Origin of the sequence: Streptomyces sp. CA-251387, assembly GCF_050936625.1 — a bacterium.
Classification (GTDB): domain Bacteria; phylum Actinomycetota; class Actinomycetes; order Streptomycetales; family Streptomycetaceae; genus Streptomyces.
In genome coordinates this window covers 4,326,771-4,436,478 of sequence record NZ_JBNJMJ010000001.1, presented here as the reverse complement: position 1 = coordinate 4,436,478, position 109,708 = coordinate 4,326,771, and the positions used below count along the sequence as shown (strand labels likewise).

Annotated in this window: 114 protein-coding genes, 1 tRNA gene and 1 pseudogene (1 of these 116 running past the window's edge); 71 read left to right on the top strand and 45 right to left on the bottom strand. The window is 70.4% G+C overall.

Annotation, left to right across the window (positions count from 1 at the left end; translation table 11 throughout):
• Positions 1-616 carry the 3' portion of an ABC transporter ATP-binding protein gene (locus ACQEV2_RS19770; RefSeq protein ID WP_433042948.1) on the top strand. The gene continues 113 nt to the left of window position 1, outside the view, so only the last 616 of its 729 coding nucleotides appear in the window; its start codon lies off the left edge, out of view; it ends in the stop codon at positions 614-616.
• Positions 617-689: 73 nt separating this feature from the next.
• Positions 690-1,736 carry an ABC transporter permease gene (locus tag ACQEV2_RS19765; protein ID WP_433042945.1) on the top strand — a complete coding sequence of 349 codons (1,047 nt, stop codon included), beginning with the start codon at positions 690-692 and terminating at the stop codon, positions 1,734-1,736.
• Positions 1,737-1,758: 22 nt separating this feature from the next.
• Here ACQEV2_RS19765 and ACQEV2_RS19760 read toward each other — a convergent pair whose 3' ends face one another.
• From ACQEV2_RS19760 to ACQEV2_RS19735, 6 genes are all read right to left on the bottom strand, one after another.
• Positions 1,759-3,234, bottom strand: coding sequence for a sensor histidine kinase (locus ACQEV2_RS19760; RefSeq protein ID WP_433042942.1), 1,476 nt, complete (start codon positions 3,232-3,234; stop codon positions 1,759-1,761).
• The gene (locus ACQEV2_RS19755; RefSeq protein ID WP_433042939.1) at positions 3,231-3,968 is read right to left on the bottom strand and encodes a response regulator transcription factor; all 738 of its coding nucleotides are present in this window, start codon (positions 3,966-3,968) and stop codon (positions 3,231-3,233) included. The genes ACQEV2_RS19760 and ACQEV2_RS19755 overlap by 4 nt, the downstream gene beginning before the upstream one ends.
• A gap of 97 nt (positions 3,969-4,065) precedes the next feature.
• Entirely contained in the window at positions 4,066-4,257 is a 192-nt protein-coding gene (locus ACQEV2_RS19750; RefSeq protein WP_433042936.1) for a hypothetical protein, read from the bottom strand.
• 32 nt (positions 4,258-4,289) lie between these two features.
• Positions 4,290-5,321 carry a S1C family serine protease gene (locus tag ACQEV2_RS19745; RefSeq protein WP_433042933.1) on the bottom strand — a complete coding sequence of 344 codons (1,032 nt, stop codon included), beginning with the start codon at positions 5,319-5,321 and terminating at the stop codon, positions 4,290-4,292.
• 262 nt (positions 5,322-5,583) lie between these two features.
• The gene (locus tag ACQEV2_RS19740) at positions 5,584-6,606 is read right to left on the bottom strand and encodes a LacI family DNA-binding transcriptional regulator (RefSeq protein WP_433042930.1); all 1,023 of its coding nucleotides are present in this window, start codon (positions 6,604-6,606) and stop codon (positions 5,584-5,586) included.
• A gap of 127 nt (positions 6,607-6,733) precedes the next feature.
• The gene (locus ACQEV2_RS19735; protein ID WP_433042927.1) at positions 6,734-7,513 is read right to left on the bottom strand and encodes a winged helix-turn-helix transcriptional regulator; all 780 of its coding nucleotides are present in this window, start codon (positions 7,511-7,513) and stop codon (positions 6,734-6,736) included.
• Between the two features lie 170 nt (positions 7,514-7,683).
• Here ACQEV2_RS19735 and ACQEV2_RS19730 point away from each other — a divergent pair, with 170 nt between their 5' ends.
• The 8 genes from ACQEV2_RS19730 (at position 7,684) to ACQEV2_RS19695 (ending at position 13,241) form a co-directional block, all read left to right on the top strand.
• Positions 7,684-8,607: an alpha/beta hydrolase gene (locus ACQEV2_RS19730; protein WP_433042924.1), complete on the top strand. Its 924-nt coding sequence runs from the start codon at positions 7,684-7,686 to the stop codon at positions 8,605-8,607.
• A gap of 32 nt (positions 8,608-8,639) precedes the next feature.
• Positions 8,640-8,894, top strand: a complete 255-nt coding sequence (locus tag ACQEV2_RS19725) for a MoaD/ThiS family protein (protein ID WP_232033391.1) — start codon at positions 8,640-8,642, stop codon at positions 8,892-8,894.
• Entirely contained in the window at positions 8,891-10,273 is a 1,383-nt protein-coding gene (locus tag ACQEV2_RS19720; RefSeq protein ID WP_433042920.1) for a hypothetical protein, read from the top strand. Before ACQEV2_RS19725 ends, ACQEV2_RS19720 begins: the two co-directional genes overlap by 4 nt.
• Positions 10,274-10,509: 236 nt before the next feature.
• Positions 10,510-11,247, top strand: coding sequence for an LmeA family phospholipid-binding protein (locus ACQEV2_RS19715; RefSeq protein ID WP_433042917.1), 738 nt, complete (start codon positions 10,510-10,512; stop codon positions 11,245-11,247).
• 219 nt (positions 11,248-11,466) lie between these two features.
• Positions 11,467-11,547 carry an Ms5788A family Cys-rich leader peptide gene (locus tag ACQEV2_RS19710; protein ID WP_350751515.1) on the top strand — a complete coding sequence of 27 codons (81 nt, stop codon included), beginning with the start codon at positions 11,467-11,469 and terminating at the stop codon, positions 11,545-11,547.
• Positions 11,548-11,676: 129 nt separating this feature from the next.
• Positions 11,677-12,516, top strand: coding sequence for a sulfurtransferase (locus tag ACQEV2_RS19705; RefSeq protein WP_433042914.1), 840 nt, complete (start codon positions 11,677-11,679; stop codon positions 12,514-12,516).
• Positions 12,517-12,585: 69 nt separating this feature from the next.
• Positions 12,586-12,876 carry a DUF1416 domain-containing protein gene (locus tag ACQEV2_RS19700; RefSeq protein WP_004000115.1) on the top strand — a complete coding sequence of 97 codons (291 nt, stop codon included), beginning with the start codon at positions 12,586-12,588 and terminating at the stop codon, positions 12,874-12,876.
• 104 nt (positions 12,877-12,980) lie between these two features.
• Positions 12,981-13,241, top strand: a complete 261-nt coding sequence (locus ACQEV2_RS19695; protein ID WP_433042910.1) for a DUF3099 domain-containing protein — start codon at positions 12,981-12,983, stop codon at positions 13,239-13,241.
• Positions 13,242-13,297: 56 nt separating this feature from the next.
• Here ACQEV2_RS19695 and ACQEV2_RS19690 read toward each other — a convergent pair whose 3' ends face one another.
• Positions 13,298-13,660 (bottom strand): DsrE family protein, encoded by a 363-nt coding sequence (locus ACQEV2_RS19690; protein WP_004000117.1) that lies wholly within the window; start codon positions 13,658-13,660, stop codon positions 13,298-13,300.
• A gap of 284 nt (positions 13,661-13,944) precedes the next feature.
• Between ACQEV2_RS19690 and ACQEV2_RS19685 the strand changes: the two genes are divergently transcribed.
• The 6 genes from ACQEV2_RS19685 to ACQEV2_RS19660 all read left to right on the top strand — a co-directional run bounded on the left by ACQEV2_RS19685 (position 13,945) and on the right by ACQEV2_RS19660 (position 18,635).
• Complete coding sequence (locus tag ACQEV2_RS19685; protein ID WP_433042906.1) at positions 13,945-14,598, top strand: hypothetical protein; 654 nt, start codon at positions 13,945-13,947, stop codon at positions 14,596-14,598.
• A complete protein-coding gene (locus ACQEV2_RS19680) occupies positions 14,595-15,425 on the top strand; it encodes a hypothetical protein (RefSeq protein ID WP_433042903.1) in 831 nt (276 codons plus the stop codon). The genes ACQEV2_RS19685 and ACQEV2_RS19680 overlap by 4 nt, the downstream gene beginning before the upstream one ends.
• Positions 15,422-16,360 carry a hypothetical protein gene (locus tag ACQEV2_RS19675; protein WP_433042900.1) on the top strand — a complete coding sequence of 313 codons (939 nt, stop codon included), beginning with the start codon at positions 15,422-15,424 and terminating at the stop codon, positions 16,358-16,360. Before ACQEV2_RS19680 ends, ACQEV2_RS19675 begins: the two co-directional genes overlap by 4 nt.
• 238 nt (positions 16,361-16,598) lie before the next feature.
• Positions 16,599-17,174: an FABP family protein gene (locus ACQEV2_RS19670; RefSeq protein WP_433042897.1), complete on the top strand. Its 576-nt coding sequence runs from the start codon at positions 16,599-16,601 to the stop codon at positions 17,172-17,174.
• Between the two features lie 48 nt (positions 17,175-17,222).
• Positions 17,223-17,660 carry a Fur family transcriptional regulator gene (locus ACQEV2_RS19665; RefSeq protein ID WP_433042894.1) on the top strand — a complete coding sequence of 146 codons (438 nt, stop codon included), beginning with the start codon at positions 17,223-17,225 and terminating at the stop codon, positions 17,658-17,660.
• A 9-nt stretch (positions 17,661-17,669) separates the two neighbouring features.
• The gene (locus ACQEV2_RS19660; protein ID WP_433042891.1) at positions 17,670-18,635 is read left to right on the top strand and encodes a YgfZ/GcvT domain-containing protein; all 966 of its coding nucleotides are present in this window, start codon (positions 17,670-17,672) and stop codon (positions 18,633-18,635) included.
• Here the strand turns inward: ACQEV2_RS19660 and dtd are convergent.
• Positions 18,632-19,057 (bottom strand): D-aminoacyl-tRNA deacylase, encoded by a 426-nt coding sequence (gene dtd / locus ACQEV2_RS19655; protein WP_433042888.1) that lies wholly within the window; start codon positions 19,055-19,057, stop codon positions 18,632-18,634. The two genes, ACQEV2_RS19660 and dtd, sit on opposite strands and share 4 nt — an antisense overlap.
• A gap of 180 nt (positions 19,058-19,237) precedes the next feature.
• Here dtd and ACQEV2_RS19650 point away from each other — a divergent pair, with 180 nt between their 5' ends.
• Together ACQEV2_RS19650 and ACQEV2_RS19645 are read left to right on the top strand one after the other, a co-directional pair.
• Complete coding sequence (locus ACQEV2_RS19650) at positions 19,238-19,861, top strand: RsiG family protein (RefSeq protein WP_433042885.1); 624 nt, start codon at positions 19,238-19,240, stop codon at positions 19,859-19,861.
• Between the two features lie 222 nt (positions 19,862-20,083).
• The gene (locus ACQEV2_RS19645) at positions 20,084-21,343 is read left to right on the top strand and encodes a GNAT family N-acetyltransferase (protein WP_433042882.1); all 1,260 of its coding nucleotides are present in this window, start codon (positions 20,084-20,086) and stop codon (positions 21,341-21,343) included.
• Between the two features lie 220 nt (positions 21,344-21,563).
• Here ACQEV2_RS19645 and ACQEV2_RS19640 read toward each other — a convergent pair whose 3' ends face one another.
• Positions 21,564-21,743: a hypothetical protein gene (locus ACQEV2_RS19640; RefSeq protein WP_433042879.1), complete on the bottom strand. Its 180-nt coding sequence runs from the start codon at positions 21,741-21,743 to the stop codon at positions 21,564-21,566.
• A 172-nt stretch (positions 21,744-21,915) separates the two neighbouring features.
• On the opposite strand from ACQEV2_RS19640, the gene ACQEV2_RS19635 reads away from it, so the two are divergent.
• On the top strand, positions 21,916-22,833 hold the full coding sequence (locus ACQEV2_RS19635; protein WP_433042876.1) for a winged helix-turn-helix domain-containing protein: 918 nt from the start codon (positions 21,916-21,918) through the stop codon (positions 22,831-22,833).
• 75 nt (positions 22,834-22,908) lie between these two features.
• On the opposite strand, the gene ACQEV2_RS19630 is transcribed toward ACQEV2_RS19635, so the two are convergent.
• The gene (locus tag ACQEV2_RS19630; RefSeq protein ID WP_148000078.1) at positions 22,909-23,097 is read right to left on the bottom strand and encodes a hypothetical protein; all 189 of its coding nucleotides are present in this window, start codon (positions 23,095-23,097) and stop codon (positions 22,909-22,911) included.
• A gap of 153 nt (positions 23,098-23,250) precedes the next feature.
• On the opposite strand from ACQEV2_RS19630, the gene ACQEV2_RS19625 reads away from it, so the two are divergent.
• The gene (locus tag ACQEV2_RS19625; RefSeq protein ID WP_433042871.1) at positions 23,251-24,126 is read left to right on the top strand and encodes a GntR family transcriptional regulator; all 876 of its coding nucleotides are present in this window, start codon (positions 23,251-23,253) and stop codon (positions 24,124-24,126) included.
• A gap of 32 nt (positions 24,127-24,158) precedes the next feature.
• Positions 24,159-24,878: an HAD family hydrolase gene (locus ACQEV2_RS19620; RefSeq protein WP_433042868.1), complete on the top strand. Its 720-nt coding sequence runs from the start codon at positions 24,159-24,161 to the stop codon at positions 24,876-24,878.
• Here the strand turns inward: ACQEV2_RS19620 and ACQEV2_RS19615 are convergent.
• The gene (locus ACQEV2_RS19615) at positions 24,869-25,051 is read right to left on the bottom strand and encodes a hypothetical protein (protein ID WP_433042866.1); all 183 of its coding nucleotides are present in this window, start codon (positions 25,049-25,051) and stop codon (positions 24,869-24,871) included. The genes ACQEV2_RS19620 and ACQEV2_RS19615 overlap by 10 nt on opposite strands.
• Positions 25,052-25,224: 173 nt before the next feature.
• On the opposite strand from ACQEV2_RS19615, the gene ACQEV2_RS19610 reads away from it, so the two are divergent.
• The 5 genes from ACQEV2_RS19610 (at position 25,225) to ACQEV2_RS19590 (ending at position 32,170) form a co-directional block, all read left to right on the top strand.
• Positions 25,225-26,097 (top strand): GntR family transcriptional regulator, encoded by an 873-nt coding sequence (locus tag ACQEV2_RS19610; protein ID WP_433042863.1) that lies wholly within the window; start codon positions 25,225-25,227, stop codon positions 26,095-26,097.
• 235 nt (positions 26,098-26,332) lie between these two features.
• Positions 26,333-28,516 (top strand): phosphotransferase, encoded by a 2,184-nt coding sequence (locus ACQEV2_RS19605; RefSeq protein ID WP_433042860.1) that lies wholly within the window; start codon positions 26,333-26,335, stop codon positions 28,514-28,516.
• A gap of 84 nt (positions 28,517-28,600) precedes the next feature.
• On the top strand, positions 28,601-29,380 hold the full coding sequence (locus ACQEV2_RS19600) for a hypothetical protein (RefSeq protein ID WP_433042857.1): 780 nt from the start codon (positions 28,601-28,603) through the stop codon (positions 29,378-29,380).
• 40 nt (positions 29,381-29,420) lie between these two features.
• Positions 29,421-30,035 (top strand): TetR/AcrR family transcriptional regulator, encoded by a 615-nt coding sequence (locus tag ACQEV2_RS19595; RefSeq protein ID WP_433042854.1) that lies wholly within the window; start codon positions 29,421-29,423, stop codon positions 30,033-30,035.
• A 98-nt stretch (positions 30,036-30,133) separates the two neighbouring features.
• A complete protein-coding gene (locus ACQEV2_RS19590; RefSeq protein ID WP_433042850.1) occupies positions 30,134-32,170 on the top strand; it encodes a HelD family protein in 2,037 nt (678 codons plus the stop codon).
• A 200-nt stretch (positions 32,171-32,370) separates the two neighbouring features.
• On the opposite strand, the gene ACQEV2_RS19585 is transcribed toward ACQEV2_RS19590, so the two are convergent.
• Positions 32,371-33,213, bottom strand: a complete 843-nt coding sequence (locus ACQEV2_RS19585) for a nitroreductase/quinone reductase family protein (protein WP_433042847.1) — start codon at positions 33,211-33,213, stop codon at positions 32,371-32,373.
• Between the two features lie 183 nt (positions 33,214-33,396).
• Between ACQEV2_RS19585 and ACQEV2_RS19580 the strand changes: the two genes are divergently transcribed.
• The gene (locus tag ACQEV2_RS19580; protein ID WP_433042844.1) at positions 33,397-34,050 is read left to right on the top strand and encodes an RraA family protein; all 654 of its coding nucleotides are present in this window, start codon (positions 33,397-33,399) and stop codon (positions 34,048-34,050) included.
• 113 nt (positions 34,051-34,163) lie between these two features.
• Complete coding sequence (locus ACQEV2_RS19575) at positions 34,164-34,682, top strand: HAD domain-containing protein (protein ID WP_433054592.1); 519 nt, start codon at positions 34,164-34,166, stop codon at positions 34,680-34,682.
• Here the strand turns inward: ACQEV2_RS19575 and ACQEV2_RS19570 are convergent.
• Positions 34,651-35,550, bottom strand: a complete 900-nt coding sequence (locus ACQEV2_RS19570) for an NAD(P)-dependent oxidoreductase (RefSeq protein ID WP_433042841.1) — start codon at positions 35,548-35,550, stop codon at positions 34,651-34,653. The genes ACQEV2_RS19575 and ACQEV2_RS19570 overlap by 32 nt on opposite strands.
• A gap of 58 nt (positions 35,551-35,608) precedes the next feature.
• Here ACQEV2_RS19570 and ACQEV2_RS19565 point away from each other — a divergent pair, with 58 nt between their 5' ends.
• Complete coding sequence (locus ACQEV2_RS19565) at positions 35,609-35,959, top strand: winged helix-turn-helix transcriptional regulator (protein ID WP_433042838.1); 351 nt, start codon at positions 35,609-35,611, stop codon at positions 35,957-35,959.
• Between the two features lie 138 nt (positions 35,960-36,097).
• Here ACQEV2_RS19565 and ACQEV2_RS19560 read toward each other — a convergent pair whose 3' ends face one another.
• Both ACQEV2_RS19560 and ACQEV2_RS19555 read right to left on the bottom strand, forming a co-directional pair.
• Positions 36,098-37,021, bottom strand: coding sequence for an RNA polymerase sigma-70 factor (locus ACQEV2_RS19560; protein WP_433054589.1), 924 nt, complete (start codon positions 37,019-37,021; stop codon positions 36,098-36,100).
• A 38-nt stretch (positions 37,022-37,059) separates the two neighbouring features.
• The gene (locus tag ACQEV2_RS19555; protein ID WP_433042835.1) at positions 37,060-37,974 is read right to left on the bottom strand and encodes an NAD-dependent epimerase/dehydratase family protein; all 915 of its coding nucleotides are present in this window, start codon (positions 37,972-37,974) and stop codon (positions 37,060-37,062) included.
• A gap of 174 nt (positions 37,975-38,148) precedes the next feature.
• Here ACQEV2_RS19555 and ACQEV2_RS19550 point away from each other — a divergent pair, with 174 nt between their 5' ends.
• The 3 genes from ACQEV2_RS19550 (at position 38,149) to ACQEV2_RS19540 (ending at position 40,061) form a co-directional block, all read left to right on the top strand.
• Positions 38,149-38,793, top strand: a complete 645-nt coding sequence (locus tag ACQEV2_RS19550) for a helix-turn-helix domain-containing protein (protein ID WP_433042832.1) — start codon at positions 38,149-38,151, stop codon at positions 38,791-38,793.
• Between the two features lie 122 nt (positions 38,794-38,915).
• Complete coding sequence (locus tag ACQEV2_RS19545; protein WP_433042829.1) at positions 38,916-39,587, top strand: hypothetical protein; 672 nt, start codon at positions 38,916-38,918, stop codon at positions 39,585-39,587.
• A gap of 141 nt (positions 39,588-39,728) precedes the next feature.
• Positions 39,729-40,061 carry a DUF2516 family protein gene (locus ACQEV2_RS19540; RefSeq protein ID WP_398819620.1) on the top strand — a complete coding sequence of 111 codons (333 nt, stop codon included), beginning with the start codon at positions 39,729-39,731 and terminating at the stop codon, positions 40,059-40,061.
• Between the two features lie 70 nt (positions 40,062-40,131).
• Here ACQEV2_RS19540 and ACQEV2_RS19535 read toward each other — a convergent pair whose 3' ends face one another.
• The 3 genes from ACQEV2_RS19535 to ACQEV2_RS19525 all read right to left on the bottom strand — a co-directional run bounded on the left by ACQEV2_RS19535 (position 40,132) and on the right by ACQEV2_RS19525 (position 43,853).
• On the bottom strand, positions 40,132-41,433 hold the full coding sequence (locus ACQEV2_RS19535) for a PP2C family protein-serine/threonine phosphatase (RefSeq protein WP_433042826.1): 1,302 nt from the start codon (positions 41,431-41,433) through the stop codon (positions 40,132-40,134).
• A 328-nt stretch (positions 41,434-41,761) separates the two neighbouring features.
• On the bottom strand, positions 41,762-42,853 hold the full coding sequence (locus ACQEV2_RS19530) for a C40 family peptidase (protein ID WP_433042823.1): 1,092 nt from the start codon (positions 42,851-42,853) through the stop codon (positions 41,762-41,764).
• Positions 42,854-43,034: 181 nt separating this feature from the next.
• A complete protein-coding gene (locus tag ACQEV2_RS19525) occupies positions 43,035-43,853 on the bottom strand; it encodes a class I SAM-dependent methyltransferase (RefSeq protein WP_433042820.1) in 819 nt (272 codons plus the stop codon).
• 309 nt (positions 43,854-44,162) lie between these two features.
• Between ACQEV2_RS19525 and mshA the strand changes: the two genes are divergently transcribed.
• From mshA to ACQEV2_RS19510, 3 genes are all read left to right on the top strand, one after another.
• Positions 44,163-45,500, top strand: a complete 1,338-nt coding sequence (gene mshA / locus ACQEV2_RS19520; protein WP_433054586.1) for a D-inositol-3-phosphate glycosyltransferase — start codon at positions 44,163-44,165, stop codon at positions 45,498-45,500.
• Entirely contained in the window at positions 45,493-45,993 is a 501-nt protein-coding gene (locus ACQEV2_RS19515; RefSeq protein WP_433042817.1) for a YbjN domain-containing protein, read from the top strand. Before mshA ends, ACQEV2_RS19515 begins: the two co-directional genes overlap by 8 nt.
• Before the next feature lie 129 nt (positions 45,994-46,122).
• Positions 46,123-47,793, top strand: coding sequence for a glycosyl hydrolase family 28-related protein (locus ACQEV2_RS19510; protein WP_433042814.1), 1,671 nt, complete (start codon positions 46,123-46,125; stop codon positions 47,791-47,793).
• On the opposite strand, the gene ACQEV2_RS19505 is transcribed toward ACQEV2_RS19510, so the two are convergent.
• On the bottom strand, positions 47,772-48,578 hold the full coding sequence (locus ACQEV2_RS19505; protein WP_433042810.1) for an AraC family transcriptional regulator: 807 nt from the start codon (positions 48,576-48,578) through the stop codon (positions 47,772-47,774). The genes ACQEV2_RS19510 and ACQEV2_RS19505 overlap by 22 nt on opposite strands.
• A gap of 49 nt (positions 48,579-48,627) precedes the next feature.
• Between ACQEV2_RS19505 and ACQEV2_RS19500 the strand changes: the two genes are divergently transcribed.
• Positions 48,628-49,074, top strand: coding sequence for a DUF2000 family protein (locus ACQEV2_RS19500; protein WP_433042807.1), 447 nt, complete (start codon positions 48,628-48,630; stop codon positions 49,072-49,074).
• 58 nt (positions 49,075-49,132) lie between these two features.
• Here the strand turns inward: ACQEV2_RS19500 and ACQEV2_RS19495 are convergent, their stop codons facing one another.
• Positions 49,133-50,389, bottom strand: coding sequence for an MDR family MFS transporter (locus ACQEV2_RS19495; protein ID WP_433042804.1), 1,257 nt, complete (start codon positions 50,387-50,389; stop codon positions 49,133-49,135).
• A 178-nt stretch (positions 50,390-50,567) separates the two neighbouring features.
• Between ACQEV2_RS19495 and ACQEV2_RS19490 the strand changes: the two genes are divergently transcribed.
• The 4 genes from ACQEV2_RS19490 to ACQEV2_RS19475 all read left to right on the top strand — a co-directional run bounded on the left by ACQEV2_RS19490 (position 50,568) and on the right by ACQEV2_RS19475 (position 53,724).
• Positions 50,568-51,329 carry a phosphoglyceromutase gene (locus ACQEV2_RS19490; RefSeq protein WP_433042801.1) on the top strand — a complete coding sequence of 254 codons (762 nt, stop codon included), beginning with the start codon at positions 50,568-50,570 and terminating at the stop codon, positions 51,327-51,329.
• A gap of 239 nt (positions 51,330-51,568) precedes the next feature.
• Complete coding sequence (locus ACQEV2_RS19485; protein ID WP_433042798.1) at positions 51,569-52,360, top strand: calcium-binding protein; 792 nt, start codon at positions 51,569-51,571, stop codon at positions 52,358-52,360.
• Between the two features lie 359 nt (positions 52,361-52,719).
• Positions 52,720-53,112, top strand: a complete 393-nt coding sequence (locus ACQEV2_RS19480; protein WP_433042796.1) for a hypothetical protein — start codon at positions 52,720-52,722, stop codon at positions 53,110-53,112.
• A 297-nt stretch (positions 53,113-53,409) separates the two neighbouring features.
• Positions 53,410-53,724 (top strand): hypothetical protein, encoded by a 315-nt coding sequence (locus ACQEV2_RS19475; protein WP_433042793.1) that lies wholly within the window; start codon positions 53,410-53,412, stop codon positions 53,722-53,724.
• 73 nt (positions 53,725-53,797) lie between these two features.
• Here the strand turns inward: ACQEV2_RS19475 and ACQEV2_RS19470 are convergent, their stop codons facing one another.
• The 3 genes from ACQEV2_RS19470 to phoU form a co-directional block, all read right to left on the bottom strand.
• Entirely contained in the window at positions 53,798-54,049 is a 252-nt protein-coding gene (locus tag ACQEV2_RS19470) for an SCO4226 family nickel-binding protein (protein ID WP_433042790.1), read from the bottom strand.
• 108 nt (positions 54,050-54,157) lie between these two features.
• Positions 54,158-54,406 (bottom strand): SCO4226 family nickel-binding protein, encoded by a 249-nt coding sequence (locus ACQEV2_RS19465; RefSeq protein WP_433042787.1) that lies wholly within the window; start codon positions 54,404-54,406, stop codon positions 54,158-54,160.
• A 454-nt stretch (positions 54,407-54,860) separates the two neighbouring features.
• Positions 54,861-55,562 carry a phosphate signaling complex protein PhoU gene (gene phoU / locus ACQEV2_RS19460; RefSeq protein WP_433042784.1) on the bottom strand — a complete coding sequence of 234 codons (702 nt, stop codon included), beginning with the start codon at positions 55,560-55,562 and terminating at the stop codon, positions 54,861-54,863.
• 455 nt (positions 55,563-56,017) lie between these two features.
• On the opposite strand from phoU, the gene ACQEV2_RS19455 reads away from it, so the two are divergent.
• Together ACQEV2_RS19455 and ACQEV2_RS19450 are read left to right on the top strand one after the other, a co-directional pair.
• Positions 56,018-57,292, top strand: a complete 1,275-nt coding sequence (locus ACQEV2_RS19455; RefSeq protein ID WP_433042781.1) for a sensor histidine kinase — start codon at positions 56,018-56,020, stop codon at positions 57,290-57,292.
• The gene (locus ACQEV2_RS19450) at positions 57,289-57,969 is read left to right on the top strand and encodes a response regulator transcription factor (protein ID WP_015659563.1); all 681 of its coding nucleotides are present in this window, start codon (positions 57,289-57,291) and stop codon (positions 57,967-57,969) included. Before ACQEV2_RS19455 ends, ACQEV2_RS19450 begins: the two co-directional genes overlap by 4 nt.
• Positions 57,970-58,055: 86 nt before the next feature.
• Here the strand turns inward: ACQEV2_RS19450 and ACQEV2_RS19445 are convergent, their stop codons facing one another.
• Entirely contained in the window at positions 58,056-58,745 is a 690-nt protein-coding gene (locus ACQEV2_RS19445) for a DUF461 domain-containing protein (protein ID WP_433042778.1), read from the bottom strand.
• Between the two features lie 626 nt (positions 58,746-59,371).
• On the opposite strand from ACQEV2_RS19445, the gene ACQEV2_RS19440 reads away from it, so the two are divergent.
• The 6 genes from ACQEV2_RS19440 (at position 59,372) to ACQEV2_RS19415 (ending at position 65,747) form a co-directional block, all read left to right on the top strand.
• Entirely contained in the window at positions 59,372-59,854 is a 483-nt protein-coding gene (locus ACQEV2_RS19440) for a CarD family transcriptional regulator (protein WP_003953493.1), read from the top strand.
• Between the two features lie 285 nt (positions 59,855-60,139).
• A complete protein-coding gene (gene ispD, locus ACQEV2_RS19435) occupies positions 60,140-60,916 on the top strand; it encodes a 2-C-methyl-D-erythritol 4-phosphate cytidylyltransferase (protein ID WP_433042775.1) in 777 nt (258 codons plus the stop codon).
• Positions 60,906-61,403: a 2-C-methyl-D-erythritol 2,4-cyclodiphosphate synthase gene (gene ispF / locus ACQEV2_RS19430; protein ID WP_433042772.1), complete on the top strand. Its 498-nt coding sequence runs from the start codon at positions 60,906-60,908 to the stop codon at positions 61,401-61,403. The genes ispD and ispF overlap by 11 nt, the downstream gene beginning before the upstream one ends.
• An 86-nt stretch (positions 61,404-61,489) precedes the next feature.
• Entirely contained in the window at positions 61,490-62,887 is a 1,398-nt protein-coding gene (gene cysS, locus ACQEV2_RS19425; protein ID WP_433042769.1) for a cysteine--tRNA ligase, read from the top strand.
• 125 nt (positions 62,888-63,012) lie between these two features.
• Entirely contained in the window at positions 63,013-63,954 is a 942-nt protein-coding gene (rlmB, locus tag ACQEV2_RS19420; protein WP_433042766.1) for a 23S rRNA (guanosine(2251)-2'-O)-methyltransferase RlmB, read from the top strand.
• A 134-nt stretch (positions 63,955-64,088) separates the two neighbouring features.
• Complete coding sequence (locus tag ACQEV2_RS19415) at positions 64,089-65,747, top strand: DoxX family protein (RefSeq protein ID WP_433054583.1); 1,659 nt, start codon at positions 64,089-64,091, stop codon at positions 65,745-65,747.
• A gap of 467 nt (positions 65,748-66,214) precedes the next feature.
• On the opposite strand, the gene ACQEV2_RS19410 is transcribed toward ACQEV2_RS19415, so the two are convergent.
• The 3 genes from ACQEV2_RS19410 to ACQEV2_RS19400 all read right to left on the bottom strand — a co-directional run bounded on the left by ACQEV2_RS19410 (position 66,215) and on the right by ACQEV2_RS19400 (position 68,796).
• Positions 66,215-66,946, bottom strand: coding sequence for a nucleotidyltransferase family protein (locus ACQEV2_RS19410; RefSeq protein WP_433042763.1), 732 nt, complete (start codon positions 66,944-66,946; stop codon positions 66,215-66,217).
• Positions 66,947-67,030: 84 nt separating this feature from the next.
• Positions 67,031-67,486, bottom strand: coding sequence for a hypothetical protein (locus ACQEV2_RS19405; protein WP_433042760.1), 456 nt, complete (start codon positions 67,484-67,486; stop codon positions 67,031-67,033).
• A 221-nt stretch (positions 67,487-67,707) separates the two neighbouring features.
• Entirely contained in the window at positions 67,708-68,796 is a 1,089-nt protein-coding gene (locus ACQEV2_RS19400) for an ABC transporter ATP-binding protein (RefSeq protein ID WP_433042757.1), read from the bottom strand.
• A 217-nt stretch (positions 68,797-69,013) separates the two neighbouring features.
• Here ACQEV2_RS19400 and ACQEV2_RS19395 point away from each other — a divergent pair.
• The 5 genes from ACQEV2_RS19395 to ACQEV2_RS19375 all read left to right on the top strand — a co-directional run bounded on the left by ACQEV2_RS19395 (position 69,014) and on the right by ACQEV2_RS19375 (position 71,597).
• Positions 69,014-69,088 (top strand) — tRNA-Thr (locus ACQEV2_RS19395).
• 221 nt (positions 69,089-69,309) lie between these two features.
• A complete protein-coding gene (locus tag ACQEV2_RS19390; RefSeq protein ID WP_398818620.1) occupies positions 69,310-69,546 on the top strand; it encodes a hypothetical protein in 237 nt (78 codons plus the stop codon).
• A gap of 291 nt (positions 69,547-69,837) precedes the next feature.
• The gene (locus ACQEV2_RS19385) at positions 69,838-70,230 is read left to right on the top strand and encodes a hypothetical protein (protein ID WP_433042753.1); all 393 of its coding nucleotides are present in this window, start codon (positions 69,838-69,840) and stop codon (positions 70,228-70,230) included.
• A 359-nt stretch (positions 70,231-70,589) separates the two neighbouring features.
• A complete protein-coding gene (locus ACQEV2_RS19380; RefSeq protein ID WP_433042750.1) occupies positions 70,590-70,910 on the top strand; it encodes a hypothetical protein in 321 nt (106 codons plus the stop codon).
• A 333-nt stretch (positions 70,911-71,243) separates the two neighbouring features.
• On the top strand, positions 71,244-71,597 hold the full coding sequence (locus ACQEV2_RS19375) for a hypothetical protein (protein WP_433042747.1): 354 nt from the start codon (positions 71,244-71,246) through the stop codon (positions 71,595-71,597).
• A 130-nt stretch (positions 71,598-71,727) separates the two neighbouring features.
• On the opposite strand, the gene ACQEV2_RS19370 is transcribed toward ACQEV2_RS19375, so the two are convergent.
• From ACQEV2_RS19370 to ACQEV2_RS19360, 3 genes are all read right to left on the bottom strand, one after another.
• Positions 71,728-72,036: a hypothetical protein gene (locus ACQEV2_RS19370; RefSeq protein ID WP_433042744.1), complete on the bottom strand. Its 309-nt coding sequence runs from the start codon at positions 72,034-72,036 to the stop codon at positions 71,728-71,730.
• A gap of 255 nt (positions 72,037-72,291) precedes the next feature.
• On the bottom strand, positions 72,292-72,582 hold the full coding sequence (locus ACQEV2_RS19365) for a hypothetical protein (protein ID WP_433042741.1): 291 nt from the start codon (positions 72,580-72,582) through the stop codon (positions 72,292-72,294).
• Positions 72,583-72,812: 230 nt separating this feature from the next.
• A complete protein-coding gene (locus ACQEV2_RS19360; RefSeq protein WP_433042738.1) occupies positions 72,813-73,295 on the bottom strand; it encodes a hypothetical protein in 483 nt (160 codons plus the stop codon).
• 470 nt (positions 73,296-73,765) lie between these two features.
• Here ACQEV2_RS19360 and ACQEV2_RS19355 point away from each other — a divergent pair, with 470 nt between their 5' ends.
• From ACQEV2_RS19355 to ACQEV2_RS19330, 6 genes are all read left to right on the top strand, one after another.
• Entirely contained in the window at positions 73,766-74,569 is an 804-nt protein-coding gene (locus tag ACQEV2_RS19355) for a hypothetical protein (RefSeq protein WP_433042735.1), read from the top strand.
• A 71-nt stretch (positions 74,570-74,640) separates the two neighbouring features.
• Positions 74,641-74,922 (top strand): hypothetical protein, encoded by a 282-nt coding sequence (locus tag ACQEV2_RS19350; RefSeq protein ID WP_433042732.1) that lies wholly within the window; start codon positions 74,641-74,643, stop codon positions 74,920-74,922.
• Positions 74,923-75,065: 143 nt separating this feature from the next.
• Complete coding sequence (locus tag ACQEV2_RS19345; RefSeq protein WP_433042729.1) at positions 75,066-76,343, top strand: WS/DGAT domain-containing protein; 1,278 nt, start codon at positions 75,066-75,068, stop codon at positions 76,341-76,343.
• Between the two features lie 36 nt (positions 76,344-76,379).
• Positions 76,380-76,655: a phosphopantetheine-binding protein gene (locus tag ACQEV2_RS19340; RefSeq protein ID WP_433042726.1), complete on the top strand. Its 276-nt coding sequence runs from the start codon at positions 76,380-76,382 to the stop codon at positions 76,653-76,655.
• Entirely contained in the window at positions 76,652-77,860 is a 1,209-nt protein-coding gene (locus tag ACQEV2_RS19335; RefSeq protein WP_433042723.1) for a beta-ketoacyl-[acyl-carrier-protein] synthase family protein, read from the top strand. The genes ACQEV2_RS19340 and ACQEV2_RS19335 overlap by 4 nt, the downstream gene beginning before the upstream one ends.
• A 22-nt stretch (positions 77,861-77,882) precedes the next feature.
• A complete protein-coding gene (locus tag ACQEV2_RS19330; RefSeq protein WP_433042720.1) occupies positions 77,883-79,157 on the top strand; it encodes a wax ester/triacylglycerol synthase domain-containing protein in 1,275 nt (424 codons plus the stop codon).
• Here the strand turns inward: ACQEV2_RS19330 and ACQEV2_RS19325 are convergent, their stop codons facing one another.
• Together ACQEV2_RS19325 and ACQEV2_RS19320 are read right to left on the bottom strand one after the other, a co-directional pair.
• Positions 79,158-79,643, bottom strand: coding sequence for an N-acetyltransferase family protein (locus ACQEV2_RS19325; protein ID WP_433042717.1), 486 nt, complete (start codon positions 79,641-79,643; stop codon positions 79,158-79,160).
• Between the two features lie 9 nt (positions 79,644-79,652).
• Positions 79,653-80,576, bottom strand: a complete 924-nt coding sequence (locus ACQEV2_RS19320) for an aminoglycoside phosphotransferase family protein (RefSeq protein WP_433042714.1) — start codon at positions 80,574-80,576, stop codon at positions 79,653-79,655.
• Between the two features lie 18 nt (positions 80,577-80,594).
• On the opposite strand from ACQEV2_RS19320, the gene ACQEV2_RS19315 reads away from it, so the two are divergent.
• Together ACQEV2_RS19315 and ACQEV2_RS19310 are read left to right on the top strand one after the other, a co-directional pair.
• The gene (locus ACQEV2_RS19315) at positions 80,595-82,001 is read left to right on the top strand and encodes an NAD(P)/FAD-dependent oxidoreductase (RefSeq protein ID WP_433042711.1); all 1,407 of its coding nucleotides are present in this window, start codon (positions 80,595-80,597) and stop codon (positions 81,999-82,001) included.
• An 89-nt stretch (positions 82,002-82,090) separates the two neighbouring features.
• A complete protein-coding gene (locus tag ACQEV2_RS19310; RefSeq protein ID WP_433042708.1) occupies positions 82,091-85,342 on the top strand; it encodes an IPT/TIG domain-containing protein in 3,252 nt (1,083 codons plus the stop codon).
• 71 nt (positions 85,343-85,413) lie between these two features.
• On the opposite strand, the gene ACQEV2_RS19305 is transcribed toward ACQEV2_RS19310, so the two are convergent.
• Positions 85,414-86,394: a zinc-binding dehydrogenase gene (locus ACQEV2_RS19305; protein WP_433042705.1), complete on the bottom strand. Its 981-nt coding sequence runs from the start codon at positions 86,392-86,394 to the stop codon at positions 85,414-85,416.
• 97 nt (positions 86,395-86,491) lie between these two features.
• Positions 86,492-87,661: an FAD-dependent oxidoreductase gene (locus ACQEV2_RS19300; RefSeq protein ID WP_433042702.1), complete on the bottom strand. Its 1,170-nt coding sequence runs from the start codon at positions 87,659-87,661 to the stop codon at positions 86,492-86,494.
• A 144-nt stretch (positions 87,662-87,805) separates the two neighbouring features.
• On the opposite strand from ACQEV2_RS19300, the gene ACQEV2_RS19295 reads away from it, so the two are divergent.
• Positions 87,806-88,540 carry a pentapeptide repeat-containing protein gene (locus tag ACQEV2_RS19295; protein ID WP_433042699.1) on the top strand — a complete coding sequence of 245 codons (735 nt, stop codon included), beginning with the start codon at positions 87,806-87,808 and terminating at the stop codon, positions 88,538-88,540.
• Between the two features lie 240 nt (positions 88,541-88,780).
• Here the strand turns inward: ACQEV2_RS19295 and ACQEV2_RS19290 are convergent, their stop codons facing one another.
• Positions 88,781-89,281, bottom strand: coding sequence for a hypothetical protein (locus ACQEV2_RS19290; protein WP_433042696.1), 501 nt, complete (start codon positions 89,279-89,281; stop codon positions 88,781-88,783).
• A gap of 70 nt (positions 89,282-89,351) precedes the next feature.
• On the opposite strand from ACQEV2_RS19290, the gene ACQEV2_RS19285 reads away from it, so the two are divergent.
• Positions 89,352-90,755 carry a M1 family metallopeptidase gene (locus ACQEV2_RS19285; protein WP_433042693.1) on the top strand — a complete coding sequence of 468 codons (1,404 nt, stop codon included), beginning with the start codon at positions 89,352-89,354 and terminating at the stop codon, positions 90,753-90,755.
• A gap of 33 nt (positions 90,756-90,788) precedes the next feature.
• Here the strand turns inward: ACQEV2_RS19285 and ACQEV2_RS19280 are convergent, their stop codons facing one another.
• The 4 genes from ACQEV2_RS19280 to ACQEV2_RS19265 form a co-directional block, all read right to left on the bottom strand.
• Positions 90,789-92,339: a M4 family metallopeptidase gene (locus ACQEV2_RS19280; protein ID WP_433054580.1), complete on the bottom strand. Its 1,551-nt coding sequence runs from the start codon at positions 92,337-92,339 to the stop codon at positions 90,789-90,791.
• Positions 92,340-92,654: 315 nt separating this feature from the next.
• Positions 92,655-93,128, bottom strand: a complete 474-nt coding sequence (locus ACQEV2_RS19275; protein WP_433042690.1) for a hypothetical protein — start codon at positions 93,126-93,128, stop codon at positions 92,655-92,657.
• A gap of 6 nt (positions 93,129-93,134) precedes the next feature.
• The gene (locus tag ACQEV2_RS19270) at positions 93,135-93,656 is read right to left on the bottom strand and encodes an N-acetyltransferase family protein (protein ID WP_433042687.1); all 522 of its coding nucleotides are present in this window, start codon (positions 93,654-93,656) and stop codon (positions 93,135-93,137) included.
• Between the two features lie 88 nt (positions 93,657-93,744).
• Positions 93,745-94,320: a TerD family protein gene (locus ACQEV2_RS19265; RefSeq protein ID WP_360334138.1), complete on the bottom strand. Its 576-nt coding sequence runs from the start codon at positions 94,318-94,320 to the stop codon at positions 93,745-93,747.
• A 182-nt stretch (positions 94,321-94,502) separates the two neighbouring features.
• Between ACQEV2_RS19265 and arfB the strand changes: the two genes are divergently transcribed.
• From arfB to ACQEV2_RS19250, 3 genes are all read left to right on the top strand, one after another.
• On the top strand, positions 94,503-94,940 hold the full coding sequence (gene arfB, locus ACQEV2_RS19260; RefSeq protein WP_433042683.1) for an alternative ribosome rescue aminoacyl-tRNA hydrolase ArfB: 438 nt from the start codon (positions 94,503-94,505) through the stop codon (positions 94,938-94,940).
• Between the two features lie 135 nt (positions 94,941-95,075).
• Positions 95,076-95,963 carry a sigma-70 family RNA polymerase sigma factor gene (locus tag ACQEV2_RS19255; protein WP_433042680.1) on the top strand — a complete coding sequence of 296 codons (888 nt, stop codon included), beginning with the start codon at positions 95,076-95,078 and terminating at the stop codon, positions 95,961-95,963.
• Positions 95,964-96,151: 188 nt separating this feature from the next.
• Positions 96,152-97,780 (top strand): IS200/IS605 family accessory protein TnpB-related protein, encoded by a 1,629-nt coding sequence (locus ACQEV2_RS19250; RefSeq protein WP_433054577.1) that lies wholly within the window; start codon positions 96,152-96,154, stop codon positions 97,778-97,780.
• Positions 97,781-97,785: 5 nt separating this feature from the next.
• Here the strand turns inward: ACQEV2_RS19250 and ACQEV2_RS19245 are convergent.
• Together ACQEV2_RS19245 and ACQEV2_RS19240 are read right to left on the bottom strand one after the other, a co-directional pair.
• A pseudogene (locus ACQEV2_RS19245) lies at positions 97,786-98,169 on the bottom strand (GNAT family N-acetyltransferase); the annotation flags it as partial.
• Positions 98,170-98,296: 127 nt separating this feature from the next.
• Positions 98,297-98,899: a flavin reductase family protein gene (locus ACQEV2_RS19240; protein ID WP_433042677.1), complete on the bottom strand. Its 603-nt coding sequence runs from the start codon at positions 98,897-98,899 to the stop codon at positions 98,297-98,299.
• A 315-nt stretch (positions 98,900-99,214) separates the two neighbouring features.
• On the opposite strand from ACQEV2_RS19240, the gene cdgB reads away from it, so the two are divergent.
• A complete protein-coding gene (gene cdgB, locus ACQEV2_RS19235; RefSeq protein ID WP_433042674.1) occupies positions 99,215-100,873 on the top strand; it encodes a diguanylate cyclase CdgB in 1,659 nt (552 codons plus the stop codon).
• Between the two features lie 119 nt (positions 100,874-100,992).
• Positions 100,993-101,961, top strand: a complete 969-nt coding sequence (locus ACQEV2_RS19230; RefSeq protein ID WP_433042671.1) for a carbohydrate-binding protein — start codon at positions 100,993-100,995, stop codon at positions 101,959-101,961.
• 3 nt (positions 101,962-101,964) lie between these two features.
• Here ACQEV2_RS19230 and ACQEV2_RS19225 read toward each other — a convergent pair whose 3' ends face one another.
• The 3 genes from ACQEV2_RS19225 to ACQEV2_RS19215 form a co-directional block, all read right to left on the bottom strand.
• Positions 101,965-102,894, bottom strand: coding sequence for a 1-phosphofructokinase family hexose kinase (locus ACQEV2_RS19225; protein ID WP_433042668.1), 930 nt, complete (start codon positions 102,892-102,894; stop codon positions 101,965-101,967).
• A gap of 165 nt (positions 102,895-103,059) precedes the next feature.
• A complete protein-coding gene (gene nagA / locus ACQEV2_RS19220) occupies positions 103,060-104,298 on the bottom strand; it encodes an N-acetylglucosamine-6-phosphate deacetylase (RefSeq protein ID WP_433042665.1) in 1,239 nt (412 codons plus the stop codon).
• The gene (locus tag ACQEV2_RS19215; RefSeq protein ID WP_433042662.1) at positions 104,298-105,275 is read right to left on the bottom strand and encodes an ROK family protein; all 978 of its coding nucleotides are present in this window, start codon (positions 105,273-105,275) and stop codon (positions 104,298-104,300) included. The genes nagA and ACQEV2_RS19215 overlap by 1 nt, the downstream gene beginning before the upstream one ends.
• Before the next feature lie 169 nt (positions 105,276-105,444).
• Between ACQEV2_RS19215 and ACQEV2_RS19210 the strand changes: the two genes are divergently transcribed.
• From ACQEV2_RS19210 to otsB, 3 genes are all read left to right on the top strand, one after another.
• The gene (locus ACQEV2_RS19210) at positions 105,445-106,692 is read left to right on the top strand and encodes an ABC transporter substrate-binding protein (RefSeq protein ID WP_433042659.1); all 1,248 of its coding nucleotides are present in this window, start codon (positions 105,445-105,447) and stop codon (positions 106,690-106,692) included.
• A 67-nt stretch (positions 106,693-106,759) separates the two neighbouring features.
• Positions 106,760-107,005: a DUF3263 domain-containing protein gene (locus tag ACQEV2_RS19205; protein WP_433042656.1), complete on the top strand. Its 246-nt coding sequence runs from the start codon at positions 106,760-106,762 to the stop codon at positions 107,003-107,005.
• A 273-nt stretch (positions 107,006-107,278) separates the two neighbouring features.
• Complete coding sequence (gene otsB, locus ACQEV2_RS19200) at positions 107,279-108,154, top strand: trehalose-phosphatase (RefSeq protein ID WP_433042653.1); 876 nt, start codon at positions 107,279-107,281, stop codon at positions 108,152-108,154.
• 33 nt (positions 108,155-108,187) lie between these two features.
• Here the strand turns inward: otsB and ACQEV2_RS19195 are convergent, their stop codons facing one another.
• The gene (locus tag ACQEV2_RS19195; RefSeq protein ID WP_433042650.1) at positions 108,188-109,603 is read right to left on the bottom strand and encodes an alpha,alpha-trehalose-phosphate synthase (UDP-forming); all 1,416 of its coding nucleotides are present in this window, start codon (positions 109,601-109,603) and stop codon (positions 108,188-108,190) included.
• Positions 109,604-109,708 lie beyond the last annotated feature (105 nt).

Here is a 109,708-nt window from a genome sequence, read left to right as displayed (position 1 = left end):
ACCGAACGGCGCGGGCAAGACCACCACCCTGGAGATCGTCGAGGGACTGCGCGAGCCCGACGAGGGCACCGTCACCGTGCTCGGCGAGGCGTCCTGGCCGCGCAACAAGGCGCTGTTGCCCCGGATCGGCGTCCAACTCCAGTCCTCCGCCTTCTTCGAGAAGCTCACCGCCCGTGAGCAGATCCACACCTTCGCCTCGCTCTACGGCGTCCCCGGGGAAAATGCCGACGCGATGCTGGAGAAGGTCGGCCTGACCGAGAAGGCCGGCGTCCGCGCCGAAAGGCTCTCCGGCGGCCAGATGCAACGGCTGTCCATCGCCTGCGCGCTCGTCCACGACCCGGAGCTGGTCTTCCTCGACGAGCCGACCACGGGCCTGGACCCGCAGGCCCGCCGGAACCTGTGGGATCTGCTGCGCGACATCAACGCCGAGGGCCGCACCGTCGTCCTGACCACCCACTACATGGATGAGGCCGAGACGCTGTGCGACCGGGTGGCGGTGATGGACCACGGCAGAGTCCTGCGAGTCGGCCCGCCCAGCGACCTGATAGGCGAGCTGGGGGTGGACTCCCTCGAGGACGTCTTCCTCCAGCTGACCGGACGGGAGTACCGCGAGTGAGGACGAGGAAGGGGAAGGGGAGGGGGAGGGGACCGGGGCGGGGGTCCAGTCCTTCCGCAGTCTCAGCAGGGCCATGACGCTGGGCCTGCTGCGCGACCGGACAGCGGTCTTCTTCATGCTGGTCTTCCCCTTGATGTTCCTGGTGCTGCTCGGCACCGTCCTCAAGGACGCCGGTGTCTCCGAGTCGAAGGTGATCCAGGTCGGCGATGTCGCCGTCCTGGACGAGATGCCCGACAAGGAACGCGAACAGCTCCGTGGAGTGCTGCGGATCGAGAAGACGGACGGCTCGGCGGCCGCCCGCGCAGACGCCCTGGAGAAGGTCCGCAAGGGTGACGCCGACGCCGCGGTCACCGAGACCGGGGGAGAGATCGAGCTGCGCTTCTCGGCGGCCGACCTGGTACGGGCGGGGAACGTGCAGGGCATCCTGCAGGCGATCGTCGAGCGGGCCAACCAGGCCGCGACCGGTCAGCCGCCCGCCTACACACTGACGTCCGGGCAGGTCGAGGACGAGTCGACCAAGCCGATCCAGTTCCTCACGCCCGGCCTGCTCGGCTGGGCGGTGGCCATGGGTGCGGTGTTCGGCACCGCGCTCAACTTGGTCGGCTGGCGCAAGAAACGCATCCTGCGCCGACTGTGGCTGGCGCCGGTCAACGCCGGCTCGGTGATCGGCGCCCGTATCGGCGTGAATCTGGCGCTGGCCCTCGCCCAGACCGTGATCTTCCTCGGAGTGGCCACCCTGCCCTACTTCGGTCTGCGACTGACCGGCCACTGGTGGCTGTCCTTCCCGCTGATCCTGAGCGGCACGCTGGCCTTCATGTCCATCGGGCTGGTCGTCGGCGCCTGGGCCAAGTCCGAGGAGGCCGCCAACGGGATGGCCCAGATCGTCGTCCTCCCGATGGCCTTCCTCTCCGGCTCCTTCTTCCCGCTCGACGCCGCGCCGCAGTGGCTTCGCACGGTGTCGGAGTTCTTGCCGCTCAAGCATCTCGGCGAAGCGCTGCAGGGCGTACTGTCCCGAGGCGAAGGCTGGTCCATGGCCCTGCCCGTCATAGCGGGTCTGCTCGCCTTCGCCGCCGTCCTGACCCTGATCGCCACCCGCCTGTTCCGCTGGGACGAGGCGTGACCCGGCGTGCTGCCGGTGCCTCTTACGGAACCTCCGGCGGAGCCGTGGGTGCCCCCGGCAGCCGTACGGTCGCCACGGTCCCGCCGCCCTCCGCGCGGGCCAGGGTCACCTGGCCGCCCGCCTGCTGAACCGTCCGCGCCACGATCGACAAACCCAGCCCCGAGCCGGGCAGGGCCCGTGCGCTCGGGGAGCGCCAGAAGCGGTCGAAGACGTGGGGGAGTTCGTCGGCGGGGATGCCGGGGCCGTGGTCGCGGACCGTGAGGACGCCGTCGGCGAGCTGCACCTCGATCGTGCCGCCCTCGGGGCTGAACTTCACCGCGTTGTCGAGGACGTTGACCACCGCGCGCTCCAGGGCCGCCGGTTCCGCGCGGACGTACCACGGCTGGAGGTCGACGGTGATCGTCAGCTCCGGGCCGCGCAGGCGGGCGCGGCGCAGGGCCGCCTCGACCGTGTCCTCCAGCGAGATCACCTGGACGCGTTCACCGCGCTGACCCTCCGAACGGGACAGCTCCTGCAAGTCGCCGATCAGAGCCGCCAGTTCGGTCATCTGGGCCTTCACCGAGGCGAGGAGGGCCTTGCGGTCCGCCTCGGGGATCGGGCGGCCCGTCTCCTCGCTGCGGGTGAGCAGTTCGATGTTGGTGCGGAGGGAGGTGAGGGGGGTGCGGAGTTCGTGGCCGGCGTCCGCGATCAGCTGCTGCTGGAGTTCGCGGGAGCTGGCCAGGGCCGACGTCATGGAGTTGAAGGAGCGGGAGAGGCGGGCCACCTCGTCCTCGGAGTCGTCCTCCACCGGGATACGGATGTTCAAGTCCTCGGTGCGGGCGACGTGTTCCACGGCCTCGGTGAGCTTGTCGACGGGGCGGAGGCCGGCGCGGGCCACCGCGAGGCCGGCGGCTCCGGCACCGATCACTCCTACGCCGGAGACGAAAAGGAGGATCAGGGCGAGGTCGTTGAGGGTGGACTCGGTGTTCTTGAGAGGGACGGCCACGAGGAGTGCGGTGTCGGGGTACAGCTGAGGCGGGCTCAAAGGGCTCTGACTGATGAGCAGAGGAACGGTGAACACGCGAACGGCATTGCCGTCCGTGTCGGTGCCGTTGCGGACGACCCCGTCCAGGACCTTCCCAGTGCCGCTGTTCGCATCCTTGATCACATTCGTGTCGGCGCTGGTGACTTTGACGGTGCCCGCCGATGTGGAGGAGACACAGGGCGTCCCGTCCGCCTTGACCAACTGGATGTAGGCGCTCTGCGGCAGCCCGTTGCCGGTCTGGTCGGTCGGCACAGTCTGCGGGCAGGCATTGAGGAGGCCGACGACCTGACTGTACTTCTGCGGCTGCGAGATCTTCTCGAGGTCGGCTTTGACCTGCTCGTACAGCTTCCCCTGCACAATGAACCAACACGTCACCGAAACCGCAGCCACCGCGAACGCCACCGCCGCCGCCACCAGCAGCGCCAGCCGCGACCGGATCGGCAGCGACCGGAACCGGCGCAGAACCTTGCTCACTCCGCCCCGCCCTGCCGCAGCACATACCCCACACCCCGGACCGTGTGCACGAGCCGCGGCTCGCCGCCCGCCTCGGTCTTGCGGCGCAGGTACATGACGTACACATCAAGGGAGTTGGACGAGGGCTCGAAGTCGAAGCCCCACACCGCCTTGAGGATCTGCTCCCGGGTCAGCACCTGGCGCGGATGCGCCATGAACATCTCCAGCAGCGTGAACTCCGTACGGGTCAGCTCCACCGGCCGCCCACCCCGCGTGACCTCCCGCGTCGCGAGGTCCATGCGCAGGTCCGCGAAGGTCAGCGCCTCGTCGTCCTCCGCCGGGCCCGCACCGGCCGCCGCCGCGTACGAGCTGCGCCGCAGCAGGGCCCGGACCCGGGCGAACAGTTCGTCCAGTTCGAAGGGCTTCACGAGGTAGTCGTCGGCGCCCGCGTCCAGCCCCGTCACACGGTCGCCGACCGTGTCGCGGGCGGTGAGCATGAGGATCGGTGTCGTGTCGCCGGCGCCACGGATGCGGCGGGCCGCGGTCAGGCCGTCCATGCGGGGCATCTGGATGTCGAGGACCACCAGGTCGGGCCGGTAGGCCGTCGCCTTCTCCAGGGCGTCGGCGCCGTCGACCGCGACCTCGGTGTCGTACCCCTCGAAGGCGAGGCTGCGCTGAAGTGCTTCGCGCACCGCCGGCTCGTCGTCGACGATCAGGATGCGCTGGGGGTCACGGTCGCCATCGGCGGGGCTCATGGGCTCGGGATCCTCGGGTGTGGTGGGGCTGGGGGCTGGGCGGCTCAACGCCTTCAGCCTCGCATGTTTCTCGACTTTCTCGGCTTTGCCGGCTTCCTCAGCCTCGTACGGTACGGCGGCGGCCGCGGCCCGCGGTGGCCCTGCGGCCGGTGCCGACACCGGCGGTGGTCGCCAGCTCCGGCGCCCGGGACGGGGCCGTCGGCGCGTGCAGGGCGCCGGCGATCTCCAACGCGAGGGCGAGGTCGGCCGGACCGACGCCGGTCGCGGTGTGCTCAACCTGCTGGATCATGACGTACTCCTTCGGCTCGGGCTTCAGTGAAGTCAGTTCTGCGACCCCGACCGCAGCTTCGCCAGGTCGGCCTTGACGGTGTTGATCGGGATGGCGAAGCCGAGGCCCACGCTGCCCGCGTCGGACGAACTCGAGCCGGAGGCCGAGTACATGGCGGAGTTGATGCCGATGATGTTGCCGTTCATGTCGATCAGCGCGCCGCCGGAGTTGCCGGGGTTCAGGGAGGCGTCCGTCTGGATCGCCTTGTACGTCGTCGTCGACGACCCGGTGTCGCCGTTGAACTGCTGACCGCCGAACTCGAACGGCCATCCGCCGTCCGGCTGCTGTTGCTGCTGCCCCTCGCCCGTCGAGACGGTCACGTCCCGGTCGAGCGCGGACACGATGCCGCTGGTGACCGTGCCGGTCAGGCCCTCGGGCGAGCCGATCGCCACGACCTCGTCGCCGACCTGGACGCCGTCGGAGTTGCCGAGCGTGGCCGGGGTCAGCCCGGAGGCGTTCCGCAGCTTGATCAGGGCGAGGTCCTTGCTGCTGTCGGTGCCGACGACCTCGGCGGTGTACGACTTGCCGTCGCTGGTCGTCACCTTCACCGACGAGGCGCCGGAGACGACATGGTTGTTCGTGATGATCTCGCCGTCACTGGTGATGATCACGCCGGAACCGGTGGAAGAGCCCGCGTTCGAGGTCGCGTTGATCTCGACGATGCTCGGGCTGACCGCCTTGGCGACCCCGGAGACCGTGCCTTTCTGGCTGGAGGGGACGACGTTGGTGCTGGTGGAGTCGGCGGCGGCGACGGTGTCGTGGCCGGTCAGCTCCTGGATGCCGTACGCCGTCCCGCCCCCGATCGCCGCGGCGACGATCGCCACGGCGGCGAGCAGAGCGACGGGACCGCCCTTGCGGCGCCGCGCCTTCGGCGGCTGGGCGACGGGCTCGGCGAGGAGAGTGGTGGGAGCCGACGGCTGGTACGCCGGCGGAGGCGGCCACTCCGGGTTCACGGAGGAGGCGTCCTGCTGGTCAGCCTGGTACGGGTTCTCGTACTCGCCGTCGCGGCGGAAGCTCTCGGTCATGCCAATGAGCTTGTCGCCCGACCATGAGAGCTCCCTGAGTGCTCCCTGAGAAGCCCGGCAGAACCTCGTATGCCCGATATAAAGCCCCCACTGGCCGGGGGCGGGGGCTTCTCAGAGATCTCTCAGGAAAGGAGACCCGCCAGGAAAGCCAACTGGGACTGCAACGCCCTCAGGGGCGCGGGGAACTGCGCGATCAACCACACACGACGGAGAGCCGCACGACGCCAGAACCACCCGAGCTCTCAGGCGCACCCGCACGCCCTCAGGCGCACCCACACGACTTCCGTGTGACCAGCCGCGACGGAAACACCTTCAACCGCTCCCGCCGCGACCCGGCGACCCGCAGCCCGTCATCAAGCACCAGATCCACAGCGGCCCGCGCCATGGCCGACCGGTCGGACGCGATAGTAGTGAGCGGAGGATCCGCCAGCGCCGCTTCCTTGATGTCGTCGAACCCGGCGACAGCCAACTGCCCCGGCACATCCAGGCGGAGCTCCCGCGCCGCCCGCAGCACACCGATGGCCTGGTCGTCGGTGGAGCAGAAGATCGCCGGCGGCCGGTCGGGGCCGGCGAGAATGTCGAGCGCTACGTGATACGCGTCGTAGCGGTTGTACGGCGCCTCGAACAGCCGCCCCTCCGTGGAGACCCCGGCCTCGGCCATCGCCCGCCGCCAGCCCTCGACGTGGTCGGAGACAGGGTCGCCGACCGCCGGCGTCTCCGCGGTGCCGCCCATACAGGCGACGTACTCGTAGCCGTGCTCCAGCAGGTGGCGTACGGCGAGCTGGGCGCCGCCCAGGTCGTCGGTGACGACGGCGACGTCGTCTATGGCCTCGGGCCGCTCGTGGAGGAGGACGACCCGGGCGTCCCAAGCCTCGATCTCGGCGGCGGCCAGGTCGTTCAGGGCGTGCGAGACGAGGATGAGCCCCGAGACCCGCATCCCGAGGAACGCCCGCAGATAGTGGACCTCGCGCTCGCCGACGTAGTCGGAGTTGCCGACGAGAACCATCTTCCCGCGCTCGGCCGCGGCCCACTCGACCGCGTGCGCCATCTCCCCGAAGAAGGGCTGGCGCGCGTCCGGCACGATCAGGCCTATGAGATCCGTGCGCCGCGATGCCATCGCCTGGGCCACCCGGTCGGGCCGGTACCCCAGTTCCTTGATCGCGGCGAGGACACGCTCGCGCGTGGCCGGGGCGACCGGCCGGGGTCCGTTGTTGATGACATAGCTGACGACGGCAGTCGAGGTTCCTGCCAGCCGCGCCACGTCATCCCGAGTCACCTTGGCCACGCGCGGAGTCTACGCGGATGGACCCGCTCTGGGCAGGGCGTGAAGGAGCTTCCCTGTCGCCCGGCTGTCACTTCGCTGTGCGAATGCGACGCCGGTGCGCCCTGTCCGAGCGGCCGCGTGTGCCTTTCTATGCCTCGGCCCGGATCTCGACGCCGTCGAGGGCGGCCGTCTCGTCCGGATCTTCCGTTTTCGGCCGGTCGGCCTTGGCCTTGGCCTCCTCGGCGGCCCGGTCGATCTTCTCCGGGGTAACGAATCGATAACCGACGTTCCGGACGGTCCCGATGAGCGACTCGTGCTCGGGCCCGAGCTTGGCGCGCAGCCGTCGTACGTGGACGTCGACGGTGCGGGTGCCGCCGAAGTAGTCGTAGCCCCAGACCTCCTGGAGGAGCTGCGCGCGCGTGAAGACGCGGCCCGGGTGCTGGGCGAGGTACTTCAGGAGCTCGAACTCCTTGAAGGTCAGGTCGAGGACCCGGCCCTTGAGCTTGGCGCTGTACGTCGCCTCGTCGACCGACAGGTCGCCGTTGCGGATCTCCATGGGGGAGTCGTCGTTGACGATCTGCTGGCGGCCCATGGCGAGCCGCAGCCGCGCCTCGACCTCCGCGGGACCGGCCGTGTCGAGGAGTACGTCGTCGATGCCCCAGTCGGCGGTGACGGCGGCGAGGCCGCCCTCGGTGACGACGAGGACGAGCGGACAGCCGGGGCCGGTGGAGCGCAGCAGCTGGCAGAGGCTGCGGACCTGTGGAAGGTCACGCCGGCCGTCGATGAGGATGACGTCGGCGCCGGGGGTGTCGACGAGGGCGGGCCCCTCCGCCGGTGCCACCCGCACGTTGTGCAGCAGCAGGCCGAGAGCCGGGAGCACCTCCGTCGACGGCTGGAGGGCATTGGTCAGGAGCAGCAGAGAACTCATACGTCTGGTTCCTCCTCGGTCCCTGCGAGGACATGTGCGGTACGGAACTGCTCTGCGATCCCGAAGGCCCGTACACCTGCGGTTTCCCGCGTCGTATACAACGCTTCCGAAAGCACAAAAGGACCCGGGGGCTACGCTGCCCGAGTCCTCTGCCCAGCAGAATAGCCCACATGAGCAACGGTCCGGCAGGTCATGTGGCACGATCGACGGTTCGTCCGAACTCTGAGACATCCAGACGTACACCTTTGCGGACGTTTCTGCACACGGACGACGGCGTGACGATCGATTCCGTATACGACCCGGGTGCGGTCGTATACGACTCCTGCCGTCCATCTGCCGGTGACCTGGTGTTCGTCGTCGCCCACGGCTTCACGGGGGACGTGGACCGGCCACATGTGCGACGGGTGGCGCAGGCCTTCACGTGGCACGGCGCCGTCGTCACCTTCTCCTTCCGGGGGCACGGCGCGTCCGGCGGGCGGTCGACCGTCGGGGACCGCGAGGTGCTCGACCTGGCGGCCGCGGTGCGGTGGGCCCGCGAACTCGGGCACGCGCGCGTGGTGACCGTCGGGTTCTCCATGGGCGGCTCGGTGGTGCTGCGGCATGCGGCGCTGTACGGCGGGAACGGGGTGAGTGGCGGGGACGGGGGGAATGGCGCGAACGGCCTCGCGATCGGCGAAAAGGCCGGTGACGGGGGAGGGGCGCATACGGACGCGGTGGTGTCCGTGAGTGCGCCGGCGCGCTGGTACTACCGGGGCACGCCCCCCATGCGCCGTCTGCATTGGCTGGTGACCCGGCCCGAGGGGCGGCTGGTGGGCCGGTACGGATTCCGTACGCGGATCCACCACCGGGAGTGGAACCCGGTACCGATGTCCCCGGTGGAGGCGGTCCCCCACATCACGCCGACCCCGCTGCTCATCGTGCACGGCGACCGGGACGGCTACTTCCCCCTCGACCACCCCCGCATGCTGGCCCAGGCGGCCGGTGACCACGGCGAACTGTGGCTGGAGCCGGGCATGGGGCACGCCGAGCACGCGGCCACCGACGAGCTGCTGGACCGCATCGGGGGCTGGGCCGGCGCACAGGGCCTAACCTGACGGAGTACACAGCCGATCGATTGAGGGACCGGATGCCAAAGGTCACGGTGCGCTACTGGGCCGCCGCGAAGGCCGCGGCCGGGATCGCCGAGGAGCCGTTCGACGCCGCCACGCTCGCCGAGGCGCTCGACGCGGTGCGGGAGCGACACCCCGGGGAACTGACGCGCGTACTGCGGCGATGCTCGTTCCTCGTCGACGGTGACCCCGTGGGCACCCGCGGACATGAGACGGTACGGCTGGCCGACGGCGGCACGGTCGAGGTGCTCCCGCCGTTCGCAGGAGGGTGACGATGACCGACCAGCCGTATCAGGGGCATGGACAGGGGCAGGGGCAGGGCCCGGGACAGGGATACGAGGGGTACGACCCGTATCAGCAGCCCGCGTCGGCGCCCGCGCCGCAGGCGTGGCCCGGGCAGCAGCCGCACGATGATCCGCAGGCCGCTCAGCAGTACACGCAGCAGTGGCAGGGGCAGACCTGGGAGACGCAGGTACAGCCGCCGATGCCGTACCGGGCTGATTCGGCGTACCAGGGTGCTTCGGAGTACCGGGGCGGGGACGCGTCCGGGTATCAGGCCGGGGGGTGGGACGGCGTGCCGCAGGCACAGGCACGGCAGCAGGCCCAGGCACGGCAGCAGGCACAGGCCCAGGCTCACGGGCAGATGAGGGCGCAGTCCCACGCCCAGGCGCAGATGCGGCCGCAGGCGCATGGCCAGGTGCACGCCCAAGCGCAGGCGCACGCCCAGGCCCCCTCACAGGCCTCGGCGCCCTCACCAGCCCAAGCCCCCTCCCAGGCTCAGTTCCAGCCGCACGCGTCGTCGCAGAGCGGGACGCGGACTCAGGCCCCCGAGCCCGGCACGGACGCGCAGTCGGGCGACGGTCCCGGCTACGGCCCCGCGACCGTCTCCGGCAACGCCCGCATCACGGACGCCCAGCGGGCCCGGCTGGAGGGCCGTTCTCCGATCATCGAGCCGGGGATGCAGCCGGCCGCGCTCACGGCGCTGCTGGGGCTGCTGCTCTCGGCGACGGCGGCGGTCGGGACGTACGCCCTCCTGGTGCCCCTCGTCGTCCTTCAGGCGGTGACGGCGGCGGGCTGGTTCCGGCTGAACGGCATGTGGCCCGCCCGGCAGGGCATCGCGCTGGCCTTCGCGGGCGCGCTGACGGCGGACGTGGCGCTGCTGGCGGCCGACGGTGCGCCGGCGGCGATCCTCGGGACGCTGGGCGTGTGGGTGCTGCTGTCTCTGGTTCTGCAGCTCCGTTCGCACGCGGAGCCGGACGAGCGGATGTACGGCCTGATGGCGACGGTTGCCTCGGCGGCGCTGTCGATCGTCGCGGCCGGGTATCTCGCGGCGGACGCGGATGCGGTGACCGTGGGTGCGATGGCGGTCGCGATCGCCGTCCTGGCGCGGGCGCTGCCGTTGCCGACGCCTGCCTCTGTCGTGGTCGCGTTGCTCGCGGCGGCCGGGGCGGGGGTCGCCGGGGGCGCGATGACCGGCGTGGGGGCCGGTGGGGCGTTGCTCGGGGCGGGGGCCGGTGCGTGTGCGCTGATCGGCCACCGCGTCGCCAGTTACGACTACCCGTCGAGGTTCGTCCACTTCACGGCGGGCGTCGCTCTGCCGCTGTCGGCTGCGGCACCGGCGGTGTACGTGCTGGGGCGGGCGCTGCTCTGAGGCCGGGGGGTCTCGCCCCCGCCGCCCCTACCCGTCCCGCCGGACGGGCTGGCAGACCGCACCCCGCACCAGCCACCACGGCGCGAGGGAAGCCGCGCGCTGTCACAGATGATCGACAATCTGCCGGTCTTTCCCCACCGCAGGGTTACCCTCGCGCTGGACGGCCACCCGGTCGTCGTGACCGTCGTGACCGTGACGGTCGTCGTTGACCGCCCAGGTGGGGGGAACACCACAACATGCGCGCCCTGCGGATACTGCTGATCGTCGCCGTCATACTCGGCGGCCTCTTCGTGCTGGCCGACCGGCTCGCCGTCGGGTTCGCCGAGGACGAGGCGGCCGGCAAGCTCCAGGCCAACGAGAACCTCGCCGCCGCCCCGGACGTGTCGATCAAGGGCTTCCCCTTCCTGACCCAGGTCGCGAGCGGCACGCTGGACGACGTCGAGGTCGGCATCGAGGACTACGAGGCCACCACCGGCACCGACGGCAAGACGATCCGGATCGACGACCTCAAGGCGAACATGAAGGGCGTCGAGTTCTCCGGCGACTACAGCTCCGCCACCGCGGCCACCGCCACCGGCACCGCGTCCATCACCTACGCCGAGCTGCTGAAGACCGCCAAGTCCGAGCCCACTCAGGTCGCCCCCGGCGTCACCGCCAACGTCATCGGCCTCTCCGACGGCGGCAACGGCAAGATCAAGGTCGCCGTCGAGGCCACTGTCCTCGGCAACAAGCTGCCCGAGCCGGTCTTTGTCCTCAGCTCCGTCACCGCCCAGGGCGACACCGTGAAGGTGCACGCCGACACCCTGCCCAACTTCGGCGGCACCGACATCGCCGAGGCCCGCGCCCGCGCGATCACCGACTTCGAGCAGAAGATCGACGGCCTCCCCGGCGGCATCCAGCTCGACAAGGTCCAGGCGGCGAAGGACGGCGTCGAGATCACGGTGAAGGGTTCGAACGTCCGCCTCGCCGGGTAGTACGGGGTCCGGAATGACTCGTGCCGGCTCCGTACGGACCGCCGTGTCCGTCTGGCGAGACGGACCCGTCCGCACCGTAGATGTGACCGCTGCTGCACCGGCTCGCAAGCCGCGCCACTACGCCCTCCTGGGTGATTCCTTCCCACATCCCGGACGATCGCGTCTCGGTATGTGACACGCCGGTGACACGCCTGCCTGTCCGTCCCTACGATCGAGCCCATGAAGCGACAGGCGGATCTCACGAAGCGGCGGGCAGTAGACCTGTGCCGCGTTGCCGCCATGCTCTGTCGCCCCTTCTGAGCGGAAGCTCCGACTTCTGCGTTTCCCCCCGCCCTGACCAGGGCACAGGTGCGCCGTCTCGGCACGAGCGCGCGCACCCCACGCACTCGCACGCCCCGCCGCCGCAACTGCCCCGGAGGAGAGAAGAGCATGAGCCGCAGCGACGTCCTTGTTGACGCCGACTGGGTCCAGGAGAACCTGGACAACCCCAACATCGCGATCGTGGAGGTGGACGAAGACACGTCCGCCTACGAGAAGAACCACATCCGCAACGCGATCCGCATCGACTGGACCAAGGACCTGCAGGACCCGGTCCGCCGTGACTTCATCGACCAGGAGGGCTTCGAGAAGCTCCTGTCGGCGAAGGGCATCGCCAACGACACGCTGGTGATCCTCTACGGCGGCAACAACAACTGGTTCGCGTCCTACGCCTACTGGTACTTCAAGCTCTACGGCCACGAGAACGTCAAGCTTCTCGACGGTGGCCGCAAGAAGTGGGAGCTGGACGCCCGCGAGCTGGTCGAGGAGGTCCCGGAGCGGCCCACCACGAACTACAAGGCCAAGCCGCAGGACACCTCGATCCGTGCCTTCCGTGACGACGTCGTCGCCGCGATCGGCTCGCAGAACCTGGTCGACGTCCGTTCGCCCGACGAGTTCTCAGGCAAGCTGCTCGCCCCGGCCCACCTGCCGCAGGAGCAGTCGCAGCGCCCGGGTCACGTCCCGACCGCCCGCAACATCCCGTGGTCGAAGAACGCCAACGACGACGGCACCTTCAAGTCGGACGAGGAGCTCAAGGAGCTCTACGCCGAGGAGCAGGTGGACCTGGCCAAGGACACCATCGCCTACTGCCGTATCGGTGAGCGCTCCGCGCTGACCTGGTTCGTGCTGCACGAGCTGCTCGGTGTGGAGAACGTCAAGAACTACGACGGCTCCTGGACCGAGTACGGCTCCCTGGTCGGCGTTCCGATCGAGCTCGGCGCCAACAAGTAAGAACCCGCCCGGAATCAATCCGTAAACCGACCGGCCTTCCTTCCGGTCAGACCCCTTCTGGAGAAAGACATGTGTGGAGCGAAGGCCGGCGGCCCCGACGCCTCGACGATCAAGCCCGGTGAGACCACGATCCAGGGTCAGGTGACCCGCGACGGCGAGCCGGTGACGGGCTACGTCCGTCTGCTCGACTCGACCGGTGAGTTCACCGCGGAGGTCCCCACCTCCGCCACGGGCCAGTTCCGCTTCTACGCGGCCGAGGGCACCTGGACCGTACGCGCCCTGGTTCCCGGCGCCACCGCCGACCGCACGGTCGTCGTCGCCGAGAAGGGCGCCCTCGCCGAGGTCGCGATCGCGGTCTGAGCGAACTCAGCAGCCGAAGGGCCGCACCCCACGGGTTGGACACCCGGGGTGCGGCCCTTCGTCATGCCCAGTGCGCCACGGCAGTACGGACCTACCCTTTAGTTATGTACGCACGGCGACGTCACATCTACTTCGCCATGATGGGGACGTGCATCGCGCTCTTCGTCCTGGCCTGGGGTGTCGTGCGCCTCTGGTCGGTCCCGGTGGCCGTGGGAATGTGCGTCGTCGCCATGGTCATCCCGCCGCTCGCCGCGATGGTCGCCAACCGGCGGGGTCCGGAGGACCGCTGGTGGGACGACCCGTCCGGGGATCCTCAGTCCGACGAGTGGTGGGACGAACTGGACGGCAAGAAGCGCCCGCGCTAGCAAGCCGAGCCGCGTTGTCGCCGGACGGGCTGAACAGTCGTCTCTGAACAGTCGTCTCAGTAGACGAGCGCCTGCGTCTCGTCCCCCAGCGCCTCCTGCACGAACACCTGCGCCCCCGCGATCCGTACGCCCTCGATGACGTCCTTCTCCGTGATGTCCCGCCGGGCCGCGCACTGCGTGCACAGGGTCACGCGTCCGCCTGCCAGCAGCGAGTCGAGCAGGTCGGGCAGTGGGGCGGCGTGCGGGAGCTCGAACTCGGCGGCGCGGCCCGGCAGGGCGAACCAGGCGGACTCGCCCGTCAGCCACAGGGACACCTCGACCCCGCTCGCCACGGCCACCGCCGCCACCGTGAACGCCTGCGAGCAGCGTTCGGGGGCGTCCGCCCCGGCCGTCACCTTGATCACGAGCTTCTTCGCCATGTCCGAATCGTAATCAACTCCCTTGCGACTCCGTGCAACCCCGAGCCTTGGCCATGAGTCTCCTGTGCGCGCGTCATACGGAATGCGCGCTTCACTTTCCGTGGGGGGCCCTCTTGGAAGTACCCGAAGAAGTCGAAGTACCTGAAAGAGCCGCAGTACCTGAAAGAGCCGAAGTACCCGGCCGAGCCGAAGTACCCGACGAAGTCGCCGACGCGCAGCGCCCGCGCCCGCGCCGCCGTGGGCGTACCGCGCTGCTGATCGCCTCCGCCGCGGTGCTCGGTGTCGTGGCAGGCACCTGCACCGGCTACCTGATCCAGGCCGACCGCGAGCCGACGAAGCTGCCGCCGCTGTCCCAGTCCGTGATCGGCCGGGCCAAGGGAGAGCCCGAGCCGCTGTCGGCCGACCGGGACCGCCGGGTGAAGACGGACGGCGACCTGCGGAAACTGCTCGTGGAGCGGCCGAAGGGAGCGAAGGACGCCGACAGCGATCCGGGCACCGACGGCTGGATCGGTCTCGCCGCGTACGCGGACCTCTACCGCGGTCCGTCCGGCACCTTCAGCAGCCTCGCCAGTGACGAGTTCCGCCGGGCGGCCACGATCTCGTGGAAGGTCGGCGAGACGTACGTCGCCATGTCGACGCTGGTGCAGTTCCACCAGCAGGACAAGCTGGCGGCCGCCGACTGGGCCGAGAACGGCAGTTACTGGGCCGAGGAGAAGGACGACACCCGCAGCTGGCCCCTCCCGGGCACCGGAGAGGACAACGGGACGGTGTACGTCCACGACACCCCCGAGCGCAAGGCCGGCTACCTCCCGCTGTACTCGGCCGAGGCGCACGCCTGGCGCGGTGACATCTACATGGAGATCCGGATCTGGGACAGCAAGCCGATCCCCAAGGCCAAGATCATGAACCTGGCCCGGCAGCAGATGGAGAAGCTGTGACCGAGACCCCCGTGAGCACGGTGAGCACGGACTCCGCCGAGGCCGGCGAGGTCCCCGCCCCCGTCGACAACAAGCCGGTGCGGCGTGGTCGTATCGCCGCCGTCGCCGGATCCGCGTTGCTGGCCGCCGCGCTTGTCGCGGGTGTCGGCCACACCGTCGTGACCGTGCGGAACGCCGACCGCGACCCGGGCAAGCCGACCTGGGGGCAGCCGAAGGCCGCCAAGGAGGAAGAGGCCCAGGGCGGGCCGAAGGCGGGATCGCTGAGCGCGCTGTTCGTGCCGTTCAACACCACCGGCTACGAGCGCGGTCCCGACATCGGGGAGCACGGCGCCGACGTCGAGTTCGACGAGCAGCAGGCCGACGCCGTGCGCAAGGAGCCGTTGCAGGACCTGCCCCGCTCCACGCGCAAGGCCCTGGAGAAGGAGGTCGACAAGCAGCGCGTCAAGGGCATGGCGATGCGCAGTTACATGCTCGTCGACGGCTACCGGTACGACGAGCAGGCCCACTTCGCGGCCGAGGTCACGCTGACGCGGATGGCGAACCGCGACGCCGTACGCAAGATCTCGACGGCGTTCAACTCCTTCTTCGCGGCCACCGACGTCTTCCGTAAGGGGCCGAAGGTCAAGGGGCACAAGGAAGCGCGGTGCTTCCTGACACCCAAGGCCGACGAAAAGCAGGACCTGGACGGCCTGTTCTGCTCGGCATACGTCGGAGACGTGCTCGTCAGCGTCAGCGCGAGCGGCCCGAGCCCGCTGGACACCAAGAGCATGGCCACCTTCCTGGCCGCACAACTCGACCGCATCGACGACCCGGGGCAGGCCGTATGACCGAGCAGACCGAGACCCAGGCAGAGCCGCAGCCACCGGCGGTGCAGCCGGCTCCGGAGTCCGCCGTCGGGGATCCCGCCGTCGGGGATCCCGCCGCCGGGGATCCCGGTGCCCTGAATCCCGGCGCCCCGGATCTCCCCGCGTCGGACGCCCCTGCCCCACCACCTGCCCGGAAGGACCGCCGTGTCCTCCGCGCTGTCGGCCGCTGGGTCGCTGTAGTCACCGTCTTCGGCGTGTTCGGTGCCGGTTCGGCCTACGGGATCGCGCGGATGGAGCGGACGGACGTCCCCGGCCTCGCCACCGAGTCGGACGGGCGCTGGGTCTACCCGGAGCTCACCCGGCCGCCGCTGCCCGCCGGCCGCCCGGGACCGCTCGCGGCGGACAACCAGGCCGGTGCCCACTACGCGGACCTGCGCGGACTGCTGCTCCCGGCGCCCGAGGGGGCCACGGAGGACAAGGCGCTGCGCGGCGACGACGGCTGGCTCGCCACTAAGGACTTCCTGGCGGTGTACGAGCCGGGGAAGGACCGTACCGAGGCCGGCCAGACCCTGACCGACTACGGTCTGCGGCACGTCGCAGCCCGCGGCTGGACCACCCCGGACGGCACCCGCACCGGTGTCTACCTGCTCCAGTTCGACACCGGTGAGGTCGCCGACGAGATCTTCGAGGACTTCACCGAGTACGACGCCCCGGTGCACGCGCTGCGGGGCGCGGCCGAGGCGGAGTACGACAAGGGCTTCCCGGCCGCCGCCTCGCTGGAGGGCGTGCGCCGCTTCGCCTACGACGAGTCGAAGCCGTACGGCCCCGAGCAGCTCCGGCAGGCCTACGTCGTCTGCGGGGACGTGGTGGCCCTGGTCGTGCAGTCCCGCAAGGGCACCGCCGCGGCCGTCCCCTTCCAGCAGACGGTGATGTTGCAGAGCCAGCTCCTGGGCTGAGCCACCCGGGAATCCCCGGAGGGCACACCTCACACGGAGGACCGGGTCCCGGCCGCGTAAGCTGGGGCCCGGCCCTGTGCAGTACCCGCATACCCCGCTCAATCGAGGAGCACCCCGTGGAGATCTTCTTCGAAGTCCTGCTGGTCCTGGTCGCCGTCGGCGTTCTCGCCTTCGCCGGTCTGACCGTGAAGAAGCTGTACCAGGGCCAGCGCTGACCCGTCTCTAGGAACTGCCTCTCATGATCGAGATCCCGTCCGACCTCCACAAGGACCTCGTCCCCCTCGCCTTCCTGCTCGGCAACTGGGCGGGCGCGGGTGTGTACGACTTCCCCGGCTCCGAGAAGTGCAACTTCGGTCAGGAGGTCGCCTTCACGCACGACGGCCGGGACTTCCTGGAGTACCGGTCCCACACCTGGGTGCTGGACAACGACGGCAACAAGGTCAGGCCGCTGGAGTCCGAGCACGGTTTCTGGCGCGTCGACGCCGAGCGCAAGGTCGAGGTGACGATGACCCGCGACGACGGCGTCATCGAGATCTGGTACGGCGAGCTGGCCGACAAGAAGCCGCAGATCGACCTGGTCACCGACGCGGTGGCCCGCACGGCCGCCTCCCAGCCCTACACCGGCGGCAAGCGGCTGTACGGCTATGTCAAGAGCGACCTGATGTGGGTCGGCGAGAAGCAGACCCCCGAGGTCGAGCTGCGCCCCTACATGTCGGCGCACCTGAAGAAGGTCGTCACCCCGGAGGAGGTCGAGCGCTGGGCCAAGGCCCTGCCGGACGACCTGCCGGACGACGGGATCGCCTTCTTCAAGTAGGCAGCCGTTCGAGTAGCTCTGGATTCGAGTAGCTCTAGACTCGTCGGTGTGGTGAGCACCGACTGGAAGAGCGACCTCAGGCAGCGCGGCTACCGGCTGACGCCGCAGCGGCAACTCGTGCTCGAAGCCGTGGACACCCTTGAGCACGCGACCCCCGACGACATCCTCGTGGAAGTGAGGAAGACGGCGTCGGGGGTCAACATTTCCACCGTGTACCGGACCCTGGAGCTCCTGGAGGAGCTCGGGCTGGTCAGCCATGCCCATCTGGGGCACGGAGCGCCGACGTACCACCTGGCGGACCGGCACCACCACATCCACCTCGTGTGCCGGGACTGCTCGAACGTGATCGAGGCCGATGTCTCGGTGGCCGCCGAGTTCACGGCGAAGCTGCGCGCGACCTTCGGGTTCGACACGGACATGAAGCACTTCGCGATCTTCGGCCGGTGCAAGGACTGCGCACTGAAGAGTTCAACTACCGAGTCGTAGGCTAGTCATATGAAGAGCCCTCTGCTGTCCCTGCCCGGCGCCGTGCCCGCCGAGGGTGTGGACGAAGGCGTCGCCGCCCACTATGGCGATCTGTTCCGCGAGCAGCGCGCCCTCGCCGAGGGCACCGGATTCGTCGACCTCTCGCACCGCGGAGTCGTCACCGTCTCCGGTGACGACCGGCTGAGCTGGCTGCATCTGCTGCTCACCCAGCACGTCAGCGACCTGCCGACGGGCCAGGCCACCGAGGCGCTGATCCTCTCCGCGCACGGCCACATCGAGCACGCGCTGTATCTGGTGGACGACGGCGCGACGGTCTGGGCCCATGTCGAGCCCGGCACCCAGGACGCGCTGATCGCGTACCTGGAGTCGATGAAGTTCTTCTACCGGGTCGAAGTCGCGGACCGCACCGACGACTTCGCCGTGGTGCACCTGCCCGCCGGGTCCATCGCCGAGGCGCCCGAGGGCGCGGTCGTCCGCGAGACGGCGTACGGCCGCGACCTGTTCCTCCCAAGGGCGGACCTGGAGTCCTACGCCGACAAGGCGGGCCCGCCGGCCGGGATCCTGGCGTACGAATCCCTCCGCGTCGAGCACCACCGCCCGCGCCTCGGCTTCGAGACCGACCACCGCACGATCCCGCACGAGCTGGGCTGGATCGGCACCGCCGTGCACCTGCAGAAGGGCTGCTACCGCGGCCAGGAGACGGTGGCGCGGGTCCAGAACCTGGGCAAGCCCCCGCGCCGCCTGGTCTTTCTCCACCTCGACGGCAGCGAGGTCCATCTGCCCCCGCACGGCACGGAGCTCCGGCTGGCCGACGAGGGCCCCGACGGCCGCAAGATCGGCTTCATCACGACGTCCGTACGCCACCACGAGCTCGGCCCGGTCGCGCTGGCGCTGGTGAAGCGGAACGTGCCGGTGGACGCGCGGCTGGTGGCGGGGGAGACGGCGGCCGCCCAGGAAGTCGTCGTGGAGCCCTAGATCTCCAGCAGTACGGTGAACGGGCCGTCGTTCGTCAGCGAGACCCGCATCTTCGCGCCGAACCGGCCCGTCGCCACGGTCGCCCCCAGCGCCCGGAGCTGGGCGACGACCTCGTCGACCAGCGGCTCGGCGATGTCGCCGGGAGCGGCGGCGTTCCACGTGGGCCGGCGTCCCTTCCGTGCGTCGCCGTAGAGGGTGAACTGGCTGATCACGAGGAGCGGGGCGTCGATGTCGCTGCAGGACTTCTCGTCGTGCAGCATGCGGACCGACCAGAGTTTGCGGGCGAGTTGGGCCGCCTTCTCCTTGGTGTCCTCGTGTGTGACACCGACGAGTACGCACAGCCCCTCGCCGGTGATCTGCCCGACCGTCTCGCCGTCCACGACGACACTCGCGCCGTCCACTCTCTGCACCACAGCTCGCATGCCGCCATCATGCCGTGCGCGTGAAGATGCCAGGTAAGGGGCTTGTGCGAGACCTCTTTGGGGGCCTCTTTTTGGCTCCTTACCCCCCATCTGGGGCTGTTCGTGGGCACTCGGTCACATAGCGGCTACTTGGGATGGCACCATGCTTCCACGCGCCGGTCGAGGGGACGGTAGAGGCACATGAGCACACCGAGTACCGGGCAGCCGCCTGGGGCTGTCGTGTTGACCCACGGGGACCAGCCGGTCGGCATCCGGCCCCCCACGCAGCGCACCGCCGACGATCCGGGCCCGCAGCCGGGTCCACTGCTGCCAGCGGAGCCGCCCGAGCAGGACCTGACCCTGCTCAGCCTGCCGGAGCTGCGCACACTGCGCCGTGACGCCCAGCGCGACGAGGCGGACCTGAGTTATGTACGACGGCTGCTGCAGGGGCGGATCGACATCCTGCGCGCGGAACTGGCGCGACGCTCCCCGGCAGGCGCGGCGTCCGTCGTCGACCGCCTCCCGGAGATCCTCACCGACGCCCCGGCCCGCCACCGCTCCTCGGCCCGCCATGTGACGCTGGGCACCCCGCAGAGCGAGGAGTACCGGCGGCTGGCGGCCGAGATGCTCGCCGAGGTGGAGCTGTCGGACCTCGAGGCGCGTACCGACGTCGAGCTGAACACCGCGATGGGGCGGCTCGTGCGGTACGAGCAGCAGGTGTCCCGGCGTCGTCAGCGGTTGCAGCGGACGGCCGACGACTGCAGTGGGGAGATCGCGCGGCGGTACCGGGACGGGGAGGCACAGGTGGACGACCTGCTCGCGTAGCGTTCAGGGCGATGCCGGGCCGCATCTTTCAGCCCGTCGGGCATCTTTCAGCCCGTCCGGCGTTTGAGGACGAGACCCTTTCAGGGCCGACGGGGGTCCAGGGGGCGGAGCCCCCTGGCGGGGTCGAAGGGGCAGCGCCCCTTCAGGATGGGACGGGTAGGGGCGGCGGGGGCGAGGAAAAACCCGGCGACACCCCACGCCCGCCCCACCTACCGTGGGCCCATGAGCCGCCCCGAACCCCCCATCGACGTCCGCCCGATCACCGAGGCCGACATCCCCGACTGGACCCGGGCCCTGAACACCGGCTTCCTCCGCACCCCCGACGTCTCGGACCGCGAGATCGCCGACCGGGCGTCGTACATCATCCCGTCCCGCACCCTGGGCGCCTTCGACGCCGGCAGATGCGTCGCCACCTTCCGCTCCTTCCCGCAGGAGCTCACCGCCGTCGGCGGCACCCCCGTCCCCGCCGACGCCATCTCGAACGTCACCGTCACCCCCACCCACCGCCGCCGCGGCCTCCTCACCCGGATGATGGCCCACGACCTCGCGGCCGCGAAGGCCCGCGGCGACGTCGTCGCCACCCTGATCGCGGCCGAGTACCCGATCTACGGCCGCTACGGTTTCGGCCCCGCGACCTGGTCGGCCGAGTGGACCGTCGACGTCCCCCGCACCGGCCTGGACCCCCGATGGTCCGGCCCCGAGGACGGCGGCCGTATCGACATCGTGGACGGGGCGGACGTCCGCAAGATCGGCCCGGAGCTGCACGAACGGGTGCGCCGCGCCCAGCCGGGCGCCGTCGACCGGGACGAGCGCTGGTGGCAGGTCAACACCGGTGTGCTGCGCCTGGACAGGGAACCGTGGACCGAGCCCTTCTTCGCCGTGTACCGCTCGGCGGCCGGCGAGGTCGAGGGGCTGGTGTCGTACACGGCGGACGACCGCTGGGGCGACGGCAAGCGGCCGCTCAACACGGCCACCGTGAACTGGCTGATCGCGACGACACCGGACGCCGAGCGCGCCCTGTGGCGCTACCTGTGCTCGATCGACTGGATCGTGACCGTGAAGAGCGGCGGGCGGTCCCCCGACGACCTGCTGCCCCTCTGCCTGCCCGATCCGCGGGCCGCCCGGATCACGACGCTGGCGGACGGGTTGTGGGTGCGGATCCTGGATGTCGTACGGGCTCTGGAGGCGCGGACGTACGACGGGCAGGGCGCGCTGGTGATCGAGGTCGTGGACGGGGCCGGGTTCACCGGTGGGCGGTACCGCCTGGAGGCGTCCGCGGACGGGGCGTCCTGCACGCCGACCAGCACGTCCGCCGAACTCACCCTGGACGTCTCCGACTTGGGGCGTCTCTGGCTCGGTGACGAGTCCGCCGTACGGCTGGCCGCGCTGGGGCGGGTGCGGGAACAGCGAGCGGGCGCCGCCCGAGTGGCCGACGCCCTGCTGCGTACATCCAGGCGACCTTGGTGCCCGGACATCTTCTGAGGCCTCCTCTCTGCCGGTGACAGGTCTGCTCATCCGTAGCGAGCTGTTCAGTTGTGGTTGTTGTGCGTCTGCGGTTGTTGTTCGGTTGTGGCTGTGCGGTCGATGTTCGGTTGTCGGTGTTCAGTTGTGGCTGTGCTGACTGACGGGGCTCCCGGCTCCCCTCCGGAAGGGAGCCCGGTCAGCCGAACCTGGTCGCCAGGTCCTGCCGGCGCGACCGGACCTACTGGGCGAGCAGCATGACGAGGATCACCGCGCCGATGCCGCCGATCATGGTGTTCTTTGCCTTGATGCCGAGGGACAGCGCCAGGAAGGCGATGATGCCCATCGGCCCGTACTTCCACTGGACGAGCTGCTCGAATCCGATGGCGAGTGCGGCGACGGCGAGGTAGATGATCGGCATGCCGGTCTCCTTGGGGACGATGGCGACAGAACCGACTCCGGTGGCCAACCTTCCTGAAGTTTGACCATGTTGCTTAAGTTGGCGACCAACTTCACTGTACTTATGACCGCTTGGAAGCGTCTCATAACCACCTTCTCTGGAACTGCCTAAAGATGGCGGGAAGTTGTAGTGTTTGGTCGTGGAGCCGAAACACGCCTCCGTCAATGGGCGGAAGAGGTCACAGCGGCCACAGAAGTCACACCGGGAGGTGGCCGACGCGCTGCGCGCCCGGATCACCTCGGGCGAGTTGCGGCCCGGCCAGCGCATGCCCACGCAGGCCAAGCTGGCCGACGAGTTCGGCGTCGAGCGCGGAGCCGTGCGGCAGGCCCTGCGCATCCTGCAGTCGGAGCATCTGCTCACCAACGTGTCCAAGGGGGCGCCGGCGACCGTCGCCCCCGACCTGAGTAAGGCGCTGACCGGCCCGGGAGCCCCGCCGCAGCCCACCATGGTGGCCCTCGCCCCGCGCATCGCCGCCGCCTTCGCGGCCCCGCACGTCGAGATCGACGCCCTGTGCCTGACCTCGGTCTCGCTCACCCTCGCCATGGGCGAACCGCTCCGCCAGATCCATGCCGGACAGCTGAAACCGGCCAAGGTCGACGTCCGTGTCCTGCTGCCGAGCCGGGACATCTCGCTCGCGTTCCCGACGCCGGTGGACGCCTCGGCCGACGACGCCGACGAACAGCTGCGCCGCCGCTGGCTCGCCCAGCGCAACGCCCAGGGCCAGGTGCTCCAGCACAATCTGCTGGCGCTGCGGTCCACGCACGGCATCGATGTGCAGGTCACCTTCCGCGCGCTGCCGTTCACGCCGCCGGTGAAGCTGTACCTGCTCAACAGCACGGAGGCGCTCTTCGCCTACTACACCCTGACGCGCAGTGAGGTGGAGATCGACCACCAGCAGCTGGAGATGTACGACGCCCCGGGCATCCAGTCGATGCTGTTCGCCTTCGAGCAGGGGGCCGGGCTGCGGGACACGACGTTCGTGGAACAGTCGCATGTGTGGTTCAACGCGCTGTGGGAGACGATCAGTTCGGAGTTGGTGCTCACGAGCTGATCGTCCCCCACCACGTGTGACCTGTGTACCTGTGTACCTGTGCGTTCGTGTGCTGTGTTCGGTGGTGCGCATGACTCATAGGGCGGGTCCCGAGACCAGGACCGCGAGGACGACGGCCCCGATCGAACTCACTGCCGGGCTCTTGGCCTTGATGCCTATGGTGAGCAGCAGCAGGCCGATGATGCCGGTGGCTCCGTACTTCCACTGGAGGGTCTGTTCGACCCCGACGACGAAGACGGCGGAGAGGAGTGCGAGGACGGGCATCGGTGTTTCCCCCTTCGGGCTTCCGGGGATGGAAGGATTACTTCCGCCAACTCAACCAACTTGACGCCAACTCTGACTAAGTTGTCCCCACTTGGCGCCTACTTTGAAACAAGATGCAAACAACTCCCGCTAGGTAGGTCAGAGTTGTAGCGTTTGGTCGTGACTCAGGAGAACGTGGCAGTGAACGGCAGCAGGAGACTCTCTCCCCAGGAAATCGCCGACATCCTGCGGGAACGTATCCGCGTCGGAGACCTCAAGGCGGGCGACCGCCTGCCCACCCAGGCCGAGCTGGCCGAGGAGTTCGGCGTGGAGCGAGGCACCGTACGCCAGGCCCTTCGCGCTCTCCAGGAGGACGGCCTGCTCACCAACGTCAGCAGGGGCAGCCCGCCGCGGATCGCCGAGTCGTCGCAGGGGCGGGAAGGTCCGCAGCCGACGATGGTCGGGCTGGCGCCACGGCTGACGGAGGCGTTCTCGGCGGCGCACGTCCGCATCGATGCCGCCTGTCTCACGGCCGAGAGCCTGATGCTCGCCCTGGGCGAGCCCATCCGCCTGATCCATGAGGGCACCCTCCACCCCGAGTCGATCGACGTCCGCATCCTGCTGCCGTCCCGCGACATCAATCTCGCCTTCCCGGTCCCGGTCGAGAGCGGCGAGGGCGACCTGGTCCACCAGCGCTGGCTGGCGATGCGCAACGCCCAGGCACAGGTGCTGCGGTACAACCTGCAAGCCGTGCGGTCCACCCACGGCATCGACGTCCACGTCACCTTCCGCGCGCTGCCCTTCACCCCGCCGGTCAAGCTGTACCTCCTCAACGAGGAGGAAGCGCTGATCGGCTACTACGTCCTCGCCGAGCGGCAGGAGGAGTACGAGAGCGAGACGCTGGACATGTACGACGCCCTGGGCTCGAAGTCGGTCCTCTTCTCCTTCGTGAGGCAGGCCGGGGCACGCGACGCCGCGTTCGTGGAGGAATCCCAGAAGTGGTTCGACGCCCTCTGGGAAACCATCACCACTGACCTGACACTCTCCTAGTGACTTCTGATACGAAGCAGCAGACTGAACCGGTGACCGCAGAGACCGAGAACGACACGGAGCAGCTTCGGCAACTGATCACGCACGCCCGCGTAGTGCTCTGGGACTTCGACGGGCCGATCTGCCGGCTCTTCGCCGGGCACTCGGCGGAGCGGGTGGCCACCGACCTGGTGGAGTGGCTCGAGGGGCGCGGGTTGCACGGCCTGCTGGCAGAGGACGAACGAGAGTCCCTGGACCCACACGTCGTCCTGCGCGCCGTCGACCGCCGGCACCCCGGCAGTGATCTGGTGGCGGAGTTGGAGGAACGTCTCACCCAGGAGGAACTCCGGGCGACCTCCTCCGCGATGCCCACCGCGTACGCCGACCCGCTGATACGGACCTGGACGGCGGTCGGATCCCGGCTGGCCATCACCACCAACAACTCCCCCCGAGTGGTCCGCACATATCTGGACAGCCGCGGGCTGCTTCCCTGCTTCAGCCCTCACATCTACGGCCGCACCCAGGAACTCCGTCACCTGAAGCCGGACCCGCACTGCCTCAACCGGGCCCTGAGCGCCATGGGGGCGGCCCGCTCGTCCGCCCTGATGATCGGTGACACGCCCTCGGACCTCGTGGCCGCGAACAGCGCCGGCGTCCCGTTCCTCGGCTACGCGCGTAACGCGCGCAAGGAGAAACTGCTGCGGGCGGCCGGAGCCACCGCCGTCGTGGATTCGCTGTGGTCGGTGCTGACACTGATCCGGGCTCAGGCATGAATCATCAGCAGCGTGAACAGGACGGCGGCTCCGACGGCCAGACCGGCCCGCTGTGCCCGCATGCCCACGCCCACCGCCAACAGGAGCAGCACGCCGACGACTCCGAGCTTCGTCTGCGCCTGCATGCCCAGAAAGAGCTCTAAGAGCCCTCGGGTGATTTGCAGCAGGAGCATGTCCCCACCCACCTTCCGCTTTCCTGCAACTCGCCGACTACCCGTCCAATTGGACTGACCGGCCTGAAGGTGGTCTGCCCGGCTCTGTAGATCCCTTAAGCAACTGGCCTACTTGGCAGGATGGGTGACTGGGTGCTGGTTTGCAGGTGGACCGAAAGCGGTACGGTCCAGATGTGGAGGCACAGCAGAGCGGTGACAGCGGCGGCAGGGAATTCCAGCGGGTCGCCGACGAGTTGCGCGCCCGGATGACCGACGGGGCGTACCCCCTGGGCTCCTTCCTGCCCTCCCAGCGGGACCTTGCGGAGGAGTTCGGAGTTTCCCGCGACACCGTCCAGCGAGCACTGCGGGAACTGGTCGACGAAGGCTGGATCGAGTCACGGCAGGGCAGCGGCTCCAGGGTGATCAAGACCCAGCGCATACAGTCCCCGACGCCCAAGGCCACCAGGTCGCGCCGGGGCATCACGCTGGAGTCCCTCATCAGTGAGGCCTTCGAGCAGCCGGAAGTGACCCTGGACGTCTATACGTTGACGTCGGAGTCCCTGTACTGGCGTATCCAGCAGCAGGCCGACCGGATCCGTGGTCGTTCCATCAGCCCTCGGCGCATCACCCTGCGGATGCTCCTGCCCTCCGAGAAGCAGCCGGTTCCCTATCCGCGCGTCAAGGACGACGAGGACGACCCGCGCCTGCGTGAGCGGCTGCACGACATCACGGAACGGCACACGAAGTCGCTGCGGGAGTCGCTGGGGGCCCTCAAGGCCGAGGGGTGGGTGCCGTCGGTGGACATTGAGATTCGCCGGGCGCCGCTGGCGCCTACCTTCAAGCTCTACCTGTTCAACGGTGCCGAAGCGCTGCACGGGCCCTATGAGGTGATCGAGCGGAAGATCGAATTGGAACCGGGTGAGGAGATCACCGCGCTCGATGTGCTGGGTCTTGGTGCCACACTCACGCACCACGTGAAGGACGACGATCCGAACTCATCGGGAACCGTCTTCGTGGAGAGCATGCAGAAGTGGTTCGACTCGGTCTGGGATCTGCTCTCCGAGTAGGGGCGTGGCCCCCTGCAGGGTGCTGCTAGCATGCCCGCACCGTTTGAGCAACCATTCCCGTTCGTGCGTATCTGATGGCGAACCAGCCGGCGTCGGGCGGTCCCACAATCGACCTCGTGCCAGCGAGTGGCGCACCACCCGTAGTGGCCACTCACACCTCACCATGGCGTGCGGGGCAGAACATCACGTGTCACCGTGTGGCATACCTTCCTCGTCCTTCTACTCGGAGCGGCCAGTGGGCGCACTTGACCCTTCCCGTCCTGTGCACGGGGGGCGCGCCACGCCCGACCACGTCATCCGCGAGTTCGTGGGGCAGGCTGAGAAGCTGGGCCAGGCGAGCAGGGGGCATCACAACCAGAACTACGTGCTGCCGCTCACGGATTCCATGGCTGAGCTGGTGGGCCTCGAGGTCGGCACGTCCGTGATCGTGCGGGTCCGGCGCGCCGAGGCGCTGCCCGTCGTGATCAGAACCTGGAATGACGAGGCGCAGATCCTCGACGCCATCAGGGGAGTCCTGCCCCACGCACCGCAGTGCCTCGTCAAGCAGGAGGGCTTCGCGATCCACAGCTATGTGGAAGGCATGCCGCTGTCCAGTGTCTGTGGGGACGGCAAACCCGTCGACACCCTGCTCGTCAAGGCGCTGGCCGGCCTGCTCGCCCAGATGGCGCAGGTGCGCCGGGGTGCGCTTCCGCCGATGCCGGCGGTCTGGCCGCGCAACGACACGGACAGCCAGGGGTTCCTGCAGACGCTGGCGCGCCTCGCCGACCGGCAGATCCGGCAGCCGAACTGGCAGGTCTTCGGAGGGCTCTTCGCGGCGCTGGGCATCCCGGAGGACGCCCTGATCCGGCTTGCCGAGCGGGTGCCCGCCATGACCCGGCGGCCGTACAGCCTGTTGCACGCCGACCTGCACCGGGACAACCTGATTGTGTCCTACGACGGTGATCCACCCCTCATCTGCGTCGACTGGGAGCTGGCCACCTACGGCGACCCCCTGCACGACCTGGCGACGCATCTGGTGCGCATGAGGTACCCGTTCCACCAGCAGGCCGAAGTGATCGATGCCTGGGCCGAGGCCATGCAGGAGATCCGTCCCGCGGCCGTCAACGGCCTGCGTAAGGACCTGCCCCGCTATCTCACCTTCGAGCAGGCGCAGTCGGTCTACCCGGACGTCATGCGCGCCGCGCGGTCGCTGGAGGAACCGTTTACCCAGAACAGGCTCGACGAAGCGACGGCGGAGGTGCGCCGGGCTCTGGAGGCTGCGGCGGAACCGCTGCGACTGGGGAACGTACCGGGCGAGCATGAGATCGAGTCGGCTCTCTTCCGGTGGCTGGCGTCGCGGAGCCATGGCGGTATCAACGGCCGGGCCTGGGTCAGGAAGGCCTTCACCTGGAAGCCCGACCGGCGGGTTGGCGAGCGCATCGACTTTCCCGCCTCCGCCGTGCGGAAGGCCCTGCTCCTGGAGGGGGCCGCCCCGGCAGGCCGGGTATTCAAGGGGACCGCGCACCTGAACTCGGTGGTCTCGGTGCTGGGTGTCGACTTCCCCGTGGTCGTGCGGCGCAGGCTACCGGGCGTCTGCCGTCGAGAGCCCAGCTTTCTCAGCGAGCACGCCGTGCTCCGCGCGATCGAGGAGGCGTCCGTCCAGGTGGCGGCGCCGAAGGTTCTCGCGCTGGGCGAGAGCTACCCGAGCGACCCGTTCGCCATCCACACCTACGCCGGATCGCGCGACGAGCCTCCGAGCCACCCGGTGAACGGCCTGCTCCCGCACGAGGCGGACGGGCTCGTCGACCAGCTCTCCGCTCTGACGCACGTGGACTACAAGCAAGTCGACCCGGCCGCCGGGGAGGGCCGTTTCTTCGAGTGGCTGAGGGGCCAGCTCGTGGAGCTGGTCAGGGACCTGCCCAAGGGGTCGCAGCAGTTGGCCCGGTTCCTGGGGCTCCCCGATGCGGATCGTCTGCAGCAGATTCTGGCCCGCCACCGGGTGAGTGACCGCAAGCCGTCCCTGCTGCACGGCGACCTCAACCCGTGGAATCTGGTGCGCCGGGACGACCGTCTGGCACTGACCATCATCGACTGGGAGATGGCGGTGGTCGGCGACCCCCTCTACGACCTGGTCCGGCACATGCACCTCACCCCGACCCGGCAGGAGATCCGGGACCGCATGTTCCGTCGCTGGGAGAGCCGGTTGCCGGGCGAGTGCACCAGGAACTGGCAGCTGGACTGGCGGGTCTACCGGGGCATCGAGATCGTCCGTTCCGCCTACGTGGACCTCGACCGTCTGGTCACCGGTGCGAGCCTGGACGCGCCCAACGTACGGCGGGCCGTGCACTCGTACCCGATGACTCTGGCCGCGGCCACCGCCTTCCTCGGCCTGCCCGTCCGCCCGACGGCAAATCCCTATCTTGCTCGTGCCCTGGCGTAGGGGCACCATGACTTCACCCAACGGCGGTAGGTCCACGGGCATGTGATGCTCCGGGGGCGTCGCTACGCGGAGGTGAGTCGGTGGATGCCTGAGCGGGGGAACGGGGCGGCCGACGATGGGCTGGGGCAGCGGCTGAGGCGGTATCAGGGCCGCTTCGGACCGGTCGTGACCCGTGTCCTGCTGATCGGCATCTTCGGCACCGGACTGACCGCGCAGTTCGTCAAGCCGGTCGGCGACGCCCTGGAGGGCAAGGCGTACCTCGGCGGAGCCCTGCTCAGCCTGGTCGGCTACGTGCTGTACGACGCGGTCCGGGAGCTGTCCTCGTCGGTACGCGTGCCGTCGCGCGCACTCGTGAACTCCAGTCAGCTGGGCGGTTTCGTCAGCGAGGCATTCCAGGCCCGGCGGGTCGAGATCAGCTTTCTCGGCTACACCGGCGAAACCCTCTACAACGAGCTGTACCACCGCTTGGAGGGCCTCTTCGACAACCCGGGACCCACCCGGAAGGTTTCCGTGCGCATGCTGGTGCCGGACTTCGGGCAGCCGATGACCGTGCCCTCGAAGGTCGGCGAGGACGCCCGCCCGGTGGATGATCCGGCCTTCCGGTTGCGCATGATCCGGCGCTGCCACTGCATCTTCAACCGCGCCCAGGTGTTGCACGGCTTGTACGACGTGTCGGCGCGGATGCGTCTGCATGAGAGGGGGCCGGAGTTCTACGACCCCAAGGGCTACCGGACCGACCTCAACGTGTGGTCACGGGAGGGCACGGCTGCCGCCGAGGCGGCCGTTTCCACTTGGATCAAGCACTTCGACGATCTGTGGTCACTCGCGAAGCGGCCGGACTGGCCGCAGCGGGCGGCTGCCTGAGGTCACCGCCCGCGGCCCGGCCGAGCGTAGGCTCACCGCCATGAGCGAGATCGGCCTGCGCGAACGCAAGAAGCAGCGGATGTACCAGACCGTGTCGGACACGGCCATCCGCCTCTTCCTGGAGAAGGGCTTCGACGCCGTCTCCGTCGCCGAGGTGGCCGCCGCCGCCGAGATCTCCAAGCCGACGCTCTTCCGGTACTTCCCGGCGAAGGAGGACCTCGTCCTGTACCGGATCGCCGATCACGAGCAGGAGGCCGCGCGGGTGGTGGCCGAGGGGCCGGGCTCGCCCCTGGAGGCACTGCGGCGGCACTTTCTCGACGGGCTGGAGCGGTGCGATCCCGTCACCGGGCTGAACGACGATCCCCGCGTGCTCGCCTTCCACTCGCTGCTGTACGGGACGCCGGCCCTCGTCGCCCGCGTGTACGCCTATCAGCAGCGGTCGGAGGCCGCACTCGCCGAGGCTCTCGGCGGGGATCTCGACGCGCGGCTGGCCGCGGGGCAGATCATCGCCGTCCTGCGGATCCTCGCGAACGAGAACTGGCGACGGATCGCGAGCGGGGAGTCGGTGGCGGAGGTGCGGGAGGACGCGGTGGCGGCGGCGGAGCGGGCGTTCGGGTGGTTGGAGCGAGGGTTGCCGCGGCTGGCTCCCTCGTGAGTGAAGCTGAGCAAGTGACGCTGAGCGAGTGAGGCTGAGCAAGTGAGCCTGAGTAAAAAATTTAACTCGGTTACGTTATTTCGGGTACGCTCCGTGGAATGACGTCACCCGACCCCGCCCTCCACCACGCCCTCATCCAGGAACGCGCCCACCACGACCGCTGCCGCGCCGCCCTCGCCGCCATGGTCGACGGAGCCCAGGAGCACGTCGTCACCGGCGAGGACGTCTCCGCCTCCGGTGCCGATGCCGAAGTGCTGGGGTACCGGCTGCGCAGCCGGGCGAAGGAGATGCGGGAGCTGCCCCAGGGGCCGTTGTTCTTCGGGCGGTTGGACACCGCCGAAGAGTCGCCGCACGCCGAACAGTCACTGCACATCGGGCGGCTGCGGATCAGCGAACGCCCGGCCGACCCGCCCCTCGTCGTCGACTGGCGTGCCCCCGTCTCCCGCGCCTTCTACCAGGCCACCGCCCGTGATCCACAGGGCGTCGCGGTACGGCGACGGTTCGGCTGGTCCCCGGGCAGCCGCGGGGACTCCGCCGACCTCACGGGGCTGGAGGACGAGCACCTCGACCGGGGTGAGTCGCGCGTCAGCGACATCGTCGCCCGGGAGATCGAGCGGCCCCGCGTCGGCCCGATGCGTGACATCGCGGCCACCATCCAGCCCGAGCAGGACGATCTGGTACGCGCGGATCTCGCCGAGTCGGTGTGCGTGCAGGGCGCGCCCGGCACCGGCAAGACCGCCGTGGGCCTGCACCGCGCCGCGTATCTGCTCTACACGCATCCGCAGCGCATCCGGCGCGGCGGCCTGCTGATCCTCGGGCCCAACCGGACCTTCCTGTCGTACATCTCCCAGGTCCTCCCGGCCCTCGGCGAGACGGGCGTGCGGCAGTCGACGCTGGGGGAGGAGATCGCGAGGCGTCCGGTCGGCGGGGAGGACGGTGAGCGGACGGCCGTCGTCAAGCATGACGTCCGGATGGCGGAGGTGTTGCGGCGCGCGCTGTACGCGCGGGTGGGGGACCACGCCGGGGCGGTCGGCTCCCTTGCGGTGGCGGACGGTTCGTATCGGTGGCGGGTCTCGGAGGGGGAGCTGCTGCGAATCGTCGCGGGGGTGCGGGCCGAGGAGCCGCCGTATGCCGTCGGGCGGGAGCGGGTGCGGACGCGGGTGGTGCGGCGCATCCAGGAGCAGGCCGAGCGGCGGGCCGGGCCGCAGAGCAACGCGTGGGTGCGGAAGATCTCGGGGGCGCGGGCGGTCGGGGCGTATATCGACGCCGTATGGCCGCGGGTTCGGCCCGAGGAGGTCGTGGCTCAGCTGCTCGGCGATCCGGCGGTGCTGGAGGCCGCCGCCGACGGGCTGCTGGACGCCGACGAGCAGAAGGCGCTGCTGTGGGCGAAGCCGCCGCGGTCGTGGAAGTCGGCGCGCTGGTCGGCCGCCGACCTCGTGCTGCTCGACGAGGTGGCCGGGCTCATTGAGCATCCGAAGGGGTACGGCCATGTCGTCGTCGACGAGGCGCAGGATCTGTCACCGATGGAGTGCCGGGCGATCGCGCGAAGGGCGGCCTTCGGGTCGCTGACCGTGCTGGGGGATCTGGCGCAGGGGACGACGCCGTGGGCCGCGCGGTCGTGGGAGACCGTGCTGCGGCATCTGGGGAAGCCGGACGCGATGGTCGTACCGCTCACGACCGGGTTCCGGGTGCCCGGGGCGGTCCTGGCACTGGCCAACCGGCTGCTGGAGCGGCTGGACGTGGAGGTGCCGTCGGCTCGTTCGCTGCGGGGCGATGGGGAGTTGCGGGTTCGGCAGGCCGGTGGCGATCTGTTGGGGGCGGTCGTGGGCGCCGTACGGGATGCGCTGGCCCGGGAGGGGTCCGTGGGGGTCGTCGCGGCCGACGGGGATGTGCGGCGGGTGCGGGAGGCGCTGGGGGCGGCCGGGATCGAGGCGGGGGGCGCGGACGAGCTGGGGGCACGGGTGGCCGTCGTGCCGGCGAGTGTGGTGAAGGGGCTGGAGTACGACCATGTCGTCGCCGTGGAGCCGGCGGCGATCGTGGAGGCGGAGGCGCGGGGGCTGCACCGGCTGTATGTGGTGCTGACGCGGGCGGTGGCGGGGCTGGAGGTCGTGCACGGGAGGCCGCTGCCGTTCTGAGAGCCCCAACGGGACCCCAGGGCCTGTCCGGCGGATGGCGGACCATGTCGGCGTCGCGGGGCCCGGCACGCCCCTCTGCGGCGTTGCCGTCACAGTGGGACGCACCGGACCCCGCTCACCTGCGTTGCACGGCATGCCGCTTCTCGTAGCCGGCCTTACCCGCCGGGCAGGCCCTGGCAGCGACGGCCTCCCGGGCGCCGTCAGGCTGCGGCGTCGAGGGCCGGGATCAGCTGCTCCTCCTCGTACGTCAGATGCGCCTCCAGCTCCGCCGTGAGCCGCTCCACCTCGGTGCGGGCGGTGGCCGGGTCCGGGTGCTCGGCGGTCACGGCGCGACGCAGGTCCTCGACGAGGGCGGCGATGCGCTCGTGCTCCTCCCGGAGACGGGCCAGGGCGGGGGCGAGCTCGGGGCGGCCGTCGGCCAGGAACGGGAACAGCATCGTGTCCTCGCCGGTGTGGTGGTTGTGCAGGCCCTGGCAGAAGGTGAGGCAGTTGACGCGGAGCTGGGCGCCCAGAGTGGAGCCGCCCTTGGCCATCTCCTCGCGGATCAGGGCGAGTTCGCGGCGGAAGGCGTCGTGGACGACCTTGATGGCCTCGCCCATGGAGGAGGCGTTGATGGTCCCCGGGCCGCCCTGGGCGATGCTGTGCAGGGCCACGACGGGGATCACCCGGTCCGTCTTCTCCTGGTACGCCGCCCAGCCCGGATCCGCCTCCACGGCCCGTGCGAACGCCCGGTCCCGCTCCTCGCCGTCCAGGACGACGGCCCGCGCCTCGTAGGTGAACGCGCCGCTCTCGACGGTGACTTGGGGGTGCGCGAGGAGGTTGTGGAACCACGCCGGGTGCTTGGGGGCGCCGGCGGCCGAGGCGATGACCAAGACGCGGCCGTCGCCGTCGGGGAGGTAGCCGACGGGGGTGGTGTGCGGGCGGCCGGTGCGGGCGCCGGTGGTGGTGAGCAGGATCAGACGCGCACCCTCGAAGTAGCCGCCGACGCGGCCCTTGTTGGCGCGGAACTCGTCGATGACCTGTTGATTGAAATCGTGGGGCAATTCTCCCTCTTTCTCTGTCGCTGGTTTCCGTACGGAGGGAATTCCGTACGGAGGGAAGGCGAAGAGAAAGAGGCGGGCTCCTGGCCCGCGCCCACAGCCTCACTCAGAGGCCGGGCAACACCCAACTCGCTCACGGCACAAGGCCGACCCGGCAGTCATGGGCACGACGGTAACTTTGCTGCCATGACCGACGCGACCGAATTTCAGGACAGCCCGTTTCGAGACAGCCCGTTTCAGGACATCCCCACGACCACCCTCGCCGACCTGCTGGGCCGTGAGCAGGTGATGGACATCGGCATACGTCCGCTGTGGAATCCGGTGCCGCGGATCGCCGGTCCGGCGTTCACCGTGCGGTGCCCGCCCGGGGACAACCTCATGCTGCACGCGGCCATCTACCGCGCGGAGCCCGGGTCGGTCGTCGTGGTGGAGTCGGGGGACCTGGACTACGCGTTGGCCGGGGGGAACGTCTGCGCCGTCGCCCACCGCCGGGGCGTCGCCGGGTTCGTCGCCGACGGGCTGATCCGGGACCTGGGGGAGGTGCGGGAGAGGGGGTTCCCGGTGTTCGCACGGGGCGTCATCCCGATCCCGGGCGGCAAGTCGGTCGTACGGCCGCTGAACGAGCGGGTGCGGTGCGGGGGTGTGTCGGTCGACGCGGGGGACGTCGTGGTGGCCGACGAGGAGGGCGTCGTGGTGGTGCCGGGCGCCCGTCGCGAGGAGGTGCTGACGGCGGCCCGCGCCAAGCTCGCCAAGGAGGCCGGCGAGACCCTCGACGCCTGGGAGGAGGCGCACCGGGCACGCATCGACAAGGTTCTCGCGGAGCAGGGGTTCGAGGGCTGAGCGGCTGAGGGCCGTAAGGCTCTTCGCGGCCGTACGACTTCTTCGCTGTCGTACGGCTCTTCGTGGCCGTACAGCTCTTTGCGTACGGCCCTCACGGGCTGATGCTGTCCCCGATGCTCCTCTTCCTCGACGTCGACGGAACGCTGATCCCCTTCGGGGCGGAGCGGCCGTACCCGCTGTACGAGCCGCCCCAGCCTCTGCCCGAGACGGCCGCCCACCCCCTCCTCGCCCGCGTCGACCCCGCACTCGGCATCCGTCTGCGACGGCTCGCCGCGCTGGGTTGCGAGCTCGTGTGGGCCACGACCTGGATGGATGACGCCAACGCCGCCCTCGCACCCTGGCTCGGCCTGCCCCCGCTGCCGGTGGTCGACTGGCCGGACGAAGGCCCGGAACCCCGTCTCGGCCCCCGTGGCCTGCACTGGAAGACGCGGCCCCTCGTGGCCCGGGCCGCCGACCGCCCCTTCGTCTGGGTCGACGACGAGATCACCGACGCCGACCGGGCCTGGGTGGCCGGCCACCATCCCTCGCCCGCCCTCCTGCACCGCGTCGACCATCGCCATGGCCCCACCGGCCGGGACTTCACCGTCCTGGAGGAGTGGATCACCGCAGGTGGCGGCCCAGCAGCTCGGTGACCCGCATAAAGCCGTCCGTGCCATGGCCGAGGGCGACGACCCGGCGGGCCAGTCCTTCGGCGGCGCGGATCACCCCTGCCTCGATGCCGTGGGACTCGGAGGCCTGGACGATGTGCGCCATGGAGGAGACGGCGGACGTGATCGGGTTGAGTTCGCCGGAGTATGTGCCGTCGTCGACGTCGCCCGCGAACTCCTCGAACAGCGGCGGCAGGATCGCGCCGATGCCCTGGGCGAAGGGGGCGAGTTCCCGCGCGGTGATGCCCTCGGCCCGGGCCATGGCCAGGGCGTGCGCGTAGCCGGCCATCGCCGTCCAGAAGATGTCGAGCAGGGCGATGTCGTAGGCGGCGGCCCGGCCGATGTCCTCGCCGAGGTGGGTGTGGGTGCCGCCGAGCGCGTCGAGGACGGGCCGGTGCTCGCGGTAGAGCTCCTCGGGGCCGCTGTGCAGGAACACCGCGTCCGGCGTCCCGATGGTCGTGGTCGGCGTCATGATGGCGCCGTCCAGGTAGCGGATGCCGTGCGCGGCGGCCCAGTCGGCCGTGTCCCGGGCCCGGGCCGGGCTGTCGGCGGTCAGGTTCACGACCGTACGGCCTTTGAGCGCGTCGGTGACCGCGTCCTGCCGCAGGACGGCGTCGGCGGCGTCGTAGTTCACCACGCAGACGACGGTCAGCGTACTGGCGGCGACCGCCTCCGCCGGGGACACGGCCGCCTTGGCACCGCGGTCGAGGAGCTCCCCGTCCCGCCCGGGCGTGCGGTTCCAGACGGTGACCCGCAGCCCCGCGTCCAGGAAAGCACCTGCCAGGGCGCGGCCCATCGGGCCGAGGCCGAGGACGGTGACGGTGACGGCGGACTCGCCGACGTATGTGGACATGACTCAACTCCTTGTAGGGTGGCGATAGTTGATGAATCGGTGACAAAAGGGGTGGGGTATGACGCATCGGCGCCATGACCCGAACGTGTGTGGGGTGACCGCCGCGATCGCCGTGATCGACGGCAAGTGGAAGACCTCGCTGCTGTGGCTGCTGGAGGACGGCCCGCACCGCCCGGCGGAACTGCGCCGCCGGCTGCCGGGCCTCAGCGAGAAGGTGCTGACCCAGGCGTTGCGTGAGATGGAGACGGACGGGCTGGTGCACCGGGAGGTGTACGACGTCCTGCCGCTGAAGACCGTGTATTCCCTGACCGAGTTCGGCCGCGACCTCGCCGAGGCCGTGGCGCCGCTCTCCGAGTGGGGGCATCGCCGCCTGGAGAGGCTGGATGCCGCCGACCGGTCGGCTTCCTGATCCGAACGTCACCTCCGTCCGCCGCGGGGTCCGGCACCTCGCCGATCACCCGCATACAGGTTCTGACGTCCGTCGGCCGCTGCCAAGTACCCACAAAAAAGTGGGTACTTGGCCCTCGTATCCGGGGCGGAGCGGTGGTCAGACCCCGGGCCGGCGAGCCTGCTTCACCTCGCGGGCGACCGCCCACGCGTCGCCGACCGGCCCCACGTGCCCGAGCTTGTCGGGGTTCTGCACCGAGCGGATCGTCTGGATCCGCCCGTCGAGGACGTCGAGGGCCAAGGTGTTGATCACCTTGCCGTCCCGGTCGCGCAGGACGGCGCCCGGCTGGCCGTTGACCTCGTGCGGCTCCAGCGTCGCCTCGATCCGCATGAGCAGGGGGAAGTTCGCGGCCAGCACCCGGGCCACGTTGTCGGCACCGAAGACGGACCTGGCCAGCTGCGGGGCCTTGCCGCCGCCGTCGCCGACCATCTGCACGTCGGCCGCGAGCAGCTCCCGCAGCCCGTCGACGTCGCCTTCCCTGAGCGCGTCGAAGAACCGCGCCGCCAGCTCCTCCCGCTCCCGGCGGTCCGCCTCGAACCGGGGGCGCCCCGCGTCCATGTGGCGCCGCGCCCGCGTCGCGAGCTGGCGGCACGCCGCCTCCGAGCGCCCCACCGCCGACGCGACCTCGGGGAAGCCGAACCCGAACACCTCGCGCAGCACGAACACCGCGCGCTCCAGCGGGCTGAGCCGCTCCAGCAGCAACAGGGCCGCCATCGACACCGAGTCGGCCAGCTCCGCCGACCGTGCCGGATCCTCGTAGGGGTCGGTGAGCAGGGGCTCGGGGAGCCACGCCCCGACGTACGTCTCCCGCCGGACGCGGGCCGAGCGCAGCACGTCGATCGAGATCCGGGTCACCACGGCCGAGAGGAAGGCCTTGGGCGAGGCGGGCCGGGTCGGGGACGCCTCGTACCGCAGCCAGGTCTCCTGGACCGCGTCCTCGGCCTCGCTCACGCTGCCGAGGATGCGGTAGGCGATCGCGGACAGCAGCGGCCGTAGCTCCTGGAACTCCTCGGTGCGGGTCATGTCCTTCCCCGTTCGGGCGGCGCCCTCCTCCGTGCGGGTCACGCCAGTTCCTCCTTGAAGCCCTGGCGCCACGACGGGTACCGCGGCTCCCAGCCGAGCTCCCGCCTGGCCCTGGCGTTGGAGAAGCCGCGGCCCTCGGTCATCAGGGTCACCGCGAACTCGCCGGCCAGCAGCCTGGCCAGCCACCGCGGAACCCGCATCGGCGGCTTCGCCCCCGCGCAGGCGGCCAGATACGGCAGCCAGTCGCGGACCTGGGCGGGCTCGTCGTCCACGATGTTGAACACGCCCCTCGCCTGCTGCTCCACGACCAGCACGGTGGCGCTCGCCGCGTCGTCGAGGTGCACCCACGAGTTCCAGCCGGTGCCGTCCCCGACGAGCGGGAACTTCCGCTTGCGTACGAACTCGACCACGTCGTCACTGGCGCCCGGCCCGTAGAACCCGCCGTAGCGCAGGACCGTGCCGCCGGCCTTGGGCACCACGTCCTGGATGTGCAGGACGCCCGCCGAGATCCTCTGCGCCATCGTCCCCGAACCCGGGTCGATGGGGTCCTTCTCGGTCAGCAGCCCCGCCCCGGCCCCGTAGCTCTGCGCGAAGCTCTGCACGACGACATGGGGGACGCCGGTCGCGTCGGCGGCGGCCAGCAGGTGGTCCGTGCCCTCGATGCGCAGCCGGTTGGTGGTGGCGAACGTCCGGTCGGGGTGCCGCATGTCGGCCTTGCCGGAGATCGCGGTCATCTCGTGCACGATCGCGTCCGGCCGCGCCGCGGCCACCGCCTCACCGACCGACATCCCGTCCAGCCCGTCCATCACGACGCCCTGCGCGCCGAGCTGCTCCAGCAGCCCCAGCTTGGCCGCGCTCGTCGTCGTGGCCGTCACCTGATGGCCACGGGCCACCAGCTGCGGCACCAGTCGCCGGCCCAGGGCCCCGGTACCCCCTGCCACGAACACCCGCATGATCCTCACCTTCCCGACTATGAATCCGTCTCTGCAACCTGGGACGAGACAGCCCGGGCGTCTGTGACATCGGGGGGAAAGCGTCGTGCACACCCTGACGGTCGACACGTGGCGTGGCGCACTATTGCAAGCGGGTGCTTGCAATAGTTAGCGACGGTGAGGCAAGGTGGAGACATGGCATCGCTCAACGTCGGCAATCTCGGCGAGTATCTGCGTGAGCAGCGGCGCACCGCGCAGCTGTCGCTGCGGCAACTCGCCGATGCCGCCGGGGTGTCCAATCCGTACCTGAGCCAGATCGAGCGCGGGCTGCGCAAGCCGAGCGCGGAGGTGCTGCAGCAGGTCGCCAAGGCGCTGCGGATCTCCGCGGAGACGCTGTACGTCCGCGCCGGCATTCTCGACGCCGAGCGGGACCGGGACGAGGTGGAGACGCGCGCCGTCATCCTCGCCGATCCCACGCTGAACGAGCGGCAGAAGCAGGTGCTGCTCCAGATCTACGAATCCTTCCGCAAGGAGAACGGGTTCGGGATATCCACCGAGGCGGGCGAGATCGCCGAGGTGATCGCGGCCGTCGGCTCGGATCCGGACTCCCCGCAGAGCGACGGCCACCCCGACGGCGCGGCGGACGCCCAGGGCAGTGACGCCGCCGTACGCCGCAGCCGTACGACCCGCACGAACAGCACGGCCGACGGCGGCCGCAAGTCCGCCGCGCGCCGTACCCGCAACACCGGTAAGACCAGCAAGCCCCGCACGACCCGTACGTCCGACGGCAGCGACGCCGACCCGGAAAACCCGATCAACCCGCAGCAGTCGGCCGGCTGACCGAGTTCTGCCGTACGCGCGCCACACACCGGCACGCGTCGACACGAACCGGCGGACCAGCCGTCCGGTCGCCCGCGGGATCCAAAACCCTCACCTCAAAGCAACCCGGGAGGACCATCACCATGGCCATCGCCGACGACCTGCGTAAGACCTTCAGCGACCCGACCCCGCTCTACTTCGCCGCCGGCACCGCCGACCTGGCCTTCCAGCAGGCCAAGAAGGTGCCCGGCCTGGTGGAGCAGCTGCGCGCCGAGGCGCCGGCCCGGTTCGAGGCCGTTCGCAACACCGACCCCAAGGCCGTCCAGGAGAAGGCCACCGCCCGCGCCAAGGAGGCGCAGGAGACCCTCCAGGCCAAGGTCAACGAGCTCATCAGCACCCTGGACGCCGACATCAAGAAGTTCGGCAGCAACCTGGACGCGGACTTCAAGAAGCTCGGCAGCAACCTCGACGCCGACCTGAAGAAGCTCGGCGAGACCGCCCAGGACTTCGCGCTGCGCGGTGTCGGCGTCGCCGCCGAGTACGCCGTGAAGGCCCGCGAGACCTACGAGAAGGTCGCCGAGCACGGCGAGCAGGCGGTGAAGCACTGGCGCGGCGAGGCGGCCGAGGAGATCGAGGAGCTCGCCGTGGCCGTCGAGCCGAAGGCCGAGCCGGTCGAGGTCAAGGAGGACAAGGCCGAGGCCGAGACCGCCGAGACCAAGTCCGCCGCGGAGGCCGCCGCGGCGAAGAAGACCACCGCGAAGAAGACCACGGCACGCAAGACCACCGCCAAGAAGACGACCCCGCCCGCCAAGTAACCCCTACGGGTGAAAAGGGGCCGTTCGGCACGGGCCGGGCACTCAGCGAGTGCTCGGCCCGTTGTTCGGGTAGCGGTCCGGCGGTTGGGGGTACGGTGACCGCGTAGGTACGAGCCGAATCAGGTGGTGGACGTTGTGCTGATGCAGGGCTTCGCGGGGTTCATGTGGCTGCTGAGCATGGCCCTGATCCTTTTCAGCGGTTTCGCGCTGATCGACGCTGCCTTCCGCCGGGAGGACGCCTACCGAGCGGCCGACAAGCAGACCAAGCCGTTCTGGATGATCATCCTCGGCATCGCCTTCGTGGTGAACCTGCTCTTCCCGATCCTGTCGTTCCTGCCGATCATCGGCCTCATCGCGACGATCGTGTACATGGTCGACGTCCGCCCAGCCATCAAGAGCCTGCCGGGCGGAGGCCGCAGCAGAAGGGGCTCCAGCAGCGACGGGCCCTACGGCCCGTGGAATGGCGGACGGTAACGTCCCTGGGGGCGCGGGGCTGTGTCCGAGCAGACGGCATACAGCAGGCCCCGCTACGGCGAGCCCCGGCTCAGACTCCCCGGTCGAGCAACAGCACCGCCACGTCGTCCGTCAGCTCGCCCCCATTGAGGTCCCGAACCTCATTGACGGCCGCCCGCAGCAAGGCCTCCCCGCGCAGCCCCTCAGCCAGCTGCCGACGGACCATCTCCACCATGCCGTCCTGCCCGAGCCGCTCCCGCCCCTCGCCGACACGCCCCTCGATGAGGCCGTCGGTGTAGAGCATCAGACTCCACTCGGCCCCCAGCTTCACCTCCATCCGGGGCCACCGGGCCCCGGGCAGCAGACCGAGCGCGGGCCCGTTGTTGTCGTACGGCAACAGCTGCGCGGGCCGGCCGGGCCGGGCGACCAGCGGTGACGGATGCCCGGCGAGGCACAGCCCGGCCCGCCGCCCGTCCGGCGCGATATCCACCGTGCACAGCGTCGCGAAGATCTCGTCGTCGGCCCGCTCGTGCTCAAGGACCTGCTGAAGGGTCCCCAGCAGCGCGTCCCCGCACAGGCCGGCCAAGGTCAGCGCCCGCCAGGCGATGCGCAGCTCCACACCGAGCGCGGCCTCGTCGGGCCCGTGCCCGCAGACATCACCGATCATGGCGTGCACGGTCCCGTCCGCGGTGCGGACGACGTCGTAGAAGTCACCGCCCAGCAGGGCACGCGAACGCCCCGGCCGATACCGCGCGGCGAACCGCAGCGAGGACCCCTCCAGCAGCGGCGTCGGCAGCAGACCGCGCTCCAGGCGGCGGTTCTCCTGCGCCCGCATCCGGCCCTCGGCCAGCCGCCGCTCGGCCGTGTCGGAACGTTTCCGCTCCACGGCGTACCGGATCGCCCGGCTCAGCAGCCGCCCGTCCAGTTCGTCCCGGAAGAGGTAGTCCTGCGCGCCGACGCGCACGGCCTCCGCACCGCGCTCGGCGTCGCCGGAGGCGGTGAGCGCGAGGACGGCGTGCCGGGGAGCGATCTCCAGGACGTGCCTGAGCACGGCCAGCTCGTCGTCGGCGGCGGCCCGGCCGGGCGCCGGTAGCGCGAGGTCGAGCAGGATGCAGTGGACGTCGTCGGTGAGCAGCCGCTCGGCCTCGGTGAGGTTGCGGGCGGTGCGCACGCGGATCGGCTTGCCGGCCGAGTCGAGCAACTCGGGCACGATCGCCGACCCGCCGGGATCGTCCTCGATCAGCAGCAGGGTCAGGTTGGTGTGGGTGGTGTTCTCGACCGTCTGTTCCTTACGCGGGGCCTCTTCCGTGGAGGTGCCGCCTGGGGACGCGGCCTGCGCCTGACCACTCTCCGCGGCCGGGATCGCTCTCTGCCGCGGTATGGGTACGGGCATCGTCTTGAGTTCCTTCCCTCCCCCCGAGGGCATGGTGGGAACGAGGGACCTCGATCCACCGACGGGGACCATAGCGGGTGTCGGCGCCGCAATGGAATGGTGTGAGCCACGCCGCGTTGACGCTGGCCTCTGTCATATGCCGCGTTCCGTACCGCAGTTGGACAGGCCGGAGCAGGGCAAGGGATGACGAACGTCACGCCGGCGGCGGGTTTCACGGCAGAGTGACGTGGGGTGGGTCACGTGGCGGGGGTCACGACCACCCGTCACAAACCGCAGGTCTCATCGCCACCCAGCCTCTGCCTCACCTGTCACAAGCCCCCCTGAACCCTCACGCATCGGGCCGAACCACTCCGAGAATCGGCATCGATCCGGCCCCGGCGACCGTCACCGTCCGCCCGGGTCGTGGGGCGTGGATGATGGCGCCGTCGCCGATGTACATGGCCACATGGCTGGCGTCGCCGTGGTAGATGATGAGGTCGCCGGGGCGCATGTCCTCGATGTCGATGCGCTTCAGCTGCTTCCACTGCTCCTGCGAGGTCCGCGGAATCCCCTGCCCGGCGCTCGCCCAGGCCTGTGACGTGAGCCCTGAACAGTCGTACGACTTCGGCCCCTCGGCGCCCCATTCATACGGTTTGCCCAGCTGCTCAGTGGCATACTCGACGGCCTCGCGGCCCTGCTCGGACGCCTTGCCCTTGATGTCCTCGAGGATGCCGGAATCCAGCCAGGCGGTCTGCGCCTTGTAGGCGGCCTCCTTCTCCAGCTCGGCGAGGCGCTCCTTCTCTTCCTTCTCCAGCCTGGATTCGAGCTGTTCGGCCGCCTTGATCTGCTGCTCGATCTTCTTCTGGGCGGCCGCCTTGGCCTTGCGGCCGGCTTCCAGCTTCTGCCACTGAGCGGAGGCGTCCTTGGCGTACTGCTCCAAGTCCTGCTGGGTGCGGGTCATTTCGGCGAGCAGCCCCTTGGTCGCGCGCTGGCCCTGCAGTACCCGCCCGGCGCCGTCGAGGAAGCCCTGTGGATCGTCGCTGAGCATCAGCTGGGCCTCGTCGGGCAGCCCGCCGGACCGGTACTGAGCGGCGGCCGCGGCGCCGGCCCGCTTCTTCAACTCGGCCAGCTTCTCCTGGCCTTTGACGATCTTCTTGGCCAGCGCGACGATCTCGGCGGACTGCTTCTCGGCCGCCTCCTCGGCGGCGTTGTACTCGTCGGTCGCGACGGCCGCGGCGTGGTAGAGCTTGTCGAGCTTCTGGCGAACGGCCTCAAGGTCCTTGTTCGACACGGCCGTCGGGGAAGACGAGGGTGACGGCCCAGGGGAAGGTGCCGCGAACGCCGTACCAGGCGCCGCCAGCACGGTGACCGCACAGACCACGGTCAAGGCCACGAGGACGCTGCGCTTGCCCGGCGAGAGGGTGCGCTTGCCCGGTCCCATACCTCTGCCCCCAAACCTGATTTACCGTCAGTAACTTATCGGCGCTTGGGGGATCGTGCCACGACGACGCGCAAAGCGACAGAGGCAGTCGGACTACGTATTTCCCCCCTCGCCCGCCCCCATGACGATCTCCCCGCCAATGTGACGAACGACTCGCGGAGATCGTTCCCCGCCCCCGGAGTCAGGCCCGCGGCGCCAACGCCTCCCACCGCACCGTCACTTCACCCTGCCGCCATCGCACCGGCCCGTCCATCACCGGCCAGTCACCCGCGAGGTCCCGCACCGCCCGCATCCACCGCTGCCGCGCACCGTAGGACGCATAGGGCGCGGCGGCGGCCCAGGCACGGTCGAAGTCGCGCAGAAAGGCATGCACCGCCTCACCGGGCACATTGCGGTGAATGAGAGCCTTCGGCAGCCGCTCGGCAAGATCCGACGGCCGCTCCAGCGACCCCAGCCGCGTCGCGAAGGTCACCGTGCGCGGCCCCTCCGGCCCGAGTGCCACCCACACATGCCGGCGCCCGACCTCGTCACAGGTCCCCTCGACAAGCAGCCCCCCACGCGACCCGACCAGCGGATCGGCCGGCGCCAGCCGCGCACACAGCCGCTCCCAGACCCCGGCGACCTCACCCTCCTCGTACTGCCGCAGCACATTCGCCGCCCGCACCAGCACGGGCCGCTGCGGTATCGGAATCTCGAACCCGCCATGCCGAAAAACGAGCCCTTCCCGCTCGTACGACGCGGCGGCCGCGACCCGCGCCGGCTCGATCTCGACACCGACGACCCGCGCGCGGGGCGCTGCCGCGCGGAGCCGGGTGAGGAGCTCGACGGCCGTCCAGGGAGCGGCGCCGTATCCGAGATCGACGGCGACAGGCTCGGCGGCCCGCCGCAGCTCGGCCCCGTGCGTGTGGGCGATCCAGCGGTCCATACGACGGAGCCGATTCGGATTGGTGGTCCCGCGAGTCACCGTTCCCACGGGGCGGGCGGCGGCGCGGGCAGTCATGGATACGAGGGTAAAGGGCCCGGCGCGGCCCCGACCCACGACGAACGAGTAGTGCGCAAGGCGCACCCCCACTCAGGGCCACAGGCTGCCGCAGGCACAGCCGCGCACCCCCCACAACCCGCACCCCCACAACCCGCACCGCCCACCACAGGTGGACGCCCCCCGGCCCCGAACAGTTGAGCGACCCCCGGTAATACCTCGGCAAAAACCACCCCACCAGGAATGGCAACCCCTCCCCCCGCTGTTGCACCCCCTTGGAGGGCCCCACACCCTCCACCCGGCATGCCCGCAGCCAAGGAGGACCGCCACGTGAGCCAGTACGTCAGCAGGCTCGGGCGTCGCTCTCCGGCGGCCCACCCGCGGCTCAGGCTCCACCGCCGCCCCCGCCGCGTAGCCATGCTCTCCGTGCACACCTCACCGCTCCACCAGCCCGGCACCGGCGACGCCGGCGGCATGAACGTCTACATCGTGGAGCTCGCGCAGCGCCTCGCCGCGATCAACATCGAGGTGGAGATCTTCACGCGCACGACCGCCACGGACCTCCCCCCCACCGTCCAGCTCGCCCCCGGCGTCCTCGTCCGCCACATCGACGCGGGCCCCTACGAGGGCCTCAACAAGGAGGACCTCCCCGCCCAGCTGTGCGCCTTCACCCACGGCGTGATGCAGGCCTGGGCCGGTCACCGCCCCGGCTACTACGACCTGGTCCACTCCCACTACTGGCTCTCCGGCCACGTCGGCTGGCTGGCCGCCCAGCGCTGGGGCGCCCCCCTGGTGCACGCCATGCACACCATGGCCAAGGTCAAGAACGCCAACCTCGCCGACGGCGACACCCCCGAGCCCGCAGCCCGGGTCATCGGCGAAACCCAGATCGTCGCGGCCGCCGACAGGCTCATCGCCAACACGGCCGAAGAGTCCGACGAACTCGTACGGCACTACGCGGCCGACCCCGCCAAGGTCGCCGTGGTCCACCCCGGCGTCAACCTCACCCGCTTCTCGCCCGCCGACGGCCGAGCCGCGGCCCGCGCCCGCCTCGGCCTCCCGCAGGACGCGCTGATCCCCCTGTTCGCGGGCCGCATCCAGCCCCTGAAGGCCCCGGACGTCCTTCTCCGCGCCGTAGCCGTCCTCCTCGACGAGCACCCTCACCTCCGCTCCCGCATCGTCGTCCCCATCGTCGGCGGCCCCAGCGGCAGCGGCCTCGCCAAGCCCGAGGGCCTGCAGAAGCTGGCGGCACGCCTGGGCATCGCGGACGTCGTACGGTTCCGCCCGCCCGTCGGCCAGGATCAGCTCGCGGACTGGTTCCGCGCGGCATCGGTGCTGGTCATGCCGTCGTACAGCGAATCCTTCGGCCTGGTGGCCATCGAGGCGCAGGCGGCGGGCACGCCCGTGCTGGCGGCAGCGGTAGGCGGCCTCCCGGTCGCGGTCCGCGACGGCCGTACCGGCTTCCTGGTCCAGGGCCACAATCCGGCCGACTACGCGCGCGTGCTGCACGCCTTCGCGGAGGACCCGCACCTGTCCCCCCGCATGGGCGAGGCCGCGGCCCGGCACGCGCAGTCCTTCGGCTGGGACGCCGCGGCGGCCGCCACGGCGGACGTCTACACGGCCGCGACCCAGTCCCACCGGCGTCGCGTACGCTCCCACCATGGCTGACGCACAGAAGACGGCGCAGGTCGTCGAGGGAGCCCTGAAGGACGCCGAACTGGAGTGGGAGAGCCCCGCCCCCGGCAACTACGTCGTCAAACTCCCCGGCACCCGCAAACTGTCGACGACGGTCTCCCTCCTCGTCGGCCGCCACTCCCTGTCGCTCAACGCCTTCGTCATCCGCCACCCCGACGAGAACGAGCCGGGCGTCCACCGCTGGCTCCTGGAGCGCAACCTCAAGCTCTACGGCGTCAGTTACGCCGTGGACCGCCTCGGCGACATCTACGTCACCGCCAAGCTCCCCCTCTCCGCCGTCACCCCCGACGAGATCGACCGTCTCCTCGGCCAGGTCCTGGAGGCGGCGGACGGCGCCTTCAACACCCTCCTGGAGCTGGGGTTCGCCTCCGCGATCCGCAAGGAGTACGAGTGGCGAGTGGCGCGCGGCGAATCGACGCGCAACCTGGACGCGTTCAGTCATCTGACTCAGCGCTCAGCGGACTGACGTAAAGGTCCGAACCAACTCACGCTGCGCGACCCCTTCCGCGCTTCGCAGGGTCGTGGCATGCTCGCGCCCACCGCACATCTGAACGTCGTTCACATCCATGAAGAGCCGCATGGAGGACGCACGGACATGGGCAACACGCACCTCACCAGACGGGCCCTGCTCGGCGGGGCCACGGCCGTGGCGCTCGGCGCGGCGACGGGCGCGGCGACCGGCACGGCACGGGCGGCATCCGCCGCCGAAGCCCCGCCTCTCTGGCACGAGTTCACCCACACTCCCTTCACCCACCCCCAGATCCCCTTCGTCGGTAGAGCCGGCTACCGCGGCGGAGCGCCCCGCTTCCCCCGCCGCCCGGCCGTGGCCGACATCCGCGACTTCGGTGCCGTGCCGGACGGCACGACCGACTCCGCCCCCGCGATCAACCGTGCCATCGCCGCCGCCGGAAGGGCCGGCGGTGGCACGGTCACCATCCCGCCCGGCACGTTCCGCATCGACGACGTGATCCGCGTAGGCCACTCGAACGTGGTGCTCCGCGGCGCCGGCAGCAGCCGTACGACACTCCACGCGACGAAGAACCTCACCGACCTGATCGGCGCCTATGGCTCCCGCTACGGCGGCGACAAGTCGGCGTGGTCCTGGGCGGGCGGCCTCATCTGGCTCGCCCCCGAGGCCCGCTGGAACTCCCTCGTCGCCGCGATCAGGGCGAAGGCCTGGCCCTTCGAGGGCTGGACGGGCAACCGGCGCGACGAGTGGCGCACGCTCACACCGGTCGACCCCGCGCGCCAGGGCGCCTGGACGGTGACGGTCCCGGACCCCTCGTCGCTGCACCCCGGCGCCCTGGTCCTGCTCCGCCTCGCCGACGACGCCGACCACACCCTCCTGGAGCACATGTGCGGCGGCGGCCCGGGCCCGGAGGCCTACACCTGGGCCGAAAAGACGAAACTGACGTCGTACGTCCCCTACGAATGGCCGGTCCGCATCGCCCGGATCCACGGCCGGAAGATCACCCTGGAACGCCCCCTTCCCCTGGACACACGCCCGGAGTGGAACCCCCAACTGACCACCCACACGCCCGAGCTGACGGGAGCGGGCGTCGAGGGCCTGACCCTGGAGGCGCCGGAGACCCCACAGCAGCCCCACCTCCTCGACCGCGGCCACAACGGCGTCGTCCTCCAATGCGCCTACGACTGCTGGGTGGACGACGTGACCGTCCGCCACGTCGACAACGGCTTCGGCCTGGTCGCGGCCTCCGCCTGCACGCTCCGCCGCACGCGCGTGTCGGGCCGCGGCACCCACCACCCGTACTTCTGCCGCGAGGGCTCGCACGACAACCTGATCGAGGACTTCACGATCGAGGCCCGCACGACCCCGGCCCCCGCGGGCACCCAGCTCCACGGCATCAACGTCGAGGGCCTGTCCTCGCACAACGTCTGGTCACGCGGCGAGATGCGGACGGGCACCTTCGACAGCCACCGCGGCCTGCCCTTCGCCAACGTCCGCACCGACATCACCGTCCACAACGACGGCCGTCACGGCGGAGACGCGAGCGCGGGCCCACTGTTCGGCGCACGCTTCACCCACTGGAACGTCCGGGTGACCAACGGCCGCGCGGGCATGATCCGCCTCGACGGTCTGGCCCCGTACTCCGCCACCGTCGGCATCAACGAGGTCACCGAGTTCGACCAGATCGACGTACCGGACTTCACGGGGGACCTCCACTCCCGCCTGGAGCTGTACGGCACCACCGACGTCGTACGGCCGCGCAATCTGTACGACGCTCAGCGCGCGCTGCTGCGGTAGCGCCCCGGTGGCACGCCCACCAACTTCCGGAAGTGGCGCGTGAGATGGGACTGGTCGTAGAAGCCCGTCGCGGTCGCCACCTCGGCCGGCGACCGGCCTTCCAGCAGCAGCCGGCGGGCGTGGTCGACGCGGCGGGACATCAGGTACTGGTGCGGGGCGATGCCGTACGCGGTGCTGAACGACCGTACGAGATGCGCGGGATGGGCCTGGACGAGCGCGGCCGCCTCGTCGAGGGCGATGCCCTGGACGACACGTTCGTCGAGGAGTTCGCGGAGGCGGCGGGCGAGGGCAGGATCGCGGCGCGGGAGGTCGGTGACGGTTCTGGGCCGCAGGTGTGCGCGCAACCGGTCGCCGATGAGAGTGAGCCTGCTGTCCGCCTCCAACTCGTCGCCGGGCTGCGCGAGGGCGGCGTGCAACTGGCCGACGCGCTGCCGCAGCACCGGATCCCGGAGGTCGGGGGAGTCCACCGCCGGGCCGATCAGGTCCTCGCCCAGCCGGGTGCTGTCCAGGTACAGGACGCGTTTGCGGAAGCCGTGCGGGGTGGCGGGGGAGCCGTTGTGGGGGACGTGCGGTGGCAGGAGGGACACCGTGTCGTGCGGGGTGCCGTGCTCGTGCCGGTCGAGGTCGTACCGTACGGCGCCGTCGTCCACGATGAGGAGCGTCCAGGCCTCGTGGACATGCATCGGATACGCGTACTCGGTGAAGTGGGCGTGGAAGACCTCGGTGACGCCCGGGACGGAGGGGCGCCACGCGGAGACCTCCTGGTGGTTCCGGGCGGCGGCCATGCAAAGAACGTACAAGACGGAGTCGTACGGCGGCCGCCAGTCTCGTCGTATGAGCGATGCGACCGATGCGACCGATCAGGCCCCTGTCCGTTTCGACACGAAGATCGCCGTGCTGCTGCGCGAGGACCTGGAGCCGTGGCAGCGTCTGAACGTCACGGCCTTCCTGGTCAGCGGCCTGGGCACGCAGCTCCCCGAGGTGATCGGGGAGCCGTACGAGGACGGGGACGGCGTCCGTTACCTGCCGATGTTCCGCCAGCCGGTCCTGGTCTTCGAGGGCACGAAGGAGACGCTGACGACGGCCCACGCGCGCGTGCTGTCCCGTTCCCTCCCGCGCGCGGTGTTCACCTCCGACCTCTTCACGACGGGCAACGACCGGGACAACCGCGCGGCGGTGCGGGCCGTGCCGACGGGGGAGCTGGATCTGGTGGGGCTGGCGGTGTACGGGCCGAGGAACGCGGTGGACAAGGTGGTGAAGGGGGCGCGGATGCATCCGTGACGACGACCGGGTGCGGATGCACTCGTGACGACGACCGGCGAACCCCGGGGATTCGCCGTCAGGCGGGGCTGACCTCGCTCTTCGCGGTGGCCGGGGTTTCGTCGTCGGCGGGCTTCTCCGCCGGCAGCCGGCGCATCAGGGCGCCGTATCCGATCGCCGCCGCCGTACCGACGACCGCGCACAGCCCCCACAGCCACTCCGCGCCGTAGTGGTCGATGACGAAGCCGGACATCAGGGGCGCGACCAGGGCGGCCACGGACCAGGACATGGTGTACATGCCCTGGTACCGCCCACGTCCCTGGGCCGGGGAGAGGCGGACGACGAGCCCGGTCTGGGTGGGCGCGTTCAGCATCTCGCCCAGCGTCCACACGCACACCGTCAGCGCGAAGACGCCGACCGAACCGGCGAACGCGGTGAGCCCGAAGCCGTACCCGGCCAGCAGGGACGAGACGACGAGGATCCGCCCCGTGTCCCGGCGCTCGATGAACCGCGTCACCGGGATCTGCAGCGCGACGATCAGGACACCGTTGACGGCGATGGCGAGGCCGTAGTCGGCGGGGGAGAACCCGGCGTCGCCCATCGCCACCGGCAGCCCCACAGCCCCCTGCTGGAAGACGAGGGCGACGAGGAAGGACAGCCCGACGACGCTCATGAAGCGCCCGTCGCGCAGCACGGTCCCGAGCCCGACCTCCTCGGCGGCCTTCTCCGCCTGCGTCCGCTCGGGCCGCGACTCGGGCAGCTTGACGAACACCACGACCGCGCAGACGGCCGTCATCCCCGCCTCGATCAGGAATCCGGCGAGGTAACTGACCTCCGCGATGAACCCGGCGGCCATGGAGGAGATGGCGAACCCGAGGTTGATGGCCCAGTAGTTGAGCGAGAAGGCGCGCACCCGGTCCTCGGGCCGGACGATGTCGGCCATCATCGCCTGCACGGCGGGCCGGGAGGCGTTGGAGGCGGCGCCGACGAGGAAGGCGACGGCGGCGATGGCGACGGGGTGGTGCACGAAGCCGAGGAGCGCGACGGAGAGGGCGGTGGACGCCTGGGCGACGAGAAGGGTGGGCCGCCGCCCGAGCCGGTCGGTCATGACGCCGGCGCCGATCGAAGAGACGACCCCGCCGAGGCCGTGGAGCGAGGCGACGAGACCGGCGTAGGAGGCGGAGTACCCGCGATCGAGAGTGAGGTACAAGGCCATGAAGGTCGCGACGAATCCCCCGAGCCGGTTCACCAGGGTGCTGGTCCACAGCCACCAGAACTCGCGGGGGAGCCCGGAGACGGTCTCTCGGGTGGCACGTCTCAGGGCGGCGAGCGACATAGAAATCCCCCAGGAATGGCACAGCCAGGAACGGCACGGTCGATGTAAGCGGCTCATGCGGTAGGCACAACTTACGAGCGCGCCCTTGTCGGAGGCCACTCAATTAACAGATCCCGTCAACAGTCCGCCCATCGAGAGGCGGGCGCACCCGATCAGAGGCTTGGATTACGCTCATCGCATGGCCGACGCACCGTACAAGCTGATCCTCCTCCGCCACGGCGAGAGCGAGTGGAACGCGAAGAACCTGTTCACCGGCTGGGTGGACGTCAACCTCAACGAGAAGGGCGAGAAGGAGGCAGTCCGCGGCGGCGAGCTCCTGAAGGACGCCGACCTCCTGCCCGACGTTGTCCACACGTCCCTCCAGAAGCGCGCGATCCGCACGGCCCAGCTGGCCCTCGAGGCCGCGGACCGTCACTGGATCCCCGTCCACCGCTCGTGGCGCCTGAACGAGCGCCACTACGGCGCCCTTCAGGGCAAGGACAAGGCCCAGACCCTCGCCGAGTTCGGCGAGGAGCAGTTCATGCTGTGGCGCCGCTCGTACGACACCCCGCCGCCCCCGCTCGAGGACGGCACGGAGTTCTCCCAGTCGGACGACGCGCGTTACGCGACGATCCCCCCGGAGCTGCGCCCCCGCACGGAATGCCTGAAGGACGTGGTGTTCCGCATGCTCCCGTACTGGTACGACGGCATCGTCCCCGACCTCCTGACCGGCCGCACAGTCCTGGTCGCCGCCCACGGCAACTCACTGCGCGCCCTGGTCAAGCACCTCGACGGCATCTCCGACGCCGACATCGCCGGCCTGAACATCCCGACGGGCATCCCCCTGTACTACGAGCTCGACGCCGACTTCAAGCCGGTGACGCCGGGCGGCAAGTACCTGGACCCGGAGGCGGCTGCGGCGGCCATCGAGGCGGTCAAGAACCAGGGCAAGAAGAAGTAGGCTCCATGATCATGCCCCCGACCTGCGCTGATGGCGCGGATCGGGGGCATTTTCATGGCCCGGTCCACCCGCGGACCCTCAGCCGGGTTGGCCGGCAGCCGATGATTCCACCAACTCGAGGAGAAGCCAGGATTAAGTGATGGGCCGGGTCGGCAAGGGTGCACAACCCCCCTCACGCCCCCTCTGTCTGATGCAGGTGAAGTCACCACCCATTCATCAAACGTGGGGGAAACCACGCCATGCGCCTACGCGCCACTGTCGCCACCGCCACCGCCGCTGCCCTCAGCGCCGCCCTGGCCGTCACCGCTCTCGTCGTTCCGGCCGCCGGGGCCGAGCCGGACGACTCGGGCACGACGTTCTGGAACATCGATGTCAACCACAACCGCGACTACACCGTTGGCGTCGAGGCCGCGCGGAAGAAGGTGTTCTCGGTCTCCGCGACGGTCAGCGACCCGTCCGGCGTCCAGAGCGTGTCGTACGAGCTGTGGCACGGAGCGGACCGGGCGAAGGCCGACGGGGTCCTGGTCGGGTCGAGCCACTGCGTGAAGATCAACGAGACCACCTCCTTCTGCGAGGCCCTCGTGACCGCCGACCCGAACGTCAACCTCCGCAGCAACGCCCTCGCCGGTGTCTGGACCATCAGCCCCGTGGCCACCGACGGCGCCGGCAACGTCACCCGCGGGGACGGCGCCTACCTCGCACGCATCAAGCGCCAGACCTACATGTCCCAGACCGTCGCCACCCCGCAGCCGGTGAAGAAGGGCAAGGACCTCACGGTCAAGGCCCGTATGACCGTCGCCAGCTGGGAGACGCACAAGAACGCGCCCCTCATCGGGCACCAGGTGCTGCTCCAGTACCGCAAGGGCACGAGCGGCCCCTTCGTCACGCTGAAGAAGATCAAGACCGACCGCAACGGCTGGGCCACGGCCACCGTGAAGGCGACGGCGGACGGCGCGTACCGCTACGACTTCGCGGGCACGAGCCTCACCCAGGCCACGACCGGCTCGGCCGACTTCGTCGATGTGAAGTGAGACCGGACCGGTGAACTGAGCCCGGACCGCTGAAGTGACCGTGAGGTGGTCGTCCCCTGACCGCGACATCGGCGGGCAGGGGACGACCCCCTCCTACCTACCTACCTACCGCGTCAAAACTGTGTGAGCCACGTTGGCAGGATGTCTGTCGGCTCAGCTGATCGGATCCGCCCGGCACCCCCTCGCTACGATCGCTGCTCATGGACACCAGGGGCGGGGATTCCTCACATCGGAGCACGGACGTCGGTACGGCTGTGGAGTTCGTCTACCGGCCAACCGCAGCGGACTTCGAAGAGGCGCTCCGTGCACGGGCTCGTCGGTCACCGTCCGGTCGGATCCAGGCACTTGTGGCGCCGCTCATGGCGGCAATCGCCGTGAGCGTCTTCTCGGTCGTCCGGGATGAACCGCCGGTCGTGTGGATCATCTCGCTGGTGCTCGCCGTGCCAGTCGCGTTCTGGGGCACTGTACGAGGGCTGCGCACCATGGCCCGCCGGATGTTCAGCGTGGTGGAGCCGTACGGACAGTGCCGGACGGTGGCGGACGACCGTGGTGCGGTCACCACTGGTGAGCGGGCGTCCTTCAGCATGGACTGGACGGTGTTCCGGGAGTATCTGGAGACGCCCGGACTCTTCGTGCTCCTTGGCGGTGATCGCGCGTCCGGAGTCGCGCTACTGGCCAAGCGGGGCGCTCAGGACCCTGCGGACGTCGACCGGCTCCGGGCAATCCTGGACCGGAACCTGAAGCGGCGCTAGACGGAGGTCTGTAAGTCCCCACTTGAACGGCCTCGCACACAGCCCACGCGTGCGGAGGCTTGGCGAAGTGGACATCACCGAGTACGAGCAGGAGTCGCGAGACCTCAGCCACTCGGGCACCGGCATCGACCTGACAGGGCTGATGTCGAGGGTCACCGAGGATTTGCGCCGCCGTTATGGCGGTTGACCCACCGTAGGCAGAGGCACCCATGGGCGCCGGCGTGGCGGCCACGCACAATGGGCAGACTGGTCGGCTGTCGTGCCAGGCCGGCGGTGGGACTTCGGGGCGGGGGCGGGATGAGCGGGCGGGCCAAAGCGTGGCTGGTCGGGGGGTGGGCCGTGCTGGTGGTCGGCGGATGGGCGTTCACGGAGTCGATCAACGACGGGATCGAGCCGACCTCCGGGCCGCAGCCGAAGCCGTCCTCGACGAGCACTTCTTGGGCGTGTTCGGGTACGACACCCGCTCCCACCTCCACCCCCACGCCCACCCGTATGCCGACCCTGACGCCGATGCCCGTACCGCCCTCCGGTGTGGGCCCCTCCGACATCGCCGACTACTACGTCGAGTCGGACCTCGTCGTCACAGCAGTCGCCTGCAAGGTCGCGGACTGACGGAATCCCCTGCCCGCGACGTCGGCAGGCAGGGGACCAGAGGCCGCAATGCCGTTCTGGGCGGCGGCGCGGCTCAGACCATCAGCGGCACCGCATGGATCTCGTCCGGCGCCGCGCCACCCCCGCGTTCGTGGGCGCGCTTCACCGCCTCGGCCGAGGGGCCGTCACTGAGGCAGTAGACCGTGCCGGACTCCGGGTCCGCCCAGGCGTGTTCGAAGTGGACTCCTTCTTCCGCCTCGACGGCGGCGGTGGCGTCGTGTCCCTGCTGCAGCTGTTCGGCCGTGATGCCCCGCATGCCGTGGTGGACGTCCATGAACCGTGTCACGGGCCTCGCACCTCCTTCTTCCCGATCCACCCCCGCTTTCCGATGCACCCCGTCTTCCCGATGCCCCGGTCTTCCCGATGCACCCCCACCGCTCCCGCGTCCGCGTCCTCAGACCGTCAGCGGAACCGGATGGATCTCGTCGGCCTTGTGCCCGGCGCGCTCATGGATGCGCTGGACCGCTTCGGCCGAAGGGGCCTCGGAGAGGCAGTAGACGACGCCGGACTCGGGGTCCGCCCACGCCCGCTCGAAGTGCACGCGCTCGTCCTTCTCTATGGCGAGGTCCGCGTTGTGGGCCTCCCGAAGCTGGTCGGCCGTGATGCCCTTCATGTTGTGGTGTACGTCCATGAACTGAGCCATGCCTCGCACCTCCTTACGATCCTCGGACTTCCGGTCCTCGGAGTGCGGTCGCCTGCTCTCCTTCCATGCTGCGCCCGTCCGGGACGACCAGCACGACGAGACGACCAGCACGACGAAGGGCCCCGGCATGTTCACCGGGGCCCTTCACCGTCGTACGAGGTCTCTCCTCACCCGCACTGGCAAGGATTCCCCGACTGGCACCCGCACCCACAGCCCGAGCCACAGCCGCAGGCGCCGAAGAGCGGGAGGCTCCTGATGTCGGCGGGCTGCTCGGTCGGGCGTTCCTGGGTGGGGTCGGGTGTCGTGCCGGGGGTGCTGGGGGATTCGGCCATGGTCCCTCCTCGAGGCTGGAGCCTGTGCCCATTCCATGCCCGCCCCGCTGGGCGCATCAACGGCGCACTGAGGCTTGCGCACGCCCCGAACAGGCCCCCGCAAGCCCGCGCAGGAGAGGCGCCTACGCCCCTTCGGCCCCCGAAACCGGCTGAATCTCCGGCTGAAGGTCGGCCTGGAGCTCATCCGCATGCTCACCCGTCACCAGGTACACCACGCGCTTGGCCACGGCCACCGCATGGTCGGCGTACCGCTCGTAGTAGCGGCCGAGCAGCGTCACGTCCACGGCCGTCTCGATGCCGTGCTTCCAGCGCTCGTCCATCAGGTGCTGGAAGAGCGTGCGGTGGAGGAGGTCCATCGCGTCGTCGTCCTGCTCCAGCTGCAGCGCGAGGTCGACGTCCTTGGTGACGATCACCTCGGCCGCCTTCGCCATCAGGCGCTGCGCGAGCTGGCCCATCTCCAGGATGGTCGCGTGCAGGTCCTGCGGGATCGCGCGCTCCGGGTAGCGCAGCCGCGTGAGCTTCGCCACGTGCTGGGCGAGGTCGCCCGAGCGCTCCAGGTCCGCCGACATCCGCAGCGAGGTCACGACGATACGCAGGTCCGTCGCCACCGGCTGCTGTCGGGCGAGCAGCGCTATGGCGCGCGCCTCCAGGTCGTGCTGGAGGTCGTCGACCTTCTGGTCGGCCTCGATCACGCTTTCGGCCAGCTTCAGGTCGGCGTCGAGGATCGCCGTCGTGGCGCGCCCGATCGCCGACCCGACCATCCGGGCCATCTCGACCAGGCTGTCGCCGATCGAGTCCAGTTCCTCGTGGTACGCGTCCCGCATCAGGGGTCCCTCTCTTACGTCTGCCTCGGGGGTTCCGGGGGCCAGGAGACTGCCGTCGAGCCGTCAGTCTTATCCGCTTTATCCGGCTTGTTGCGATCCGGATTGCTATCCGTCTTGTCCGTCTTGTCCGTCGAACCGTCGGTCTTGTCGTTCGAACCGACAGTCTTCTCGTCAACAAACCGGTCAAACCGTCGAGCGGACAGTCTTACGGTCGTGACCTCCGACAGTAAGACTGTCGCGAAAACGTCAGTCGGACTGTCGTGAAACCGCCAGTGTGATCTCCACGCTAAACCGCCAGGGCGAACCCGACGCTCCCACGATCCGGCCCCTACGCGTCCGTTTCCGCCACCCCAAATGAACCACCACTGGCTCCAAGGTGAACTCTGGGCGACGAGTGTTCGAGCTCGCCCTCCGACGGCTGTGGCCACCGCCTGCCCCATGCCTAACCTGGATGCATGGACGTGAACGCGGCGGTCGCCGCAGCGGCAGCGATCGCCGGGGTGCTTACCGGTGTCATCGCCATGCTGGCGTTCCGCTGGAGCGAACGCGACCTGAAGCGACCCACCCGAACCTCCCTGCACACCGACCCGGTCCTGCCGCCCGGCGTGGACACGGTCCTGTCGGTGCTGCGCTCCTCCGCCGTCGTCCTCGACGAAGGGGACGCCGTGGTCAAGGCCAGCTCGGCGGCGTACGCCCTCGGACTGGTGCGCGGCGGCAAGCTCTCCGTCGAGCCCATGCTCCAGATGGCCCGGGACACGAGACGGGACGGCGAGATACGGCAGGTCGAGCTGGACCTGCCGAGGCGGGGAACCGGTCGCGGCGAGGCCCTGGCCGTCTCCGCCCGCGTCGCGCCCCTCGGCTCCCGCCTCGTCCTCCTCCTCGTCGAGGACCTCACCGAGGCCCGGCGGATAGAGGCGGTGCGGCGCGACTTCGTCGCGAACGTGAGCCATGAGCTGAAGACGCCCGTCGGCGCGCTCTCCCTGCTGTCCGAGGCCGTCATGGACGCCTCCGACGACCCCGAGGCCGTACAGCGCTTCGCCGGCCGTATGCAGATCGAGGCGACCCGGCTCACCAACCTGGTGCAGGAGCTCATCGACCTCTCCCGGGTCCAGAACGACGACCCGCTGGAGGACGCCGAGCCCGTCCGCGTCGACGAGCTCGTCGCCGAGGCGATGGACCGCTGCCGGCACGTCGCCGGGACGAAGCAGATCACCATGGCCGCCGGAGGCACCCAGGACCTCAGCATCTGGGGCAACCGCGGCCAGCTCGCCGCCGCGCTCGGCAACCTCGTCGAGAACGCCGTCAACTACTCGCCCGCCCGCACCCGCGTCGGCATCGCCGCCCGCCGGGTGAACAGCCCCGGCGGGGACCTCATCGAGATCGCCGTCACCGACCAGGGCATCGGCATCTCGGACAAGGACAAGGAGCGCATCTTCGAGCGCTTCTACCGCGTCGACCCGGCCCGTTCCCGGGCCACCGGTGGCACCGGCCTCGGTCTCGCGATCGTCAAGCACGTGGCCGCCTCGCACGGCGGGGAGGTCACGGTGTGGAGCTCCGAGGGACAGGGCTCCACGTTCACCCTGCGGCTGCCGGAGGCCGGTGCGGCCCGCGACCGCGCACAGCAGCACCCCGACCTCGACGACGAGGCCGGTCAGTCCGCCCGCTCATCCGCCGAATCCCCCGATTCAACCGCGTACGAAACGCTTTCCGCCCCGGAGGTCCTTCCGTGACCCGTGTGCTCGTCGTCGAGGACGAGGAGTCCTTCTCCGACGCCCTGTCGTACATGCTCCGCAAAGAGGGCTTCGAGGTCGCGGTCGCGACCACCGGGCCCGACGGACTCGACGAGTTCGAGCGCAACGGCGCCGACCTCGTCCTCCTCGACCTGATGCTGCCCGGCCTGCCGGGCACCGAAGTGTGCCGCCAGCTGCGCGGCCGTTCCAACGTTCCGGTGATCATGGTCACCGCCAAGGACAGTGAGATCGACAAGGTCGTCGGTCTGGAAATAGGAGCCGATGACTACGTCACCAAGCCGTTCTCCTCGCGCGAGCTGGTCGCCCGTATCCGGGCCGTCCTGCGCCGCCGCGGCGAGCCGGAGGAGGTGACCCCGGCCGCCCTGGAGGCGGGCCCGGTCCGCATGGACGTCGACCGCCACGTCGTGACGGTCTCCGGCTCCAAGGTCGACCTCCCCCTCAAGGAGTTCGACCTCCTGGAGATGCTCCTGCGCAACGCAGGCCGCGTCCTCACCCGTATGCAGCTCATCGACCGCGTCTGGGGCGCCGACTACGTCGGCGACACCAAGACCCTCGATGTCCACGTCAAGCGCCTGCGCGCGAAGATCGAGCCGGACCCGGGCGCGCCGCGGTACCTGGTGACGGTGCGCGGCCTCGGCTACAAGTTCGAGCCGTAAACCGCACTCGGCACGACGAAGGGCGGGACCCCGATCGCACGGGGTCCCGCCCTTCGTCTACGGCTGTGGAGATGCCGTACGACCGCTCAGTGACCGGCCACCGTCTGCGAGGCGCTGTCGGACGGGTTCGGCGCGCCCGCGGTGCCGGTGCCGGCCCCGGCCTCGGCGCCCTCGGTCGGCGTCACGCTCGCGGAGGCCTCGTCGGTCGGCGTGCCGCTGGTGGCGGGCTTGGACGGAGAGGCGGACGCGCCCGGCGTCGCCGGGACCTGGCTCGGGCCCCAGCCCTCGAAGTAGTGCTCGGCCGGGACGACGAACGCGCGCAGGCTCACGTCACCGGTCTTGCTGAAGGTGAAGGTGATCTTTTGGGCGTTGCCGTCCTGGATGGCCTCGCGGCTGCTGGGCAGCACGGCGGAGGCGTTGTCCTTGCCGCCGATGATCAGCGAGCCGCCGGCCGGGATGGTCAGGCTGCCGCCCTTGGCGGGCTTGAGCTCGGCGGTCTTGTCGGTGCCGTCCACCTTGATCGCGTCGAGGGTCTGGGCGGTCTTGCCGGAGTTGAACAGAGTCGCGGAGATCGCGGCCGGGCCGGTCGACTCCAGGTCGGGCTGGGTGATGACGATCGCGTTCTGGATCTTGATGTCGCCGACCGTGGTCGCCGCGTTGTCCGGCTTGATCTCCAGCGTCTGGCTGTTGTTGCCGGCTCCGCACGCGGCGAGCGAGGCGATCGAGAACGCGATGGCGGCAGCGGCGAGGGCGCCGCGTCGAAGGCTGCTGCTCACGGCGGCGGCAACTCCTTGACTCGAACGGGGCGGGCGCGTAAAGCCGCCCTAAGTGTCTGTCAGCGGCCTTAGGTTACCGAGCCGTTCCCGCGCGACCGCACCCGACCCTCCCCTGAGCGGCCGAACTACCGCCGAAGCACCTCTTCCGTACCTCTTCCGTGATCCGTCCCGTCACCCACAAGTGACCCATCAGTCACATTGCCCGCGTGCTCGTCCGCCATTCACATAAGTCCCTCGCAAGCGGCGGCGCAAAATTTCCGTGAAGGAATGCGCGGCCCTCCCGGAATTGATCACCAGTCGGGCTCCCGGCCCGGGGCGTGATCAATTCCGGATTCGTCCGGTACCCGACTCAGGACACCGAACGGAGTAGCGGAAGTCGCACACTTGGAAGCGGACATATGTGGACGTTCGGCCGCTCGGACGTGCCTCCGGATGTGTGTAACGTGCGCGTTTCACCTCACCCGCAGAGCCGCTCCGACCTGCGAATACCTTCTTCCGATCGGCCCGCGAAGCACGTTCCTGTCGGAGTTGTCAAGCCCCGAGATATGCCCTGACCTGCGAAAACGCCATTCAGAAGACGCCGTATCCGTGTTACCCTGGATAGCCACGGAAGGGGTACCTGTCACATGACGTTCAAGGTTGGCGACACCGTGGTCTATCCCCATCACGGGGCCGCGCTGATCGAGGCCATCGAAACTCGCCAGATCAAAGGCGTGGACAAGACCTACTTGGTGCTGAAGGTCGCCCAGGGTGACCTGACGGTGCGTGTGCCAGCGGACAATGCGGAGTTCGTCGGCGTGCGTGATGTGGTCGGTCAGGACGGGCTGGACCGGGTCTTCGAGGTGCTGCGCGCGCCGTACGCCGAGGAGCCCACGAACTGGTCTCGTCGTTACAAGGCAAATCTGGAGAAGCTCGCCTCCGGCGATGTCATCAAGGTCGCGGAAGTCGTGCGTGACCTGTGGCGTCGTGAGCGTGAGCGTGGCCTCTCCGCCGGTGAGAAGCGCATGCTTGCCAAGGCCCGCCAGATCCTGGTGAGCGAGCTCGCCCTCGCGGAAAACACCAACGAGGACAAGGCCGAGGCCCTGCTCGACGAGGTTCTCGCGTCCTGACGCGGTCCGTCCGCCTCAGTTCAGCACAGTTGCTGTGTTGTTTTAAAAGAAGTGCCGCGGTGCCCGATGACGCAATTGCTGTCGCCGGGCGCTGCGGCATGTTCGCTCACAGGCGCTGTACGTTCCTGTGCGGTACGTCTCTGTCGGAGGCGCCCCCGATACTGGACGTGCCGGGCCCGGGCAGCTGGCTCGACCGACTGTCACGGAAGGGTCCGTCAAGGCGTCGCGCCCGGCACGCTGTGGCCATACCCAAGTAGGCCGAGCACACAAACCTGACAGGAACCGATGTCTGACGTTTCGCGCCCTTCGTCTTCGGAAGTCCGCAGTGGGACGACCGCCGGCACCCGTACGGCCGTCGTGATCCCGGCCGCCGGCCGGGGCGTACGCCTCGGTCCGGGCGCCCCCAAGGCGCTCCGCGCGCTGAACGGCACGCCCATGCTCATCCACGCCGTACGCGCGATGGCCGCCTCCCGCGCCGTCTCCCTGGTGGTCGTCGTGGCCCCGCCCGACGGCGCCGCCGAGGTCAAGAGCCTGCTCGACGTGCACGCGCTGCCCGAGCGCACCGACTTCCTGGTGGTCCCCGGCGGGGAGTCCCGCCAGGAGTCCGTGAAGCTCGGCCTGGACGCGCTGCCGCCGGACTACGACATCGTGCTGGTGCACGACGCGGCGCGCCCACTGGTGCCGGTGGACACGGTCGACGCGGTGATCGAGGCCGTCCGCGACGGAGCACCGGCCGTCGTGCCCGCGCTGCCGCTCGCGGACACGGTCAAGGAGGTCGAGCCGGCCAAGGCCACGGGCGACCCCGAACCGGTGGTGGCCACCCCGCAGCGCGCCCGCCTCCGCGCCGTACAGACCCCCCAGGGCTTCGACCGCGCCACGCTGATCCGTGCCCACGAGACGGTGACCGACGACGTCACCGACGACGCGAGCATGGTCGAACAGCTCGGCCTGACGGTCGTGGTCGTCCCCGGCCACGAGGAGGCCTTCAAGGTCACCCGCCCGCTGGACCTGGTCCTGGCCGAGGCGGTCCTGGCACGCCGGAGGCTCAACGATGGCTTCTGAGCAGCTTCCGGTGCTGCCCCAGGTGGGCATCGGCACCGACATCCACGCCTTCGAGGAGGGCCGCGAGCTGTGGTGCGCGGGCCTGAAGTGGGAGGGCGAAGGACCGGGCCTCGCCGGCCACTCCGACGCGGACGTCGTCGCCCACGCCGCCTGCAACGCCCTGTTCTCGGCAGCAGGCCTCGGCGACCTGGGTCAGCACTTCGGCACGGGGCGGCCGGAGTGGTCGGGCGCCTCGGGTGTCGTACTCCTCACCGAGGCGGCCCGCATTGTGCGCGAGGCGGGCTTCCGGATCGGCAACATCGCGGTCCAGGTCGTCGGCCCGCGCCCGAAGATCGGCAAGCGGCGCGACGAGGCCCAGAAGATCCTGTCGGAGGCGGCCGGCGCACCGGTGTCCGTGTCGGGGGCGACAACGGACGGGCTGGGTTTCCCGGGCCGGGACGAGGGCCTGATGGCGGTGGCGACGGCGCTGGTGGTGCGGGTCGGTTGAGGCGTGGCAGGTGATTTCCGCCCACCCGCGGACGGACTTGCACCCAAGCGTCCGATCCACCATCCTCGGCCCACTACCCTGGTGTCGTGACTATTCGCCTGTACGACACCAGTGCCCGGCAGATCCGTGACTTCACCCCGCTCCAGCCGGGCTGTGTCTCGATCTACCTCTGTGGCGCCACCGTGCAGGCCGCGCCGCACATCGGGCACATCCGCTCGGGGCTGAACTTCGACATCATGCGCCGCTGGTTCACGTACCGCGGCTATGACGTGACGTTCATCAGGAACGTCACGGACATCGACGACAAGATCATCACCAAGTCCGTCGACCAGAACCGCCCCTGGTGGTCCATCGGCTACGAGAACGAGCGCGCCTTCACCGACGGCTACACCGCCCTCGGTTGCCTCCCGCCGACGTACGAGCCACGCGCCACCGGCCATGTCACCGAGATGGTCGAGATGATGCGCGGCCTCATCGAGCGCGGACACGCCTACGAGGCGGACGGCAGCGTCTACTTCGACGTCCGGTCCTGGCCCTCCTACCTGGAGCTGTCCCGGCAGGACCTCGACGAGATGCGCCAGCCCGCCGAGGAGGGCATCACCGGCAAGCGGGACCCGCGCGACTTCGCGATGTGGAAGGCCGCCAAGCCGGGCGAGCCCGACTGGGAGACGCCGTGGGGCCGGGGCCGTCCGGGCTGGCACCTGGAGTGCTCGGCGATGGCGCACAAGTACCTCGGCTCCGCCTTCGATATTCACGGCGGCGGACTCGACTTGATCTTCCCGCACCACGAGAACGAGATCGCCCAGGCCAAGGCGTACGGCGACGAGTTCGCCCGGTACTGGGTGCACAACGCCTGGGTCACCATGAGCGGCGAGAAGATGTCGAAGTCGCTCGGCAACAGCGTGCTCGTGTCCGAGATGGTCAAGCAGTGGCGCCCGATCGTCCTGCGCTACTACCTGGGCACCCCGCACTACCGCTCGACCATCGAGTACAGCGAGGAGGCCCTGCGCGAGGCCGAGTCGGCGTTCGCGCGCATCGAGGGCTTCGTGCAGCGCGTGGTGGAGAAGGCGGGCGTCGTCGAGCCGTCCGCCGAGGTGCCGCTCGCCTTCGCCGAGGCGATGGACGACGACCTGGGCGTCCCGCAGGCGCTCGCCGTCGTGCACACCACCGTCCGGCAGGGCAACAGCGCACTGGCCGCCGACGACAAGGAAGCGGCCGTGGCGCGGCTGGCCGAGGTGCGGGCCATGCTCGGCGTCCTGGGCCTGGACCCGCTCGACCCGCACTGGGCCGGCGAGACCGACCGCGGCGAGGATCTGCACGGCGTGGTCGACACCCTGGTCCGTATGGTCCTCGACCAGCGCGAGGCTGCCCGCTCCCGCAAGGACTGGGCCACCGCGGACGCCATCCGTGACCAGCTCAACCAGTCGGGCCTCGTCATCGAGGACAGCCCGCAGGGCCCGCGCTGGAGCCTGGGCCCGCGCTGACCGGGCTCGTGCCCGGGAAGATCGATTGTGCCGTCCGGGCCTCCGGGCGGCACACTTCATAGACGTAATAGATGTACATACGAAAAAGACGTACGTACGAACGCCTCACGACAGACAGGTAGGTCATGGCCGCGAACAACCGCCGCATGTCCGGCAAGAAGGGCGCGCAGGTCGGCAGCGGCGGCCAGCGACGCCGGGGCCTGGAAGGCAAGGGCCCCACCCCGCCCGCCGAGATGCGCAAGGGGCACAAGAAGAACCGCATCGCCACCGCCAAGGCCAAGCAGGCCCAGCGGCGTCCCGCAGCCCGCGGGCGCGGCGGCAAGGGCACCTCCGAACTGGTCGTCGGCCGCAACCCGGTCGTCGAGGCACTGCGCGGAGGCGTCCCGGCCTCCACCCTCTACGTCCAGCAGTTCATCGACAACGACGAGCGCGTCCGCGAGGCCCTCCAGCTCGCCGCGGACCGCGGCGGCATCAACCTCATGGAGGCCCCGCGCCCCGAGCTGGACCGCATGACGAACGGCCTCAACCACCAGGGCCTCGTCCTGCAGGTCCCGCCCTACGAGTACGCCCACCCCGAGGACCTCGCCGACGCCGCCGCCGACGCGGGCGAGGACCCGCTGATCGTCGCCCTCGACGGCGTGACCGACCCGCGCAACCTGGGTGCCGTGGTCCGCTCGGTCTCGGCCTTCGGCGGCCACGGAGTCGTCGTACCGGAGCGGCGTGCGGCAGGCATGACGGCAGGCGCCTGGAAGACATCCGCCGGCACGGCGGCCCGCACACCCGTCGCCCGCGCCACGAACCTCACCCGCGCCCTGGAGGCGTACAAGAAGGCGGGCATCGTGGTCGTCGGTCTGGCCGCCGACGGCGAGGTCGAACTCGGCGACCTGGAGGCCCTGGCGGGTCCGGTCGTCATCGTGGTCGGCAGCGAGGGCAAGGGCCTGTCCCGCCTGGTCGGTGAGACGTGCGACTTCCGCGTACGCATCCCGATGCCGGGCGGCGCGGAGTCGTTGAACGCCGGTGTGGCGGCAGGAATCGTCCTCTACGAGGCGGCCCGCCGACGCGTCTGAACAGACATCCGTGGCATCACCCGTGCGGGTTAATTCTGGTGACAGTGGTGCGACCTGCGCATCTTTGACGGGGTCCGGACAGATCGGACCGGTCAAAGCAGTGTCCTAACCACACGTCACTCGGTTAGTTGAGTGTGGACACCAGAACACCCCGCACACCCACGGGGGACCGCTCGTCGGGATACGACGACGCTCCCGCGCTGAGCATGGTGAAGGTGCCGAGCGATCCGGCGCAGATCATCGTCAATCACGCGAGTTTCCGCGTGCTGTTGGGCGCGTCGACCGGGCGCACCAAATCTTCGCGCATCGCACGGCACCTGAGCGCCACCGAGGACACCGCCCGCATCCCCGTCGTCAATGCGGCCGGCAGAGCGGGCGCGGCCCCCGCCGCCCGCCGCCGAGTCGCCGTCTGGAACGGCACGTCCGCGCCGGACGACACCGGCGCCCACCGCCTGCTCCAGGCCGTGCGGGACGGCAGCGTCCGCCACGGCGACGAGCCGGTCCCCGCAGGAGCCACCCAGGTCATCCCGCGCGTAGGCGTCGGCGGCTACGACGGCGGCTACGACGACGAGTTGACGCAGACCGTCGAGACGCCGATCGTCGGCGCCCAGCGCACGCACGAGTCGGTGGAGACCCGGCTGCTGCCCAACATGCGCACGGTCGAGAGCGCGTACGACGAGGAACTCCCGTACGAGGACGAGGAGTTCGAGGACCTGGATGGACCGGACGGGCCGGACGGGCCCGACGGACAGAACAGGACCGGCGCACCGCCCAAGCGCCTGGGCGACGACCCGGCACGGCACGCCTACTACCCCGGCCGCCGCATGAACCTCGGCGTCGTCCTCCTCCCCCTCCGCGTCTTCCTCGGCTTCATCTCCATCTACGCCGGCATGGGCAAGCTCTGCGACCCCGTCTACTTCGACGGCGGCAAGCGCGGCTCGATGGTGAAGTGGCTCAACACCTTGCACCCCTGGGAAGTGGCCGAACCGCTCCGCCAGTTCGCCCTCGAGCACCCGATCGGCTCCGGCCTGGTCATCGCCTTCTTCCAGGTCATCGTCGGCGTCCTCACGGTCCTGGGCTGCTGGCAGCGGGTAGCCGCGGTCGTCGGTGCACTGCTGTCCGCCGCACTCCTGGTCACGGTCAGCTGGAAGAGCGTCCCGGCCTACGACGCCCCCGACATCATCTACCTCGCCGCCTGGTCCCCGCTGATCATCGCCGGCGCCCCCGTCTACTCCATCGACGGCCGCCTCGCCGGCATGGCCTGGCGGCGCCTGGGCCCCCGCTCCGACATCTGGGAGCTGCGCAACTACGTCCTCCGCCGCGGCGCCCTGGTCACCGCGATCGTCAGCGGCCTCACCCTCCTCATCGGCTCGCTCCTCGGCGGCGCCGTCCGCGACGCCGACCGGGTGGTCGTCCCCGGCCCCGGCGAGGCCCCGCGCAACGAACTGCCCGGCTCCCCGTTCCCGCAGGAGCCCGACAGGCACAAGAAGACGCCGTCCGCCTCCAACTCCCCGACCCAGGGAGCCACGTCGGGAGCGGCCACCCCGTCGGGCGCGGCGACCACGCCGGGTGCCACCAGCGACACGGGCGCGACCGGCGCCGCGCCGAGCCAGACGCAGGGCACGACGGGACAGGCCCCGCCCCAGCAGTCCACCCCGGCCGACGACGCCCCCAGCACCAGCACCGGCCCGACCTCCGGAGGCCCCACCTCCGGCGGCGGCTCAACCGGCGGCTCCGGCAACGGAGGCTCCACCTCCGGCGAACCGGGCCTGGTAGGCGGCCTGTTGGGGTAGCCCCGCCGACCCAACACCGAGCACCACGCCGAAGGGCCCTGGACACGATGACGTCCGGGGCCCTTCGCCGTGTACCCGTACGGCCGCGCCAGCGCTGTCTGCTGCCCAGTTGCCCGGCGTGGGGGCTGGGCGGGGGTGGGTCGCGCGGCCCGGCGCTGGCGGGGTGCCGCTGCGCCCACCCGTGCCGCCCCAGCGGCACGACTGCCCGCAGCTAAGCGGGCATGGTGGCGCGTACCCCCGCGGGCCCGCGGTCGCGTACGGCGGGAAGGGGACGTGCCGGGGGGTGTCCGCCCGCAGTGGCCGGCGTCAACACGCAGTGCCTCCTGGCCTAAGTCCGGCCGCCGGTCCGAGGACGGACACCCCCCGGCGCGGCCCCGACCCACAACGACCCGCAGCGCTACGCGAACCCCCACCGAACCCGCGCAGGCCGCCGCAGGCACCCCGGCCCCACCGCCGGAGGCCGGGCCTCACCGCCCCAGCGCCGCCAGTTCCTTCGCCGCCTCTGTCAGGTCCTTCGCCGTGTCGATGGCCCGCCAGTACGCCCCCTGCGGGATCGGGAAACCGGCCAGCCGGCGTTCACGGGCCAGGTGCGGAAACGTGGTGCGTTCGTGGTCGCCGCGCTCGGGGAGGAGACCGGCGAATTCGGGGGAGAAGACGTACACGCCCGCGTTGATCTCGAAGGTCGACGGCGGCGCCTCGATGAAGTCGGTGATGTGACCGAAGCCGTCCGTCTTCACCGCACCCCACGGAATACGAGGACGCGCGAGCGCCAGCGTCGCGACGGCATCGCGCTCGGCGTGGAAGTCGGCCATGTCGCGCAGCGAGAAGCGCGTCCAGATGTCGCCGTTGGTGGCGTACCACGGCTGCTCGGGATGTGGCAGATGCGCGGCCGCGTACTTCAGACCGCCGCCCCGCCCGAGCGGCTCCGTCTCGACGACGGTCGTGACCCGCACCGGAAGATCGGCCGACTTCAGCCAGTCCTGCAGCACCTCCGCGAGATGCCCGCAGCTGACCACAACGTCCGTCACGCCCTCCTCGGCGAGCCAGGCGAGCTGGTGGCCGATGATCGGCGTCCCCGTACCGGGGATCTCGACCATCGGCTTGGGCCGGTCGTCGGTGTACGGACGCAGCCGGGACCCCTGGCCACCGGCCAGGACGACGGCTTGAACGGGGCGGGACGCGGCATTCGGATCAGTCATGACCGAACTGTACGCGGCGCCCCGCTCGCGGCATTCGCCGGCAACCGTTCCTTAATCAGCCGTTACCGTCCGCAAAAGGAGTGTTCAGCTGTGCGCAGCCGCCACACCCGAAGCGAAGGCGGTGTCGCAGACGGGACGGGCGTACGACTGGGCACGCGTCGGACCGTACACCCGCACCGCGGCCCGCCCGAGCGCACGGGCGATCGAGGCGCAGTGCCGGGCCAGCGACGGACGGTCGTGGACGGCCTGCTGGAGGTGGGTCAGGGCGACCCCAGGGTTCTCCTCCTGCAGCTCGGTCAGGAGCTGGTCGCGCAGCACGTCCTGTGGGGCGCGCGGGGCGTTCTTCCCGTCACCCGCGCTCGTGACGTCGGTCGCGGCGAGCACCGAGTCCGAGGGGTTCCCCGACCAGTTGACCCGGGTGACCGCGAGGGTCCCGGAGAGCACCAGGACGACGGGCAGGACAAGGGCGAGAGTGCGGCCGAGCTGGCGGGCGGGGCCCCGGTGGCCGCGTCGTGTCTGTGGGTTGGTGGAGTGCTTCACGCGAGTGAGGGTAGCGTTCAGTACTGATATGGCGACATTTGGTCACCGTTTCGGGGGACGAAATGGTGCTCTTCCCTGAACGGCACGTTGACGCACAGCCCTCGAAATGAGCCGATTTGCCGGGGTATTTGTCGACACAAAAGAGGGCCCCGCAGCAGTCTGCGGGGCCCTCTTCGTCAACCTGGGTGAATTACCCGGGGTTGTACTGCCTGGTGCTGCCCTCAGTCGGAGAGCCGCTCGCCCGTGGAGGTCGAGAACACATGGGTCTCGCCGGCGCGCGGGACGATGTGCAGCGAGCTGCCCTTCTCCGGGACGTCACGGCCGCTGACGCGGACGACGAGGTCCTTGGACTCCTCGCCGACCTTGGCGGTGCCGTAGACGTACGCGTCGGCGCCGAGCTCCTCGACGACGTTGACGGTGACCGCGAGACCCTGGTCCGAGTCGGAGCCGGCCACGTCGAAGTGCTCGGGGCGGACGCCGACGGTGACGGTCTTGTCGGGGGCGGCCGCGAGCGCGTCACGGTCGACCGGCACGACCGAGTTGCCGAACTTCACACCGCCGTCGGTGATCGGGACCTCGACCAGGTTCATGGCCGGGGAGCCGATGAAGCCGGCGACGAAGAGGTTGGCCGGGCGGTCGTACATGTTGCGCGGGGTGTCGATCTGCTGGAGCAGACCGTCCTTGAGGACCGCCACGCGGTCGCCCATCGTCATGGCCTCGACCTGGTCGTGGGTGACGTACACGGTGGTGATGCCGAGACGGCGCTGCAGCGACGCGATCTGCGTACGGGTCGACACACGGAGCTTGGCGTCCAGGTTGGACAGCGGCTCGTCCATGAGGAAGACCTGCGGCTCACGCACGATGGCGCGACCCATGGCGACACGCTGACGCTGACCACCGGAGAGGGCCTTCGGCTTGCGGTCCAGGTACTCGGTGAGGTCGAGGATCTTCGCGGCCTCCTCGACCTTCTTGCGGATCTCCGCCTTGTTGACGCCGGCGATCTTGAGCGCGAAGCCCATGTTGTCGGCGACGGTCATGTGCGGGTACAGCGCGTAGTTCTGGAACACCATGGCGATGTCCCGGTCCTTCGGCGGCAGGTGCGTGACGTCGCGGTCACCGATGCGGATGGCGCCGGCGTTGACGTCCTCGAGCCCCGCCAGCATGCGGAGCGAGGTGGACTTGCCGCAGCCGGACGGGCCGACCAGAACGAGGAACTCCCCGTCCTCGATGTGGATGTCGAGCGCGTCCACGGCGGGCTTCTCGGTGCCCGGGTAGATCCGGGTCGCCTTGTCGAACGAGACAGTGGCCATGGTGAATGGGCCCCCTTCTACCGGCAGGAACGTGCCGGACGATCCGTTGTAGGAAGGTGGTTGGTTTAGTCCACATGTGCGGACTGGCTCTGGACGGTACCTGGCGTTCGCCTGGTCTGTCAGTACCCGGAGGCATGTGAACTTCGCGGAAATTTTCGACGGGGCCCGCTCGGAACCTGGGTACACTGCACGGGCGCGTGCGTGACAGCGCGTGCAGGCCTCCTTAGCTCAGCTGGTCCAGAGCGGCTGTCTTGTAAACAGCAGGTCGTCGGTTCGAATCCGACAGGGGGCTCCGACAGCATCGGCAATCCGCCACAGAGCCTGGCGTGACGCTCCGCACCGCGGCCGTCACGTCAGGCATTTTTTATGCCCGCCGCGCGCGTGCGTCATATCCCATCTCCCGCCCAGGACACGGGATATGGACCGACATGGAACCTGGTCGCTACTGCTAGTGTTCGTTCAGTCACAGTAGGCAATCAGCCTCATCTATAGGTAATGAAAACCGAGGGTTCCATGCGCAAGCTTCACCAGGTCATGATCGTCGCGGCGGCGGCCGGCAGCCTGTCCGCCATCGGTGCCGGTACCGGTGTCGCCTACGACGTCAGGCCGACCTCAACCGACCTCTACCGCCCCTACCAGGAGTGCAGCCCGCAGACGGTGGCCGAGGGCGACCTCCCGATCGCCGTGCTCGGTCTCTCCGAGACCTTCGACACCACCTGCGGTCAGTTCAACAACGCGTTCACTGGCTGAGGTCGGCGGCGTAGTCGTGCGCGACGCCTTCCGCGGGCCCCTTCGGGGTCAGTCCCCGAGGGGGCCCGTTCCTGTACGGCTGCCCGGAGCGCAGGTCCGCTCCTGTGGCCCGTCGCGGCGCACGACCTGAACCTCGAAGCCCAGGTCACTCCTTCCCTTCGTAAGCGAAACGGCCCCGAACAGCCCGGACATGGCTGGACGTCGGGGCCCGTATCTCCGACATCCCGGGTCCGGCGCGGCGGTTCGCTGCGCACGGCGTCCGGGGCACCCCTCACAAAGGAGACGCATCACATGTTCAACGGAAAGAAGATCGCGGCCATCTCGGGGCTTCTTGGCGGCCTCGCCATGACCTGTATCGGCATTGGCATCACCCAGGCTCACGCCGCCGCGGACCCGCCCGCCTGCACGACTGACAGCCAGGGCAACACCAACTGCACCCAGCGGATCGTGGGCCAGACGCCCGAGGGTGACAACTTCATCGTCCGCCGGTCGGTGAACTGCCAGCCGACCAAGCCCGTGAGCGTGCCCGCTCCGGGCCTTTTCTCCAACGGGCAGACGCGGATCGGCCCGCACATCACCTGCAGCGACCTGGGGCCCGAGGTGGCTCCGGCGACGGACAGCAATGAGATCAGCCCGGGGGCCGTCGGCAGCGCTCTTCAGCACCTGTTCGGCGGCGGGGCGTAACCTGCGACGTCTTTCCCCCTCAAGCAGCGGACGGCCGCGCCGGGTTGACCGGTTCGGCCGTCCGCTGCTTTCCGCGTCTTCAGGGCTCGGCAAACGGGTGACCGCCGCTCGCTGCCCGTGACTCGCCCTCGGGGAAACGTCGTTCCTTTCAAGGGAGGACGGGTGGGCCCGCGAGGGCCGCGCACCGGCTTCCTCAATTCCCTTGGCGTCCATGGCGAGGCGGACGAAAGGGCTCCTTGCCATGGGCCGACACGACACAGAGAAGGGTCATAGATCCCAAATTGCTACGGATTACGTGTATATGCTCACACTAAGTAGTCAAGCCAGGGCTTCGTGCCCCGGGAAGAAAGGGTCTAACTATGCGCAGGTTTCAGCGCGTTGCGGTCGTAGCTGCAGCGGTCGCAGGGCTGTCCGCTTTCGGTGCTGCCGGTTCCGCGTTCGCCCACGAGGGCGACTGGGACGCCCAGAACGTGACCGCGGTGGCCACCTCGACGGCCAACGCCGCGGGCACGTGGGGTGCTCCGTACGACAAGGCGCACGCCACCCCGGCGACCACGCAGGCTGCTCCTGCCGCTGCGCCGGAGGCCGCTCCGGCCGCCGCGCCGGCTGCTGCGCCTGCCGCTGCGCCCGAGGCCGGTTACGGGGAGTACACGGCCGCCGCTCCTACCGCCGCTCAGTAACAAAGCACCGAGGGATCGATGCGCGAGTTTCAGGGCACTGTGGACGTCGTCGTGACGGCCGCGGGGCGGATGGCTCCGTATTCCGAGTCAGGGTCGGCCCCGTAGGGCGGTTCTCACGACAGGCGCATCGATATCCGTCGGACCCTCAGCACATGCAGCCCGGACGCGCGGCAGACCCCTCGGGGTGCGCGGCCGGGCTGCCTCAATTCCGTCGTCGGGCGAAGTCGAGAACGCCGGACGACGGGTTCCCGTATTTCGACGTTCTCCAAGGCTCGGGCGGGCGCCGGTCGTCGGCGCGGCCGCCCGGGCCTCGATGGCAAAGGAACGCAGAACATGATCGGTCGACAGAAGATCGCAACCGTCTCGGGACTGCTCGGGGCTCTCGCCGTGATCTACGCCGGTGCCGCGCCGGCGTACGCCGATGACGAACCCAAGGGCGAATGCACCATCACCGCCCAGGGGGACATCGTCTGCGTCAAGAAGAGCGAGAAGTTCTACAAGAACAAGCGCGGGTATGTCATCAAGCAGAAGCAGGACTGCCAGATCACCGAGCGGCCGCGCGTCACGTTCCCCGAGGAGAGCCTGCTGAACGGCGGGTCTCTGCGGTCCGGTCCGGTCGTGGAATGCTCCAACAAGACCAAGCTGCCCAAGGGTTTCCGAGTGCCCAAGTTCAAGTTCAAGTTCTGAGGCGCGAGCAGAAAATGCCGGACCGGGATTTACGCCCGGTCCGGCATTTTCTGCTTTCCGCCGCCGGCGGCCGGCCGGCAAAAGACCGGTGCCCCGGCCTGCGGCCGGGGCACCGAGGAGAGGGTCTGGCCTACTTGCCGAAGGCGCTGTTGTTGCAGCCCATCGACGAGCCCAGGCCGGTCTCCTGCGTGCCGGCGCTGCCCTCGCCGTTCAGCAGGTTGCCGCCCAGGCCGTTGGCGATGCCGACCTGGCCGAGGACGTCGACGTTGGCGTCGTGCGACTTGCAGCTGGTGCTCTGCAGGACGCTGACGCTCGAGCCGCCGTGGCCCCGGCCGTTCTTGCCCCATCCGCCCTGGTCGGCGTGGGCAGCGCCGGCACCCAGGAGTCCTACGCTCCCGAGGGCGGCGACCAGGACGGCGGCCTTGCGGAGCTTGTGCATGTTCTTCTCCGGTGGAGTGAAGAGGGTTGCGATCCATAACGGATCGACTTCGAACGGTTACAGAGGCTAATAGGAAATATTCGGTATTAATCGGAGCCACGCCGAATTCGGGGAAGTCTCACCGCCTTGGCCGATTGGCGGGAAATATCTCGCGGCATGACGGGTCACGATACAAAAAGGAGTCCCGGCACCGGGCTCGAGGCTCGGTGCCGGGACTAGTTCCCGCCGTCGGCCGGCTATGCGGCCGTCACGCGCTTAGAAAGCGCTGTTGTTGCAGCCCATGGTCGAGCCGAGGTGGGTGTCCTGCCCACCGGCGTTGCCCTCGCCGTTGAGCGCGTTGCCCAGCAGGCCGTTCAGGATGCCGACCTGGCCGAGGACGTCGACGTTGAGGTCGTGCGACTTGCAGGAGGAGCTCTGCAGGACGCTGAACTTGCCCCCGTCCTTGCCGCCGTGACCGCCCTGGTCGGCGACGGCGGTGCCGGCGCTGAGGATTCCGACGCTGCCGAGGGCGACGACCAGGACGGCAGCCTTGCGAAGCTTGTGCATGTCATCTCCGGTGGAGTGAGGTGGTTGCGATCTGTGAGAGATCGACTTCGTACAGTTACGAGAGAATAATAGGAAATATCCGATATGTCGTAGCGACGCGCCGGGATTCGCGATCTCGTGTCGGAAGCACCCGGAAGCCGCAGTGCACAAAGAGAAAGTGCTGGTCACAGCCGTTTGTTGAAGACTGTGACCAGCACTGTGTTCCTGTCAGGTGGTGCCGAGGGCGCGCTCTAGCTGGTCGCGCGGGCGTGGGCGGCGGCGTTCGCCTGGCTGTTGGCCTGGTCGCAGTCGACACCGCGGGCGTCGGCGGCCGCGAGGGCGGCGATCGGGACGTTCGCGTTGAGCAGCGACTGCGGGCTGCACTCCTGGGACGGACGGAACAGGTTGGCCTGGCCGAGCGGGTCGGACTGCGGGGCCGACTGGGGCGAGATCTGCGGGTTGATCTGCGGGCTCAGCTGCGGGCTGACCTGCGGGCTGACCTCGGCACCGCGCTGGGGGGCCGCCGGTCGCTGCGGCGCGCTCTGAGTGCCCGGGGTCTGGACGCTGGCCTGCGACCGGGTCCAGGTGTGGGCCTGGGCGTCCTGCTGCCCGACCGGGGGCGGAGTGGTGCCCCTGTATGCCACGGGGGCGTCGGCGACGCTGGGGCCGGCGCCGATGGCTGACAGACCACTGGCTGCTGCGACGACGAGCGCGACGTGCTGAAGCTTGCGCATGGAACCTCGGCCCTTCAATTGACCTGTTCATGGAACGTATGGAAGTGCTGTGAGCCATTGCTCTGACCCTGTGGGAAACGAGCCGAGTGCGGGCCCGGTCACGTGTGTCGGGGTGTGCTCACCCATTTGCCAGGGGTGTAAATCATCAACGATGAGAAGTGCGGGCCCGCTGCTTGTTGTTGACGGGGTGACAAATCCGTAGAGCCGTTTATCTGATCGATGGCAATTGAGTGACGGACTTTCACATCCCGTGACCCGGCCCCTTAATTGTCGTTGCCAGCTGGGAGAGGGCAGCGATCAGGACTCGGAGAGGGGCATTGGGATCCGCTGCCGGCTCCAGCGTGAAGTCCACATGACAGCTCAGGCATTACCCCTGTAAGGGCGCAGTACGAATATCACACTGAGCGCACGCAAGACCGCACTGAATACATACGGATTCCCTGCACAGGTAATGAAGGGCCGAGGGTTCCATGCGCAAGCTTCACAAGGCCGCGCTCGTCGTAGCGGCGGCCGGCGGACTGTCCGCCATCGGCGCCGGCGTCAGCGAGGCCGCCGAATATCCCTACGGGTACGGCGCTCCGGCGCCCGCTCCCGAGTACCCGGCACCTCACTACGCGGCCCCGGCGCCGGCCCCCCAGTACGCGCCACCCCCGTACGCGGCCCCGGCGCCCGCTCCGCAGTACGCGCCGCCCCCGTACGCGGCTCCGGCGCCCGCTCCGCAGTACCCGGTGCCTCAGCAGGCCGTCGCGGAGGCCCGTTCGACGGGCGTCGCACAGGCCTCGGCTCCGCGGCCGGCGCCCCAGTACGCGCCCCAGTACGCGGCCCCGGCTCCCGCTCCCGCCCCGGCTCCGGTGTACGCGGCCCCGGCCCCCGCGCCCGCTCCGGCGCCCGCACCCCAGCCGCAGAGTGGTTACGCCTCCGCCTCGGCCTCGTCGGGCGGCGCCGCGGAGGCGTCCAACCGGCCGCACGCCGCGCCGCAGTCCGCCCCCCAGCAGTCGCCGGTGCCGCAGGTCGTGCCGCAGGTCACCCCGCAGACGGCGCCGCAGGTCATGCCGCAGGTGGCCCCGCAGGTCCACGCGCCGCAGGTCTTCAACCCGGAGCCGCCGCCGCGGGTCGCCCCGCAGGTGAACCCCCAGGTGAACCCGCAGGTGAACCCGCTCATCAACCCGCTGATCACGCCCACCCCGGCCGGCCCGCCGCAGATTCCGGGGCTCGGTCTCGGACAGGTCCAGGCGCCTCCGGTGGGCCAGTTGGGTCTGCCGCGGCTCGGCTGATCCCCCTGTAGTTGTCCACCACCCCAACTCGATCTGCTGCACAGCACATCCGCTCGACCAACGGAGAAGAAATGCGCAAGCTTCAGAAGGTCGCCCTCGTGGGCGCGGTCCTCGGCAGTGTCGGCTCCTTCGGCGTGGGCACCGCCGTGGCCCACGGTGAGGCGGGAGCTCACGACCTCGACATCACGCAGGGCATCGAGTGCCGCTCGCACGACATGAACGTCGACGTCCTCGGCAGCGTCGGCCTCATCAACGGCCTGGCGGGCAACCTGCTGAACGGCGAGGGCAACGCCGGCGGGCAGGACACCCACCTCGGTTCCGACATGGGCTGCAACAGCGCGGCGCTGAAGTAGAGCGTGTGAAGCGTTCGGTCCGACGCCCGCTCCACCACGGGGCGGGCGTCGGACTGTTGGGCGCGTCATATGCGCTGAGTGATACTTCGTAACCCTGCGTGTAGGGTGATCTCGTTGACCAGGAAGGGTGGGCGACCTGTCGCATGAGACTGTCCTGTGCCGACGAGATGCTGTTGCTCAACGGGTGCCCGGGCGTCATCGGCCTGGCGGCGGTCTTCTCCGGTGAGCAGCCCGACGTGGAGCAGGTGCGGACGCGCGTCGCCGAGCGGTGGACGGGCCTGGAGCGGATGAACTGCGTGCTCGACCGCCCATCGGACGACGGCGGGACGGCGCGGCGGGGGCCGTTCGGGCGGCGCGGGCGTGTGCGGTGGGTCGTACCGGGGCCGTTCGATCCGGCCGTGCATGTCACCCTCGCCCGGGAGAAGTTGGACGATCTGTGGGCGGAGAGCGTGCACCGGCCGCTCACCGGCGAAGTCCCGCCCTGGCGGCTCTTCGTGGTCCCGGACGCGGCGTACGGCGGCGGGTTCGCCCTGGCGCTCGTGGCCCAGCACGTGCTGCTGGACGGGCGCTCCCTGGCGACGTTGATGCGCTCGTTGACGGACAGCCCGGTGGCGGCGAGGGACTCGGCGCGGTCGGTGCCGCTCACCCGGACCGGGCTGCGCGCGGCGGGCCGGGAGCTGCGGGCGATGGCGGCCGCGGGGCAGGCCCTTCCGATGCGGTCGCCGGGGGAGACGTACCCCTCGGTCGCGGTCAGTGAACTGTCCGCGCACACGGTCCGATCCGCGCGCCGGCAGCCCGCCGACGGCCGGGGTGCGACGCTGAACGAGCTGCTGGTGGGCGCGGTGGCCGGGGCGCTGCGGGCCCAGTACGGCCCGGTGCGGCGGTGGCGGCAGCAGGAGGAGCCCGCGTACACGGCCGTACCGTGCGACCTGCGCACCCGGGCGAATCCGAGGGAACTCGGGAACACGCTCACGGTCGTTCGGGTTCCGTTGCCCGTCGACGTGGACGGTCCCGTGGCGCGGCTGCGGGCGTGTCAGGCCGCGTTGGCCTCGGTCCCCGAGCGGGCCGCCGTCCACGCCGGCGTGCTGTTTCCCGCCGCGGAAGCGGTACGGCGGACCGGCCCGTGGGTGACGGGACTTCTGACCAACCGCGGCCGCCGCTCCTGCTTTGCGGCGACCGCGACCACAGCCATGAAGTGGCCCGGCGGGTCGAGCGCCTTCGAAGGGCGCCGGCTGGTGCGCACCGTGGGGCTGCCGCCCTTGCAGCACCCGGGCACCGCCAGCTTCGCCCTGGCACAGGCGGGGGACACGTTCACGCTCACCGTGGTGTGCAACCTGCGCCCGGACGACGCGAGACGGCTCGCCGACGCGGTCGTCACGGAGTTCGAGGCATGGGCCCGGATGGCGACGCCGTCGGTGTGAGTCAGCCCTGACGGCACCAGGAATGGAGGCAGTTGCATGGATGTGGAACACGGCGACGTATGGGAAGCGTTGCGCCCGCTCTGCGCGCGGGTGATGTCGGTGCCGCCGGAGGCGGTGGTGCCGCAGGCCCGGCTGGTCGCCGACCTGGGAGCCGACAGCCTGGACATCACCGAACTGGAAGCGGCGTCGGAGGAGTTGTTCGGGGTGTCCCTGCGGGGCACCGACAAGACCGGCGTGTCCACCGTGGGTGACGTCGCCGACCTCATCGTGAGGATGCGCGCCCACGCCACCCACAGCCCCCTCGCCCGATGACCCGCCGACACGCAGTCGCCGTCACGGGCCTGGGCGTGCGCTGCGCCGCCGGAGCGACTCCGGAGGCGCTGTGGGAGAGCCTCGTGCAGTGCCGTCCGGCGACGTCGCTGCACGCGTTCGACGACGAGGGCAGCGTCGTATACCCCGCGTGTGCGATGACCGACTTCGATCCGGCCGGCTACCTGGCGCCCAAGGAGGTCCGCCGGGCCGACCGGTCGGTGCAGATGGCGGTGTGCGCGGCCGCGGACGCCGTGGCGGACGCCGGAGGGCTGCACGTCGTACCGGGCCGGCGGGCGGTGGTCACCGGCACCGGGTACGGCGGGGTGATCAGCCAGGAGAACGGCATCGGGCATCCCGACGTGCTCTACGCGCCCCGGCTGATGCACAACGCGGGGGCGTACTGGATCAGCGCCAGGCTCGGTATCACCGGGCCCAGTCTGACGGTCTCCACCGCGTGCGCGTCCGGCACGCATGCGGTGGGGGAGGCGATGCAGATGATCCGGGCGGGGTGTGCGGACGTGGTGGTGGCGGGCGGCCATGACAGCCCGCTGACGCCCACGACCGCGCTGGCCTTCGGGCGGGCCGGTGCGATGGTCACCGAGTGCGAGGATCCCGCGGCCGCGTCACGGCCGTTCGACGTGGAGCGGCGCGGGTTCGTGCTCGCCGAAGGGGCGGCGTTCCTGGTGCTGGAGCGGCTGGACCTCGCCCAGGCGCGGGGCGCCCGGATCTACGCCGCGCTCACCGGATACGGGCGTACCTCCGACGCCCACCACCTCACGGCCCCGCATCCCGACGGCCTCGGGGCGCGGGCGTGCATGGAGCAGGCGCTCGCCGACGCCGGCACGACGGCGGACGCCGTCACGCACGTCAACGCGCACGGCACCGGCACCGAGCTGAACGACATCGCGGAAGCGCAGGCCATCACCGCCCTGTTCGGCCCGCGGAAGGTGCCCGTGACCGCGCCCAAGTCGGTGACCGGGCACGGGTTGGGGCTGGCGGGGGCGCTGGAAGCGGTGATCACGGCCTGGTCGGTGCGGGAAGGGCTCGCGCCGCCGACCGCGTCCCTCACGCGGCTGGATCCCCGATGCGAGCTGGACGTGGTCACCGCCGAACCGCGCAAGATCCCGAACGGCCCGGTGATCAGCAACAGCTTCGCCTTCGGCGGCCACAACGCCAGTGTCGTGTTCGATTCACCCCACGGCTGAGCACCGAAGGAGGCTGCGGACCATGAGGCTGACGGCCATCGAGGAAGGGCACCTGCGCAACGGGCTGCCGGGGACGATCGGCATCGCCGGGGTGTTCGTCGGAGGGCCGTTCGATCTGGAGCAGGTGCGCTCCCGGGTCCGTGAACGATGGGGCGGACTGGACCGGATGAGCCTGGTCCTGGAGCCCCCGGCCGGGCCGGCGGCGCTGTCGGGCCATCGATGGGCGCCGGCCCGGTCCTTCGATCCCGGCGCGCACGTCACCGCCACGGACCAGGACCTGGAGTCCCTGCTCACCGACGGCGTCCGGCGAGGCCTGCCGCACGACCGGCCTCTGTGGCGGCTGTTGGTCACGCGGCAGGCCGTCGTCCTGTTCGCCCATCACGCGCTGCTGGACGGCCGATCCCTGGAGACGCTCTTCCGGCTGCTGATGGACGACGCCGCGGCGCCGCCCCCGCTCGCATCGGCCGCGGCGCATGTGCTCGCGGCAGCGCAGCGGCGCCCGCCCGTGCGGCCCGCCACCCTGGGCAGGGAGCTGCGCCGCATCAGGGCCCTCGGCCGTCACCTCCCTCCGGCCTGCCCGGGCGAACCGTGGCCGTCCGTGGCCGTCGTCGAGCTCGACCCGCAGGTGATGCGTACCGCGCGCCGCCAACCCGCCGAGGGACGGGGAGCCACGCTCAACGAGCTGCTGCTGAGCGCGTATGCCGGCGCCCTCCACGCCTGTTACGGCCCCCTGCACCGCTGGCCCGGCGATCCGGCTCCCTTCTACGCCACGGTGCCCGTCGACCTGCGCACCCGTCACCACGCACAGCAGCTCGGCAACGGCGTCACCGCGCTGCGCATCCCGCTGCCCGTCGACGGCGCGTCCCCGGTGGCCCGGCTGCAGGCGTGCCAGGACCTGGTCGCGGCGTTTCCCCACCGCTGCCACACCCACCGCGCGCTTCTTCCCACGCTGCAGTCGGTCGCCCGTTCCCTGCCCTGGCTGGCCGGGACGATGGCCAGAAGCCTGGCGCGCCCCGAGGTCACCACGAGCCTGTGCACCGCCTTCAAGTGGCGGGACAACCCCAGCCGCTTGCACGGACGCCCCCTGTCCCGCGTCGTTCCCCTGCCGCAGCTCTCCCCGCCGGGCACGGCGAACCTCTGCCTCGTCCACACCGCCGACACCTACACGCTGACCGTCGTCAGCCACGCGCGTGCGGGTGACGCGGAGATGATCGGTGCTGCCGTGGCGCAGGAACTGAAGGCGGTCGCGGCGTCCGACGCGGCTGCCGGGTCTGTCGGGTCTGGTGGAGCGTCGTGATCAGGTTGCTGGCCCGGCACCCAGCGCCGCGAGGGCCTCGTCCGTCAACCGGTACACCGTCCACTCGTCCTGGGGGCGGGCGCCGAGGGCCTCGTAGAAGGCGATGGAGGGGGCGTTCCAGTTCAGCACGGACCACTCCAGGCGCTGGTAGCCGCGCTCCACGCAGAGGCGGGCCAGCTCGGTGAGCAGGGCCTTGCCGTGTCCGGCGCCGCGGGCGGTGGGGCGGACGTAGAGGTCCTCCAGGTAGATGCCGTGGACGCCGCGCCAGGTGGAGAAGTTCAGGAACCAGATCGCGTAGCCGACGGTCTCGCCGGTCGTGTCGTCGGCCGCGATGTGCGCGTAGGCGGCCGGGCGGTCGCCGAAGAGGGCCGTGTGGAGTTGCTCCTCGGTGGCCCTCGCCTCCTCCAACGCCTTCTCGTACTCGGCGAGTTCGCGGATGAGGGTGTGGATGGCGGCGACGTCGGCGGGCGTGGCGGGTCGGATCATGGGCGCAGGTTAGCTGGCGCGATCTCTCAGCCGCCTGGCGATTTCCAGTTGGCGCTCCTCCAGCGGGCGGCCGTCGTCGATGTCCCAGAGGCAGTTCTGCAGGAGCCGGCCGTACGTCCATGCACGCGCGCGTGCTCGGTCCAGGCCGAGTACGTCGGTCATGGCGTCGAAGCGCCAGCGGACGTCGTCGGCGTCGAAGCGGTTGGCGAGGGCCGGCCACAGTTCGAAGCCGGGATCGCCGGCGAGGGGCTTGGGGTCGATGGCGAGCCAGGGGGCGCGCTCGGAGGCGAGGACGTTCTCGTCGTGGAGGTCCCAGTGCAGGAGGCGGTCGCCCGGTTCGTCGACCACGTCCCGTACGGCGGCGGCACAGTCGGCGACGATACGGCGGGCTTCAAGGTCCGGGATGCGCTCCAGCGCCCAGGGCGTCTGCTCCAGCATGGCCTGCGCGATGTCGCCGAGGCGGCGCAGACCGGCGGGCGCGGGGAAGGAGGTGAGGTGGGCGAGCAGCCGGGCGATGACCAGGACGGACTCGTGGACGTCCGGCTGGTGCGCGAGCATGCGGGACGAGTCGAGGCGTTCGAGCAGCATGGTGCCGGTGGCCTCGTCGTGGTCGAGGAGGCGTACCGCCCCGTCACCGTCCCACGTGCGCAGGGCGACCGGTTCGCCCTCGCTCTCCTCGTCGAGGAGTTGCAGCTTCAGGACGGCCGGGGTGCCGTCCCGCCGGGCCACGGGGAGGACCAGCGCGGAGACCCCATGCATGGGCGGTCCGTCGACCGTCAGCTCCCAGCGGCCGAGGAAACCGGCCGTCAGGTCCGGGAGTCCGGCGACGAAGGCGCGGCCCGTCTCCCCGTTGTACTTCTGTTGTGATGCGGCGAGCTCCTGCGGAATGTCGATCACTCTGCCGACCCTATGGGGCTCCCGGAATCGGCTCACGCGAATTAACGTCCTCGCATGAGCAGCTCGGTGAGTGGTGCCGTGAACGGCGGCATCTCCTTCTGGTACGCGGACGACGGCCTCCCCGAGGTGCGCGAGCCGCTCGCGGGGGACGCCTCCGCGGACGTGGTGATCGTGGGCGGCGGATACACGGGACTGTGGACCGCGTACTACCTGAAGAAGGCGGTCCCCTTCCTCCGTATCACCGTCCTGGAACAGAAGTTCTGCGGATACGGGGCGTCGGGGCGCAACGGCGGGTGGCTGTACAACGGCATCGCGGGGCGTGAACGGTACGCGAAGCTGCATGGCCACGAGGCGGCCGTACGGCTGCAACAGGCCATGAACGACACGGTGGACGAAGTCGTCAGGGTCGCGCGCGACGAGGGCTTCGACGCCGGTGTTCACAAGGGCGGTGTCCTCGAAGTCGCCCGCACACCGGCCCAGTGGGCGCGGCTGAAGGCCTTCCACGAGCACGAGGTGGCGTACGGCGAGAAGGACCGCGTGCTGTACGGCGCCCGGGAGACCGCCGAACGGATCAAGGTCGCGGACGCGGTCGGCTCGACGTGGACGCCGCACGGGGCGCGGGTGCACCCGGTGAAGCTGGTCAAGGGCCTCGCGGCGGCCGTGGAGGCGCTCGGGGTCACCATCCACGAGCTGACGCCGGTGACGGAGATCCGGCCGAAGCACGCCGTCACGCCGTACGGCACCGTGCGCGCGCCCTATGTCCTGCGCTGCACCGAGGGCTTCACCGCAGCCCTGAAAGGCCAGAAGCGGACCTGGCTGCCGATGAACTCCTCGATGATCGCCACCGAGCCGCTGACGCGGGAGCAGTGGGCGGCGATCGGCTGGGACGGCCGCGAGACGCTCGGCGACATGGCGCACGCCTACATGTACGCGCAGCGCACCGCCGACGGACGGATCGCGCTGGGCGGGCGCGGGGTGCCGTACCGCTTCGGGTCCAGGACCGACAACGACGGGCGGACGCAGCCCGCGACCATCGAGGCGCTGCGGGAGATCCTCGTCGGGTTCTTTCCCTCACTGGCCGGGGTGCGTGTCGAGCACGCCTGGTCGGGTGTGCTGGGCGTGCCGCGCGACTGGTGCGCCACGGTCACACTGGACCGTTCGACGGGGCTCGGCTGGGCGGGCGGTTACGTCGGCTCGGGCGTCGCCACCGCCAACCTCGCGGCGCGGACCCTGCGGGACCTGGTGCAGCAGGACTCCGGCCAGGGCGGGCGGACCGAGCTGACCGAGCTGCCCTGGGTCGGGCACAAGGTGCGCAAGTGGGAGCCGGAGCCGCTGCGTTGGCTCGGCGTGCACGGCCTGTACGCCACCTACCGCGCGGCGGACCGGCGGGAACGCAGCACGAACGGCGCGGAGTCGGCGAGGCTGGCACGGATCGCCGACCGGGTGGCGGGGCGGCACTGAGGAAAACTTTCGCCCCTGGATACTCACGGGTGCGTTGTCACACCCGTGTGCGACTATCGCCTCAACGACCACTGATCCGGGGGGATTCCATGTCTGACGACGACTCCTGTCCGTCTGCGAGACGGGGGCGGGCGGCCGTGTTTCCGGCCGTGTTCGCCGCTCTCGTCTCGCTGCTCGCCTCACTGCTGACCCTGACCGGCGCGAGTCCCGCCGTCGCCGCCGGCGAGGAGTGCGCGCCGCTCGCCCTCGCGCCGTTCGGTGACCCGGGGGACGCCGTCGGGAACGCGACCGTCGCACCCGACTCGAGCGTCTGCTACACCGTCACCGTCGAGACACCGGGCCTGTATCTGGCACCGGCGAAGGACAGCCACGGCAACGCGATGGCCAGGCAACTCCTCGCCGCCGACGGCAGCGAGGTGGACTGCTACGGCGACGGGTACGCCACGCAGGGCATGTGCAGCGTGCCCGCGGCCGGCGCCTACGCGCTGAAGGTCCTCAACACCGAGTGGGAGGACAAGGCCACCTCCGTCACCTTCGTGCCGCTCGGCTCGGCAAAGGGCTGCGCGGACCCCGTCGGCACCAACTGGGACCAGCCGGATGTCACCCGGACGACCGTGAGCCGGGTGGAGGTCGACTGCCAGCCCTTCCAGGGCGAGCGCGGCGACCGGGTCCGCCTCACCCACGGCACGAAGGTGTACGGCGACTCCCTCGCCTGGATCACCGACGCGACCGGCAAGCGGATCTGCGAGCAGTTCCCGGAGAACGACGAGGACAGTTGCGTCCTGCCCGGCGACGGCCCCTACCGGGTGATCTCCACCGTCTGGCGTTCGGAGAACGGCTTCCCCGCCGAGTACGGCGTGAAGGTGCGCCGGCTCAGCGACCCGCAGGGCTGCACCACCGCCCCGGTCCACCCGTACGGCCCGCTGGAGCAGCAGGCCCTCACCAGCAACCCGTGCTTCACCTTCACCGCCGGTACGGCCGGCCCGTACACCGTGCACTCCGTGAGCGAGGGCCGCGAGGTCGGGGTGGCCCGCGTGTACGACGCGGCCGGCCTGAGCGTGTGCCGGTACGGGGCCGACCCGTGCCGGATCAAGACGCCGGGCACGTACACGGCCGTCCTCGACGACGGCACCTACCCCTTCCGGGACACCCGCGCCGGCCTGGTCGTCCTCGATCGTGCCTCCGACGCCGGGTGCGTGCCGGCCCGGACCGGCCTGCACAAGGGCGAGTTGAGCACGGTCGGCCAGTACGACTGCCTGACGCTGGACGCCCCGCAGGGCGCCCGGATCGCCGCGCTCACCTCGCTCTCCTCGGCCGGGACGACCCCCGAGGTGGAGGTCCTGGACCGCACCGGCACCCCGCAGTGCGACGCGGACAAGCTGCGGGGCGGAGACTGCGCGCTCACCGGTGAGGCCCCCTACCGGGCGCTGGTGCACACCGAGGACGGCGGGGACACGGCCACGGGCCCGTACGCGGTGGCCTTCCACCGCACCGATGTCGCGCAGGGCTGCCCCGTCCTGCCCGCCGGCAGTTTCGCCGCGAACGGCGCGAAGGCCACGCTGACCACCGGCGACGGCGTCTTCTCGCACTGCCTGGGCATCCCGGCGGACGCGCACACGGATGCCGAGGTCTTCCAGCTGAGTGCCACCTCCGGAACCGCCTCCGCGGCGTTCTCGGTGCTGGACTCCGACGGCAAGCGGGTCTGCGAGCGCTATGCCACCACCAACGGCTGGACCATCTGCTCCCTGACCCCGGGCAAGGCCCACACCGTGCTGGTGACCGGCCGCGACGAGGCCGCCACGTACACCCTGACCCGGCGGGACGTCACCGCGAGCGCCTCCTCGGCGGGCTGCACGAAGACCGCGGCCGCGAAGGTCGGCGGACCCTCCGTGAAGAGCGCGTACGACGGCCCCGGCACCCTCGACTGCCATCAGGTGACCACCGCCGCGGCCACCGACGTCGTGCACGTCAACGTGCGGGACGCCCTCGGTACCGCCAACTCCGCGGTCGTCGCCGGGGACGGCCGCGTGGAGTGTTCCTTCCGCAACACCTCCTGTGCGGTCACCGGGTCCACCACCCACCAGGTCCTCGTGCAGACGCCGGTCAACCTCAGGGCCGCGCCCGAGTACCGCCTGGACGCCCTGCGTGTCGCGACCGGGGACGGTCCCGCGCCGGAGTGCGTGAAGGTGCCGTCCGTGGCGTACGGGTACGGGCCGATCACCGGGACGCTCGACGAGTCGCGCACCGCCGTGTGCGCGGTGCTGCCGACGGCCGGGTACGACCGCTTCGACACCGAGATCACGGACACCACCGGCGCCACCACCACGGCGGTGCCCGCGCTGTACAACAGCGCCTGGAGCAATGGATGCACGATGTCGTCCTCCGGCATCCAGTGCGCGGCGGGCGGCTCGTCCTCGGGGGCAAGCCCGAGCCTGTTCCTGCTCGGCCTGCCGGAGAAGGCGTCCAGCACCTCCTACAGCGCCAAGCTGACCTGTACGTCCCCGGTGTGCGGTCCGGAGGATACGGCCGTCACCGCGGTCAGCCCCGACACCGGGGCCGCCGGCGGCAAGGTGAAGCTCACGGTCACCGGCACCGCCCTCGGCCCGGACGTCACCGTCCGGCTCAGCCAGGCCGGGAAGACGGTCACGGCGAAGGCCGACTCGGTCTCCGCGGACAACCGGACGGTGACCGCGACCCTCGACCTGACAGGTGTGGCCACCGGCACCTGGAACGTCAGCGTGCTCACGCGCGGCTGGGAGTTCCCGCGCGGCACCTTCACCGTGACCCCCCAGCCCAAGCTGGAGAACACGGCCGCCCCCAAGATCACCGGCACGGCCAAGACGGGCGCCAAGGTCACCGCCGCGCCCGGCAGCTGGTCGGCGACCCCGTCTTCGTACACGTACCAGTGGAAGGCGAACGGCACGGCGATCAGCGGGGCGACGGCCTCGACGTACACCGTCCCCGCCTCGATGGTCGGCAAGAAGCTCACGGTGACCGTCACCGCGGTCAAGCCGGGCTGGGTCAGCGGGTCGGCGACCTCGGCGGCCGTGACCGTGGCCAAGGGCGACGCGCCCAAGGCGACCAAGCTGCCGGTGATCAGCGGCACGGCGAAGGTCGGCAAGACGCTGAAGACGACCAAGGGGACATGGAGCCTCGCGCCGACTTCCTACGCGTACCAGTGGTACGCGAACGGCAGGGCGATCAGCGGGGCGACCAAGTCGTCGCTGGTGCTGAAGTCGGCACAGAAGGGCAAGAAGATCACCGTGAAGGTGATCGCGCACCGCACCGGTCACATGGACGGGTCGGCGGTGAGCAAGGCGACGCAGGCGGTCGCCGGCTGACCCTCGACGGAGGGTGGGGGAGGGGCTCCGCGGTCCGGTGGAGCCCAGCCGTGGACCACACCCACGGCTGGTCACGGCTCCAGTACTACCTTTCCGGTGGTTCCGCGCGTTTCGAGGGCACGGTGGGCGGCCGCCGCCTCGGCGAGCGGGAAGCGCTGTACGGCCGGGGTGAGGCGGCCTGCGGCGGCCTCGGTGAGGGCGCGCAGTTCCAGGGTGCGGACGGGGTTGGGGCCACCGGCCTTCTGCATCATCGCGGGGCCCAGGACGTTCTCGGAGACGCCGTCGACGAGGTAGGGCTCGCCGTCGTGCAGTCCCGCGCCGGACCAGCCGAAGACGAGGTGCCTGCCGCCGGGCCCGAGCAGGGCGACCGCCTCGCGGGCGACGTCGCCGCCGACGCCGTCGAGGACGACGGTGGCCGGCCGCCCGCCCAGGAAGGCGCGGACCTTCTCCGGCCACGCCGGGTCCCGGTAGTCGACGGCGAGGTCGGCGCCGTTCTCCTGCACGCGGGCGGTCTTCTCCGGTCCTCCCGCGAGGCCGATGACGACGGCGCCGGCGTTCTTGGCGTACTGCACGAGCAGGGTGCCGATACCGCCGGCCGCCGCCGGGATGACGGCGACCGAGTCCGGACCGAGCTCGGCGAACTGCAGGATCCCCATCGCCGTACGGCCCGTGCCGATCATGGCGACGGCCTCGGCGAAGTCCAGGTTCGCCGGGATCTCGTGGAGGCGGTCGACATCGGTGACGGCGAGCTCGGCGTAGCCGCCCGGCGCGAAGCCGAGGTGGGCGACGACGCGCTTGCCGAGCCAGAGCGCGGCGACGCCCTCGCCGAGGGACTCGACGACACCGGCGACCTCGCGGCCGGGAACGGTGGGCAGCGTGGGCGGCTGCGGCGCCGGGCCCTGGATGCCCTCGCGCAGGGCCGTGTCGAGGAGGTGGACGCCGGCCGCTTCGACGGCGATACGGACCTGGCCGGGACCCGGTGCGGGGTCGTCGACCTCTTCGTAGGTGAGGTTCTCGGCCGGGCCGAAGGCGTGCAGGCGGATGGCGTGCATAGGAGGTCCCCTCGGATGTGCCTGTGCTGGCAAGGTGTCAGGTGTCAGGACCCCACCCCCGTCGCCGGAGGTGGCTGGCACCTGCGATGCTCCAACCTCAAGCCCGCTTGAGGTCAAGGGCGTGCCGGCCGAGGGCCAACGACACGGCCGTGAGCGCGCTGTTGAAGGAGACCTCGGACAGCACACCGGGGGCCGCGACCTGGTCCCCCGCCAGATAGACGCCGTTGCCCCGGTCGACGGCCGGACGGTCGCGCCAGCTGGTGCCGGGCAGGTCGACGGCGCCGGTACGGCCGCTCGCGACGGACCCGCGCCGCCAGGTGACGCGCTCGCGCCAGCCGGGGAAGCCCAGGTCGAGAAGTTGCTCGGCGCGGGCGATGCCGTCGGCCTTGGACTCGTGTGGCGCGAGGGGGATCTGCCCCTGGATCAGCTGCTCACCCGCCGGCGCCAGGGACCGGTCCTGCGCGGTGAACCGCTCCAGCCACCCCGTCTCGTCGAGATCGGAGACGATGAAGGCGTCCCCGCGCCGGGTACGCACGGCCAGATCGATGAGCGCCGTACGGCCGCTCGTCCAGGTCAGCGAGTCGTCCTTGAGCAGGCGGCGGGCGGCGTCGAGGGAGGTGGCGACGACGACGGGCGTGTCGGTCGGCACGTCGTCCAGGCTGTCGACGCGGGACAGGGTCTCCATCCGCACCCCCAGATTCCACGCCCGGGCCGCCATCCGGTCGATGAGGTTCGCCCAGCCGCCCCGCGGATAGTGCGCCTCCGGCGGCAGCTTGGTGGCCCGCCGCAGCCGCTCCTGCACGAACGCGGCGGACAGCGCTCCGGGATCGTGGTGGAACAGGGCGACGGCCGAGTAGTGGGCGGCGGCACGGGCGCCCTCCTCGCCGGCGATGCCGGTGGCCCACGTCATGAAGTCGACGTCGGCGGGCGCCTGCGGCAGGGCGGGCCGCAGCAGCTTGAGCATGGCGAAGGGCGGGGTGCGGCGCAGGACACCCCGGTACCGCAGCCGCAGCCGGGCCGCCTCCAGGGGCGGGATCGGCGCGAGCGGCCCGATCAGGTCGCGCTGCTTGAGCCAGGCCCAGTGCGGGCCGCCGTTGTACAGGGCGTGCGGTCCTTCGTTCGTCCGGTACGGCCCCTCGGCGGTCCGCGCCCGCCCGCCGAGGGTGTGGTGGGCTTCGTACACGGTGACCTTGGCGCCCGCCTCGGCGGCGGTGATGGCCGCGGTGAGTCCGGCGAAGCCGCCGCCGATGACGGTGATGCGGTGCATGGCTGGGGTCTCCCTCTTGCTCGGGCTTGCTCGGGTTCGCCTTCTCTGTCTGTGACTACGACGGTCCGAGGCACCCGGAATGTGACATCGCCGGTGTCTGCGCAGGTCAGGGCGATTGTCAGTGGTGGGGTGCAGCATGGGGCCATGGCGAGGAGAGCGATGGGTGCGGGCGGCGGTGCGGGCCGGGGCGCGGGTGCGGGCAGGGGTGGCGGTGCGGGCCGGACCGGCGTGAAGGGCGCGCGGCGGCCCGAGGTGCGGCTGCCGGCGCTGGAGCCGTACCGGGACGGGGAGTTGGAGCCGGACGGGGACTACGACGGGCTGGAGTTTCGCGAGGAGGACCTCTCCGGACTGGACGGCGGAGGTGCCCGCTTCATGGACTGCGCATTGAAGGGCTGCACGCTGGACGAGACCAGACTCCATCACGCCCGGATCCTCGACTCGGTGCTCACCGGCCTACGGGGCGTCGGCACCGATCTCGCCGAGTCGACCCTGCGTGATGTGGAGCTGGTGGACCCCCGGCTGGGCGGGGTGCAGCTGCACGGCGCGGTCCTGGAGCGGGTGGTGATCCGAGGCGGCAAGATCGACTACCTGAACCTGCGCAAGGCCAAGCTGAGAGACGTCGTCTTCGAGGGCTGCGTCCTGGTCGAGCCGGACTTCGGGGGCGCCCGGCTGGAGCGGGTGGAGTTCGTCGACTGCGCGGTGAAGGGGGCGGACCTCAGCGGAGTGACGCTGACGGACGTGGACCTGCGGAGGGCGGCCGAGCTGGACATCGCGAGGGGGGTGGACCGGCTCGCGGGGGCGGTGATCAGTCCCTCGCAGCTGCTGGATCTGGCGCCGGTGCTGGCGGCGGAGATGGGGGTGCGGGTGGAGGGGGAGTAGGGAAGAGGGGGGTAGGGGAGAGGGAGGGGGACATGTATGATTGATCTTGAGCTGCTCGCCGGGAACTCTCGGCGGACGGTGCTGCGTTGGTGGTCCAAGGAAAGACGCCCCGCTTCCTGCGGGGAGATGCAGGTGCAAGGCCTGCCCGGCGCTCTGACAAGGAGCCCCCTCCCGTACGCGACGGGAGGGGGCTCCTTCGTTTTTTACGCGGCTGTTGTGCGCCGGCGGAGCGCCCCCGCCCTACGGCACCCGGGGAAACCGTGCCTGCAGCGTCCAGATCGCCGGGTTCTCGCCCAGGTCCTCGTGCAGATCGATCAGGTCGGCGATCAGGTCGTGCAGGAAGTCGCGGGCCTCGCGGCGCAGTTCGGCGTGCGAGAAGGTCAGCGGGGGCTCCTCCGCGGGCATCCAGTCCGCCTCGATGTCCACCCAGCCGAAGCGGCGCTCGAAGAGCATGCGGTCCGTGGACTCGGTGAAGTCCAGTTCCGCTCGCTGGGGACGGGAGGCGCGCGAGCCGGCCGGGTCCCGGTCCAGCTGCTCGACGATGTCGCACAGGGCCCAGGCGAAGTCGAGCACCGGCACCCATCCCCAGGCTGTGGACAACTCCCGGTCCGCCTTGGTGTCGGCGAGGTAGACGTCGCCGCAGAACAGGTCGTGACGCAGGGCGCGGACGTCCGCGCGGCGGTAGTCCGTCTGCGGGGGGTCCGGGAAGCGGGTGGAGAGGGCGTAGCCGATGTCGAGCACGTAAGTGATGGTGTCACGCCTCACCTGGGGCGTATGTGCTGGTGCCGGGCCGCCTCATAGGATCACCGGTGTGTCCCGATTCGCGCCCGTTGCCCTGACCGTCACCTCCGCCCTGCTCGTCCTCACCGCGTGCAGCGGCGGTGTCCAGGGCACCCCCGGCGGCTCCGGGGTGCGTGACCCGTACTTCCCCAAGGCCGGCAACGGCGGCTACGACGTCACCCACTACGCCCTCGACCTCGCCTACGACCCCGACGACGGCCACCTCGGCGGCACCGCCGAGATCACCGCCCGCGCCACCCAGGACCTCTCCGCCTTCGACCTCGATCTGACGGGCATGGACGTCGAACAGGTCACCGTGGAGGGCGAGCGCGCCCGCTGGAGCCGTAACGGGCAGGAGCTCGTCGTCCGCCCCCACGACGACCTCGACGACGGCGAGACCTTCCAGGTCACCGTCCGCTACTCCGGCACCCCTGAGACCGTCACCGATGCCGACGGCTCCGAGGAAGGCTGGCTCCCCGCCGACGACGGGGCGCTCGCGCTGGGCGAGCCCGTGGGATCCATGGCCTGGTTCCCCGGCAATCACCACCCGTCCGACAAGGCGTCGTACGACATCGCGGTCACCGTGCCGGAGGAGCTGGAGGCCGTCTCCAACGGGGAGTTGGCCAACCGGACCACCACCGACGGCCGCACGACGTTCCGTTGGCGCACCGCCGAGCCCATGGCCAGTTACGTGGCCGCCCTCGCCATCGGGGACTACGACATCCACCGCTCCACGGTCACCAGCGAGACAGGCGGGGACCTGCCCGTCTACACCGCTGTCGCCCCCACCCAGGACGACGCCGGCCGCGAGGTCCTCGCCGAGCTCCCCGACATCCTGGAGTGGGGCGAGACCAACTTCGGCCCGTATCCCTTCTCCTCCACCGGCGCGATCGTCGCCCCCGAGGAGGCCGCCGGCTACGCCCTGGAGACCCAGAACCGGCCCGTCTTCCCCGGCGCCCCGGACACCAGCACGCTCGTCCACGAGCTCGCCCACCAGTGGTTCGGCAACTCCGTGACGCCGAAGAGCTGGCGGGACATGTGGCTGAACGAGGGCTTCGCGACGTACGCGGAATGGCTGTGGCGGGAGGACAACGGCGGCGACAGCGCGCAGGAGATCTTCGACGCCCGGTACGACCACGGCGAGGACGACCACGAGGACCTCTGGGACTTCCCGCCCGCCAAGCCCACGAGCGCCGCGCACATCTCCGACTCACCCGTCTACGAGCGCGGCGCGATGGTCGTCCACAAGATCCGCCAGACCGTCGGCGACGACACCTTCTACGAGATCGTCCAGGGCTGGGCGGCCGACCACCGCCACGGCACCGCGGACACCGCCGACTTCACCGCCTACGTCGAGAAGAAGGCGCCGGACGCGGACTTCACGCGGATCTGGGACGAGTGGCTGTACGGCGACGGAAAGCCGGACCGCCCGTGACGGACGGCCCGGCAAGTCCGTTGGACGGGCGGGTCAGTTGACGTTGACCGCCTTCCACGCCGCCGCCACGGCGTTGTACTCCGCGCCGCCGAAGCCGTACAGGTCGGCCGCCGCCTGGAGGGTGCCGGTGCGGGCCGCCGCGTAGTCGGTCGAGGAGGTGAAGTAGGTGGTCAGGGCCTTGTACCAGATCTGGTAGGCCTTGGTGCGGCCGATGCCGGTGACCGTCGAGCCGTCGTACGTCGGCGAGTTGTAGCCGACCCCGTTGATCGTCTTCGCGCCGCTGCCCTCGGACAACAGGTAGAAGAAGTGGTTGGCGACGCCGGACGAGTAGTGCACGTCGAGGCGGCCGACGTTGCGGGACCAGTAGTCGGCGGAGTTGCCGTCCTTGCTGGGCTTGTCCATGTAGCGCAGCGGGGTGCCGTTGCCGCGGATGTCGATCTTCTCGCCGATGAGGTAGTCACCGGTGTCGGAGGAGTTGCCCGCGTAGAACTCCACCGAGGTGCCGAAGATGTCGGAGGTGGCCTCGTTCAGGCCGCCGGACTCCCGGCTGTAGCGAAGGCCCGCGGTGGCCGCGGTGAGACCGTGGCTCATCTCGTGGCCGGCCACGTCGAGGGAGGTGAGCGGCTTGAGGTTGTTCGCGCCGTCGCCGTACGTCATGCAGAAGCACTGGTCGGACCAGAAGGCGTTGACGTAGGCGTTGCCGTAGTGGACGCGGGAGTAGGCGGCCTTGCCGTCGCCGCGGATGCCGTTGCGGCCCAGCTCGTTCTTGTAGAAGTCCCAGGTGACGGCGGCGCCGTAGTGGGCGTCGACGGCGGCGGTCTGGCGGTTGGCGGGGGTGCCGTCGCCCCAGGCGTCGTCGGCGTCGTGGAAGAGGGTGCCGGTGCCGTTGGTGGCGCCGTTCAGGTCGTACGTCTTGTGGCCGCCGCGGCCCGCGTCGGTGAGGTCGTAGCCGCTGGAGGCGGTGCCGGTGGTGCCGAGCGGGACGGTGCCGCTGTACTGGCTGGTGCCGGTACCGGTGTCGATGGCCTCGAAGGAGTGGAGCTCCTTGCCGGTGGTGGCGTCGGCGATGACGTGCAGCTCGCTCGGGGTGCCGTCATGCTGGAGGCCCTTGACGACGGACTCGTAGGCGAGGACGGGCTTCGCGCCGGCCGCCCAGACGACCTTGCGGGCGGTGGCCTGGGAGGAACCGGTGCCCGCGAGCGCCGACTTCTTCGCGGTGGCGGCGGATATCGCGGCGTCCGTGGACGCCACGGCTATTCGGGCCTTGGTCGCCTTGCTGACGCCTTTGAGGGTGCCGCTCTTCGTCACGTGCGTGACCAGGTCGCCGCCGAGGACGGGGAGACCGGCGTACGTCCGCTCGTAGCGGGTGTGGACGGTGCCGTTCGCGTCCTTGACGACGTCCCGGACGACGAGCTTCTCCCGCGCGCCGAGCCCCAGCTCACGGGCGGTGGAACCGGCGGCCGCCTGGGCCGACTCGATGGCGGCGGCGCGGGCGGAGGCGCTGAGGGGGAGCGCGGCCGCACCCGACGGGGTGGGCTCGGGGGCCGCGGTGGCGGGGCCGTTCTGCAACGCGAGCACGACCATCGCTGCCGAGCCGATCAGGGCGGCGGCACGCACGGTGGCCTTGCGGGTGGAGCGGGTCGCGCTGGTGGCGCGGGACTGCTGTCTCACTCGGTCTCCTTCGGACTGGCCTCATGGGGGAGGCACAGGTGGGGCACAGAGTTGCGGCGAGCGGGAGAGAGAGTGACACCTGGAACGGCTTGTTTGACAGGGCGCCGTCAAGACTTTACGTGTTTGTATCCGAAAGTCGTTACCGGGGAACCGGTATGCGGACGGGTGTGGGTGGGTGGTGCGGTCGCCCAACTCTCGTTCGGACAAGCGGAGTTGGTGCGCAAGATGTCACACCCGATGGCCGAGGTCGCGGCGCATCGCGGCGCGGGCCGCCCAGACGGCCTCGGCGTGCTGGAGCCGCCGCTCCTGCCATTCCGGCGAGTCGAGCGGCGGATCACCGGCGGCGAATGCGTCCTGGAGGTCCCGCAGGGTCGCGTAGACCTTCTCCAGGACGTCCGACATCTCCTGCGGGGCGCAGATCAGGGCGGTCTCACGGGCCTCGTCGCAGCCCGACGCCCGGAACGCCTCCCGTACGGACGTCTCCCGCGCCCCGTCGTCCTGACCACGACCTGCGACGGCGGCCGCGTGCATGGCCTCATAGGCCAGCCGGTACTTCGTCAGGACGGTCACATAGATCTGCTTGCGTTCCTGCCGGGTCCGATCGGCCAGGTCGCGGCGCCACCGGGCACGGTCCGCGAGCAGCGTCGAGCCGACGCCGACCAGCGCGCCGAGGGCTGTGCCGGCCAGGGTTGTCCAGTCCATGCCGGTTCAGTCTTCGATCAGCGGCTTGCGCAGGACCGCGCAGGGGCGGCCCAGTTGACGGTCCTCACGGTGGGCGATGACCTCGTAGCCGAGAGCGGTCCAGAAGGCGAGGCCCTGGGGGTTGCTGTCGAGGACGGCGAGGCGTACGGCAGTACGGCCCGCCGCGCGGAAGCGGTCCTCGACGAGGGCGGCCAGCTGCCTGCCGTACCCCTGGCGGTGGGCCGTGGCGTCCACCATCAGCAGGCCGATCCACGGGTCCGGGTCGGCCGGGTCCGGGTGACGGGCGAGCGTGATCACGATCCCGGCCAGCCGGCCCTCGCTGCGGGCGAGCAGCACCTCCACGTCCGGGTTCGCCAATTCGTCCGCGAGCGCGGCCGCCACCTGCTCCGGCCGGATGTCGTCCGGGTCCGGGAAGTCACCGCTGAGCGCGTGGAAGTCGCGATTGGAGGCGTAGAGGGCGGTGAGTTCGGTGAGGAGCGGGGCGGGGATGTCGTGGTCGGGGGTGAGGGGGAGGGGGTCGAGGATCACGTGGGGCAACCTATCGCCACCCCACAACGCCGGAACCCCCGGCCGAAGCCAGGGGTTCCAGCACAGTGCAGGCGTCTGGCGGCGTCCGTCAGACGTTCACGCCGAAGTCCTGCGCGATGCCCACCAGGCCCGAGGCGTAGCCCTGGCCGACCGCGCGGAACTTCCACTCGGCGCCGTTGCGGTACAGCTCGCCGAAGACCATGGCCGTCTCGGTGGCCGCGTCCTCCGACAGGTCGTAGCGGGCGATCTCGGCGCCGCCGGCCTGGTTGATGATGCGGATGTAGGCGTTACGGACCTGGCCGAAGTTCTGCGAGCGGTTCTCGGCGTCGTAGATCGAGACCGGGAAGACGATCTTGTCGATGTCGGCCGGGAGGGCCGCCAGGTTGACGTTGATCGCCTCGTCGTCGCCCGCGCCCTCGCCCGTGCGGTTGTCGCCGGTGTGGACGATCGAGTTGTCCGGGGTCTGCTTGTTGTTGAAGAAGACGAAGTGGGCGTCCGAGTAGACCTTGCCCTGCTGGTTGACCGCGATCGCGGAGGCGTCGAGGTCGAAGTCCGTGCCGGTGGTGGTGCGGACGTCCCAGCCGAGGCCCACGGTGACGGCGGTCAGGCCCGGAGCCTCCTTGGTGAGCGAGACGTTGCCACCCTTGGACAGGCTTACAGCCATTGTTGGGAGTCCCTTCCCTCGTTGCGGTACGGCTAGAAGCTACAGCTACCCCTATCAACGCGGAGAGGGGTACCTCAGGTTCCAGGTGTCTTTACTTTCTTTGCCAAAGAGCACCCGTAGGGGATAACGGGTAGGGGATGCAGGCGATATTCGCGTGACGTGGACCGGACAGGCGCGGGAACATGGACGGCATGTCTGGTCCCTACGTCATCCGTGGCTCCGTCTCGCTTCCCGAGGCCGAGCTCATGTGGCGTTTCTCGCGGTCGAGCGGCCCGGGCGGCCAGCACGTCAACACCAGCGACTCCCAGGTCGAGCTGCGGTTCGACCTTGCCAGGACCGAGGCGCTGCCCGAGGTGTGGAAGCAGCGGGCGCTGCAGCGGCTGGCCGGGAGGCTCGTCGACGGTGTCGTCACCGTCCGCGCCTCCGAGCACCGTTCCCAGTGGCGCAACCGCGAGACCGCCGCCGTACGCCTCGCCGCGCTCCTGGCCGAGGCGACGGCTCCGCCGCCCAAGCCGCGCAGGCCCACCCGCATTCCGCGCGGGATCAACGAGCGGCGGCTGAGGGAGAAGAAGCAGCGCTCGGAGACCAAGCGGGGGCGGTCCGGGCGGGACTGGGGGTAGTCCCGAAGGAGCTCCGGGTGGGGTAGCCCCGGGAGGGGTCCCAGAAGCTCGGGCTGTCACATGTGCGCCTGTCACATGTGCGCCGCGCGATTCGTCAAGCCACTGACGACGGACCGCGACGAGAGGCTGCGACAGATGAGCGCCGACGACACCGACTCCGACTTCCTCGCCCAGCGATTCGAGGCGCACCGCGCCCACCTGCGCGCGGTCGCCCACCGCATGCTCGGCTCGACCACCGAGGCCGACGACGCGGTGCAGGAGGCGTGGTTCCGGGTGAGCCGCTCCGACACCAGCCGGGTCGACAACCTCGGCGGCTGGCTGACCACCGTCGTCGGCCGGGTCTGCCTGGACATGCTGCGCTCGCGCAAGTCCCGCGCGGAGGAGCCCCTCGACACCGCGGCACCCCCTCCCGCCGTTCCGGCTGCCTTCGCCTCCGCAACCATGACGGACCCCGAGCAGGACGCCCTCCTCGCCGACTCGGTCGGCGTCGCCCTGCTCGTCGTCCTGGACACGCTGACACCCGCGGAACGGCTGGCGTTCGTGCTGCACGACCTGTTCGGGGTGTCGTACGACGAAGTGGGGGCGGTCGTGGACCGTACGCCGGCCGCCGCGCGGCAGCTCGCCAGCCGGGCCCGGCGACGGGTGCAGGGCGCCGGGCCGCCCGAGGCCGATCGCGCCAGGCAGCGCAGGCAGCGGGAGATCGTCGACGCCTTCCTCGCCGCCGCGCGGGAGGGTGACTTCGACGGGCTGCTCGACGTCCTGGACCCGGACGTCATCGCGCGCACCGAGGCCGGGGTGGCCACGGGTGCGGCGGCGGTGGCGCGGGGCGCGGCGACGTTCGGCGGGTCCTTCGCCGGTGTCGCGCAGGCCGCGCTGGTCGACGGTGCCGCGGGGTTCGTGGTGGTGGCCGAGGGGCGGGTGGAGCGGGCCCTGAAGTTTGCGTTCGTAGGGGATCGGATCGCCGTGATCGACATCGTGACGGACCCGGCGCGGCTGTCCCGGCTAGATGTCAGGCTGCCCTAGTCCGGCTCCAGTAGGCCCACCGTCTCGCCTTAGCCTGTCTCGCCGTTGGGGTGGAAGCCGAGCCCCAGATGGAAGCCGTCGAAGGGGCGGGCCGTCTCGGAAGGGAACGAGAGTTCCTCTATCGAATGAGTGACCTTTTCCGGTGATGGTCGTTGCATGCGGTGGCGGGGTTGGCGCGACGCGGGGCGGTGGGTGCGGTGCGGGAGTTGGCGACGCCGTTTGTGGTGCCCGGCCCGTCAGCAGTGGCCGTCCGTGACCGGCTCAAACACCTGACCGCCGGGGACGAGAAGGTACTGCGGCTGGTCGGTGATCTGCTCGGCTCGCTCGCCTCCCGTGACCTGAAGGCGCGGTGCGCGGCGGAGTTGGACCACGACACCGAGCGGTGGGCTGAGCGCAAGCGCATCCTCACCCAGGAGTCCTCCTCCCGCTGGGCCGGGTCGATCACGAGGGCAACCCACGATCAGTGGGCGCTCGCCCGGCGCGGCCAGCTCGCGCACATCCAGAGCCTCGAAACCGGGATCAAGACGATCAGACACCGGCTGTCCCAGCCCATCGGTGAGAAGGGCAGCAAGCAGGCGCCGGGCGGCTACCGCAGTAGGCGGGAGTGGTTCGCCAAGTCCCGCCGCCTGCACGTACTCGAAGACCGGCTGCACATGGCGCGGGCGGACCGGGAGGCCGGGGTCGTGCGCGTGGTGCGGGGCGGGAAGCAACTGCTGAACACCCGCCACCACCTGGAGCAGGCTGGGCTGGCGGAAGAGCAGTGGCGCGCCCGGTGGGAGACCGGTCGGCGGTTCCTCGTCGCAGATGGTGAGTCCGGCAAGCGGTACGGCAACGAGACCATCCGCGTCACCGACGACGGCGAGGTCTCCCTCAAGCTCCCCGCCCCGCTGGCGCACCTGGCGAACGCGCCATACGGCCGGTACGTCCTCGCAGCCCGCGCGAGCTTCCCGCACCGGGGCGCACAGTGGCGCGACCGCGTCAGTACCAACCGGGCGGTCGCCTACCGCATCCACGAAGACGTGCAACGGGGCCGCTGGTACCTGACCGCGTCCTGGACCATCCCCCCGGTCACGACCGTGCTGCTGGAGGCGGCCCGCGAGGGCGGCCTGGTCGGTGTGGACACCAACGCCGACCACCTGGCCGCCTGGCGCCTCGACGAACACGGCAACCCCGTCGGCGAACCACTGCGCTTCGAATACGACCTGAGCGGCACCGCCGACCACCGGGACGCGCAGGTGAGGCATGCTCTGATCCGCCTGCTGCACTGGGCCAAGCGTCACGGCCTGGCGATCGCGATCGAAGACCTCGACTTCACCACGGAGAAGACCCGCGAGAAGCACGGACGCCGCAAACGCTTCCGCAAGCTCATCTCCGGCATGCCCGTGGCCAGGCTGCGGGCCCGGCTCGTGTCCATGGCGGCCGAACTTGGCATCACTATCGTCGCCGTCGACCCTGCCTACACCTCCAAGTGGGGCGCCCGACACTGGCAAAAGCCCCTCACCAGCAACAACCGCAAGACCACCCGCCACGACGCAGCCGCCGTGGCGATCGGCAGGCGCGCCCTGGGACACCCGATCCGGCGACGGACGGCACCGCCCCCATACGACCGGAGTGATCGTGTGGGGCATCGGACCGTCCAGGCCCGACCGGGCACCCCGGGGCGTGAGGGAAACCGCCCCCGCATCCCCGGACCACGGACACGATCCGTGCGCGCCAGACGCGGCGAGAACGCGGTCGACCAGAACGTCCAACATCGTTCGGGGCGTTCGGCTGAGCATGAGTTCTGGCAACGGGACTCACTCCCGCTCAGTCTCTAGGAACGGTGCCAGGTGACGTACAGCCGCGTGCCGCCCCGGCGGCGGATCTCCGCGGCGACGGATTCGACCGCGAACCGGCCGTATCCGCGGCCCTGTTCACCGGCGGCGATGTTCAGCCGCCACAGTATTCCGGAGCGCCGGAGCGTGCCGTCGCTGCGCCAGTCGATGTCGAAGAAGGCCATCAGGAAGCCGACCGGGCGGTCGCCGTCGACGATCAGGCGGGGCCGGGCGACGCCGGTGGGGTAGACGTACGCCTCGGCGAGGGACTGCATGACGGGGGAGACGGCGTGTTCCTGGTCGGAGCGGACGCGTATGCCGGTGGCGGCCTCGAAATTCCCCGGGGTGATCTTTTCGAGGCGGGGCGTGGGCGCGGAAGTGGTCGAAGTCACCCCGGAACGGTAAGTCGGGTGATCGGCGGGCGGCCACGGAATTGCGTGCCGCTGTCGGCGGTGGATTCGCCCAACTGCCGTACCGGCCACAGGATTCCGTCCCAACTGCCGATACGGGCAGCGGGATTCACCCCAGGTGCCGATACCGGCCCCGGAAATACGTCAGCGGCCCCCCCTCCGCGCTCGGCAGCGAGGCCGACAGGACGCGGCCGATCACCAGGGTGTGGTCGCCGGCCGTCACCCGCTGCTCGGTGCGGCACTCCAGGGTGGCCAGGGCGCCGCCCACCAGGGGAGCGCCGGTCTCCTTGCCGCGGACGTACGGGATGTCGGCGAACAGCAGGCGGTCGCTGACGCGGCCCTTCATGGCGAAGCGGCCGGCGATGTGGCGCTGGCTCTCGGAGAGCACCGAGACCGCCCACAGGGGCTGTTCGGCGAGCAGATCGTCCATGCGGGAGCCCTCGCGCAGACTGACCAGGACCAGCGGCGGGTCGAGGGACACCGACATGAACGCCGTCGCCGTCATGCCGACGTCCTCGCCTGCCGGAGCGTGCGGGTCGTCCGGATCCAGCGGCGGCTCCAGCGCGGTCACCAGGACCACACCCGCGGCCAGCCGCGACATGGCGGCACGGAACTCGTCGTTGCTCACTCCCTCAGCATGCCCGGAGGCGCTCCGGGAGGCGGGGAGGACGGCGGTCACGGGCGGCGCGGAGGGCGGGAGAGTGTTCGGCACGACGAAAACGCTAATGTCGGCCCCACGTCCGCCACATCGGGCCTGCGCCCGAGAACGGACCTAGGACTGCGGACCGACCGCAGACTGCAGCGGGAGCGCCCACAAAGTTTGCGTTCAGTAAACGCACAGGAAAAACGCAGAAACACCACTCAATTGTTCACGTTTACCTGTGACTTGAGTCACAAGGGCCATTAATTGTTGACCCTGTGTACCGAGTGGGCAGCGCGCTGTGATTCAGTGGCTGGGAACCAGCAAGGGACGTTACGCCGAAGTAGAACCCTTGATTCGCTGCGAGGTCTCGGGGGGAGGGCGAGCATGGAGACCGAGTCGGAGCCGTATGTCCGTCTTGCGACCCTGCGACAACTGCACCAGGTCATGGCTGACATGAACACGGCCCGTAGCCTGGCGGACACACTACAGACCGTCGCCGACGGCGTCGTCACCGGCCTCGGCTACGAGCTCGCCTGCGTCAACCTCGTACGCCCCGACGGCGACCTCGTCGTCGCCGCCTTCGCCGGCAACCCCGCCGCCGAGGCCCTCATCACCGGCCGCGTCGGCTCCCGTGAGTCCTGGGAGCGCCGGCTGAGCATGGGCGAGCGCTGGGGCGACCTGGTGTTCATCCCGCACACCGAGGGCTGGATCCTCGACGACGACGACGTCCCGCAGTGGTACACCGACGGCCCCGCGCCCCGCTTCGAGGACGAGTGGCACCCCTCCGACCGCCTCTTCGCGCCGATGTACACGCCCGGCGTGCAGGGCGGCGCGTGCGGCGAGCTGATCGGGGTCCTGTCCGTGGACCGGCCGCGCAACGGCCGGCTGCCGGGCGCGTGGGGGCGCGAGGCGCTCCAGATGTACGCGTTCCAGGCCGCCATCGCCATCAGCAACGCACGTCTACGCGCGAATATGCAGCGGGCACTGGTCAGGCTGGAGCGCGAGCAGCAGGCCCTGCGGGCGAGCGAGGAAAGCTTCCGGCAGGCGTTCGAGTACGCCCCCTCCGGCATGGCCATCGCCGAGATGGGCGGCGACCAGCACGGGCGGATCCTCCGGACCAACGACGCGCTCTGCCGCCTCCTCGGCCGTCCGGCCTCCGCGATGCGCCGCTACTCCTTCTCGGACCTCGTCCACCCCGAGGACATCGGCACGCTGCTGCGGACGTCCGCCGAGGGAGGACGAGCGGAGCTCCGGCTCGGCCGCCGGGACGGCACGTACGTCTGGGTGTCCTTGCGCAACAGCGTCGTCGCCGACGCCGCCGACGGCCCCCGCTTCCTGCTCACCCACGTCGAGGACATCGAGGAGCGCAAGCGCCGCGAGCTCCAGCTCGCCCACCGCGCCTCCCACGACTCCCTCACCGGCCTGCCGAACTCCGCCGAGCTGCGCGCCCGCCTCTCCGCCCGGCTGTGCGAGCGCCCCGCCCACGCGGGTGTCCTGGAGTCCACGGACGCGGCCTACGGCCATCCCGCCGTGTACGACGCCAACGGCCACGGGTTCGACTTCCGGCCGGTCGCGGCGGCGTACGACGGCTTCGACCACCACGTCCACACGGTCGCCCCGACCGAGGGCGAGCGCGACGACGGCACCAAGGGGCTCGCGGTCCTCTTCTGCGACCTCGACGGCTTCAAGTCGATCAACGACCGGTTCGGGCACAACGCGGGTGACGCGGTGCTCATCGAGGTGGCCCGGCGGTTGTCCCGTGGCGTCCGCGACGGCGACACCGTCGCCCGGCTCGGCGGCGACGAGTTCGTGATCCTCGCCGACGGGCTCGGCCGGGCCGACGCCCAGGACCTCGCCGTACGCCTGCGCAACGAGATCATCCAGCCGATCCGGGCCGAGGGCCGGGCGGTCCGCGTCGGTGCCAGCTTCGGCATCGGGTGGGCACACTGCGGCATGACTGCGGACGAAGTGTTGAAGTCTGCTGACGAGCGGATGTACGTAGAGAAACGATCTCGTCCCAAACAGCACAGACGCGCCGGGTAACCCCCAGGTCAGCGGGCTTGTGCGATCCGAGTCACCCGTTTGGGCCGCCGGGAGCGGGTAGGCTCGCCATTCATCACACCTATCGCATTCGCCCGCACCCCGGTGAGGAGTACCAAGGGATGACGTCCGGCAACAACGGCGCCAGCACGCCCGAGGACGACGACCCGTTCGGCTACCTCTACGCCGACGGGCAGGCCAACGGAGCCCAGCCGCCGTCCGGTGGCGGGGGCTACGGCTACCCGGGCTCGGTCAACCGAGTGCGCGCCGTCGGGCAGCGCCAGTACGGCCAGCAGGCGCCGACGACCGCCTACGGCCAGGTGCCGCAGCAGCAGGGCGCGTACGGCCAGTCGAACGCGAACTACGCGGCGCCGGAGACGTTCCCCGGCGGTACGCCGACGGCACAGCAGCAGCCGGCGTACAGCGGCGGCAGCGGATCCGGTGCCGGGCGGGGTCGTGGGCCCAACACCAAGGGTCTGCTGATCGGCGCGATCGCCGTGGTCGCGGCGGTCGTCATCGGCATCAGCGTGGCCATGCTGGGCGGGGACGACGACCCGGGCGACAAGAACAACGACGCCCAGTCGACGCCGACGCAGTCCGAGCAGCAGAGCACGGCGCCGAGCCCGTCGAACAGCAACAGCGCGGCCGCCGAGGACGACCTGCCGACGATCGACGCCAAGGCCCTCGCCCTCACCGGCGGCGCCACCACCGCGTCCGACATCAAGGGCGCCCAGGCGGACGGCGGCGTCTACGTGACCGGCTTCAATGCGGTCGGCTCCTCGGTCACCTGGACCGTCAGCGGCATCCCGAAGTCCGGCAAGTACACCGTATTCACGGGCTACAGCGTTCCCGGCAAGGACCAGAACGCCACGCTCGCGGTCAACGGGACGCCCTCCGACACGCCGGTCGACCTGAAGAACTGGGCGGGTGGTCCCGAGGGAGACTACGAGAAGGGCTGGACGAAGACCTACAACTGGATCCAGCTCAACAAGGGCACGAACACGATCAAGCTCTCCTGCGAGCAGGGCAATCAGTGCGACGCCCTCATCGACCAGCTGTGGCTGGTCAAGGGCTGGTACGAGTCGAACTAGTAGTCAGGCTGCGGTGACCTCACCGCTCACCGCTACCCGCCCCAGCAACTCCTCGTAAGCCCCCCGGTCGAACTCCCCCGCCACCGGCGCCACCACGCTCGCCGCGCTGAGCGCCGCCGCGCGGGCCAGGCGGTCCGGCCAGGGCAGCCGTGCCACCAGCCCCGACAGCAGCCCCGCGACCGCCGCGTCGCCGGCGCCGGTCGGGTTGCCGTGGAGACGGGCGGGCGGGGTGGCTCGCCAGCGGCCCTCGGGGGTAGACGCGAGCAGGCCGCCCTCGCCGAGGGAGGCGACCACCGCCCGCGCCCCGCGCCTGCGGGCGTCCTGCGTGGCGCGCAGTGGCTCGTGGGAGCCGGTGAGTTCGGCCAGTTCGTCGGCGTTGGGCTTGATGATGTCCGGGCGGGCGGCGACGCCCCGGCGCAGTGCCTCGCCGCTGGTGTCCAGCAGGACGGGCACGCCGGCGGCCTTCGCGGCCCGGACGAGACCGGCGTACGCCCCCACCGGCACGCCCGGCGGCAGGCTGCCGCACAGGGCCACCGCGGAGGCCGAGGGGACCAAGTCCTCGTAGGCCTCCTGGAAGGCGGACCACTCGGCCGGCGTGATCGTCGGGCCGGGTTCGTTGAGCTGGGTCGTGTCGCCGGTGTGGTCGTCGACGACGGCGATGGTGCGGCGGGTCGCGCCCGTCACCGGGACCAGCGCGTCCACCACGCCGGGGGTCTTCGTCAGCTGCTCCTGCACGACCCGCCCTGTCGCGCCGCCCGCGAAACCCGTGACCGTCACCTCGTGGCCGAGGGCCGCCAGCACCCGGGCCACGTTCAGGCCCTTGCCGCCGGGGCGTTCGGTCACCTCGGAGACCCGGTGGGACGCGTGGGGTCGTAGCCCCTGTACGCGGTAGGTGATGTCGAGAGCGGTGTTCAGCGTGACCGTGAGGATCACCTGGGCCGACCTCCCCCGAAGAGTTCAGGATGCGAAGAGTGAAGAAGTTCAGAACGCGTTTGCCGTCTGTCTGCCGGACACGCCGTCCGGAGGGTTGATCATGCCAAAAGGACGGCGGCCGTCCCAGTCTCCCAGGACAACCGCCGCCCCCAACAGCGGGACACATCAGCCCAGTTGGGGCTCAACCACCCATTCGCCCCGGCGCATCACGCCCTTGAGGTCGAAGTCGGAGTCCAGGACCACCAGGTCGGCGTCCTTGCCCGGCTCCAGGGAGCCGATGCGGTCGTAGCGGCCGAGGAGGCGGGCCGGATTGGCCGACAGGGCGGCCACCACGTCCTCGATCGGCAGCCGGTCGATCGTGACCGCTCGCTTGAAGGCGCGGTCCAGGGTGAGGGTCGAGCCGGCGATCGAGCCGCCCTCGACGAGGCGGGCGACGCCGTCGGCCACCTCCACCTCCAGCGGGCCGAGCATGTAGCGGCCGTCGCCGAAGCCGGCCGCGTCCATCGCGTCCGTGATGAACGCGACCCGGTCCGCGCCCGCATGATGGAACGCCAGCTGCAGGGCCGCCGGGTGCAGATGGGTGCCGTCGTTGATCAGCTCGACGGTCACCCGCTCGTCCTCCAGCAGGGCCGCGATCGGGCCCGGCTCGCGGTGGCCGAGCGGCGGCATCGCGTTGAAGAGGTGCGTGGCGACCGTCGCACCCGCCTCGATCGCCTCGACCGTCTGCTCGTACGTCGCGTCCGTGTGCCCGATCGCCGCGATGACGCCGTGATCGGCCAGGAGGCGTACGGAGTCGATGCCTCCCGGCAGTTCGGTGGCGAGGGTGACCATCGTTGCGTGGCCGCGCGCCGCGTCGATCAGCTTGCGGACCTCCGCCGGGTCGGGGTCGCGCAGCAGTTCCTCGGAGTGCGCGCCCTTGCGGCACGGGGAGATGAACGGGCCCTCGAAGTGGATGCCGGCGATGTCGCCCTGCTCGGCGAGCTCGGAGAGTAGACCGGCTCGCTGGGTCAGGAAGTCCATGTCGCCGGTGACGGTGGAGGCGACGAGGGTGGTGGTGCCGTGCAGGCGGTGGGTGTGGATGCCGGTGACTACGTCGTCTGGGGTGCCCGAAGTGAAGGAGGCTCCACCGCCGCCGTGGTTGTGGATGTCCACGAAGCCTGGCAGGAGCCAGTGGCCGGTTAGGTCGATGCGGTGGGCGTTCTCTGGGGCTGTGCCGGTGATCCGGGTGCCGTTGATGATCACTTGGCCCTCTTTGAGGGTTCCCGTGGGCATGACCACGTTGGCGCCGGACAGGACGAGGGGCACCTTGCTCGTTGCGGGCTGCGGGTGCGTTGTGGCTGGTCCCGCCCATGCGGCGGTAGCCGCAGATTCAACAGGGCCCCGCGCCCCTAGGTCGGCTGCCATTAGGGGGTTACCTCCGTACGGTCGGTTCGGTCGAGGAGATCCCAGGCCAGTAGCCCGGCACCGATGCAGCCGGCTGTGTCGCCCAGGGCCGCCGGGACGATTTCCGGCAGCTTCTGGAAAGTGACCCGCTGCCGGACGGCCTCCCGCAGCGGTGTGAACAAGGTTTCCCCCGCCTCGGCCAGACCGCCACCGATGATCAATGTGCGTGGGTCCAGCAGGGTGAGGGCGGTGACCAGACCGTCGGCGAGGGCGGCGACGGCCTCCTGCCAGATCCGTACGGCGTTCGGGTCGCCGGACGCGACGGCCTTGGCGCAGTCCGCCGCGTCCGCCTCTGGGTCCCCGCAGGCGGCGGCCCATGCCTCGCTCACGGCCGCCGCGGACGCGAACCGCTCCAGACAGCCGCGCTGCCCGCACGGGCAAGGGGCTCCGCCGGGCCGTACGACGATGTGGCCGATCTCGCCCGCGAAGCCGTGGGCACCCGCCTCCACCCGGCCGTCGACGCCGATCGCGCCCGCGATGCCGGTGCCGAGGGCCACGAACAGGTACCGGTCGGCGCCCTTGCCCGCGCCGACCCTGCCTTCCGCCAGTCCTCCGGTGCGCACGTCGTGGCCCAGGGCGACGGGGGTGCCGGCAAGGCGTTCGGTGAGCAGCTCGCGCAGGGGTACGTCCCGCCAGCCCAGGTTGGCTGCGTAGGCGGCGATGCCGCGCTCCTCGTCGACGATGCCGGGGACGGCGACGCCGACGGCGGACGCGGGCTCGCCGAAGCGCTGCGCGCCGTACGCGCGCAGCTCGGCCGCGAAGTCGAGGATGCCCTCGACGACCGCGTCCGGTCCGCGCTCGCGGCCCGTGGGGCGGCGGGCCTGGTGGAGCAGCACGGGGGGTCCGGGGGGTCGCCCCCCGGAAGGCACAGTGCTCGCCCCTGCCAGGGCGGCCTTCATCCCGGTGCCGCCCACATCGAGGGCGATGACATGTCTCACGGAGGACAGTGTGGCTTGCGCACCCGCGAGAGGTCTAGTCCACTACGTGGTGTAGACCTTAGGGGGCAATATGTATGACGTTTCGAAAGTTTCGAACATGGGTGTGGGGCGGTTTTGCGTGCAGCGGCGTAGGCGTACCGGGCGTACGACGGGTACGAGGCGTACCGGGATGATCGCGGGGGTGGCCGTGCTGGGCCTCACCGCGGTTCTGGGCGGCTGCGGGGTGACCGGCGGTTCGGACGAGGTGACGCTGAGGCTGGTTGCCGCCGACTACGGCGACAGCGCCGCGAACAGCTCTCAGAAGTACTGGGACAGGCTCGTCAAGGCGTACGAGGCAGAGCACCCCGGCGTACAGATCGATGTCACCGTGTACTCCTGGAACGACGTCGACGCCAAGGTCAAGGAGATGGTCGACGCCGGGAACGCGCCGGACATGGCGCAGATCGGCGCGTACGCCGACTACGCCGCGAAGGACCTCCTCTACCCGGCGGACGACCTCCTCTCCATCCCCGTCCAGGCCGACTTCCTCCTGCAGCTCGCGGAGGCGGGGCAGGTGAGCGGGGAGCAGTACGGCATTCCGTTCGCCTCCTCCACGCGCCTGCTCTTCTACAACAAAAGCCTCTTCGCGAAGGCCGGCATCACCCCGCCGACCACCTGGAAGGAGCTGGCCGCCGACGCCGGGGCGCTCAAGGCGCAGGGCGTGAAGTACCCGTACGCGCTGCCGCTCGGGCCCGAGGAGGCGCAGGCCGAGACGATGCAGTGGCTGCTCAGCGGCGGGGGTGGCTACACCGACACCGACCTCGGCACGTACAGCATCGACTCCCCGGACAACGTCGCCACCTTCAGCTGGCTCAAGGACAACCTGGTCGGCAAGGGGCTCACCGGGCCGGTGGCGCCCGGCGAGCTCAACCGGGCCGACGCGTTCTCCGCCTTCGCGGCCGGGGACGTCGGCATGCTCAACGGGCATCCCTCGCTGATGCGGATGGCGGAGCGGAAGGGCGTGAAGTTCGGCATGGTGCCGATGCCCGGCGTGCAGGGGCCCACCAAGATGTCCATGGGTGTGGCCGACTGGATGATGGCCTTCAAACAGAACGGGCATGCCGAGCAGGTGGGCGAGTTCCTCGACTTCGTCTACGACAAGGAGAACGTCCTGGACTTCTCCCGGGAGTACGACCTGCTTCCCGTCACGACCTCCGCGTCCGAGGTGATGACCGCGGCCAAGGAGGACGCCGACCTCAGGCCGTTCCTGGAGGAGCTGCCGGGTTCCGAGCTGTACCCCGTCGGCCGGACCTCCTGGGCGGCGGTCAGCGCGGACATCAAGAAGCGCATCGGCGGGACGGTCGCGGCCGGGGGCAGTCCGTCGGTGACTCTGGGGGAGCTGCAGTCGACGGCGACGCGGGCGGAGAGCGCGGAGTAGTCGTCCGTCGATCGGGTCGGTGTCGGGTGGTCGCCGGTTGTCAGTCCTGGAGACTACGGTGCGGCACATGAACCAGGAGCAGCCCGAGCAGGCCCTCGCCGAGCGCGAGCAGGCCATCCTCGCCCTGGAACGCCGGGGCTTTCCGGGGCCTGGCGCGAAGGAGCGAGCGATACGCGAGGAACTGGGTCTGGCTCCCGTCCGTTACTACCAGCTCCTGAACGCCCTGCTGGACGACCCGCGGGCGCTGGCGCACGACCCGGTGACGGTGAACCGGTTGCGGCGGGTACGGGAGGCACGACGGGCGGAACGCTGACGGGCGCGGGCCTCGCCTTTTCTCGCCCCCGCCGCCCCTACCCGTCCCATCCTGAAGGGGCTCCGCCCCTTCCACCCCGCCAAGGGCTCCGCCCCTGGACCCCGCTCCTCAAACGCCGGTGGGGCTGACTCACCCAGCCCGTCCGGCGTTTGAGGACGAGGCCCTTTCAGGGCCGAAGCGGGGGTCTGGGGGCGCAGCCCCCAGGGACGGGACGGGTAGGGGCGGCGGGGGCGAGATCCCTCTCCGTGCGCTTCCGCCGGATAGGGTCGCCCTATGGGCAGTCACAAGGATCTGACCGACTCCGGCTCGACCGACTCCATGGACGACCCCCTGCCGACCCCCGCGACCCAGCCCGGCCGTGACGGGCTCGCCGCGATCCTCGCGCGCCCCGCGCGTGCACTGGTCGCGCTCGACTTCGACGGGACGCTCGCGCCGATCGTGCCGGACCCGGAGCAGGCCCGGGCGCACCCCGACGCGGTGCCGGCGCTGGCCGCGCTCGCGCCGAAGGTGGCCGCCGTGGCGGTGATCACCGGCCGGCCGGCCGACGTGGCCGTGCGGTACGGCGGGTTCGCGGGCGTCGCAGGCCTGGAGCACCTCGTCGTGCTCGGGCACTACGGCGCCGAGCGCTGGGACGCCGTCAGCGGCGAGGTCCGCGCACCCGACCCGCACCCCGGCGTCGCGGCCGTCCGCGCCGAGCTGCCGGGTCTGATCGAGAGCGTCACGCAGGGCACCTGGATCGAGGACAAGGGGCATGCCGTCGCCGTGCACACACGTCGCGCGGCCGATCCTCAGGGCGCCTTCGACGCCCTCCGCGCCCCGCTCACCGACCTCGCCACCCGCAACGGCCTCGTCGTCGAACCGGGCCGCATGGTCCTGGAACTGCGCCCGCCCGGCATGGACAAGGGCGTGGCGCTGAGCGAGTACGTCCGCGAACTCGGCGCCGAGTCCGTCCTCTACGCCGGCGACGACCTGGGCGACCTCCCCGCGTACGCCGCCGTCGACAAACTCCGCTCCGACGGCACCCCCGGCCTCCTGGTCTGCAGCGGCAGCGAGGAGGTCACCGAGCTGTCGGAGAAGGCGGATCTCGTGGTCGACGGCCCGCAGGGGGTCGTACGGCTGTTGCAGGCGATCGCTGGTCGAACAGACTGATCCGACGATCGCCGACCGGGCAAGCCGACCAACTCAAGCCGGCCCGCCGGCCCCCTCCTCCAGCGCCCGCAGCTGGTCCAGGAACCACTGGGCCGGTGGGAGCGCGGTCGCGGCCGCAGCGAGCCGCTTCGAACGCTCCGCCCGCTCCTCCGGTCCTACCAACAACGCCTCGTGCAGTGCCCGCGCCGTGCCCATCACGTCGTACGGGTTCACGGCGATCGCGTCCTCGCCCAGCTCCTCGAACGCCCCGGCCTCCCGCGACAGCACCAGCACGCACCCCTCGTCGGAGAGGACCGGCACCTCCTTCGCGACGAGGTTCATGCCGTCCCGGATGGGGTTCACGAGGGCCACGTCCGCCAGGCGGTACGCGGCCAGAGACCGCGCGAAGTCGTCCTTGACGTGGAGCACGACCGGCGTCCAACCCGGCGTCCCGTACTGGGAGTTGATCTCCTCCGCCACTCGCTGGACCTCGGCCGTGTAGTCGCGGTACACCGCGAGGTCCTGGCGCGAGGGGTACGCGAACGCCACGTGCACCACGCGCTCGCGCCACTCGGGGTGGTCGTCGAGCAGCTGCCGGTACGCCAGCAGGCCGCGCACGATGTTCTTGGACAGCTCGGTCCGGTCGACCCGCACGATCGTCCTGCGGCCCTCGCCGATCTCGTGCCGCAGCGCCGCCATCCGCTCGGCCACGTCGGGCTGATGAGCGCGCGCCCGCAGGAAGTCCGCGTCCGCCCCCAGCCCGTGCACCCCGACCCGCGTCCCACCGAGCCCCCCGGCGAACTCGGCACAGCACGCCTCGAACGCGTCCGCCCACCGCCGCGTGAGGAACCCCAGCCGGTCCGCGCCGAGCATCCCGCGCAGCACCTGCCCGGCGACGTCGTCGGGCAGCATCCGGAAGTACTCCGGCGGCGCCCACGGCGTGTGCGAGAAGTGGCCGATACGGAGATCCGGGCGCAGCTCGCGCAGCATCCCGGGCACGAGGGTCAGGTGGTAGTCCTGCACCAGCACCGCCGCCCCCGGCGCCGCCTGCCCCGCCAGCGCCTCGGCGAAGGCGCGGTTGTACGTCTCGTACGACGCCCACTGCCGCCGGAACTCCGCGTCGAAGACCGGCTCCAGCGGCGTCTGGTAGAGCATGTGGTGGACGAACCAGAGAACCGAGTTCGCGATGCCGTTGTACGCGTCCGCGTGCACCTCGGCCGGGATGTCCAGCATCAGCACGCCGTCCTCGCCGACCCCGCGCCGCACCGCCTCCCGGTCACCGTCGGACAGTGCCGAGCACACCCACAGGGCGCCGGCGTCCGGCCCGATCGCCGACAGCCCGGAGACGACTCCGCCGCCGCCTCTCTTGGAGTGCAGCGAGCCGTCGTCGCGCACCGCGTACGAGACCGGGCCGCGGTTCGACGCGACCAGCACCTTGGCAGCACCCTGCGCATCCTGCGTGGTAGCCATACGCCTCAACCTAGCCCGGCCCGGAAACGCTCAAACGTGCGGTTCCGCTCGGTGGCGGGTTCCGTATACGGCCCGTAATGCGGCCCGTACCGGACGTCATACGGT

Excerpts from the sequence above, each read along its gene's own strand:
- ACQEV2_RS19660 (WP_433042891.1), top strand. The coding sequence starts at position 17,670 with ATGAAGAGCCCTCTGCTGTCCCTGCCCGGCGCCGTGCCCGCCGAGGGT.
- ACQEV2_RS19600 (WP_433042857.1), top strand. The coding sequence starts at position 28,601 with ATGCCTGAGCGGGGGAACGGGGCGGCCGACGATGGGCTGGGGCAGCGG.
- ACQEV2_RS19690 (WP_004000117.1), bottom strand. The coding sequence starts at position 13,660 with ATGGCGAAGAAGCTCGTGATCAAGGTGACGGCCGGGGCGGACGCCCCC.
- ACQEV2_RS19695 (WP_433042910.1), top strand. The coding sequence starts at position 12,981 with ATGTACGCACGGCGACGTCACATCTACTTCGCCATGATGGGGACGTGC.
- ACQEV2_RS19365 (WP_433042741.1), bottom strand. The coding sequence starts at position 72,582 with ATGCACAAGCTTCGCAAGGCTGCCGTCCTGGTCGTCGCCCTCGGCAGC.
- otsB (WP_433042653.1), top strand. The coding sequence starts at position 107,279 with ATGGGCAGTCACAAGGATCTGACCGACTCCGGCTCGACCGACTCCATG.
- ACQEV2_RS19750 (WP_433042936.1), bottom strand. The coding sequence starts at position 4,257 with ATGATCCAGCAGGTTGAGCACACCGCGACCGGCGTCGGTCCGGCCGAC.
- ACQEV2_RS19530 (WP_433042823.1), bottom strand. The coding sequence starts at position 42,853 with ATGGGACCGGGCAAGCGCACCCTCTCGCCGGGCAAGCGCAGCGTCCTC.
- ACQEV2_RS19305 (WP_433042705.1), bottom strand. The coding sequence starts at position 86,394 with ATGCACGCCATCCGCCTGCACGCCTTCGGCCCGGCCGAGAACCTCACC.
- cdgB (WP_433042674.1), top strand. The coding sequence starts at position 99,215 with ATGGAGACCGAGTCGGAGCCGTATGTCCGTCTTGCGACCCTGCGACAA.
- ACQEV2_RS19500 (WP_433042807.1), top strand. The coding sequence starts at position 48,628 with ATGAGCGATGCGACCGATGCGACCGATCAGGCCCCTGTCCGTTTCGAC.
- ACQEV2_RS19735 (WP_433042927.1), bottom strand. The coding sequence starts at position 7,513 with ATGAGTTCTCTGCTGCTCCTGACCAATGCCCTCCAGCCGTCGACGGAG.
- dtd (WP_433042888.1), bottom strand. The coding sequence starts at position 19,057 with ATGCGAGCTGTGGTGCAGAGAGTGGACGGCGCGAGTGTCGTCGTGGAC.
- ACQEV2_RS19715 (WP_433042917.1), top strand. The coding sequence starts at position 10,510 with ATGCGCGCCCTGCGGATACTGCTGATCGTCGCCGTCATACTCGGCGGC.
- ACQEV2_RS19475 (WP_433042793.1), top strand. The coding sequence starts at position 53,410 with ATGAGCGGGCGGGCCAAAGCGTGGCTGGTCGGGGGGTGGGCCGTGCTG.
- ACQEV2_RS19570 (WP_433042841.1), bottom strand. The coding sequence starts at position 35,550 with ATGTCCACATACGTCGGCGAGTCCGCCGTCACCGTCACCGTCCTCGGC.
- ACQEV2_RS19700 (WP_004000115.1), top strand. The coding sequence starts at position 12,586 with ATGTGTGGAGCGAAGGCCGGCGGCCCCGACGCCTCGACGATCAAGCCC.
- ACQEV2_RS19345 (WP_433042729.1), top strand. The coding sequence starts at position 75,066 with ATGAGACTGTCCTGTGCCGACGAGATGCTGTTGCTCAACGGGTGCCCG.
- ACQEV2_RS19440 (WP_003953493.1), top strand. The coding sequence starts at position 59,372 with ATGACGTTCAAGGTTGGCGACACCGTGGTCTATCCCCATCACGGGGCC.
- ACQEV2_RS19465 (WP_433042787.1), bottom strand. The coding sequence starts at position 54,406 with ATGGCTCAGTTCATGGACGTACACCACAACATGAAGGGCATCACGGCC.
- ACQEV2_RS19645 (WP_433042882.1), top strand. The coding sequence starts at position 20,084 with ATGAGCCGCCCCGAACCCCCCATCGACGTCCGCCCGATCACCGAGGCC.
- ACQEV2_RS19280 (WP_433054580.1), bottom strand. The coding sequence starts at position 92,339 with ATGGTCGTGCTCGCGTTGCAGAACGGCCCCGCCACCGCGGCCCCCGAG.
- ACQEV2_RS19275 (WP_433042690.1), bottom strand. The coding sequence starts at position 93,128 with ATGGACTGGACAACCCTGGCCGGCACAGCCCTCGGCGCGCTGGTCGGC.
- ACQEV2_RS19350 (WP_433042732.1), top strand. The coding sequence starts at position 74,641 with ATGCGCAAGCTTCAGAAGGTCGCCCTCGTGGGCGCGGTCCTCGGCAGT.
- ACQEV2_RS19560 (WP_433054589.1), bottom strand. The coding sequence starts at position 37,021 with ATGACCCGCACCGAGGAGTTCCAGGAGCTACGGCCGCTGCTGTCCGCG.
- rlmB (WP_433042766.1), top strand. The coding sequence starts at position 63,013 with ATGGCCGCGAACAACCGCCGCATGTCCGGCAAGAAGGGCGCGCAGGTC.
- ACQEV2_RS19590 (WP_433042850.1), top strand. The coding sequence starts at position 30,134 with ATGACGTCACCCGACCCCGCCCTCCACCACGCCCTCATCCAGGAACGC.
- ACQEV2_RS19670 (WP_433042897.1), top strand. The coding sequence starts at position 16,599 with ATGATCGAGATCCCGTCCGACCTCCACAAGGACCTCGTCCCCCTCGCC.
- ACQEV2_RS19265 (WP_360334138.1), bottom strand. The coding sequence starts at position 94,320 with ATGGCTGTAAGCCTGTCCAAGGGTGGCAACGTCTCGCTCACCAAGGAG.
- ACQEV2_RS19380 (WP_433042750.1), top strand. The coding sequence starts at position 70,590 with ATGCGCAGGTTTCAGCGCGTTGCGGTCGTAGCTGCAGCGGTCGCAGGG.
- ACQEV2_RS19545 (WP_433042829.1), top strand. The coding sequence starts at position 38,916 with ATGGCCATCGCCGACGACCTGCGTAAGACCTTCAGCGACCCGACCCCG.
- ACQEV2_RS19650 (WP_433042885.1), top strand. The coding sequence starts at position 19,238 with ATGAGCACACCGAGTACCGGGCAGCCGCCTGGGGCTGTCGTGTTGACC.
- phoU (WP_433042784.1), bottom strand. The coding sequence starts at position 55,562 with ATGCGGGACGCGTACCACGAGGAACTGGACTCGATCGGCGACAGCCTG.
- ACQEV2_RS19745 (WP_433042933.1), bottom strand. The coding sequence starts at position 5,321 with ATGACCGAGAGCTTCCGCCGCGACGGCGAGTACGAGAACCCGTACCAG.
- ACQEV2_RS19355 (WP_433042735.1), top strand. The coding sequence starts at position 73,766 with ATGCGCAAGCTTCACAAGGCCGCGCTCGTCGTAGCGGCGGCCGGCGGA.
- ACQEV2_RS19255 (WP_433042680.1), top strand. The coding sequence starts at position 95,076 with ATGAGCGCCGACGACACCGACTCCGACTTCCTCGCCCAGCGATTCGAG.
- ACQEV2_RS19295 (WP_433042699.1), top strand. The coding sequence starts at position 87,806 with ATGGCGAGGAGAGCGATGGGTGCGGGCGGCGGTGCGGGCCGGGGCGCG.
- ACQEV2_RS19375 (WP_433042747.1), top strand. The coding sequence starts at position 71,244 with ATGATCGGTCGACAGAAGATCGCAACCGTCTCGGGACTGCTCGGGGCT.
- ACQEV2_RS19765 (WP_433042945.1), top strand. The coding sequence starts at position 690 with ATGACGCTGGGCCTGCTGCGCGACCGGACAGCGGTCTTCTTCATGCTG.
- ACQEV2_RS19390 (WP_398818620.1), top strand. The coding sequence starts at position 69,310 with ATGCGCAAGCTTCACCAGGTCATGATCGTCGCGGCGGCGGCCGGCAGC.
- ACQEV2_RS19630 (WP_148000078.1), bottom strand. The coding sequence starts at position 23,097 with ATGCCCGTCCTCGCACTCCTCTCCGCCGTCTTCGTCGTCGGGGTCGAA.
- ACQEV2_RS19340 (WP_433042726.1), top strand. The coding sequence starts at position 76,380 with ATGGATGTGGAACACGGCGACGTATGGGAAGCGTTGCGCCCGCTCTGC.
- ACQEV2_RS19495 (WP_433042804.1), bottom strand. The coding sequence starts at position 50,389 with ATGTCGCTCGCCGCCCTGAGACGTGCCACCCGAGAGACCGTCTCCGGG.
- ACQEV2_RS19210 (WP_433042659.1), top strand. The coding sequence starts at position 105,445 with ATGATCGCGGGGGTGGCCGTGCTGGGCCTCACCGCGGTTCTGGGCGGC.
- ACQEV2_RS19485 (WP_433042798.1), top strand. The coding sequence starts at position 51,569 with ATGCGCCTACGCGCCACTGTCGCCACCGCCACCGCCGCTGCCCTCAGC.
- ACQEV2_RS19505 (WP_433042810.1), bottom strand. The coding sequence starts at position 48,578 with ATGGCCGCCGCCCGGAACCACCAGGAGGTCTCCGCGTGGCGCCCCTCC.
- ACQEV2_RS19755 (WP_433042939.1), bottom strand. The coding sequence starts at position 3,968 with ATGAGCCCCGCCGATGGCGACCGTGACCCCCAGCGCATCCTGATCGTC.
- ACQEV2_RS19300 (WP_433042702.1), bottom strand. The coding sequence starts at position 87,661 with ATGCACCGCATCACCGTCATCGGCGGCGGCTTCGCCGGACTCACCGCG.
- ACQEV2_RS19580 (WP_433042844.1), top strand. The coding sequence starts at position 33,397 with ATGACCGACGCGACCGAATTTCAGGACAGCCCGTTTCGAGACAGCCCG.
- ACQEV2_RS19400 (WP_433042757.1), bottom strand. The coding sequence starts at position 68,796 with ATGGCCACTGTCTCGTTCGACAAGGCGACCCGGATCTACCCGGGCACC.
- ACQEV2_RS19710 (WP_350751515.1), top strand. The coding sequence starts at position 11,467 with ATGAAGCGACAGGCGGATCTCACGAAGCGGCGGGCAGTAGACCTGTGC.
- ACQEV2_RS19480 (WP_433042796.1), top strand. The coding sequence starts at position 52,720 with ATGGCGGCAATCGCCGTGAGCGTCTTCTCGGTCGTCCGGGATGAACCG.
- ACQEV2_RS19510 (WP_433042814.1), top strand. The coding sequence starts at position 46,123 with ATGGGCAACACGCACCTCACCAGACGGGCCCTGCTCGGCGGGGCCACG.
- ACQEV2_RS19205 (WP_433042656.1), top strand. The coding sequence starts at position 106,760 with ATGAACCAGGAGCAGCCCGAGCAGGCCCTCGCCGAGCGCGAGCAGGCC.
- ACQEV2_RS19315 (WP_433042711.1), top strand. The coding sequence starts at position 80,595 with ATGAGCAGCTCGGTGAGTGGTGCCGTGAACGGCGGCATCTCCTTCTGG.
- ACQEV2_RS19675 (WP_433042900.1), top strand. The coding sequence starts at position 15,422 with ATGACCGAGCAGACCGAGACCCAGGCAGAGCCGCAGCCACCGGCGGTG.
- ACQEV2_RS19540 (WP_398819620.1), top strand. The coding sequence starts at position 39,729 with ATGCAGGGCTTCGCGGGGTTCATGTGGCTGCTGAGCATGGCCCTGATC.
- ACQEV2_RS19515 (WP_433042817.1), top strand. The coding sequence starts at position 45,493 with ATGGCTGACGCACAGAAGACGGCGCAGGTCGTCGAGGGAGCCCTGAAG.
- ACQEV2_RS19535 (WP_433042826.1), bottom strand. The coding sequence starts at position 41,433 with ATGCCCGTACCCATACCGCGGCAGAGAGCGATCCCGGCCGCGGAGAGT.
- ACQEV2_RS19705 (WP_433042914.1), top strand. The coding sequence starts at position 11,677 with ATGAGCCGCAGCGACGTCCTTGTTGACGCCGACTGGGTCCAGGAGAAC.
- ACQEV2_RS19550 (WP_433042832.1), top strand. The coding sequence starts at position 38,149 with ATGGCATCGCTCAACGTCGGCAATCTCGGCGAGTATCTGCGTGAGCAG.
- ACQEV2_RS19640 (WP_433042879.1), bottom strand. The coding sequence starts at position 21,743 with ATGCCGATCATCTACCTCGCCGTCGCCGCACTCGCCATCGGATTCGAG.
- ACQEV2_RS19325 (WP_433042717.1), bottom strand. The coding sequence starts at position 79,643 with ATGATCCGACCCGCCACGCCCGCCGACGTCGCCGCCATCCACACCCTC.
- ACQEV2_RS19595 (WP_433042854.1), top strand. The coding sequence starts at position 29,421 with ATGAGCGAGATCGGCCTGCGCGAACGCAAGAAGCAGCGGATGTACCAG.
- ACQEV2_RS19370 (WP_433042744.1), bottom strand. The coding sequence starts at position 72,036 with ATGCACAAGCTCCGCAAGGCCGCCGTCCTGGTCGCCGCCCTCGGGAGC.
- ACQEV2_RS19310 (WP_433042708.1), top strand. The coding sequence starts at position 82,091 with ATGTCTGACGACGACTCCTGTCCGTCTGCGAGACGGGGGCGGGCGGCC.
- ACQEV2_RS19230 (WP_433042671.1), top strand. The coding sequence starts at position 100,993 with ATGACGTCCGGCAACAACGGCGCCAGCACGCCCGAGGACGACGACCCG.
- ACQEV2_RS19195 (WP_433042650.1), bottom strand. The coding sequence starts at position 109,603 with ATGGCTACCACGCAGGATGCGCAGGGTGCTGCCAAGGTGCTGGTCGCG.
- ispF (WP_433042772.1), top strand. The coding sequence starts at position 60,906 with ATGGCTTCTGAGCAGCTTCCGGTGCTGCCCCAGGTGGGCATCGGCACC.
- ACQEV2_RS19615 (WP_433042866.1), bottom strand. The coding sequence starts at position 25,051 with ATGCTCCTGCTGCAAATCACCCGAGGGCTCTTAGAGCTCTTTCTGGGC.
- ACQEV2_RS19455 (WP_433042781.1), top strand. The coding sequence starts at position 56,018 with ATGGACGTGAACGCGGCGGTCGCCGCAGCGGCAGCGATCGCCGGGGTG.
- ACQEV2_RS19490 (WP_433042801.1), top strand. The coding sequence starts at position 50,568 with ATGGCCGACGCACCGTACAAGCTGATCCTCCTCCGCCACGGCGAGAGC.
- arfB (WP_433042683.1), top strand. The coding sequence starts at position 94,503 with ATGGACGGCATGTCTGGTCCCTACGTCATCCGTGGCTCCGTCTCGCTT.
- ACQEV2_RS19410 (WP_433042763.1), bottom strand. The coding sequence starts at position 66,946 with ATGACTGATCCGAATGCCGCGTCCCGCCCCGTTCAAGCCGTCGTCCTG.
- ACQEV2_RS19330 (WP_433042720.1), top strand. The coding sequence starts at position 77,883 with ATGAGGCTGACGGCCATCGAGGAAGGGCACCTGCGCAACGGGCTGCCG.
- ACQEV2_RS19335 (WP_433042723.1), top strand. The coding sequence starts at position 76,652 with ATGACCCGCCGACACGCAGTCGCCGTCACGGGCCTGGGCGTGCGCTGC.
- ACQEV2_RS19575 (WP_433054592.1), top strand. The coding sequence starts at position 34,164 with ATGCTCCTCTTCCTCGACGTCGACGGAACGCTGATCCCCTTCGGGGCG.
- ACQEV2_RS19730 (WP_433042924.1), top strand. The coding sequence starts at position 7,684 with ATGAGCAACGGTCCGGCAGGTCATGTGGCACGATCGACGGTTCGTCCG.
- ACQEV2_RS19555 (WP_433042835.1), bottom strand. The coding sequence starts at position 37,974 with ATGCGGGTGTTCGTGGCAGGGGGTACCGGGGCCCTGGGCCGGCGACTG.
- ACQEV2_RS19525 (WP_433042820.1), bottom strand. The coding sequence starts at position 43,853 with ATGACTGCCCGCGCCGCCGCCCGCCCCGTGGGAACGGTGACTCGCGGG.
- ACQEV2_RS19565 (WP_433042838.1), top strand. The coding sequence starts at position 35,609 with ATGACGCATCGGCGCCATGACCCGAACGTGTGTGGGGTGACCGCCGCG.
- nagA (WP_433042665.1), bottom strand. The coding sequence starts at position 104,298 with ATGGCAGCCGACCTAGGGGCGCGGGGCCCTGTTGAATCTGCGGCTACC.
- ACQEV2_RS19725 (WP_232033391.1), top strand. The coding sequence starts at position 8,640 with ATGCCAAAGGTCACGGTGCGCTACTGGGCCGCCGCGAAGGCCGCGGCC.
- ACQEV2_RS19385 (WP_433042753.1), top strand. The coding sequence starts at position 69,838 with ATGTTCAACGGAAAGAAGATCGCGGCCATCTCGGGGCTTCTTGGCGGC.
- ispD (WP_433042775.1), top strand. The coding sequence starts at position 60,140 with ATGTCTGACGTTTCGCGCCCTTCGTCTTCGGAAGTCCGCAGTGGGACG.
- ACQEV2_RS19360 (WP_433042738.1), bottom strand. The coding sequence starts at position 73,295 with ATGCGCAAGCTTCAGCACGTCGCGCTCGTCGTCGCAGCAGCCAGTGGT.